This window comes from Chitinophaga sp. sic0106, from assembly GCF_019219075.1.
In the GTDB taxonomy this organism is placed as follows: Bacteria; Bacteroidota; Bacteroidia; order Chitinophagales; family Chitinophagaceae; genus Chitinophaga.
This window is the reverse complement of sequence record NZ_JAHUWJ010000002.1, coordinates 461,089-551,756: the sequence shown is the minus strand read 5'-3', so window position 1 is coordinate 551,756 and position 90,668 is coordinate 461,089. Positions and strand designations below refer to the sequence as shown.

Genomic DNA, 90,668 nt, shown 5'->3' with positions numbered 1-90,668 from the left:
GCCAGCTTCCTTCAGATTCGCAGTCGCCCGCGACACCCTTGCTATTGGCTAACCCTTCCTACTACAAAGTGGGTTCGGGACTTGCACCCTATAGCAGATCGCCATGCCTGGCGCACACAAAAAAGCCTCCGGATCAATATCCGAAGGCTTTTGAATTTTTGCGGAGAGTCAGGGATTCGAACCCCGGGACCTGTTACAGTCAACAGTTTTCAAGACTGCCGCAATCGACCGCTCTGCCAACTCTCCAGTGGGATGCAAAGGTATAAAACGAAACCAAATTTCCAAAAAAATTTTTGAATTCTTTTTAAACCCGCTCCCACAAAGGCTCCGCTTAACGAAGGATGTACGAACCAGGCCCGTTTATTATGCCTGTCTGTTGAATAATGGTTCATAGATATTGCTGATTCATCGCGCTATACCTGGCCCGTACTTCCTGTTATATTCTTATTTCCAGCCTCCGCCCAGTGAACGGTAAAGGTCCACCATGGCTGAAAGGCGCTCTCTGTCGATATTGGCCTGATTCAACTCAGATTCCAATGCTTTTCCTTGTGCTGTAATTACCTCCAGGTAATTGGCCATACCGCTGCGGAACAGCAGCTGCGCCTGCTGTATCGCCAGTTGAGTCGTGCTCACCTGGCGGGTCACAATCTCCTGGCGGGTTTTGAGCTTATCCAGCTTCACCAGCGCATCACTTACCTCACCAATGGCGTTGAGGGCCGACTGCCGGAATTCCAGCACCGCCTGCTCCCTGTTAATGCGAGCTACTTCTAATTGCGTTTTTAAAGCCCTTTTCTGGAAGATCGGCTGAGCCAGACTACCAGCCACCGTTCCGAACAAAGATGCCGGCATAGTAAACCAATTGCTTGCTTTAAAGCTGTTCAACCCACCGCTGGCAGTAATATTCAGCGAAGGATACATGCTGGCCTGCGCCACACCCACTTTCGCATTGGCCGCTACCAACCCCATTTCGCTGGCACGTACATCCGGGCGGCGACTAATCATCTCCGCAGGAATGCCTGCTGGTAAGGCCGCAGGAACGGTGAAATCATGCAACTTACTACTGCGTGAAACAGCTCCCGGTAATTCACCGGTAAGGATACGCAAAGCGTTTTCCTGGATGGTAATCCCCTGTTCCAGCGCCGGCACCAGTAATTCTGCCGTCTGCTGCTGGGAAATAGCCTGCTGTATAGCCAGCTCCGTTACCTCACCGGCCGCTTTCTGCAAACGTATCACCTTCACGATCGTATCGCTCAGCGCTACGTTCTTACGGGCAATGTCCAGCTGCTGGTCCAACATCAGCAGGTTAAAATAACTACTCGCTACAGCCGCCACCACACTGGTTTGCACGGCATGTGCGCCTTCGTAGGACTGTAGGTAGGACGCTAATGCCGCCTCTTTCTGACGACGAATTTTTCCCCAAACATCTATCTCCCACGACATGCTGATGCCAGCATTATAGTCTTCGATATGATCACCCATGCCAAACTGGCTCATGTTCATACCGTTTAAACTGTTCTTGGAAGGAAAATTCGTAGCCGCACTTACCTGTCCGTTAAAGGAAGGTAACCAGCCCACTTTCGCCTGCTTCAGGTACTCCTGGGCAGCATCTACCCTTTTCACTGCAATCTGCAGGTCCAGGTTGCCACTCACCGCTTTATCAATCAGCTGCTGCAAAGTAGGATCAGTAAAAAACTTTTTCCATTCCATCCCGGCAATACTGCTGTCGGATGGTGCCGCATTGTTGAACTGCTCTGGCAGCGCCATCGGGGGCCGCTCGTAATTGCGGCCTACCCGACATGCTGCTAAACCTACAACTATAGACAACAGAATTAAAAATGAGCTATAACTTGTTTTCATTTGTCTTTTTTCTGATTCTGATAATAGATAACGCTGATATTTTAATGTATCAGCTTTGCCTCATGTGCTGCTTCCACTTCCGCTATCGGCTTACGGCTGATTTTCTCTTGCAGAAACTGGAAAATTACAAACAGCACAGGTATAATAAATACCCCGAGGACCACCCCGGTAAACATACCACCTACTGTACTCCAGCCTATTGAATGATTGCCTTTGGCAGATGCGCCTTGTGTAAAAATTAATGGCAACATACCAACAATAAAGGCAAATGATGTCATCAATATTGGACGAAGACGAAGCTGTGCTGCTTCCAAAGCTGCCTGAACAAGCTTATAGCCCGCCCTTCTCCGTTGTATCGCAAACTCCACAATCAGGATCGCATTTTTAGCCAATAATCCTATCAACATGATCATACCAATTTGTACGTAGATATTTCCCTCTATACCCTTAAAGCCAATGAAACTATATACACCCAATATACCCGTAGGTACCGTTAAGATTACTGCCAGTGGCAGAATATAGCTTTCATACTGTGCAGCCAGCAGGAAGAATACAAACAATACACTCAATAAAAACACGAACGCAGTTTGGTTCCCTGCTCTTATCTCTTCCCTAGTAATACCCGTAAACTCATAGGCATATCCTTGTGGCAATGTCTTTTTCGATACTTCTTCAATGGCTTTAATTACATCACCGGTACTATAACCTGGTTTGGGTGTAGCATTGATGGTAACAGCACTATACAGATTGTTTCGTGTTACTGTTTCCGGGCCATATACGCGTGTGAATTTGGCCACTGTATTTACCGGCACCATCGTACCCAAGTTGTTCTTTACATAAATAGCATCCAACGAACTTTTATCCATCCGGTATGAAACATCGGCCTGCGCCATAACGCGGCTATACTTCCCGAAACGGTTAAAGTCCGAAACGAAACTACTACCATAATACGTTTGCAGCGTATTCAACAAATCACCAACAGATACACCCAGTTGTTTCACTTTTACTTCATCTATATCAATGGTGTATTGTGGGTTACCCGTATTAAAAGTAGTAAATGCACTCGCCACTTCCGGCCGCTGACTTAACGCACCAACAAACCCCCATGCGGTTCCTGCCAATTTCTCCAGCGAGCCGTTTGTTCTGTCCTGCAGCATCATTTCTACCCCGCTCACATTACCGAAACCCTGTATGGTTGGAAAACCAACAAAAAAAGTCAAGGCATCATGTACTTGCGTCGATTTGCCTAACAAACCACCTGCAATGGCAGTAGGGTCTTTTACAACACCTCTCTCCTTACGATCTTTTAACCTTACGAATATCGCAGCATTAGGAGAAGCGTTCGCATTTGTTACGAAGTTCATCCCATTGGCAGCCCATACATCGCTCACACCCTCATCGTGCATCACAATTTTACTAATCTGGTTCGTTGCATTCTCCGTTCTGCTAAGTGAACTACCGGGAGGTGTTTGGGTAATACCTACTACAAATCCCTGATCCTCATCTGGAATAAACCCGGTAGGTGTAGTTTTGATCAGCCAAAAGGTAGCAACCACCACAAGCAACAATCCGGTAATGGCCACCCATCTGTTCTTCAGCAGGAATTTGATGCTCCGTATATATCTTGCCGTCATGGCATCAAAAGCGGTATTAAACGCATCGAAGAAACGGGCACCAAAACCTTTTTTGTGTCCACCTTCGCCTATATGCTGATTCTTTAAGAACAAAGCACACAACGCCGGACTTAACGTTAACGCGTTCACTGCAGAAATAACGATAGCAATGGCCAGTGTAAAAGCAAATTGTTTATAGAATACGCCTGCAGGACCTTGTACAAAGCTCACTGGCACAAACACTGCCGCCATTACCAATGTGATGGAAACAATCGCACCGGATATCTCACTCATCGTTTTAAGGGTGGCCTCTCTTGCCGGTAAATGCTCACGTTCCATCGTTGAGTGTACAGCCTCTACCACCACAATGGCATCATCCACCACAATACCAATAGCCAGTACCAAAGCGAACAATGTAAGCAGGTTAATGCTGAAGCCGAATAATTGTAAGAAGAAGAAGGTACCTATAATCGAAACAGGAACAGCAATTACCGGGATCAATGTAGAGCGCAGATCTTGCAGGAAAACAAAAACTACGATGGCCACAAGGATGAACGCAATGATCAGTGTTTCTTTTACCTGGTCGATAGATGCATCCAAAAACTCCTTCGAGTTGTACATTATCTTAAATTTCATACCATCCGGTAACGCCTTGTCAAATACCCCAATCTGTCGTTCCAGTTCGGTAAGAATTTCATTGGCATTGGAACCCGGTGTCTGCACAATACCAAAACCAGTAGCCGGTTTGCCATCAAGCAAATTCGAGGCAGTATAGGTATAGCCACCTAGTTCCACCCTGGCCAAATCTTTAAGGCGAAGAACAGAACCATCGTTCTTTGCCTTAATCACCATATTTTCATACTCTTCCGGCTTATTTAATTTTCCCTTGTATTTAATAATATACTCGAAAGATTCTTTACTACTTTGTCCCAAACGCCCTGGTGCAGCTTCTACGTTCTGATCCTTGATCGCATTCATCACTTCTGTGGTAGAAAGATTATTAGCGACAAGCCTGTCGGGTTTCAACCAGATACGCATCGAATAATCTTTTGAACCAAATGGCTGCACCTGTGCCACCCCTGGTATACGCTGTAACTGAGGGATGATATTAATTCTTGCATAGTTATTTAAGAACAGTTCATTATACTTAACGCTGTCCTCACTATATATCGCCACAAACATCAGGAAGCTGCTCTGCACTTTCTGTGTAGAAAGCCCAGCTTGTAATACTTCGGGAGGTAGCTGGCTGTTAGCTTTTGATACGCGGTTTTGTACGTTTACCGCCGCAATATCAGGATCTGTTCCCTGTTTAAAATAAACTGTTAAGACGTAGCTACCATCATTGTTGGAATTGGACGTCATATACGTCATGTTCTCCACACCATTTACCGATTCTTCTATCGGGGTAGCAACTGTACGGGCTATCACCTCCCCGTTGGCACCGGGGTAATTGGCTATCACCTGTACAGATGGCGGCGCAATCTCAGGAAATAAAGCCGTAGGCAGGGAGTATAAAGACAACGCTCCCAGTATAACCAATATGATAGAAATAACCGTAGATAATACCGGCCTTTCAATAAATCGTTTTAACATAAATAACAATTATGGGTTGCGGTATTTCCGCACGAACACAGGCAGCCATGTGTGTAACAACACTGCCTGCGTCACAATTTGAATAATGTTTTGTGTAAGCATTCCTGACACGGCGCGCTTTCACGTTTAATTCTTCTAAAGCAGCGGCTTTGCTTTCAACAAACTATCTATAGATACCATCTGTGGCTGAATAACAACACCATCTTTTAAACCACCCATCATCATGGTAGATTGAGAAGATAATACAATCTTATCCCCCTGCTTTACGCCATCCGTCACCAAATAATAATTAGACGTTTTGCCGGAAATGGTAAGTGGTTTTGTAACGATTTTATTACTATCGGCCACGGTATAAACGAATACTTTATCCTGCAATTCAAACGTGGCTTCCTGAGGAATTACCAATGCAGCAGCATGTAACGTAGGTACTCTCACTTTACCGGTACTTCCACTTCTAAGTATTCCCTGTGCATTAGGAAAGCTGGCACGTAAACTAATTGCACCAATAGTTTTGTCAAACTGCCCTTCCACTGTTTCAACTTTTCCTTTTTCAGGATAAACACTGCCATCTGCCAGGATTAATTCTACCTCTGGCATTCCTTTTACTTTTTCAGCAACACTATTACCTGGATATTTTTCCTTGAATTTGAGGAAATCGGTTTCACTTAAAGAAAAGTAAACACGCATGTCCTTTACTTCAGAAATAGTAGTCAATGCGCCTGCCATTCCTCGGCTAATAAGGCTTCCTGTTTTAAAGGGAATACTACCTACATAACCATCGCTGGGTGCAGTAATATTGGTGAACCCAAGATTGATACGGGCAGCTTCTACCTGAGCCTGTGCCTGGGCAACATTTGCTTTCGCTGAATTGTAACTTGCTTCTGCCGATTTTACTTGAACATCTGATACCACATTATTACTAAGTAGCGGTTTCAATTTATCAACGTTGATTTTTGCATTCTCTAATGCCGCTGTTGCAGCTTGTAAATTTGCAGTGGCATTGTTGAGTTGCTCTGCATATGGCCTTCTGTCGATTGTGAAAAGTGTTTGACCTTTTCTAACGTAATCGCCTTCATCTATTGAAATATTCGTCAGATAACCGTCTACCTGCGGTCTTATTTCCACATCACGGGTTCCTTCTACCGAAGCAGAAAAATCCTGAAACGTTGTAGTAGGTAATGTAACGGCTTTAATTACAGGTAATGCCGCTGGTGGCGGTGCATCTGTTTTTGCCTGTGTAGTACTGCATCCAGACAATACTGAAAGAACTATAAAGCTATAAAGTAGGCCTGCCGGCAATGTTGTTAATGTTGATTTCAATAGTTTCATACTACATTTTTTTTGACGACTAAAAATAAAATCCCCCGTTGCGACTCAGGCCAATAAAAGGCAGCCTTGCTTCGCAGCAAATCAGGTTTAGTGACAGCAATCGGGCGTGAGGATACAGGCAATATATTGCATAGCAGCGTGTCCGGGTATGCATAACGGTTTACGGGCGGGTGTTATGCAGCCACGAAGCTCACTGTGCATTCGAATAGCTAAACAGCAATGCTATACGATTACATGCAACAATATGTTACTCCTGTAAATGAAATAATTAATTAAGCAATTCTGAAGGTTGCGGTTAATCTCTAATCGCTAATTTCCATGGCTTTCAAATTTAGAATGACGTACGGGCAGCGTCATTATATTATTCACGATGCAAAAATAGATAAATATCTTTTTGATCGATTTAAATTTTTGCGGGTTTAATTGTACTTTTCACGGCTTTCTCGTTGAAATGCCGCCGGAGTTTGTCCGGTATGCTTCTTAAAAAAGCGGTTAAAGTAAGCATCGTCTTCGAAATTCAGGTGCGAGGCAATCTGCTTTACAGAGTGCTCACCCCAGTACAGTAGCCGCTTTGCTTCGAGTATGCGCTTCTCATCTATGACATATTTCGCATTGCGCCCCATGAGCGACTTCACAGTATCATTCAGGTGACCAGGGGTCACAAATAACATTTCAGCATAATCTGACACCTGCGCCTTTTCATGGTAATGTTTATCCACCAGCACCTTAAACTGCCGCGCCATATTATATTGTGCGCTCTCTACCCTCAACCAGATGTTGTCACGCGTAACGGGTTCGGATATACGGCCGCAGGCAATAATAAAGGCATTGAGCAGGTTGCGGATAATTTCTTCCCGGCGGATTCTGTTCGAAACATATTCCTTTTCGATCAGGTAAGCATAGGACAACAATTCTTCCAGCTGCTCATTATTTACCGGAATTACCCCTGAACCGAAGATGCAGCGCCAGCAGCTCACCACACCCTGCAGTTCTGACTGCAGAAACTCATCGGTGAAATAGATACTGATCATTTCGCAGTCCTCCCCCATTTCGTGGAGGTGCACCTGGTCAGGCTCCATCAGCATTACTGCCGGCGCCATGACCTGGTGCTGACGGAAGTCCACCGACTGATGGATACTTCCTTTCACTACTATATCAATACTATATCCTGTATGACGATGAGGAATGGCAAAGTCTTTCACCATAGGCTCGCAGCCCTTCATCCTCGTGATCAGAAACGGAAAACCATCTGTGCAGTCTTCCAGTCGATATACAGGGATAGGTACTTTACTTGCTACTTCCATCTTCGGTTCATTTTATGGTAATTGAATTACTCGGATACTTTCTCTTCTACGAGTACCAGATCGCTGAGTTTCACGTTGATAGGCACTTTTCCTAACTGTACAATCGCGCGTTTGTCGCGGATTTCAATCAGTTTACCTACCTGGCGGTTGCTCATGATTTTCACCTGGTCACCCACCTGCACTTCTCCGCCCACTTCCTTGAATTTATCCTGGACTTTCTTGTCAATTTTTTCATTGATCTGCTTTTCTCTGCGGCGGAAGAGCAGTATTTCAGCGGCTTTCATCACTTTTTCGCGCTCGTCGTTTTTCTCGGCGCGCTTCCATTCCACCACGATCTGCTTGAGCTTGCGCTCCATATCTTTCAGATATTGCAGGTCATCTTCCTTAATCTTATTCTGCAATTTAAGGAAGGTTATCTGCTGGTTTTTGCGCTCCTTGTCGGCCAGCTCTTCATATTCGCGTTTCAGTCTCTCGTTTTCCTTCAGCAGTTTATGCAGGTCCTTCTTTTCGGTTTCTACTTTCTGGAGATCCTGTTCTGCCTTATTCAGCAGTTTATCGAGTTTAAAGTGGCCTTCGTCTACCAGTTTTCTCGCACGTGCTATCAGCGAGGGATGTAAACCTATACGCTGTGCGATGGAGAAAGTGTAGGAGCTACCAGGTTTACCGATCAGCAATTTATACAGCGGCATAAGGGTTTCTTCGTCGAAGCCCATAGCACCGTTGATGATGCCTTTCACCTTATTAGCCATTACCTTCAGGTTGAGGTAGTGGGTAGTTACAATACCAAAGGCATGTTTCTTTGCCAGCTCCTCCATGATTACCTCTGCAAAAGCTCCTCCCAGGTTAGGATCGGACCCACTTCCCAGCTCATCTATGAAAAACAGCGTTCTTCCGTTCGCATTTTCCATGAAATATTTCATGTTTTTCAGGTGAGATGAATAGGTACTGAGCTCAAACTCCAGGGACTGGGTATCCCCAATGTGGATCATGAGTTGCTTGAAAATACCCATCTGGGAGGTAGGGTGTACCGGTACCAGTAATCCCGATTGCAGCATCAGCTGCAGCAATCCAATGGTTTTAAGCGTCACCGTTTTACCGCCGGCATTGGGTCCGCTGATTACCAGGATATGGTTATCCTTGTCCAGCGTGATGTTTACCGGTATGGTAGGCTTACTGTTTTTACGGTTATACAGCAGCAGTAACGGGTGGTATGCCTGCACCAGGTGTACCTGTGCGTGTGGCACCAGTGCGGGGTAATTTCCGTCCATATCCAGTGCCAGCTTAGCTTTAGCGCGGATAAAGTCGTATACACCCAGTACGTCATGGTAGCTGTTCAGCAAACCGCTGTAGCCATTCAGCTTGGCGGTCAGCTGCCGCAGGATGCGGTATACTTCGCGGTTTTCTTCTCTTTCGAGCGACTGCACATCATTATTCAGCTCAATGGTTTCGTCCGGCTCCAGGAAAGTGGTTTTTCCGGTGTCGGATTCCCCGTGGATGATACCCTTTACCATGCGTTTGTTTTCCGCATAGATGGCTACCACACGGCGACCATTGAGGAAAGCTTCTCCCTGGTCGGCCAGGTAATTGGCTTTCTGCAGTTTCTGCATCACACGCTCAAAGGCACGACGTAACTCTGTACGCTTGCGGAACAGGGACATACGGATTTTTGCCAGCTCAGGGCTTGCATTATCCTTTACCTGCCCCACCTCGTCGAGTACTTCATCGATTAAAGCGGTGATTTTTTTCTCGTAATAGGTTTCTTTAATAACCTCGTGTAATGCAACATATTGCACCTTACGGTCATGATCAAAGAAGCGGGTAATGGCATGCATGCTTTCCGCAAGTTTGCGGATCTGCAAGGCCTGTTCCCCGGTGAGTACGGCACCCTGGATGGACAAAAGCTTCAGCTCCGTCTTCAGGTTCAGTACAAAATCATTGGGGAAATGCTCCTGTAATAAGGTAAGTTGCTTGTATTCATGCGCCTGTTGCAAGGCGGTTTTTACGTAATCTATATGCGTATGCAGCCGGAGATCAATGGCCATCTGTTTACCCAACTCCGTCTTACAGTGCTCCGTCAGGAGCTGTTGTACTTTATCAAATTCCAACTGCATCAACGCAGATTCAGGAAAATATTTCAATTGTAATGTATTGTTTAATAATAAATCAGACCATCTCCTTACGTGCTGCTAACATAGGCGGTGGTCAGTGAGCATTCATTTTACTTTTCTGTTTGCTAAGGTTAAAAACGCTGCTGCTGGGCAAAAAGAATGTTAAAGTTACTTAACTTGTCGTTCTCTTGTATCAATTTACACGTAAATAATATTTGCGCTGTAAGGTTTGGGCATTTTTTGCGTCTTACTGGTAAGTGGTTTAACCAACAATTAAAAACGGTTTCATTATGCGAAAATACTCAATATTTATTTTTCTGATCACACTGGCGCTGGCAGCCTGCGCCCAAAATAAAAAGGATAAGGTCCCCAACGATATGGAAGCAAAGAATAATACCAGTCTCCAAACCGCCACATTCGGCGGCGGATGCTTCTGGTGCACAGAAGCACAGTTCCAATACCTGGATGGGGTAGTGAAAGTGGAATCCGGCTACTCCGGTGGTAATGTCCCCGATCCTACCTACGAACAGGTATGTGAAGGCAATACCGGCCATGCAGAGGTTATCCAGGTAACGTATGATACCACAAAAATCAGCTACGATGAACTCCTGGAGGCATTCTGGATCAGCCACGACCCTACCCAGCTTAACCGCCAGGGTAACGACGTGGGCACCCAATACCGCTCCGTTATCTTCTACCATAACCCGGAACAAAAGGAAAAAGCGGAATATTATAAAAATAAGCTGCAAAATTCCGGCGCCTATGAAAAGCCTGTCGTGACAGAGATTGCGCCGTTCACGAAATTCTATGTGGCAGAAGACTACCATCAGAATTACTATAACCAGAACGGATCACAGCCCTATTGCTACTTTGTGATCAAGCCTAAACTCGAAAAGTTTAAGAAAGTGTTTAAGGAGCATTTGAAGAAACAGTAGATCTTGTTTTTAATAGCAGGAAGAGCCGATCGCCTTTGGTGATCGGCTCTTCCTGCTTAGGGAACCGGGCGACAGCCAGCTCCCTAAGCAGGAAAAAGGCCTATGGGAAAAAGTAAGGTTTAATCAGCCTTTTTTATTATCTTCCATCAGTTATAAAAAACTGAAATTCCATTAATGAGCACCGTAAAAGACCTTGCCGCTGCCTGCCCGTACTGTGGCAGCCATGATCTAGTCCGCGCTATACCTGAAAAAAATCCTGCTGATGTAATTGTAGTCTGTGATCACTGCCAAAAGGTGATCCCCGCCTACCCGTCGACCCCACATTCGCTGGCACAACAAAAAAAGAACATCCACGAACAGGTCGTCGACCTGTGCCTAAGTCACGGACTTATTCACGGCATCAAATACTACCTGATCGAGATGAATAAGCTGAGCAGCACTAAAGTCTCCCTATCACAAGCGAAACAGGAAGTAGATAGCTTATTGGCTTCCAGAGGACTTACACATGCAATAAAAAAACCAAACAAAAATGGCTGCGTTATAGTACTTATTGTGATTTTGCTGATCGCCGCCAGCCTGGTTTACTTCTTCAGCCAGCGCTAATTTCGATTTTACCCGCTTTTATTGTAACTTTGTACTGTAATAACATTAATTACAGAATGAACAACGGCAGATTTCCGATTTCTCTTCACATACTCACCCTCCTGGCAAGGGCGGAAGGGAGTTTATTGTCGTCCGACTTCATAGCCGGCAGTATCAACTGCAACCCGGTAATCGTTCGTAAGGAAATCAGCAACCTCCGCAACAGCGGCCTGGTGGAAAGTAAAGAAGGTAAAAATGGCGGTGCCGCCCTGGCAAAACCCGCTGAAAGCATTATGCTTTCTGATATTTACGGGGCCGTACGGCAATCTTCCCTCCTGGGCAACAGCCGCAATACCCCTAACCCTGATTGTGCCGTAGGCAGAGATATTAATACCCACCTGGAACACCTGTACGCAGAAGTGGAAGACGTACTGGTGAATAAATTACATGGCATTTCCCTGGCCGACTTCTCCCGGCAATTTGATTAATCGGCCGACTTCAAACTCTTTGCAGGATTAGCAACAGCAGCTTTTATAGCATGGTAACTAACGGTCAGTAATGCCACCGCCAATACCGTCAAAGCTGTTATAATAAAGACCTCCGGGTTCAAATGGATATGATAGGCAAACTGGTCCAGCCACCGGCCCATGTACCACCATGCCACCGGAACAGTAACGGCAATCGCTATTAACACCAGTTTGATAAAGTCCAGCGATAGTAAACCAACAATTCCCCAAACACTTGCACCCAATACCTTACGGATGCCGATTTCCTTATTTCGCTGCACTGCCGTAAAGGCTGCCAGGCCCAGCAAACCCAGACAGGCAATAAACAACGCCAGCAGGGTAAACATCATGAATACACGCTCCTGCACACGCTCCTTTTCATACTGCCTGCCAAATGCTTCATCCAGAAAGCGATAGGAGAAGGTATTTTCTTTCTCATACTGATGATAAACCTTTTCAATCCATGCAATGGCCTGCGGAATATTTTCACTGCTGATCCTCACAAATAAATTATCTTCCATCTCGGGTACAGGCGCCATTCTCAACACTAACGGGGCCACTTTATGCTGCAAGGAATAAATATGAAAATCCTTTACCACTCCAACAATCACCCTTGACACCGATATATTTTTATCATTGATGGCAAATTCCACGCGCTTGCCGATGGGATTCGTATAGCCGAGCTTCTTCACCAAAGTTTCATTTATCAATACACCATGGTAACGGTCCCCATCTCCCTTATCCGACAGATTTCTACCTTGTATCACTTTTATACCCATGGTAGGGATGAAATCAGCATCCACATAAAAGTTCTGGGCCAACAGGGTAGCTGAAGGCATCCGGCCATCGGACTGCTCAAACAGGAATCCGTTTGTACCAATGTTATTATCCCCAATGGGATTACTGGACGCAGTTACGCTTTTGATCAATTTATTTTCCAACAGCTGCTGCTTGATGGCGGCAATATGATGACGGCTCTCCTGATCTGGTAAATGAAAGGTGAGCAACTGATGTTTGTTGAATCCGATATCAGTGGTAGTCACATATTGTAATTGCCTGTAAGCCACGTTGGCGCTGACTGCCAGCAGTATCGCGATGCAAAACTGAAATACGACCAGCCCTTTACGGAAAGCGCTATGCGATGGAATTGCGCGATGCCCTTTTAAACTATTGATCATATTAAACCCGGACATAATCAACGCCGGATAAGCACCCGCCAGCAATGCCGTTCCCAATGCCACCAACAGTACCGCTATAACGGTAACGCCTATCCCGGCATCCCAGATATGCAGGCTTACACCAGTAATATTATTGAATGCCGGCAGCACAGTGACCACCAGTGCAAATGCCACAACTACCGCTACCAGCGTCAGAATAAGGGCTTCCGCTATAAACAGCATCGCCACCTGCCATCTGTCGGACCCCAGCGCTTTACGGACACCTACTTCCCTGGTTCGTACCACTGCACGGGCAGTAGAAAGGTTCATATAATTAATACAACCTATCAGCAAAATCAGGATGGCTGCACAAAGAAAAATATACACATACACTACATTTCCATTGGCTCCCAGCTCAAAGCTCAGGTGAGATTGTAAGTGGATCGTGGTCAGGGGTTGCAGGGTCATGTTGAACGACACGCCTTCTCCCATATATTGCTTCAGGTACTTATCATAAAAACCTTTGAGCTTGGTTTGTAGGCCATCTGCGCTGGCACCGGGTTTCAACAACAAATAAGTATAGAGTTCAAAGTTCTGCCAGCCATCGGCATGATAATCCGCCGGCATGGCCCTTACTGCTTCAAATTGAAAATGTGTATTTACCGGAACGTCATCCACTACCGCAGCTACCTGGTAAACACTCGGTTTATTGATGACCACTGCTTTTCCTATAGCGGCTTCCGGGCTTCCAAACATTTTTACCGCCGTGGTTTTGGTGAGCACGATGTTACCGGGTGCATTCAAGGCTGTTTCGGCATTGCCGGCGAGGGATTTAAAATTAAAAACTTTAAAAAAAGTAGGATCAGTGATAAAAAGGGAACCAATATCATAGCGTTTGTTGCCGGATTCCAGGGTGTTATTGCCGTCTGCCGCAATGCGCAACGCTGTTTCCACCTCAGGATAGTCGCGCTGCAATACCGGCCCGAAAGGTGCGGAGGTACTGGCCAGATTCAGGTTACCTCCCGTCCAGCTGGCGGCATTCACTACCCGGTATATCCGGTCGCCTTTATCAAAATAGGTATCGTAGCTTTTCTCCTTATACACATACAAGAGCAACACCCAACAGGCTGCCAGGCCAATGGTGAGTCCCGTCAGGTTGATCAATGTATACAAGCGATAACGAAGCAGGTTACGCCACGCAATCAATATGTAGTTGTGTATCATAGGGATTAATTTTACAGAGATATCACACCTGCTATGCCAAGGGGGAATTATTTACATAAGAACCAAATACATATAATAAATAATACAACACTGTTCGTTTTTAGTACAACCTTGTCCGTTATTATGCTTTCAGGTAGTCCCCATCCATCTGCACCACATTATTTTCTACGCTGGCAACGATACCTTTGAGAAATTCTGTTCTCATATCTTCGGTCACCCTGCTGAAACCAAACATTTTAGCCATAAAAGGCACGGCGGCTTCGGGCTGAATGGCCACCGCATCTTTTACCACTTTCTCCAGTGCTACGCCCATCTCTTCTACGGCGATGTAATTCACTTTCCTGGCGGATGCCGGCAACTCACTACGGTCACGCACCAACGGTGATGGGAGATCCACATGCCAGAGGAATTGCCCTTTGATACGGATACGCTTACCCGCATCGGCGTGCCGTACAGCGTGGCGGAGTACTTCCCGGAGTCGCGGTCCTACCCGCGTAACACCTGCGGCTTCCACCATCCTGCGTGCCAGCTCATCAAAATGCACCGGGCTTTCCACCTCTACTACCTGTTGAATCCAGTTGCAGAGCTGCCCTATCGGCGCCTGATGAAGTTCCTGCTCGCGGATATCTTCCGGCAGGCTGGCGATCTGGTAAGGCACCGTTTTTTCTTCCGGCACTTCCACCACGGTACGTTCCATGGCAATTTCTTCGGCGGTAATTTCCTCTGCTTTATCAGCCTGCTGGTGGGCATGCTTTGCTGCTTCAATGGCGGCGATGAGTCGCTCCAGCTCCGCCTCCGGATGATGGAACCAGTCGGTACTCCAGATGCGGTGTATCTTCCAACCCATACCTTCCAGCACTTGCTGACGGAGCCGGTCCCTGTCGCGTGCGGACCTTGCCGAGTGATAGGCAGCGCCGTCGCATTCTATTCCCAGCAGGTAGCGTCCCGGAAAATCGGGATCTACCACGGCCATATCTATATAGAAGCCTTTGGCGCCCACCTGTTTGCGGATAGTATACCCTTTAGCGGCGAGTGCGGCGGCTACGTTTTCTTCAAACGGGCTATCTGCCGGCAAACCGGTTTCTTCAGTGTAGTTGAGTTTACCATGTTGTGCGTAGTAGAGGAAGCTCTTGAGTGCACGTATACCGTAGCTCTGGGTGCGACTCTCATCAATATCATCTGCGGTGATGTTGGTAAACACTTCGCAGCGCAGCTTGGCGCGGGTAATGAGTACATTGAGCCGGCGTTCGCCGCCTTCGTTGTTGAGCGGCCCGAAAGACATGGCCACATAGCCTTCCTCCGTACGGCCGTAACCGATAGAGATATAGATTACGTCCCTTTCATCCCCCTGTACGTTTTCGAGGTTCTTGACAAAAAAGGGCTCATCGTGGTGACTGGTGAAGAAGCTTTCCAGCTCCGGGTGTGCCTTTCGGCGTACTTCCAGTGCATCACTGATGGCTTCTCGCTGGCTGGTACTGAAGGCTACCACGCCCAGACTTTGTTTCGGAAATGTTTTTGCATGTGCGATAACGGCATCGGCTACACGCTCCGCCTCTTTGGGATTGGTGCGGGTTTTACCCCTGTCGTACGCTGTATCTGCGAGGTGATGGAATACCAGGCCGGCCTGCTCTTTGGTGCCCGGGCCCGGGAATATCACCAGTTTATTATCGTAAAATTCATGGTTGGAAAGGGTGATCAGGGATTCATGGCGACTACGGTAATGCCAGCGGAGCATGCGTTGTGGCGCGCCCTGCGCATCGCAGAGGCCGAGGATGCTTTGCATGTCGGCCGTTACGTTTTCTTCATCATCTATTTCGCGGGTGAGCGTGTCGAAGAAGCTCGTAGGTGGCAGCTGTCGCGTATCTCCTACTACAACCAGCTGTTTACCCCGCATGATGGCGCCCAGCGCATCTACCGGCCGCACCTGGCTGGCTTCATCAAATATAACGAGGTCGAACTCCACTGATTCCGGCGGCAGGAAGTTGGCGATAGACATAGGGCTCATCATAAATACCGGCTTAATGGCCTGTATAGCCCAGCCGGCGGCCTGCATCAGCTTACGCACCGGCATATGTCTTGCCTTTTTATTGAACTCTGTTTTAAGGATGTTTACTTGTCCGCCTGCTTCCGTTTTAGGCATTTGCTCCCAATGGTGCAGTGCCGCACGTATACGGTTATACTGTAACTGTAAGGTATCGAGGCGCTGGAATTGCCGGATGAGCTCTTCGTGACTGGAGCGGTTGAACTGTCGTAATTCCGGGTATTGTCGCACTGCCGCTTCCAGCAGGTATTCGTACCAGCTTTTGAGCAGGGCGGCTTTGAGATATTGTCCGGCTGCGGGCCAGTGCAGGCCTGCCTCCGTGAGGCATTGCAGGTTTTCTTTTTCTGCCGTGGCGGAAATATTATTCCACGCAATGGTATGTGTGATTTCAGGGAGATGTGAATGCCACTCGTGCAGGGTTTCCTGCTGGGCGGCGAAGGTCTGCTCCTGCAATGGTGGCAGGGGCAGACGTTTGCTTTCTTCCATTTGCAGCGCTTGCAGGGCTGCCCCTAATTTTTCTTTGGTAAGAATTATTTGTTGATGGAGGCGCTGTTGTTCCTGGGTAGCTTTTACCGGATCGGTCTGGCGTTGCAGGCAGTCGATTACTGCGGCGGGAACGGTGCCTTGCTGAATTTGCTGGTGGAGTTGCTGTAGCCAGGTGGCGGCGGTGTTGAGCACCGGCCAGTTGCTATGCAGTTTTTCCCAGCGTGTAGCGAAGAGGCCATCGGTGAGGGCGGCGTTTTCTTTGAGGATGGCTTCGAAGCGGCGGCAGGCCATCACATCATCTACATATTGCAGCCGTGTGGCGTTATCGTTTGGCAGGCCCTGGAGGCAGAGGGCAGCGAGTTGTTGTTTGCTGCGGCGCCAGGAGCCGATGAGGAACTTATACCATTTTTCGCCATGTGCCAGCACATCCTGGCGTACCTGCAACAAGTCCTGGTCCCAGGCTTCGGGGATCAGGAGGTTTTTATATTGTTCACGAAGTGCGGCGGCCTGTTCTCCGGCTGACAGCACTTCCTGTATCAGTTGTGATTGGCGCAGCCATCCCGGGTGGCTGATATTCATTTCGTGTATATCCGGCTGGCTGGCGATTACTTCGCAAATGGTCACCAGGCTGTTGGCGGCGGCGAAGGTATCAGGTGCCGGGAGTTGCAGCCAGGTGGCGGTTTCGGCGCAGCGGTGTTGCAGTTGCTGCGCGGCGGTGATGGCTTCTTCCAGTATGAGTTTTACGTTGGCTTGCTCATGAGGCAGCAGGCTGGTGAGCATGGAGCCTCTGAATATGGCGGTGGCGGGTACGCCTGTCATGCGCAGGCATGCCTGCATACGTTCGGCCAGTGCTACAGCTTTACCGGCCGTGTAGGCGTTCCAGTTACTAATATCGGGAACGGCTATACGGGGTAAGGTTACGTTTTCGGTATCCTGGCGCAGTTGCAGCAGATTACCGATTATTTGTTGCGGGGTGAGACTGCTGTTTTGTATTTCGGTGTTGATGGCGAGGCAGTAGTCGTTCAGTTCATCGCGGGTATTGTCCAGCAGGTGTAGCTCCTCCTGCAGTCTGGAAGCTGCGGGCTTACCAAGATCGAGTACGCGGCGGAGTTCCTGGTGCAGTGCTTTTTTATTGGCTTTATGGCTGTGCAGTTCCAGGCAGGCTTCACCGAGATAGATGTTATCCAGCCGGCGTTTTACCACTTCCAGGGCGGCGAGTTTTTCTGCTACGAACAGTACTTTCTTACCACGACCGATGGCATCTGCAATGATATTGGTGATCGTTTGGGACTTACCGGTGCCGGGAGGTCCCTGGATGACGAGGTTGCGCCCTTGTTGTACAGCCAGCATGGCCATGATCTGGGAGCTGTCGGCGTCTACAACCTGAAATAATTCCGCAGCATTGGTATCCCTGTCGATGAATGCATTTTCCGGAATATCGGGATTAGGGTCCTGAAATCCTGCACCGAACAGGCTGGCAATCAGCGGATGTTCTTCCGGCTTTTGGCCGTTGGGCCAGTTGTCGCTGTCCAGGTCATTATAGATCATGAATTTCCCGAAGGAGAAGAAGCCGAGTTCAATGGCGTCTGGAATTACTTTCCAGCGGTTATATCCGGTGATGGCGGTTTCCACAGCAGCGAAATATGCGGTGATATCTACATCTTCCTGGTCTGGCAGTTCCGGGATATGGATATTGAAATCCGTTTTCATTTTCGCCTGGAGGGAGATATTTTCTCCTACTTCTTCCAGGGTATATTTGAGTTTAAATCTGTCGCCCACGTTACCGCGGTCCAGCAGCACCGGCACGAGGATGAGTGGTGCCAGCCGCACTTCCTGGCTGCTATCCGTTTCGTACCATTGCAGCATGCCGAGGGAGAGGTAGAGGATATTAACCCCTTGTTCCTCCACGCTGGTGCGGGCTGCGTAATAAGTTTGCAGGAGTTTATGCTGCAGGGTAACGTTGTTTTCGTTGGTTTGCAGTTTGGTATCAGTAACAGGATCTTTTGCCGGTGCGGCAGGGGCTTCCAGTGGCAGCTCCTGGGTACGTGCCGCTTCTGCGGCGGTTTTGCCGGCAAAGGTCATTGTTTTGTTCTCGCGAACAAGAATATTATATACAGCAGCAGACTGTTCCTGCACAATGTGCAGGCCTTTGCCGGTGGGTAATTTATAGTTGAGCAGGGGATTTCTAAGGCCGAGGTCCAGCAGTTCTTTGCGGGAGGCTTCCAGCCTGCTTAAAATGGGTCCGATCATAACAGCAATGAGAAACTGTAAATTTATGGTTTATTTCCTAAAACGGGGAAGGATAGACTTACAGTATGCGGAATCGGAAAAAATAAGCAGGGAGGAATGGTCCGGTCTATCACGCCCTCGCAGTCTTCCTGTTATCTACTCTGTATTGGTGATAAACAGGCTTTGGACAGTCCTCAGGTTTTTCAATAGGATCCCACATAAGAAACTCCACAGCAAGATCCCAATTTACCAAGGTTGGAGGATAACGATCGTAAAAGTCGCGAGCTAGCTCTTCGCTCCCAAAGACAGCAGCCATTTCCCTGATTAACTCTCCCTTTTTATCTACGCTAGCATAGTGCCTCCGCCATTTTCGTATATACCATTTTTGGATTAACTGAAGTAACATACATAATATTATTATAATGAATTAGAAACAAAATTGCATACGGAAAAAACAAACGGATGTCAGTGAAACAGAATTGTGTTGCAGCACTTCTATACATTTCAAATAGCCTTCCAAATACGAAATTCTACCTTCACAGTTCATCGTTCACCACCATAGATCGTAGCTGATAATAGATGACCTGCTTTCTCATTACCTGTGATATCCGTTATACTTTTAATATAGGCTATGCTGGCATAATACCTTTGCCATTTGCAAATATAAAATCTGGTTATAATACGATGTAACCACATTGTTACAATCATTAGTAATGAAGTAAGTAATAGCAAAAAACAAATAGAAATATAACAAAAGAGGACAATGAATAATGTATACTATTGTCAAAGCACTTCTGTAGATAAATTACTCTTTTGTACCGTTGGAATGCCAATTTTTCCAGATCATTTTTATAGTAGAGTTTCAGCTCCTCATTTAATACATCCTGCAAAGCAATCTCATTAGGCGGAATATGCATAAGTAAGTATTCCTTGACAAATTGATAATAATACAAGGGTAACTTTAAAACATCCGGCTCTGCAGCACTAAGTAACGGTATCGCATACCTAATGGACAAAACAAGTGCGGCACCAAAAGAAGTAAAGCCAATTACCAACATCCAATCCACACTTCCTACCTTCAGCAACTGCTTCACTACCGGCATACTCGCTGCCAACATTACCGAATAAAAAACAAACAACATACTAAACCGCGCCGTCATCTGCTGCGCTAACGATGCATACTCCGTACATCGCTTCTCATTCAGCTCAATAAGAAAATCATTATCATAAAAGGATTTCATAAAGGTTAAGTTTTTCACAATGGTTATAATCAAATGTAAGTAGTTCTAACTAATTCATGCTGTTCATTTTCATTCGCGGAAAATTGATCTGTTCATTCTCATTCGTTTTGTCAGGAAAGGCTTGTTCATTCCGCGAATGAGCGATTTTTAAGCCTTTTTACGGTCCCTTGCCAACAGGGAAGCATAGTACTTGGCGGCGTAATAATACAATTCACATTCTTCCCTGCGCTGCTCCGCAGCAAACAGGCGATTGATAAACATATGAAAATAACTTCCGGCCAAACTTAATACAGAAGGAGGTACGTTTGCCCGCTCCGCCTGCCTCCGCACTTTTCCCAGCAAAGCCTGCCCACCGCTGCCCACCGGCATACCCATGGCATCCGTAATTTGCTTTTGCATCAATCGATAATTGCGATCCAGTTCCAACTTCATCCCCGCGTCCTGCTCTTTTCCAAGCTCCCGGCTGAAATTCCGGAAATGCCGCTCCGCCAGCTGGTGCTGCTGCTCCAACGTCAATCCCAGCCCGGCATAATACGCAGCCAGCCCAGACAAGCCCGCCAGCTGCCTGTTGGCGCCCACATTCAGCAACGCCACCACGCTATTACTATCCCAATCAAAAACCATTTCCGACAGCAACATCGTTTCCTCCCCATAACGCTCCACCTCCCGCTCATAAGTATCCAGCATCACCTGGGCAATTTTGCCAGCCTTTATTTCCTTATCAAACACGGTATAAAAAGCCTGCATTACCTTAGCCACCTCCTGCTTACGTTTTACCTGCACCCTCACCCGCACGTGAAATGCGGGGTCGTAATAACGAATGAAAAACCATTTTACCACCAGGCCGTTCTTTTTCAGCTTTGCCACCAGAGGCGCCAGTCGCCCGGTAATCAGCGTATCAGCATAATTAACGCTTGTATATAGTTTAAAATACACCCACTCCGACCCGGGAATGAATACACGCTCCACGCGACCACCCGGTAAATAATGCTTACCCGGCACCAATAATACTTCCCGCTCCCTGGCGAGTGGCAATATGTACTCGTTGTTATAATGTAAACCCTCATGGGCAACCGGTGAAACACCCGTCATCACAATGCTTTCCACCAGTTTTATCCGGCCCCGCTGCTCCAACTCCCGGCATAAAAAATGAATCACCAAATCGGAGTAAGTATCCAGTATCAGCTTATTATCCCCCTCTACATATTCTATAAACGCTGGTAATTGACAAACCTGCTCCAGGTATGCCCCCAATAGTGCCGGTGTAAGCTTTTCACGAGTTACCTCGCCTGCACTAATATGCCAGGTGGCAGGTGATAAGATCACATTCTCATATCGCACCCGTGGTAAAAAACTATCCTGACTCATACGCTCCCAACTCCATCCTACTACGGACCGAAGTCCCTGAAACTGTAAATCACAGAGGAAATTATATACGGGCAATGTAGCATCAGAACTGAAGTTATGTGCGGACGACAACCGCGGCACCACCTCTTTTCCAAGGCTACGCGAAAACAATACCACCCGCTCATCTTCCACCTTCAGATATAAATCCTGTAATGACAACTGCTGCTCCTGCGGCCTCGACGATCTCGCCAGAAAAGGAATTTCATACACCCTCATATGCGGGCGTGTTAAAATATTGCCGATCCTCGGCTGCGGCAGATGCACGATCTCCGCGAAAATCTTATCCGGATGTAATTGCTCTTCTTCTTTCAGCACGGCCTTAACCCAGTCTTCCAACTGCGCATCCATATGGCAAAACCGCCCCAGTAAGTTGGCCGCCGACGGACCAGCAGCAGCACTCAACAGTATATCCGTTTCCGTTAGCTTAAACATCACATACATGGAATCAGGCAATTCGGAAGCTGCTGGCAACGGAAACTTTTCCAAAGCCTCATCAGTCATTACTATCTCCTGCTGCTGATGCAATTTCGCCTCCAACAGCTTTTCCATCTTATACCGCGATATCTGTTCCTGTAGCGGCATCAGCGTGTCCACCGCGGGTAGTTTCTTGTAGTCTATTCCAATATCCGGGTCCAGTGCCTTCAGCAGCGGCACCGACTGCCGGTCGTACTTTTTAATAAACGCCTCCCGGAATGCATTCACTTTACCAGTAGCAGTTCCGGACGTCCCCAACCGGGAAACCGCCCTCAATGCGCGCTTCACATTTATTACAATGTTGCTGTCCAGCGTATTTATGGTGCACGGGCGACTGGCATCTACCTGAAATACCTGGTTATCCTGCCTGGGCACGAATAACTCATTCACCTGCCGCCGCAAATGCAGGTAAGGCGCCAGGCCGGCATCTCCTTTAATGGCGCCCGCCAGGGCATGAATATTCACTAAACCTGCCATCATCGGATGCGTCACTTTCATCTCCCTTAATTTCTCCAACAACTCCTCCAGATAGCTACTTCCCGTTACATTCGGCTCCAACTCCATCACCAGCAACTGGTTTTCAATCAGCGTATCCACATAAGCACCGGATTCTGTTTGATCATACCCCTGCTCCCGTACCAATGCCACAATATCACTATACCTGCAACCAGCCATGGTGGCGCTTAGCAGGTAACTGATCATTTCATCCTGTTCAATCTCCGCAATCGTGTGGGACTTCATACCATTAGAGGCGTAACGGACTTCAATGTAACGGAGGCGGTTACCCGATGCGTAAATCGTTTTATTAGGAACAAATACTGATTGCTGCTTCACTTCCGGCGACTTTAACAGTTCAGTCATCACATCATAGAGGTAAGCCATATCCAGCCGCACATGGCGCTGCATGCCCTGCTCACTGAAATGTACCACCGTTTGCTCACCCACCACTCCTGTACTGCCGGCTGCAAAAATACCGAAGGGCGTGCAGCGGTAACAACTGCGGGTGTAATATTTAAGGAGTGACCATTCCAACTTGGAAATTGCACGCGGATCCGTCAGCTCTCCATTCCGGTACTTTTGCACCTGTCCGTAAAAATCAGATGAAGCCAGGTACAATGCCTCATTAAAGGCGGACGATTCCAGTATCCTGTTGAATAATTCATATCTCTCCCCCTGGCCAATACAAGTATAAAACTCCCTTAGCTGCTCCAGAGAATACAAAGGGGTACGCAGAAAAAAGAAACCTGCTTTATAGGACTCAAACATGCAGATAAGATTAGGTCAGGAACGGATAAACAACGATAACAGCATCCACTCAACGGATGCAGTACAAATACAGGTTTTTCAGCAGGAAATGGGGTATTTTTTTTATTGCATCATCTTCTCTTTCATCATCTCCAGAAATGCGGGCTTATAGGTTTCGCCCAGCAAAATATCGGCTTTGATATTCTTCAACTGTATCTGATTGCCTTCTATGCCGGAGATTTTAGGGACAGCCACAATAAACGATTTGTGTATACGCATAAAATATTTGCGGGGAAGCCTATCCTCCAAATCTTTCAAATTCAGCAGCGCCATAGTTTTAGCGCCGTTATGATGGATGGCCACATAGTTTTTCATCCCTTCTATGTAGTCAATATCCGGGAGGTTTACCTTCAGCATTTTCCCTTTTAATTCTGTTTTTACAAAGATGTAATCTTCATACTGCGAATCGTCACTTGCCTGGGAAGCGGCATTGGCAGATAATATGCTCAGCGCCCGCTGTGCTGCTTTCAGAAATCGGGGAAAGGGAATCGGCTTTAGCAGGTAATCAATAACTTCCAGATCAAAGCTATCCGCTGCAAACTCGCTATAGGCAGTGGTCAGGATCACCCTGGATTTCCCCTGAATGGTTTTGATAAAATCAATACCGGAAATTTCAGGCATCTGGATATCCAGAAAAATGAGATCCACCTTTTGTGTACTCAGTATCTTCAGTGCCTCCAGCGGGTCGGTAGTGGTATGCACCAGGTTCAAAAAAGTAGTTTGCTTTACGTAGTGTACTAATATGTCAATAGCGTGTTGTTCATCATCTACTATCAAACAATTAATCATATCATTTTTAGTTTGTGGTTAATGTCGGGTTCCAGGGTTTGGGCGGTAACACCGTTTTTACTATCGTTGAAAAAAATGTATAGGTTAGCAAAATAAAAATCATCATTCTCCCCGCTGCTACCGGTTTCAAACTGATATTTACCGTTATAGGTCCAGTTGAGCCGCTTCCGGATATTTTCCACACCAATGCCATGGGATAGCTCCTTTGGGCCTTTCTTCTTCTTGTTGTATGTACTGAAATTTAAACTGGTACGGGCTTCATTTACTTCCAGGACTAACTTCACCGGGTACCTGGCATCGGTTAACTCTCCGTGTTTAAAGGCATTTTCTACCAGGGTTATCAGAACCAGCGGAATAATTTTAATTCCGGAGGTATCTCCTTTAATCTCAAAATCCAGGTGCAACTTATGACTAAACCGCAACTGATTGATCCTGATCACATTTTTCAAGTGCTCTACTTCCCTCACCAGCGATACCGTACCGGTATCATCACCAGCCTCCAGGGAGTACCTCATTATTTCTGACAAGGTAAGAATTCCTTCCGAAAGTTCTGCACCACAGGCCAGGGATTTGGCATAAAAAAAATTGAGGGTATTATGCAAAAAGTGCGGATTGATTTGGGCACGCAGGAAGGCGTGTTCCGCCTGTAGGTGCTCCTGCTCTATTTTCAGCTTTTGTAATTCAATGTTTTTTAGTTGCCTGGCCCTGCGCACGGACTGAATAGCAAAATAATATCCGAGCGCATAAGAGGCATATACTGCATATGCCCAAAAGGTACCCACCAGCAGGTTAACCAGCCGAAATGCAGGAACCGATGCTTCAGGGTTAATAATTCCTGCCAGTACATAGCCAGTTAAATAATAAACATTCATCATGCAGCAGAAAAGGAGCACCTCTGCCAGCGGAAGAAACCAGCGATATTTGCGGCGTTGTGCAAATTGCATGAGCACATAATAATGTCCGTAAAATATCATTACCGGAGGCACATGCGTCACAATAACGTCCAATATATGAAGCTTATAACCAGGTATAAGAAATACACCCTTCAGGGTACCCAGGGAAATATACACTACCCAGGCCAATACATGAATCAGCACATGGTTGTACTTCCTGAGAGAAGTAATGAGGGAGGATATAAAGCGGTTGACAATCATCCTGGACGATCTTAATTACATAATTCTATTATCAAGATATCAAAATAAAATTGATATTTAAACACCCCGCTGGTTCATTTTACGGGATCAGATTTCCAAACTTCCTCTACCCAATCGGGTATATCCTCCCCAATCAGTACATCCGGCACAATGCCGAAATTATCTAGTGGGTAATCTGGCAGCCGGTTGCTGCTGCTGGTGGGATAGCGCAGCACAAATATGCTGCATGGCATGGGCGTGGCCAAAACATCGGTGTAATCCACTGCGCCCATGGTATGGGCACCATAGAGTTTCACCTTACTGCTCTGCTTAGCCTTCAGCAAAAACATTTCGGCACTGCTGGCGCAGTTACCGTTAATAATAATCGCCACACTGGCAGGATATTTTCGTATGCCCGGCAGCGTGAGGGTATCATCCGGCCACAAATCGAAATATTCACCTACATGCAGCTGCAGTGTTGCGAGTTCGTGCCTGAACACCGCTTTCATACTATCACCGATGTTAGGATAATCGGTAATACTATAATAATCCCGGATGTTTTCTGCCGTGGCCCTTACCCGTCCGCCTATGGTGATAACAGGCCGGGTATAGAGATATGGCAGGATGTTTTCAAAACACAACACCGAGCCCCCGCTGTTATTCCGGAGGTCAATTATCAATCGGCGTGTGGTAGCCAGGATAGGCGCGTTTTGTTTGATCAGGCTGTCGATCATAGGTTTATAAGCCAGTCCGAAGCTGGGCATCGTGAGCACACAATTATCCCGATCCAGTACACGGAATGAAGGCTCCCGCTGCCGGGCTGCCGAAATTGCCGTATAGGCGGCTCCGTTATCTCCCTGTATCACCTTATGCCAAATGCCGTAAATCCCCATATCAATAGTAGTACCTGTTATCGTTACCGGTGGAATGATCAGGGAATGATCCCTGGTATAAAATGCGATTATTTGATAATTCCCCCCGGTTTTGCGCAATTTCATCTTGATTTGCCCCGGCAGCCAGAAGATACTATCGGCCCGGAGGATGAAACCTGAAAACAGGGAGCTATCCTCCTGCTGCCCTTTTTTGATCCCTATCCGGTAAGTTTTCGTTTCATCTTCCCAGATGCCCTCCAAGGTATCCAGTGCAGGCACATTCCGCGCCAGGTAAGCGGTGAATGCTTCCGGAGATTCGGCAATCGTTTCCGCCTGTCGGAAAGCCCTCCGGATAATATCGTAGTTGCTGGTATCTTCTTTTATAAACACATTCATATGCAGGTCCCGGAAAAACCGGAGCCAGGTGCGCATCACTCCCAGGCACTGATAGGTGTCCGACTGGTCAGCCACCTGCCGGAGACTGTCGGTCAGTTCCGCGAAGCGTTGCTGATTGGATGGTGTAACCTTGTCATCATACCCTGCATAGTTATGCTGCACCTTTTGCACCATAAAACGGAAATCATTGCCGCAGTTACAGTCCTGCCCCTGCAGGGCATGGCAAGTCAGCAAAAGGAAGAGGGTAACATAATGTTTCATTGGGCCGGCCTTTAGAAAATAATGGTTGGAAAATGATTTACGAACGCTGGGGGTCACAACAAACTAAGGGAAGTAATGGTAAGGGTATTTGTAACGTCGCACTCAGGGCGGGTAGAGCCAAACTGCTGTGCGCCGGCATTGTTAGTGCTTTCCCATATCTTGTTTACCGGAGATTTGTCGAGAGATACTACTGTGATTTTACCTAAGCTCAAAGGGCGTTTTTTGATAGATTTGATTTTCTGTTCCATAGCGATTTTTAGATTTGGTAGTTTGAAATAGGTTTTGATTTTCAATGTTTTCCGGAGCAATTCCGTTTGTTGAAATAAAAGTATACCTATTGGCAGAGGTGGTATAAAACGATACACGTATCCCCTGATTCGAAGTACCAACACCCCGAAAATGCCCTTTTAACTACCAAATCCTGCTTAGTTCAGAAAGCTGAGTATGCGCTGTATGAGCCGTTTGTTAGCCGTTACTATTTCAGCCCGGCCATCCATGGCTTTATATATATCGAGTGGTTTGTGATAACTGGAGATGTTACCGTCTTTCAGCTGTATATCTATAGAAACGGCTCCATTACCCGCCGGCAGCGGCCTTGACAATACCTTACCTGCCAGTTTCCCAAATTCGCCGCTGGGATAGTCGTTCAGGTGAATAGATACTTCCTGCCCTATCTGTACTTTTCCTGCACCTGCCGAAGGCAGGGTAACCGTAGTAATATAATCTCCGTGTTCCGGCAGTATACTGAGTAACAGGGTCGGTTTTGTGTAGATAATACGGCTGTCGATGCTGCGCTCAAAAACTACCTTTCCTGCTACCGGCGCGGCAATAGTATCTCCCCCGGTACGCAATAGTAACGCCTGCCCTTGATGCACCAACTGCCCGTTTTGTACCAGTGCCGCCTGGACTCCCCCCTGGTCAATGATCACTGACGCAGGCGCCTGCAGTGGAACAATGGTAGCCTTGCCCCCGATAATATCCGGGAAACGGATCAGACCCGACAGCGTAAGAAACAGCAATATCACTGCAAACAACAGGATATTACCCCACCGCATCATAAAGGACGGTCCTGCGCCCAGCACTTCATTAACTTCCTCACTCATCAGCGAACTTTCCAGTGCTATATTTTTAACTGACATAAATAATTGTTTTAAAGGCTTTTGAATTATTCCGCACTGCACCGGTGATGGGGCAATGCGGAAGAAGATTTATTTAATTACCCAGCTCCAGCTGGTTCCTGACCAGGTTAAAATAATAACCCTGCTCCTGTATCAGTTCCTGGTGGGTACCGGCTTCGGTAATCTGCCCTTTCTCCAGCACAATGATTTTATCTGCGCTCTTCACAGTACTCAGCCGGTGCGCAATCACTACTACCGTTCGACCTTCAAAGAACCGGTTCAGATTTTCTATGATCACCCTTTCGTTTCTGGCATCCAGCGCACTGGTAGCTTCATCGAAAAACAGTATCGCGGGATTTTTATAGACAGCCCGTGCTATCAGGATGCGCTGCTTCTGACCAGTACTGAGCCCCATACCGTTCTGTCCAATTTTGGTATTGTATTTCAACGGTAAGGTGTCGATGTACTCATGAATATTTGCAATGCGACAGGCTTCGAACAACCGTTTGTTATCGATGGTTTGCTCCCCTACGGCTACGTTGCCGGCTATACTGTCGTTGAAAATATAGCCTTCCTGCATCACCACCCCGCAGGATGCCCGCCATTTGGCGTGACTGATATCTGCCAGCGCATGGCCACCTACATACACACCTCCTTCCTGCGGATCATAGAATTTCAGCAGTAGCTTCAGCAGGGTGCTTTTACCGCTGCCGCTGGCACCTACAATAGCCGTCACTTTCTGGTGTGGTATCAGCAGGTCCAGGTTTTTAAGCACTGGTTTACTGCGTGAAGTACTCTCGTACTGGAAGGTCAGATTGCTGATCGTAATATCACCGGAGGGCACTTCCTGGATCTTCTCTTCGGTTTCACTTTCTTCGTCTGGTTTGTTATGAATTTCGTTGATGCGGCCTATACTGAGTCGCGCATCTTGCCAGGACTTCAGGAATTCCACCAATTGGAGTATAGGTCCGTTGAGCTGGCCTATGATATAGGAGATAGACAACATCACGCCGAGGGTGATCTTCCCGTCGATGACCAGCTTAGCGGCCAGGAAGGTGATGATAATATTTTTCAGTTCATTGATCAGAGAGGCGCCGCTGGTTTGGGCCTGACTCAACTGCAAGCCTTTCAGGCTGGTTTTGAACAGCTTTACCTGCAAATGCTCCCACTGCCATCTTTTTTTACGTTCGGCATTATTCAATTTGATTTCCTGCATGCCGTAAATCAGTTCCAGGTTCTTTTCGTTGTTCTGCGACAATTGTGTAAACCGTTTGTAATCCAACGTGGCACGCTTTTTCATAAAAAAGGTAACCCAGATAAAATAACAGGCGCTCATACTGGCAAACACCGCAAATATCAACGGACTATATATCACCAGCACTACGGTAAATATGATCAGGTTGATAAACGAAAACACCGTATTCAAAGTACCGGAGGTAAGGAACAACTCCACCCGCTGATGGTCGGTAATACGTTGCAGAATATCCCCTGTCATCTTCACATCAAAATAACCTAAGGGCAATTTCATCAGCTTCCGGAAGAAGTCGGATAACAGGTTGATATTTATCCGGCTGCTCAGGTGCATGAGGATAAATCCCCGCAATACTTCCACACTCGTTTTCCCGAAAAACAGCAGCAGCTGGGCCAGCAGCACCATATAAATAAATCCGATGTTATTATGCTGTATGCCGGTATCTACAATGCTTTGCGTGAGGAAAGGAAATACCAGCTGCAACAGACTGCCGGCCACCAGGCCCACCAGGAGCTGTGCTATCAGTGATTTATACTTCAGCAGGTATTTGTAAATAAACATGATACCGCCATTGGTTGCCTTTTCTTCTTCCCCTATGGTATCAAATTCCGGTGTAGGCTCCATCGACAGGATTATACCTTCGTTGTTTACCCCGGCGCCCCAGCTTTTCAGAAACTCTTCTTTTTTATAGGTAATGAGGCCGTGTGCCGGATCGGAAACGTAGACTTTATTATGCCGGATCTTGTATACTACTACGTAGTGGCGCTGGTTCCAGAGGGCCAGGCAGGGAAAGGGTGCTTCTTCTGCCAGGTCTTCATAACCGAGTTTTGCCCCAATCGTACGATACCCTGTTTTCTCAGCAGCCTCGCTGATGGCCAGCAGGCTGGAACCTGAGCGGGTGGTGTGGCATAACTTACGGAAGTACTCTATAGAGTATGTTTTACCGTAGTACTTACTGACGATCCGCAGGCAGGTAGGGCCGCAGTCCATCTCGTCGTACTGCCTGTATTGAGGAAATTTGTTTAACATATCATCAGCTTTTAAAATTTTCAGATAGCTGCTTTTACCTTTTGACGGGCAATGGCAGATTGGTAGTATCTTGACAGGAAATCGTAGATCACCATTTCATGTTTACGTGGGTTGCTGGTAGTAATCCGATTGAGCAGCATATGGATGTAGCTGGCCATGAGAGAGCCTAACGGAACCTGCAGCTGTCCTGCCTGCGCCAGTTGCAATATCTCCGTTGCCACCGGCTCCAGGGCTTTAGACTTAGCATACAGCGCCTCTATGAGCGGGTACACTTCTTCCGCAGGGTCCATTTGCTTGTTCATAAACAGGTCGATGTTTTTCTTATGGTATCGGTATTTGTCATTCAACACCAGCTTCACCGGCTTTTCTACCCCAAACTCTGTAGCAAACATATTTTTAAGATGATCCAGTAAGGCAAATTTATCTGCGATGGTAAACCGGAAAACATCCAGCAGTTCATCTACGGCACGCATACCCCATAGCCAGCGCAGGCTCTCCCGCTCATCGCCGTAAGTGTTGTCCAGCAGTTCCAGCAGCGCCACGCTGTCGTGGTGAAAAAACGTTTCCGCATGATCGATGGTGGAGGCCCCATACCGGTCCACCTCTCTGCTATAGGTATCTGCCTGTAGTTTCCAGATATATCCTTCGGAGATGTAAGGTTGCAGCGCATCATGAATGCGGCGGATGGCTTCACCTGTACTATCAGTATCGGCTATATGAAAACGTAGCCTGAGATGAAATCCGGGGTCGTTATAGCGGATAAAAAACCATTTATCGGAAATACCTGCTGCCTGCAATGCTTCGCTGAGTGGCTTTACGGCATCCAGCAGGATTTTATCCGCCGACTTCACACCGCAGTATATTTTATAGTACAGCCATTCTGAGCCAAGGGCAAACTTTTCCGTTACCTCTTTTGTGCGTGTAGTCTTAGCCGTTACTTTTCCGGTATAGGAAGGTGTTGTTTTGCTGAGCACTGCCACAAACTGATTTACATAGGCGTTACCGTTAGTATCCGTTACCTGTTGCTGGTTGTTCAGGAACTCGCGCAGCATGAATACAGATCGGTTTTTTACTGTGTCCAGCCAAACGCTCAGCATGGCCTCGTCTTCAAAATCGATCAGTAGTTCGTTGTCACCGTCGGCTAATACGAGCAGCTTTGGCAGGTTCCACTGGTTACGGAATGCGGTGGCGGCTTCCAATAAAGCGGCACCTTCCAGGCCAGCAAGGTGTTTTACCTCCGACCATGCAAAGCTCCATCGTGCCAGGTGCAGGATTACACTTTTATAGGTAACCCTGGGGAGGAAGCGGTGCTGTACCTGCAGGTTACCCCAGTTGAAAAATACGCCCGGGCGCTTGTCCTGTATCTGGAGGTCGCACAGAAACTGGTATACCGGCAAGGCGCCATTGGCGTAGTTATGTGCGGTGCTGAGCCGTGGCACCACCTGCTTGTTTAAGCGACCGGACCGAAGTATCACCCGATTATTTTTTACGGATACATATAAGTCCTGCACATCAATCTGGTTACTTTTATCGAGTGATGATTTGGCCAGGTATGGTATTTCATACCCTCTGAACACCGGATGCAGTAATATATTACCTACTCTGCTTTCCGGGAGATGTATAATTTCTGCGTAGGCCACTTCCGGGTCCAGTTCCTGCTCTTTGGCGGTGATCCTGTTGACCATGGTATTAATAGCCGCGTCCGCGTGGCCGAAGCGTCCCAGCAGATTGGCGGCACTGGAGCCTCCTACGCTTTCAATGTAGAGTTGGAGTTTATCGGTGCCGACTATACGAAACATCACAGGCAGGGATGGGGCCAGGTCCTCCCAGTCAGGGGTAAGTTTGGCGATATCTTCTTCCAGGAGTTCCACGGTATTGCTGCGTTGTGCATAGGCATCCATCAATTTATTGTGCAGCAGTGTTTCCAGCTTACCCCATGCAATATTTTTTTCTTTCTCTTTGGCAGTGCCGCCGGGGATACCGCCAATCAGCGGTGTGATGCCTCCGTTCGCGCTTTCGAGGTAGCCGATACCGGTTTCTGTGTCCAGTACTTCCAGCAGCGGCATTTCTTTATCTTCATACCGCTCATAAAAGCGACGTGCAAAGGAGCGGAGGTTTTCACCCGGCTTTGCAGCGGTGAAGCGATTGAGCACACCGATGGCTTCCAGCAGCTGCGATTGAATATTTTCATCCACACCACTACCGCTCAGGTGCTTCACTACATCCGTCTGAAACAATTTATTCTCTTCATATTTTACCCCCAGCTGATCCAGGATGGCCATCAGGCCCCGGTAGCGGGTTACATCATTGGCATCGGCAGCGTCCAGGTCATGCAATACTTCCAGCACATTCAGCAACACCGGTAATATGTCGTTAACGGCTGGTGTAGTGTGCTGCAGGCGTTCCAGCACGTCTATGATCTGGTGCAAAAATTCCTTGCCGGTAATGGCGGGTTCCAGTTCATTTACCAGCAGTTGCGCCTCAATGAGCAACTCAATAAACGTGGTAGCTTCCGCTGTGGTAATATCATCTTCCAATACCCAGCTTACCATTTGATCGATGGTAGCGCCATTGGCAGCAGAGCGGATTACGCGGGTAATGCTTTCTGTGCCTGTTACCGCACTGATCTGATGCCGCCTGCGGCCATAGCGGTAAGAATATTCCACATAACGCAGCTCATCGCCAATGGTATAAATACTATTGTTGGGGCGGTACAACAAATGTTCCTTTATGCCTGGCAGCGTGGCCAGCTGCTGCGCCAGCGCGCAGAGGTAGTGCATATCCAGGCGGGTATGACGGCTGATCTTTTTTTCATCTACCAGTACTTTGGTTTTTTCTTTGCCCCAGTTAAGCACCGCACAGCCGGAGAACAAGCCAAAAGGTGTACAGCGACTACTCATGCGCACAAAATATTTGCTAACGGATCTTTTGAGTTTGTCGATATCTTTCTTTGAACTGATCTGCCCATTTCTCCATTTAATGCATTCATCGTGCAACACCGGCGACGCGAGGTACAGCGCTTCCAGGAAAGCGTTGTTTTGCAGCAGCGCATCAAAATCAATCTGATTGACTTGTGCGGTGAGCGGAAACCTTGGCGTCCTTAATACTAATTGCGGGTCGAATAAATATGGGATACTCATGGCAAAGAGTTTTATGATGATTTAAGTTGTACCACGTACAGGACTCGAACCTGTGTTTTTTCCGTGAAAGGGAAACGTCTTCACCTCTTGACCAACGCGGCATGTTAATTTGTTAAGCGAGGAACAGCACCCTGTCCCAGTCGTTATCTTCCTGCTCACCCTGCAGGTAGTCCATCAGCACCAGGCCCATACCGGCAGCACCATCCAGGATACCCGGCATTTGCACAAACGGGCCTCCGTTATACTTTTTGAATCCGCCAATGCCATCCGGGTGATTGCTCAGTTCCAGGGTTTTATCCATCCACAGGTGATAGCTGGCATTGAATATTTCATTACCGGTAAAGCGGTACCATTTCTTGTACATATGTGCCAGTCCGGCGCCACCGTGGCACAGGCAGGCGTCATGCACCAGAGCGCTGCGGGGCGTATTGCGCCTGGCAGCTGCTAATGCCAGTCCTTCGGCCTCATGCAGGAGGTTATCATCCTTCAGCAATTGGGCTGCATGATATAACCCGATAGAAACAATAATATCTCCATAGCACCACCCCAGCGGAATATCATATGTGGTATCCATGCCTGCCGCATTCAGTTTTACAATAGAGGGATAGAGTGAAATAGAACGGGGGTCAGTGGATTTGAACCGTAAAAGGCAATCCACAGCCGCTTTCACGGAGGCACTCACCATTGCTTTATTATCGGCCAGTTCATGGTATTTGACCAGAAACAGGATCATGGAAACAATGCCGTGAGCCATACCACAATTCACGTACACATCCTGCTGTGGGGCTTGCTGGGCAAGTATAATTTCATCGAGCGACAACCGGATAGCCTCTCCAATCTGCCGGATGCGGTTCAGCTCAATTGTTCCTGACTGGTACCGATCCAGAAAATAAGCAGCCAGTCCAAGGGAGCCATGTAGCAGGTCTGTATTGGATTTGAGCTGCATCCTTCCAAAAACGCTGTAAAGAATTTCATCGCATTGAATTAAGAAATCGGTAATACTGTTATCAATAAATGCTTTCTGTTGCAGGTAGTTGAGCAAATAAGCGTATCCCGCCAGTCCGTCACAATAGGTATAGGAACGAATGCCATTATTTACTTCTTCCATGGCTTCTTCCAGTATGGCAGCCGCACGATTGCTATATTTTTCATCTCCAAACTGCTGGTACATATTATAATAGAACAGTGCCAGTCCACTACTGCCGGTAAGGAGTGATAAACGTGCGTTACCTGGCAGGCTGGCGGTAAGATCCCGGTCGAGCTGTTCCAGTTTTTCGCTGATGAAAGTGGCTGTTTTCATATAACCGTTATTGTTAGAGATAAGAGGAATATTCTTTTGCTTTTTCTTAATACCGGGGCCACACTGAAAATGGAGGCCCCGGATATAAGTTGTACAACACCATGTGAATTATGCCTGATCTTCAGCAGCAATACCAGAAAGGGTAGTGCAGGCGCAGCAGGTGAAATTGTGGTGAGTGCTGATACCAGAAGCGGTATCCACTGTGTCACCGGTTTTAACTTCATCGATTCCACCCTGTACGGCGTCCAGTTCTTCGCCAGTCAGGTTAGCGATTTTTTCTTTGCTGAAGGGGAGTTTGCTGTTCTGTAAAGCGATTGACTTTTTCATGTTTGTTGATTTTTGGTTGGTTTAAAAAATTGTGAAAAGTAAAAGGGGTATTAATTAAGCCTGATCTTCAGCAGCGATACCGGACAGGGTAGTGCAGGCGCAGCAGGTGAAGTTGTGGTGAGTGCTGATACCGGAAGCGGTATCCACTGTGTCACCGGTTTTAACTTCATCGATTCCACCCTGTACGGCGTCCAGTTCTTCGCCAGTCAGGTTAGCGATTTTTTCTTTGCTGAATGGGAGTTTGCTGTTCTGTAAAGCAATTGACTTTTTCATGTTTGTTGATTTTTGGTTGGTTGTGAATAAATGGTTGTTATTGTTTTTGATTTTTACTTTACCTGTTACGCTTCAGCAATACCTGAGAGGGTAGTACAAGCGCAGCAAGTGAAATTGTGGTGAGTACTGATGCCGGAAGCAGTATCTACTGTGTCACCGGTTTTGATTTCATCGATCCCGCCTTGTACCTGGTCCAGTTCCTCGCCAGTCAGGTTAGCGATTTTTTCTTTGCTGAATGGGAGTTTGCTGTTCTGTAAAGCAATTGACTTTTTCATGTTTGTTGGTTTTAATTGGTGATTAAATATGATTGGATTTTGATTACTGCTGTTGAAGTGGACGATCACCACTTTCCTGGTTGAAATAATCGCAGTTAAAGTCGTCCTGTGTACTTTGAGGGACACAACCCAGTGATATTCTGGCGATCGTATCTTCCATACCGGTCACTATTTTTTCCATATCCAGCTTGGTGAGGATGGCCACACTTTCTTTATTCAGAAATAATTTTGACTGTGATAATCTCTCCTGCTTTTTCATAATAAATACTTTTTTGAGTTGAATGATTTATCCTGTATTACAGGGGTTTAAAATATTTTAGGTTAATTATTTTCTACTCTGCGTTTTTCGGTTTCGATACCTGTTCTTCTTACTGCGCTTGCTTTTACGTTCTTGTTACCCCACTTATAGTTAAACTGTAATTTTACTATCCGGCTTTCTACCTTTGCTATGTCGTGTAGTTGCAGGTCGGGAGATGTTATACTGTACTTATTCACCAGTGTATTGAAAACATCGGATACGTTGAGGGTGATGGTCCCTGCTTTATCCAGGATGGTTTTGGACAACCCAAAGTCTACTGCATAGCGGCTGTTGAAGCGGTACTGGCCCATGGCCATTGGCGAATAATACCGTCCGCTCAGTTCCAGCTTAAAGCTCTGGGGAAGCTGAAAAATATTGGTGGTAGTAAAGTAGGCGGTCACTTGCGCATTGTCGAGGGCCAGCGTGCCATTACTGTTATACCTGGCATAGAAGGCACCGAAGTTGTTTACCGTATTCCATTTGTTGTGCAGCAGTCGCTTGCTGTAGCTCACACTTCCATCGAGGTATTCGCCGCTGCTTACGTTGTCGTAGGTAGATATGATGGCATTTCCGGTAGCGGCTTTTTTGAACACGTCGGCTACAACCTGCTGATGATGCTGATAGGTAAAGGCGGCCATCCATTCAAGTCCCCGGGCATAGCTCAACTCAAAGTTGTGGGAGATACTCGGACTCAGGTTAGGGTTCCCTTGTGTATAACTGAACTGGCTCACATATATCAGAAAGGGGTTCAGTATTTCAAAACGTGGCCGGTCAATTTTTTCCTGGTAGGAAAATCCGAACTGCTGTAGCTCCGATTGGTTAAAGGTGACGCTGGCATTGGGAAATACGTTGAAGTAATTGTTTTTATTGACGTCGCCGGTAGTGACGGAGCGGCCTTCTGTATTGGTTTGCTCTCCCCGCAGGCCTGCCTGCACATCAAATTTTCCGAATGTTCTGGAGAGATTTAAGTACAGGGCATTTACATTTTCCTTGTATATAAACCTGTTGGAGCGGCCTTCATCGGTAGTCCATTCCTCATTTATCTGCTGCTGCCATAATACGTCATTATCGATGGTATTGAAATTTACCTTAGCACCTGCTTCAAACTTCACGGCCTTACCGGGTTGGGTGTAGTCCACCGCCAGGGATTTGATCGTGTTGTCGGACGGGAGAGCATCCCGCTGCACCAGGGATGGCAGTAGTTCTATGAATTTATAGTCGTAGTACCGGGTGAGCAGGTCATCATTCCACTTACGGTTGTAGTTAAAGTAGTCTGCATTAATCACCAGGGTTTTACCAGCACTATCTAATATTGATTTAAAGTAGAGGTTGACTGCGGGATTGAAATACCTCGCATGTCCGGCGGTATTAACGGTCGACACTCCTGCACCGCCAGTGGTGGCACCGCTTTGCGTGGCTGTGGCCAGGGCATAGTGGCTACGCTCGTTATACATGCCGCGGAGCAACAGACCGATAGTATTGCGTTTGTTGATATCGTAGTCCAATCCCGCTTTAAAGGAATGATTATCACGGGTACGGATATCCCGGGTTTGTTCGCTGATCTGTACGTTGTTGGCACTCAGCTGCCGGTCGGAATTGTTATCTGCAAAAGTTTGGGTATGCAGGTAATCGTAGCTGCTGAAGAGGTTGAGTTGTTTAGTGCGGTAGTTGATGGATGCTCCGCCGAGGTAGCGGGCATAGGTGCCGGCACCACCCCCTGCGGTGAGGGTACCATTGGCTCCTAATCGTTTATCCTTTACTGTTATGATGTTGATGGCAGCGCCACCAGTGGCATCGTACTTTGCAGAGGGATTTGGGAGCACTTCGATTCTGTCAATACCATTGCTGGGCAGGGAGGCCAGATACTCTTTTATATTATCACCTGTGAGGTTAGTATTACGGCCATCGATGAGCACGGTCAACCTTTTACCGCGAAACTGCAAACCATTATTCTCCATCATGCCGGGGGTTTTCAGTACTACGTCGTAAGCGTTGCCACCGGCAGCTACGGGACTTTCAGCTACATTGAGTACGATCCTGTCCAGCCGCTGAATAATGAAAGGCTTGGCCGCAGCAACATTTACCGCCTTCAGCATTTTTTGGTCAGGTGCGAGAAAAACCGGTGTACTGCTTCCATCCAGCGCTATACCTTCTTTACTGTAAGTTTTATAACCAATGTATATTACTGACAATGTATAAGTACCATCCGGAATATTCTTAAATGAGAAGCTACCTTTATCATTACTGAGGGAATGGAAAGTGGTATCTTTTCCTTTTAGTAACACGGTGGCATTGGGCAGGGCACCTTTGGTAAGACTATCGCCCACCTGTCCGTGCAACTCTCCCCTTTTGACCTGCGCTGTTGCCAGCTGCATGCCTGAGAGCAGTACCAGTATTGTTGATGCGATTTGTATTGTTCTCATAAATTTGTTTTTTGAACTTGTTGATACAAACTTATCGCGAACAAAACGCCTCTTGAAATACGATACACCAATTGCTATTATCGCAGGACGAAACCGGTAAAATTGAGCGGGGAGGTTTTGCGAAGAATGATTAACATCTCCCTAAACAACTAATTACCAATAAGTTAATATATTTTATTTTTGGGAGAGATCAGAGCGGTGCATGGACTAAACCGGCGGGTAATAAAATATGCTGCTTGTAAAAGTGGCTCCTGAAATGTTTCGTATCCCAACCTATTCCTGGATTCATTTGGTCAGGATATCAAGTTATTAATTTGGGATTTGGTGAATGGGACTTAATGCAAATCTAACTGAAATAGCAGGTTTATTTACTATTTATGGACGAACAGATGAAGAATGGGACATTTTTAAGCCAGGTGTTAATTATCAGGCTTTTTTAGTTATATAAAAATAGTGGTAACTTTAGGTTGAAAACGTGCTTAATATCCTATTAAAGATTATGAAGAAAAACAAAAAAAATCCATTATGGTTGCATACTTTCAAGGTTCGCAAAACCAGGAAAAATTACAGCAATGATGATTTCTTTGTAAAAGAATTGGAAATGGCAAGGAATCATTGACCAAATGGGGACTACCTCCGGAATCCTGAAATTTCTCCATGCACACCTATCCTAATCTGGTGCTGTCCCCCTCACAGCACTTTTCGAAGTGAAATTAACATCTCCCTAAATAAAAAATACCCGCCTACCATAATATAACCCCAGCTACCTATCATGCCAATGCAGTGACTTCCGCTACATTTATACCGTTACCCATAATTTTTCAACCAAATCTGAAGCACTAATGAGAAAACTCTTACTCTTTGCCACAGCATTGCTGTGCACTACCTCGTTGTATGCGCAGGATTACTGGAAAGCCCACACTGATTTAGCCAGAATTACTACCGACAAAGCGGTAGCACGACTTGCTTTCCCCTCCTCCTACAAATTATTTGACCTGAACCAGGCCACCTTCCGCAGGGAAGTTTTTAAGGCAGTAGCTGCCAGAGGAGCCGCGGTTAATACCATCATCTCCCTGCCCAATGCCGATGGTCAGATCGAGCAATTCGAAATCACCGAAGCCTCCAACTTCGACCCTGCATTGCAGGCACAATTTCCGGACATACGGGCGTTTTCCGGTAAAGGTATTACCGACCCGTATGCTACGCTGAAGCTGAGCATTTCGCCGCAAGGGATTCAAACAATGGTTTTCCGTACCGACAAGGAAAACGAGTTCATTGAGCCTTATTCGGCGGACCATACCGTATACACCGTATTCAGAAAGCAACCCAGGACATTACCCTGGAAATGCAGCACACCTGAACACGCGATGGCAACAGGTATCAGCAGCCAGCTACCTAATAACACCGCCAGATCTACCGGCGATGTAAAAACACTTCGTTTAGCCCAGTCCGTTACCGCCGAGTATTCCAATTACTTTGGCGCCACAAGCGCCGCACAAGTATCCCTCGTGCTGGCAGCTATTAATGCTACCCTTACCCGCTGTAACGGCGTATATGAAAAGGACCTGGCTATTCACCTGAATCTGATTGCAACTGATACAGCAGTTATTTATTACAATGCCGGTACCGATCCCTACTCCGTTGCTTCCACCGGTGCCGCAGGCGCCTGGAACAGTGAATTACAAAATACCCTGAATACAAAAATTGGCAGCGCCAACTACGATATCGGTCACCTCTTTGGTGCTTCCGGTGGTGGTGGCAATGCCGGTTGTATTGGCTGTATTTGTACTAACAGCACTAAGGGAAGCGGCTTCACCTCTCCGGCAGATGCCATTCCTCAGGGCGATAACTTTGATATCGACTATGTAGTACATGAAGTAGGCCACCAGCTGGGTGCTAATCACACCTTTTCCATGAGTAACGAAAACACCGGTGTGAACGTAGAACCCGGATCAGGCATTACCATCATGGGTTACGCCGGCATCACCAGTCAGGATCTGGCACCACATTCTATCGCTATTTACCATGCGGCATCTATCGGTCAGATACAAACGAATCTTGCCAGTAAAACCTGTCCGGTTACTACAGTTATTTCTGCCAACAACGCTACACCAGTGGTGAATGCCGGTAGTGACTACACGATTCCCATCAGCACCCCGTTTGCCCTTACCGGTTCAGCCACCGATGCCAACCCCGGTGATATACTCACCTATTGCTGGGAGCAAAACGATAATGCACTCACCACACAAACAGGTTCCAGCAGTGTAGCCAGTGCTGCCAAAGCATCCGGCCCCAACTGGATTTCATATATGCCGTCCACTTCGCCAACCCGGTACTTTCCTAAGCTCGCCACCATCCTGGCCGGCGGCCTGATTTCAGGTCCGCTCACCGGTGGCGATGCCGGCGCCAACACCGAAGCGCTCAGTTCTGTTTCCAGAAATCTGACATTCAGACTAACGGTAAGGGATAATGCTCCCTATAGTTCCACCGCTCCGGTGGTGATAGGTCAAACGAACTACGACGATGTGACCATCTCTGTCAGCAATACCTCAGGACCATTTACCATTACAGCTCCCAATACAGGCGTAACCTGGGCTGGCAACTCCTCCCAGAGCATCACCTGGAATGTGGCCAATACCACCGCATCTCCGGTTAGCTGCGCCAATGTTAAGATATCCATCTCTACTGATGGCGGTAATACTTTCAGCACCCTCGTGGCCAGCACCCCCAACGATGGCAGTGAAGTGGTAACGATTCCGAATACCCCTTCTACCACCGCAAGGATAAAAGTAGAAGCGGTAGGAAACGTCTTCTTTGATATTTCCAATACCAACTTTACCATTAGCTCCGGGTCATCCTGCGCATCGCCGGCAGGTTTAGCCGTATCTTCCATCACCACTACGGCTGCCACCATCGGCTGGACGGCTGTAAGCGGCGGCACTTCCTACGATGTGGATTACAAAGTAAGCACTTCTTCCACCTGGATCAATGCTGCTACGGCTACTACCGCAGTATCTGTAGGATTGAGTAGTCTCACCGCAGGCACCCTATACGATTACCGCATCAGAACCAATTGCGCCAGTGGCAGCAGCGCCTATTCCACTGCGCAGTTTACCACCACCAGCACATCCGGCTGTACTGCACCTTCCGGCTTAACCAGTGCCTCTGTAACCAGCAGCGGTGCAACCGTAAGCTGGACGGCAGTATCAGGTGCCAGCAGCTATGCAGTAGATTATAAACTCAACAGCGCATCCACCTGGACCAGCGCGGCCACCGCCACTACTGCCACTTCCGTTAGCTTGTCCGGATTAACGGCAGCCTCCCTGTACGATTGGAGAGTAAGAACCAATTGTGCCAGCGGCAACAGCACGTATACCACTGCACAGTTCACCACGCTGACCACCGGCGGCTGTTCAAACGTATTGGATAACAGCACCAATGGCACCACCAGCGGCGCGGCAGTTATTCCGTTTAACACCAATGTTACGGGCTTGATAAGTCCAAGCGGAGATATTGATCATTACAAGTTCGTGATCACCACCGGCGGTACTATTACCATTACACTCGGTACCCTCCCGGGCGATTATGACCTGAAACTGCTTAACAGCGCCGGTTCACAGGTAGCCATTTCACAGGCTGGCGGTACCAGCAGCGAAACCATCAGCAGAACAGTAACTGCAGGAACATACTATGCGCAGGTATACGGCTATTCAGGCGCCAACAGCAGTACCACCTGCTATACCTTACGCGTACAGTTGGGCACTGCCAGTAAAGAAACGGATCGCCTCACGAAGGAAGAAGGACCACAGGTGACGGTATTCCCTAGTCCGGCCAACAGTACCCTCAATATTAACATTGCGGGCAACAAAGGCAAAGCGGAAATAAGGATCTTTGATGTAAGCGGCCACGTGGTAATGCGCCGTGTACACAATACGTCCACCTTGCAGGTGAGCATCGCAACATTGCCTCCTGGCGTGTATATGGTTAGTGTGAAAAATGAAGATGGCACCACCAGCATGACGAAGTTTATTAAACAGTAATCAGGTTTATTTACATAGGAAAGTGAGGGAGTTAATCCCTCACTTTTTTTATGCAGTTCCCGAAAATTTATTAGCTTGTGTAGTACTCATGCATAATTTGTATGCAGCCTATTTATTCGCTATAAACTATTAAACCTGTTTTATAATGAGATTCAGTCCTAAGTCTATCCTCACACTGGTTGTGCTGGCAGTGCTGTTAATTGTTTTCTTTTTTTCCTGTACGAGAATTGATGCCGGCCATGAAGGCATCCGCGTAAAGCAATATGGCACCGATAAAGGCGTACAAGACGTATCGCTGGTAACGGGACGGGTATGGTATAACCCTTTCACGGAAAACATTTATGAGTTTCCCATCTTTGTGCAAACGGCAGACTATGATCCTTTTACGGTAAATGCTAAAGACGGAAGTGTTTTTCATGTAGACCCAACGATATCCTTCCGCGTTATTGCAGGGAAATCGCCTGAAATATTCCGTAAATACCGCAAAGGCATTGAGGAAATTACCCGGACAACGCTGTATAATTATGTGAAAGATGCTTTTCGTATACAGTTCAACCGTTATACCACTGACAGTATGATCAGCAACCGGGAAGGCTTTGAAAACGCAGTACAAAAACAGCTCTCCGATGAACTCGTGAAGGAAGGCTTTACACTGGAACAGCTCACCTCCGGCCTCCAATATCCTGAAAGTATCACCCAGGCAATAGATCAGAAGAACAGTGCAGTACAACAAGCGATCCGTGCGGAAAATGAGCTGCGCGTAACCGAGGCCAATGCCAAAAAGTTAATTGTACAGGCTGAAGCCGAAGCCAAAGCGAACTCGTTAAGACAACAGTCCCTGACGCCCCTGCTTATTCAGCAACAGTTTATTGAAAAATGGGATGGAAAAACGCCGCTGTATGGGGCAGCACCGGTGATGTTTAAGAATGTGCCGTGATAAAGGTGATAATTGGGCTGACGCTATCTGGTAAGGTATTTCAACGGTTGGGAGACCATGGTATCCGTTTACCCTGTAGGATCTCATCATGCAGGTGATCAAGTCTTTCAATAACTTCTTGCATTTCAGATGAATGATTACCCCACCAGATCGGTGTAGCGAAAATGCTAATTTGCACTGCTTCCAGACGAGCTAAAATCGACGGCCATGCGTCCCCGCAGCCCATATCCGTATATGTGCCGGGCTGGATATGCTCATGGACGAGCTGAATGGTTTCTGTGGCAATACCGTGGCGGCTGAGTCGCTCGGTGAACAACTCAGCGAGGGTGACGGTGTTGGAGAGGCCGGATTTTTTTAAAGTGCCGAGTAGGATGATAGCTTTCATGTAGTTTGTGTTTAGGGAGAAGGATGCCAGTATTGTGCCAGTGTGGAAGGGTTATCAAACCATCATGCAGATTTCAAAGCGGTAAGGTTACAATTAAATGGTCAGGCGGAGTCAGATCTTTTTATTGTAGACTTATCAAACATAACTTTACAAATTCTACTCTAGTTTTAGCCCCGAAGCCTAAAACTCATTAATAAAAAATGTCCATAAATTATCGACAATTGAAAGATTACATTCTATTCATTTCCTCTTTAAGTCCATAATAATTCACAGCGGTCATTCTGCTTCCTCTTATATTTTCCTCACAAAAATCCTCAAAATTTAATGCATCAAACGTAGCATCATTGGCAGCAAGGATTACTTTTATATTGTTTATTCCAATATTAAACACAGTTTTATCCCTGAGAACTCTTCCAAGGTAAATGTAATTATACACCCCAACCGGATCTTCTTCGATCGATTTATGAAGCAGGAAAATATACTTATTTCTATTAAACACGGAATAATACTCCGCACTTAATAAAAATAAGTATTTCCTAAAATGATGTACATCATTTTTCATCAGGCATTTTTCCAACAAACAATTAACATCTTCCCTTATACCTCCGTCATATTCACTGTCAACATATGCGAGCAATATTAATGATTGACCATGACTAGGATCCAAAGTCAAATTATACTTAAGCAAATCTATAGCAGATAAGAAACCATCAGCGTAGACTTGTGTATTCACCAACAAAAAAGCTAATAAGAATCTAGCATGAACATCCCGATCATTTTTACTACAATAGTCCTCTAATAAATCTATAGCACCCTTATCATCCCCCTTAAAAACACACTCCCTAACCTTATCAAAATAGTAAATCATTTGTAATTAATTACATTAACTCTATCCCAATCACTAGCCAAAGCAGCCCTCTTATACGCACCAACAGATATAGACAAATTATTTTCAATCATCACTATAATAGCCTGATACCTAATTATTAATCCTATTAAAATCTAAAAAGTCAAAGCTAATCAGATTAGCATATTACCCAAATACCTACTTCAGTAGATTTACTCTTATTGAAGACTCGACCTCCCTTTTAGGCGTCCGACTAAATGTCCTTGGTAAGCTAAAAAATATCTTGCATCTCCTAACTCTATACGCATATATGTGTCAGGATTTTTTTCATCAATAATTTTATAAATACTTTCAGTTTTTTCAAACTCCAGCCTATCAATATAATGTAAATGACAAAATTTCATGCTTTATTATTTTGCAGTTTTAGGGATTATATTAGATATCTCATGTACTACTGACATATCTCCATTTTTATAAAAAATAATTAACCCAGAAAAACATGTCTGATTAACCTTTATTTATAAAAGATTGTTAGTCAAAGTAGCGAACCAGGATTAAAGCCCTTAACATCTAATTCTTCCAATGAAAGATTGAAGACACGAGCGCTTTCCAACACCAACTCTCCCACTTCGTAATATGCAAGAGCCCTACCTTGCTCAAATAAATCATCTTGCACTAGTGAGGCTGGCCTTACACTTTGCATAGACTCATGAATCAATAATATTAAATGCTGGAGCATCTCTTTTGCTCTTTCTTCATTAGCCATTATACTCCCTTTCTGGTTCCAATTAATATTGCACTATTTTACAGCAGCCATTAGAGCACTGCATAGGCATTTAAGCATAACATATAGTATGAGAGAATGTAACAGATTATTCACATGACATGATTGTGGGTTACATCAAGGTTTACTCAGGTTACATTTTCTGGTATAGGTATTTTTGTATTTAAAAGCAATGTTTATTAAATGACTCTAAAAAATAGATATTGGTTTACTACTTTTGCAAGCGAGCACAAAGATATTAATCCATACAATAGAAACAATTGCACTATGGTGGTAATATTTATTTAAAGTTTTCTGAAGAACACATCAGGTATTCGATAAAGTCACTATTAAAAGCAAAAAATATGACACCTCAACTTCGCAAAAGCCTATGGAATCAATTTGGCGCCAGTATCGACATGCTGACCAATGCCATTTCCTCCTATCCCGAAAACCTTTGGTACGAACAAAAAAAATTCTTCTACATTTCTTATCATGTAGCTGTTTTCCTTGATTATTATATCACCATTCCCGCAGCAACATTATCCTCACCATTACCGTTTACACTCAGTGACGACATTCCAGCAGATGGCATCGACGACATTGTGCCGGATAAGATTTATAGTAAAGAAGAAATTCTGGCTTATATAGCCTCCAGTCGCAAAAAATCACAGGAGCTTATTCTCAATATGACAGAAGTTGATTTCGCAACGTTATGGACAGAGATAGAGAGTGATAAGGTAATGCCGGTTTTTGAGTTGTTTTTATATAACATGCGGCATGTGCAGCATCATACAGCGCAGTTGAATATGATATTACGCAAAGAAACAGGTAGCGCACCGGGCTGGATAAGATACGCAGAGCATCAATAATAATGGTTCCAGGGAAACCCGGAACCATCAAATATTTCAGATCAGCTGTACATTATGCCTTCGACCAGTGCACTAAATCATATGGATAATACGGACTATCCTTAAACGCCGTATCATCCAGCTGCATGATTTTAGTGATAGCGCCTGCCTCCCAGCACCAGTAGCCGGTATAAGCATGATCTTTCTTATGACTATCGTACCAGGGATCATTCCTATGCAGGTTATACCAGGTGTCGAGGTATTGTTTCATTGCAACGGTAGCATCTTCCTTATTCATTCTGATAATATCCAGCAAATATTGATACAAGGAAGGCCAGATCACTGCTTCCTGTTGATTACCCCCACCTCTTTTACCATTGATGATAAACCAGAGAATAGCGTCAGGTTTCCATTCCGGGTAATCGGAGCCAGCATCAGCCTGCTCTATCACCTTTACAATGCCGTTATATTTATCGTCAGGTATTTGCAGCAGATAACCCAGTGCCAACATGTCCAGCATATCTGCATAAGTGGAATCCGGCTCCCATCCGTTGGCATACCAGTCGGCTGCTTGGATGAAAATATCATAACACTCCTGAATAGGTTTCCCCATAGAATAGGCTACTGAAAACTTCTGCAGATAATCATAGGAGATAGACCAATCATGGTAGGGCTCTGCTCTGCCCTGTTTCATCAGGTCTGACCTGGTCTGCATGTCTACAGTAATATTATGCTCCTTCTGCTGAAGCATTTTCTCAAAATATTTGACGTTCTTCATAGCTGCTCTCTGACCAGGAGAACGCTCCTCTTCATTCGTGTTAGATCCGCCGAACAATTTGTTTAAAAAACCCATTAAATGATATTTTAAAGAATAAAATCAGAACCAGCTTCCTATTGTTTTCCCTAATCCACCTCCAAGAATACCGCCAATGGCTCCTCCTACCAGTCCTCCTATCACCGTTCCCACACCAGGACAAATAGCCGTCCCTATAATCGCACCTATTTCAGCACCTGCCCACGCACCGGCGATAGCACCTGCCGCACCTCCCACCGCCTCTTTTGTCTTCTCCCCAAAATGCCCCTCCTCCTGGTAAGTATTATAAACATTCAAGACTTCCAGACCAATGCCCACCACAATCAATCCTCTGCCTACCACTTTTCCCGCTGTACTCAATACCGGAGAACGGGATACAGCCTGCGTGGCTTTAAACAGACTATTATTGGCTCCTGTAGCTAATTTACTACTTCTTACCGCTTGAGAGAAATTTGAGTTTGCCAAGGCAGTTACCGGCCTTGAGTTTCGGATGGAAGAACGTACGCCATTAACCAACGTACCGGCACGGCTCGTCTTTACTTCCATGGCCTCCCGCTGACCACGGGTTTGCTTATAACCACGGTCATTCTGCGTTTCAGAGTGCATGTCCCCGTTCGGCATCGTCTTCACCATCTCACGCTGCAGGGTGCCGCTATCATTCGCGCGGGAAAATGCTTCCCTGTCGGCCGGATTGATGCCGCCATTATCCGTATGGAACTTCGTCCATCGCCTGCTGGTTTCACGCCCGTAGGTGGCTGTATTCTCCAACTTGGCGCCGTTATATTTGGCGTCAGTCAGTTTATAGGTACCGTTCTTTTCATAAGCACCATCGATGCCCGGCGACGTCGGCTTATCAATATCCATGTTGGGATGCTCGGAGCGCACATCTCTCCAGCCCTCCTGCCTGTGGAATACCTGGTCTTTCATCTCCCCATAATTACCTCCACGCCTGAAATCATTAGGACTGTTATCCCTCACCAGACTCATCTTACCGTTTTCTACATCATGTATCACCCCACGCTGCACATAATCTATCGCCGCATCATAGCTGCCAAATGCCCATGCGCCGGCACCAAGGCCCGTAAGTCCATCCGCCGCCATATTACTGCTACCAGATGGTGCATCAAAGTCCACCTTCACCTTTCCCCCCTGCTTGCACAGCAGGCAGGCATCCTCAAATACCAGCTTATAGCCATTTACCTTTACACCTTTGTTACATTTATCCCAGTAAATGGGCTCTGGCTTACAACTGCCACCAGAAGCCGAACAGCGGCCCATAGGCATAATATTTTCACCCGGTACCATGTCCATTTCGCTGGCCAGGTTTTCGCCGTAGATCTTGGTATTATTGTGATGGGTTACCTTCAGCCTGGAAGGCGCACTGCCTTTATCACAAGTAAGCCAGCTGTTATCTGGAATGTATTTTTTAGATCCCATAATGCCGGAAATTTATGCGGTATGCTCCGCAGCAACATTGAAATTCTTTTTGAGTTCATCTGCCCTGGCCTCGCTGATGCGCTCCAGCACATGCGCAGAAGCCACGAGATACCAGTCGGAAACTTTCGTTTCCAGGTACATCTCACCACTCGTCAGCCAGCGATGTTTATCGTAGTGAAATTCTTCCTCCATCAACAAGTCCAGCTCTGCACTCACGTTAAACACGCCGGTAAGGTCCTTGAGCATGCGGCCAAACTGCTTACGGTCGAACCGGGGTTTATCCAGTGTACCCTTATGCGTTAGCTGGCAGTGATACGCTCCGATCTCATATTCCTCCTTCCATATAGCCGTAAGCGTTAGCGGCAGGTCCACCTGCCCGAAATACCCTTTCAACACTAATGGTTGCAGCACCTCCTCTTTTTGTCCTTTGTAATTATCCTGGAAAAAAAACCGCCACGCACTAAAGCCATCCAGCGATTGCACAAACCGTGCTTTATCTTCTAACAGTGCAGTGGTAGCCGCAATCAGCTCTTCCAGCCCTTCCTGCTTTTTATATTTGCGCCGGAGTTGATCCGCATAAGAGCGCTCCCACCTTTCCCTTATTTCATAGAGGTTACGGACGTCTTTTAGTTGCCCGTTTTCATCCAGTACTATTTTCAGGGGAGATTGCAATACTTCCATATCCATCGCCCACTCGTGGATTAAGGCGGTCCCGTCTACCTGCTGCGATAATATTGTATACTCGAAAATAGTGTCACCCTCTTCCTCCCCTATCATCTGCATACGTACCACTTTCTGTTGCACAAATTCCATCAGCCGCCCTCCAACAATGGTTCTGTTGGCGGATGTCAAATGGTACAAGGCGCTGTCGCCCGCCCTGGGCTTGTAGATACTTAACATTGATTGATCTCAATTTCGTTAGCAACAAACTCACCACGGGCGCCCCCGCTGGCGTAGAACTTTTCAGTAGCGGTGATAGACACTTCTTTGGAGTCCAGTTTATATACTCCTGCAGCAGAGTTAATGGCCACATCCCTTGCCGTAGCCGTAAGTGAAATATCCTCTGTATCGGCGGTTCCACTGATACTTTTCTTGGCGCTGATAGTCACGGTACCCTCGCCACCGCCCTGCTCTCCGGGTTGTGCATTGATGGTGACACTATTGCTGGCGTTGAGTACAAAATCTGTTGTGTTAATAATCATTTTCTGGGGTGCGTTCAGAGTAACGGTGCCATCTCCATGCATGATCAGTACATTACCACTGGGATCTTTTACCGTTACGCTGCCCTTATTGTCATCCAGTGTTACGGTGGACCCCGTGCGGGTAGTCAGACTCTTCACCCCATTGGCGGAACCGCCACCACTACCGGTTTTACCATGAAACACACTTCCCATTACCAATGGCCGGGCGGTATTACCTTCTTCAAAAGCTACCACCACCTGGTCCCCTTTTTCAGGAATAAAAGTGAAGCCCCTGTTCTTACTTACTTTATCGGAACTGCCGGCATCAGGGGTTACTACGCGCAACCATTCAGAGGCATCGTTGCAGCTGCATTCCCATTTGAATTTAACTTTTACACGGCCTTGTCCTTTAGGGTCGTTATTATCTTCCACAATGGCCAGTTGCATATCCGCAAAAGGACGATCATATTCGCGTACCGGCACTTTTTCCGCATCAGCAGTGATACCTTCAAAAGTGTGATAGTAGTGGCCTACGCCATCAATGTGATGATACACAGCGGTCACGAGAAAACGGCCAAGCTGCTGCACGCTGAAGCTCAGGGCTTCCTTCACGCTCATGCTCACATCTACTATTTTCCCCAGGCCAACCTCTGGATTGTCGCCGGTGGCGGTAATCTGCAGGAGGTCCGCGATATTGGCTTTATCCTCATTTTCTACAAAGGTGTCCATCTCCTTTTTAGTGTCGATACGCACGTTCGTAGGCTGAGAATACACTTTACTATACAGCTCATTAGAGGCATTCACGGCATGTGCCAGGTCTGGTTGTCCCCCTGCCTGTGCCTTCGCCTCTGCTTTAAACAATTCATCGTCCGCCGGTTTGTAGGCAAACTTGCGGCTCTTCAAGGGCGCCACCTGCATGGCATATTGCAGACTGTTTACATCGCGGCCATACACCAGTTTCACTTCCTCCTGCTTTTCAGGCTTACCGAAATGGAGTTTTGTACCATCGTAAAAAAACCATTCATGATATTCTGCGGAGAGGCGGTTGATAAAATCGTAATCGCTTTCGCGGTACTGAATCATATAGTCGACCGGCTCCTTGCGGGCCGGGTTCAATGTCAGGTTAAGTTCATTGGCAGGTGCATCCTGCGTAGCCTTGCGGATAATACCACTGAGGTCTTTATTGAGATATGATCCCAGGTCGGGGCCCCGGTCAATCAGGATGCTGGGGCTATAGCCACTGATAATAAGTGTACCGTGATAGCCATGGCTTTGCGACAACTCTACCCGCGTTACTTTACCAACGAAGAGTTGTTCCTTGCCCATTTCCTTCCCAAATTGCACGGTAATGCTTTTACCCATGAATGCACGTGATTTCTCCAATGAAATCATTCCCGGCGCACCTTGCTCATCGTGATTAAAGCGCAGCTCAAAGTAATGATGCGCATTGAAGCGCTGCTCCAGGGTAAACGCCGAGAAATGCAGTATCGGCGTATCTTCGATGTTAATTGTTACTTTCAGTTTACCTTCCATAGGTTCACCTTTTTTACGTGTTGAATGTCAGCCTTTGACAGGCCATTTTGCATAATAGGCTACCACCTTGTATTCGCCGGCTATCCGGCCGAATACAAAAGCAAAGAAACTTTCCGCATGCCCACTCTTTTCCGGATACTGTTCATATACTTCGTATAGTTTCGAACCTTTGTCAGTTCCCTGCCGTAGCGTGTTATAATAGTCCTCGTTCATTTTTTCATCTATTTCCTGCAGGGCGCTTTCCCCTGCTTTGGGTAACAGCCGTTTAACGGCTGCATGAAAAATGTTCGGGTAATATTCGCTGAATTCGTAGAAGGCCACTTTACCGGCAGCCTTGTCGACTTGCGTTGTTTTCAGATCTTCGTTGGTCCATTGCAGACAGGTCTGTAACGGGAAGCGGATACACTTTTTTATCATTACTGTATCGTTCTTCTTCACTGCTTGTTGCAGTACTGCAAGGGCTATACGAAATTTCTGTTCATCTCCTGTTGTATCCGGGGAGATGTTACTCCTGGCGGCGGCTGTATCCGCCCGTGCGGGCAAAGCAGCTACCTGTTGCGGTGTACCCTTACCTGCACCGGCGATGGAATCCTCCCGTACAGGCGGCGCTGACGCCGGCTGCTGTGTATCATCTGCTGCCCCCTGCCTGTTTATGCAGGCTGTCAGCCAGCCGAAGCAAAAAATAATTACGACTAATCTGCACCTCATGCTATTAGAACCTGGGTATAAAGATGAGCCCCCGCTCTTCCATCCGCTTCAAGATCACTGCCGAACCTGTTTGCGCAGATACTGCATCCTTATCGAACTTGCCATCCTTCACATACTTGCCTTTTGTATAATGATTGGAATAGCTCCAGAGATAGGGTGAATTCATATGATGATATTTAAAGTAGCCGAAACCGTTATAGGCCTCGAGCTTCCGTAAAATAAACGGCAGCTTCCAGCTGGTAACTTTATCAAAGCCCATCAGCTTAAGGGCATCCACCGCACTTTCCTCAAAGGTGAACGGTGGAGGATGCCCTACTTTCGGGCGTCCTGCCGGCACCTGTACGGTGTAGCCTGTCAGGGGATCACCGTTGTGCAAATGCTTTTTAAAGCTGAAGCTGCATTCCAGGTAATGCACACAGGCAATAAAATACCATGGAATGCGGCCATTCGCCGTAAAGGAGAAGTCGCCCCCTAATTGACACATATACCCTAAGCCCAATGGGTTGGATGCCGGCTTATAGCTTAGCGACAATGCCGGGGCCTGGGGCGAGAGCTGCTGAAACAGTGGCTCCGGCACGGTGGGTACCGGATTTGCCAGTTGTTGCTGGCTTCTGCCCGCAAATGCGTTAAAAAGCGGCCTGCTCCTGAATAAGGAGGAAGTACTGAAAGATTGTTGCTGGTCCAGCATGCCACCGCCCTGGACCATGGTGGCAATATCTTCATACTTGCCCCTGTTGGCGACCACTTTATCATCAATAATTTTATCCACCTCTGCCAGCTTGGCAATGGTGATAGCGCAGGTATCAAACAATTGCTGGTACTCCACATCCGAAGGTGTGGACGGCACTGGTTTAGGCTTTGCTTTTGCCTTTACCTTTGCCTTTTGTTTGGGTTGCACCGTAGGTGATATCTGTTTCTTTTTCTTCATGTTGGCGGTTAAGAGGAAAAAGTGGTGTGCTGCCAATTGGCAACACACCAGCTGATCTTAATATTTACAGGAGTCATCAACCGGTTAACCTCTGCCTGGCCAGTCGTTAACATGTTCGGCTGCACCCAGCTTGAGGGTACGGGCAGAAATGACAAAGCTCAACGTCATAGGATGATTACCTACCACATTGATACCTTCATTATATTGGATGATGTAGCTATCGGAGAAAGTCAGCTCTTTCATTTTAGCATCTTCATCCGTTTTTTTGATGATGATTTTGCCGCTGAAAGGTTTATATTGGTTATTCACCATAGACTCAATCACAGAAGTATCTTCGGTAGACTCTACTTCCACATGAATAGTACCACCATATACACCGGAAGAAGGACGGCCTTTAGCGTCCACATCGCGGTTTAAGGAAAAGCTGCATTGCAGTACATCATATTCTTTTGAGCCCAGTTGAATTTTTGCGTTAAAAGCCATTGTAAAGTGATTTAAAAAATTTCGAAAGTTGTTTGTACACATGCATGATCGCTACAGCGAGACTGTAACGGGAATTCACCTGTGCATGAACTGCTGCGGAAGGAACGTTGTTAAGCTTTATCTCTCCCAGGCCAGTCGTTGATATGCTCGGCATTGCCGAGTTTCAGCTTACGGGCAGAAATTGTAAAGCGCAGCTTCATAGGATCAGAACCTATGACATTGATGCCTTCTGAATACTTGACGATGTAAGCATCTTCAAACGTTACTTCTTTCATTTTAGCATCTTCCTCAGATTTTTTAATGAGGACTTTACCAGCAATAGGCTTAAACTGGTTGTTGACCATTGCCTCTACGATAGAGGTATCTTCCGTGGACTCCACTTCCACATCAATGGTACCTCCGTACACGCCGGAAGCAGGACGGCCTTTGGCGTCCACATCCCTGTTAAGGGTGTAATTGCAGCTGAGTACATCGTACTCCTTACCTGCCAGGTTTAACTTTGCATTGAATGCCATGGTAATGAAAATTTATTGGTAAATAATAAAAAACAATGGTACTCCCAGGCGCCAGGGCGCAGGGTTGGGTATAACTAAACGCTATAAAGGTTACTGATAAATATGGCTGTTCATCGGTACAAACAATTATCGTATGATGAATCCGGTTTTAAAGGTTTTTAAATAGACAATGGTTCTTCTGGAATTCAAATATTAATCTGATTATGGTTATATCCTGTCGATAAAAATAAATATAATTTCAGTGCCGGCAGCTTTCGTATAGTCATTTCATGCAGTGTTAACATCACGGCTGTACTACATAAATTTCTCCCCAAAAGCCATCATTTTCATACTCCACTTTTTTGCATAATCATTTTCCGGTGAATGTACATATCCAATTGTACAGGTACGTACCGGGTTGACTCTGCAACGCTCCAGCACCGTGCGTTTGATCGCGTGGTAAGTCGGCTTTTTATTCAACTGCCACTCTCTCCAACTGGCCTCATCCAACACGGAAACAATCCTTGCCGACTTCCCTGCATACGACTGCCCTGAAGGAAACAGCCGGTCAAAAAAGCCGGATAGCTTTGCCGGAATTGAATTGCGATCCACTGTACAGAACAACACAATATGATTGGCCCACTTCACTTTTTCCGCTGCATCCAGCAGGTCTGGCTCCAATGGCGTGATCTGGTTATTAAACTGCTTGTTAGGAAGGAACTTTAACTCCATGATATGTATCTCTTTCACGGTAGCTCCTACCTTTTCCGCTCCCTGCCTGTAAGCTTTTGCAAACTCCTGATTGATGCCTGATCTTTCCGTATCGCCGTGTAGAATTAACAGATTCTTCATACACCCGTAAAATAGGGCATTCATCAGAAAAAATCAAAACAGGAGTGCCCAGATTATTTCTGTACGGCAGCATACTCTGTATTCCAGGTTCTGCTTTCATCTTCACCCTTATAGCCATCCAGTTTTACCACAAAACTTTTGGCCGGGAAGTAAGGTGTAATATGAATATCCAGGTGGATGCGATCCTTCTGCACTTCATCCTGTTCGAAGCGGATGATCTTAAAACGCTCAATAAGCCGGTCCGGCCCCTGAATATTATCCAGAAATTTTACAATCTGCGCTCGCAGGTCATGTTCGGTTTTAGAATTCCAGTTTTCAAACGCACGACGGTTGAGGAAATCAAACAGCACTTTGGTAATATAGTCAAACACGCGCACCACGGAGTAGGTCTGTAAACCGATATTATCGCCATTGAAAAGTGTTTTGGCGGAGAAGGCCATTACCTTTCCATATTCGTTTACCATTGGCACCAGGCCTATACGCTCCAGCTGCGATATTTCACTTTTTTTCAGGTCGAATCGAACACCATCCGCTTCATTCACTGCACCATGTTTCTTACCTGCTGTCACCTGGCTCATGAGCGTATAATACATTTTTCCTGCGAGAGATGCTGAACCTGGCACATGCAAATCGTCTTCTTCTCCGGCTGACTCTACTTTGCCACGACCTACCAGCCAGTTACAAGTCATAATTACATTAGAGCGGTAAGCATCCGCGCCGGTGAGATTAGCGGATGTAAACAGGTCGATTACATCATCCGGCTGATCCAGGTTGGCGAAATCAGTTACCAGCATAGCTTTATTGCCGTGTGCGATCTTAGCCCACCTTTCCACCACTTTGTTTGCGCCGAGGTAACCAGGAATCACTACCAGTGAATAGTTATCCCGCAAGTCGAGGCGATCGTAGTTATGTTTCAGCTCTTCTGCCACCTGTTCAATGAAACGCGGGTTGTCAAGGTCTGTCAGCTGCGACATAGCCGCGTTCATGATGTTCACGTTCGTGAGCTTATCACTTTCTGTATTTTTATAGAACTGGTGTACCGTGCGGTACGCCTGTTCCAGATCACGGGTAGCTTCCAGCGCCTGTCCGATATTTTTCTGCAGCAGCGCTTCCGCCTGATCGGCGCGTTGCTGGCTTTCATCCTTCAGTTCAGCCACTGTGGCATCCTTGCGGAGCAGGTCTTGCCATAGCTGTATCTTCTTCAACAGCTCCTTTCTTTCCGCTGCCTTATCCTGGTCGGTAAGAAATATTTTTTTACGTGCTTTACGTTCGGGGTTAAGATTCTGTAATCCATCCAGGATGGCTTCAAGAAAATCAAAGCCGCCTACCTTCACCAGTTTCTGCAAACTGTCGTCCAGGGACAATGCCGGGGTTTCGGGAACTGCATGCTGCAGTGCCGGCTGCTCTTGCTGAGCTGCCTGCATTCTTTCGTTTGATGCTGACATGTGTTAGCGTTTATTGCCTCTCTGCGGGGCGTGTATTAATTCAGTTTTCAATCTATGGTTACGCGCTGTCGGGTCCTACAATGTGCTATATGGTCTGCTGCAATTCTTTCGCAAGGTTTTCCAACGCAGCAGCAAATGCCTGGCGGGTTTCCGGATTTTCCAGGGTTGCTTTCAACGTTTTATTTGTCTTGAGCTGACGAATGATATTCAGGTACATTTCACTTTCCAGGTTCAGGTTCCGCAGTTGGTTGCTCTGCTGGATCATGCTCTTTACTGAAAAATCCCCGAGGTGATCAAAGTGCAGTGTTTCATGTACCGCAGCTCCGTCTTTCCCTTCGAAATCAACACTCACGTTGGGTTTGAAATGCCTGAACACTTCTTCTACTGTCTTAAGTCCTTCAACAATCGTCGGCTTAATCGGTTCCTGTTCGGTTAACTGCTGAATGAATAAGGTTTTGTTTGGCGAGATGTCAACAAACGTTTCTGTCGTATCGATCTTCCTTTCATTACCGCCTATTTCATAATTAAACATGCTGGTTACTTTTTTAGATGATAGAAAACAGTATTATAAATCTAATAATTTTCTGCTGTACACGGCACACATCGATATTAAATTTTTATTCCGATGAAATTTGCCAATCCAGCTCTTCCATTCCGTCCTTTAGTTGCAGCAGAATTTTTTTCCCTGCATTCAATTCTCCTGAAATAATTTGCCGGGAGATAGGTCTGCGTAATTGATTCCGTATAACACCCGTGATCTGCCTGGCCCCATACCTTGGTGTAAACCCGCTAAGAGCAAGCATTTTCATGGCATCATCGGAAATCTCCAATGTAATATGTTGTTTGTGCAGCGCATCCAGTAAACTCTTCAATTGTATCTGAAAAATCTTTACCACATTTTCCGCTGTAATCGGACCAAAAGGCACGATCTCGGATAAACGCGCCAGGAACTCCGGCCTGAAATGCTTTGCCATCAAGTCCATCAGCTGATGTGACTGCGGCATTTTTTCCTGGTTAAACTGTTCCGTTATCCACTCACTGCCTATATTAGAGGTAAACAGGATGAGGGCGTTAGAGAAATCTCCTTCTTTTCCCAGCCTGTCGTGAATCAGGCCTTCATCCATTATTTGCAGGAAGATATCAAACACAGATGGATGTGCCTTCTCGATTTCATCAAAGAGCAACACCGTATACGGCTGCTGCCGTATTTTATTTACCAGCAGTCCACCCTCCTCATATCCCACATATCCTGGTGGTGCGCCATACAGCAGTGCCGCAGAATGTTCCTCCTTAAACTCGCTCATATCAAAACGGATCATGGCCTTTTCGTCATTAAACAAAAATTCCGCAATGGATTTTGCCAACTCCGTTTTGCCGGTACCGGTAGGCCCCAGTAAGAAAAACGACCCGATAGGCTGCCCCTTCTTCCCCAGGCCACTGCGTGACTCCAAAATGGCCGCAGAAAGCGCTTTTAAGGCATGATCCTGCCCTACAACCCTTTGCTTGAGGTGCGCCTCCATGTTCATTAACTTATCCCGCTCCTGTGTCTGAATTTTACCAATTGGAATCCCTGTTTTAAAAGCGATCACTGCGGCAACATCCTGTTTGCCGACTTCGAAAATTTTTTCTTTAGCCAGCACACTCAACTTATCAAGCGCATCTTTCAGGTAGGATTGCAAACCTTCCTCATCATCCGGTGCGGCGGCATCGAGTCGGCCTAATAATACCGGACTCAATTTCCTATTGAGGCTAATCAGTGTATCCTTTGCCGATAGTTGCAACGCTTCCTGCAACTGCAGCAGCTCTCGTTCGGAAGTATCGTTCATCATCCGGATAGCCGCCATGGTCCTGTCCAGCAGGTCAAATGCTGCATCCGGCAGGCGCCGGTCCTTCATATACCGTTTGGCCAGCCGCACGCATTCCTCGACTGTACCTTCCTGCACTTTGAGCTGGTGATGGGTTTCATAGCGTTCCAGCTGGCAATACAGCATTTTCGCAGCGGTGTCGGTATCGGGTTCCGGTACCTGCACCACCTCAAAGCGGCGACTAAAAGCCTTTTCAGGCTCTATGATTTTACGGTGCTCCTCCATGGTGCTAGCCCCTATAACGGTAATCTCCCCACGCGCGAGCTCCGGTTTCAGCAGGTTGCCAGCTCCTGAACCTATGGCACCTTTTGCATCCAGCAAGGCATGAATTTCATCTATAAACAATATTACCTTGCCTGACTCCTTCAACGCGGCGATGATCTTTTTCAGCCTGTCTTCAATCTCCCCTTTATAGGAAGCCCCGGCAATTAGGGCGCCGGTATCCAGCTCCAGGATTTTTGCATCTTTTAATGCGGCAGGCACCTCCCCTTTAACCATCTGTTGTGCCAGCCCATCTATTAATGCAGTTTTACCCACCCCTGCATCCCCTGTGATGATCACATTTGGTTTTGACCGCCGGCATAATACCTCCATGACCATACGCAATTCCAGGTCACGGCCAATGATAGGATCGGTCTTACCCTCCCTGGCGGCCGCTGTACGATCAATAGTATACTTAGCGAGTGCGCCGGAGGCGGGTGTATTATCGGTCTTACGTTCCTCCTGAATAGCATGCTTCACCTCCTGGTCATCCAGATATACTTCGATCAGGTCCCTTTCCTTCACAGGAAACGATTTCATCTGATCTGCCGGAAAACCGATGTTAGGCTTACTGAGTGCCGTGAGTACGCAAACGGGGGTTATCAGGTCCAGTCCCATTTTCAGTCGCACATCATCAGCTTCCTCAAACACCAGTGCTACCTCCGGCGTACTTTTCACATCCGGCTGGAGCTGTCTGGCATTAGGAAACTCGTCCATGCGGATCTCCGCCCATTCCTGCAGGTACACCGGATCTTTATCGATCGCATTCAGCAACGAGCGAAGGCCCGTTTCTTTGTGCATTAGTCCTGCCAGCAGATGAGGTGGTCCATAGCTACCATGATGTCTTTCCTTTGCCAGGGATTCAGCTACATGCACTGCATGCTTCACCGATTCGCTTAGATTGAGCATGTTCATAGCTTCCAGTCGCTTTGTGTGATATAAAAATAGGGTTCTCCGTTAGAGATAAAATAATCTGCTGTTTGTAATTGCTTCTTCACGACTTCATTACACTTACGGAGATAGTTAATATACTTTTCAAAGTCTGCTGCGCTCATATTGCGCTTCAGATCAGCCACGGAGTACCGGTCGAATGGCTCCAGTGGCTGCGGCATACCCGTTGCTCTTTCCAGGAACAGAGGCAGCTTCATGCTTCGTATAGCCCCGCGGCTATACATATCTTTCCATTGACCTTCACCATATGCCACATATTCTTTGGCCAGTTTTTTACGGAAATTCTTATTGTCCTGCTGCAGGTTATCGCCCGCCAGCCGGGACAATAAGTCCGACAACTGCAATATCTCATCCTGGCTGAGGAGGATGGCATATTCCATCGGAGCATTTTTTTCTACCAATGGTTCTTTTGCCTCTACTTCAAAATAGTATTTGAATGCATTGTGGGGCAATTGCTCTCCCAGGTTATCCGGCAGTATACTTTTCCCGGTGTTTACAGCCGCCATCACCGGCATGGTAATTTTCTCCTTTAAGCGGCCGGAGATCATGAATACACTGTCCAGCGACTTGATGATCTGCCGGTTATCGGTATACACTTCTCCCAGGAAGCGGTTTAACGCTGTCATCATTTCGCGGTTTGTTTTCACAGCTCCTCTGCCTGGGAATACAATGGCACCGGGTATCAGGCTGCCATCCGGATAGTTGAGATAATAGGAAACGGAGTCCGTATACGCAGTATTAAATTGCTGCGTTACAGCGAGGCCTTCCCCTTTAACCATGCGTAGTTTTTTCTGATCTGCTTCCAGTTGCGCGGTTTTTTCCAGCAATTGCCTGGATTCTAATACGAAGTTATTGAAGGAAGGGTCGAACTTATTATACACCTGGAATACCAGCATTCTTGCATCTACCCCGGCGAGGCCCCGTACCAGCATGTCTTCATTGATGCCATTGGAATTTTTGTTGCCGGTGCTGCCTGCTACGATAATGATATTCGTTTGCATGGGGTAGCGTTTCAATATCTTCACCGCTTCCATCAGTCCTGCGTAGTACGGCTGATCATTTACCAGGCCGTTACAACGCTGGGTCATGGTGGCTTGTTTGTTGATAAAATCCACCACCCTGCTGAAATTATCTGAAGGCTCAAATACGTTCATCCCGGGCGATTGCACGCACCCTTCATTGCCGCGGTACACCACTGCCCCGAAGCGGTAATTATAGCTGGCGTAAGCTTTTTTACCGAAGATATCTTCGAAGTTCTGTATGGTATTGGTGATGCCGGGGAGATAATCGCGCATGGCATTTCCTCCGTCCACTACAAAAACGACATTCACGTGGTTGCCGAATCTGCGCAGTCGCAGGTAGTTGTTATAGTCGATGCGGGTACCTTTGATATTAATTACCGTATTGGAGGATTTATCAAATACATTGTGGGCCACGGCGGAGTGGTAGGGCATGTTCAGCCCAAGGCCTTTCCGCTGGACTACCGGCACCATACGGAACAGTGGGTTATCGGATGGCAGCAGCGGATCGTATTCAAAGTTGCCGCCATCGGGCGTAACCGGCTTCAGGTGCGCATTAAAATACTTTGCGGTCAGGGAATCATTATCATAAGAGGCTGTATTGCCTGTGCCTACATACAGCCGGCTGCCCCAGAGATGTACTACTTCTGCCGACACCCATCCGGCGGTAAAGGCTGCGGCGCTGTCGGCCGTCAGTTGGCTGGCATGGCCCACCAGGGCTTTTTTACCATCCTCCGAAAACTTATAGATATAAATAAGGTCATTAAGCTTGAGCTTTTCTGTGCCGGGCGTTTGTAGTTCCGGCGAGTTATAAACAATGATACTATCATGTGCAAAGTAGTACCGTGGCTGTGCAATAGGCCCGGCGCCGCTGATGATACCTACGGCTTTAAAGGGAAAACGCGTACGTTCATCCACCAAGGCTTTTTGCCACATCAATACCTTGCTGCGTGGTATCCACCCATAGCTGACTGCTTTTCGTTTATCCCCTATACGTGATCCTTTTTTGAGAATAGATGGGTCATATTTTACGAGGCGGAGATAACCGTTTTTTTCATCGCTGACGAAGAAGGGTTGCATAAAATTTAGCTTCTTGAACACCAGCGTACCGCCGGGTGTGGTGGTAGTATAGTTCCCTTCACTGTCGGAAAATACAATCCACGCGGTACTTTCGGTTTTCCCGGAAGGATCTTTCGTTTGCGGGGTAGGATACCTGAAATTCACCGGCATTTTCTCGATGCGTTTGCCCGAATAAAACTGGGCTTCCGCCTGGAAACAAAACAATGTAGCTATTAACAATACGAGAATTCTCATCTGTTTTAAATAGAGATATGGATTTAGAAATTACTTTTCCGTTCTATGCTGCTGCACATTCACCATGCCAACACATTTTTTCGGCGACAACGTGAGTCCCACTTCATCAATAACAATATTTTTGCTGAAGGTAAGTCCGATGCAATAGGAGTAAAAGTCCGTCTTCTTACTCCCTGTTTCATCTGTTGCCTGTGCCGAAGTTTTTTCTCCGTTACAGAGATATTTTTTTACGAGATAATAATAATGCGTATTAAAGTTTTTACCGTTGGCGATCGCCTGCAGATGGAGTTTAAAATCATCCATCATGGCTGCGCTTCCGGCGCCGGGGTCAATCATTTCCAGGTCATCGAACTCGGTGATATTAAGCGTATAATACACTGGTGCAGCACTCTTATCAGTTTTAAGGATCACGTTATACCTGCCGGGACTTCGGAAGGTATAAAATGCTGTTCTTCCCTTAGCATCTACCCTGCCGGTTTCCCCAAAGTTCCATTCGAAGATGTTGGCATCCCCTTCTGCCTCCAGTCGTAGCTGCTCTCCTACGGTGCCGGAGGTAGGCCCGGTAATGCGGATACTGTCGATCACCAGCACCGGTACCGTATCTTTCACCACTACCGCAAACTGGCGCTGCATTTCCCCGTCTACCGTCAACCGTACCAGGTAGTTGCCGGATTGCTTAAATCTGTAAAAGCCACTTTGCTTAGTCATTTTTTCACCGTCACCAAACTCCCACAGCCATTCCTTTGCACCTGCGGTATTGTCGGTATACACCAGGTTTTCATTCAGGTAGATTTCATCTTTCAGCAGGTGTGCGTTTAACTCGCGCTTGCTGAACAGGAGTTTCATCACCAGGAAAACAACGGCCAGCACTAAAACTGCCAGCACTATATAAAGATAAACACGGCTTCTGCTATCAGTCTGTACTGCTTTCTGTTTCGTTGTGCCTTCCACTAGTTCCTGTTTTGATTGATAATAGCCTCCTGAAGGCCGCGTTTGGACAGCTTGCAGCGGTCCAGATCGCTGTTCAGTTTTTCGATGTTATGATAATTTCCCCGCAGTTCTTTTTTGTCATAAAACAAAACCTCCAGCAGCTGGGCTTCCTGGAGGAATACCTTATATCGTTTATCATATGATTTACGCTGATAGGCAGCCTTTATGCTGGCAATGGCATTAAGAATATCCGACTCCAGAAACAGGGCCTGCACAGAGGGATCAAAGTCCATGATCTTTTTGTAGGTAGAATCTACCGCCGGACGCATTTCTGCAGCCACCGTTTCGAATTGTTCTTCTTCATTTATTTTTTGTGACAATTTATCCTTCATTTCGCTGCTGCCAACATTACTGCCGGAAAATATCAGCCACGCAAGGAGGGATATGGTAAAGAGACTGAGCACCAGCAGGAACACAAACTGTTCCTGCCGCGCTTTAATGCTAATATGCGCCATATAAGGTCTAGTATCCGTTTAGTTTTTTCATAGCTTTTTTGGTGGAATGGTCGCAGTCTTCCAGTTGTTCCCGAAGACTTTCCATCTGGAAGCGTGTTTGTGACAGTGAATCTTTCAAGCTGGCCAGGATCATCACATTGCGGGTCATTTTTCCATAGAGCTCATAGCTTGGGACTACAGTTAACTCCTTACGTTCATCCAGCAGGCCACGTACACGGTTATTATCCGACTGCACGCCATTGATCAGTAAGGCCTGGTTGCTGAGTTCCTGTGCATCTGCATTGACATACTGCGCCAGGGACCTGAACTTCAACAGCACATTATCGAACCGGCTGTTCACCTCATCCCGGTAATAGGCTACCTGGTCATAGGTACGTGACTGTTCCCCCAGCAGCTGCAACTCATGCCTGCCAGTGAAAAAGAAGCTCGCCACACCTATTAATACAAACAGGATCAGGATGACGAAATGAATAATAAACTTGAAATAAGACCTGTTCAATTCATGTAAATTGATCGGCTTCATATGATTATTATGGTTGCTGTTTAAAGCTAGGTTCTATAATATGGTTTATAAAAAATACTGGCTAACGGGGTAACTTTTCAAGTTATTTGTGACTATGTATACTCGGGCTAATAAACGATCATCAGATATCCATAATTACATAATCACAGTTCTAATATACTTACAAATATTATACTGAAAAATGTTTTTCCCGGATTTTTTTTTAGTTTTGAAAATGTTAACATGTTAACCGATGGCCATATCTTTTTATAAAAAACCGTTTGATTTCTCCCGTGTCTTTTCCAACTCCCCGTTGGAAACTTGCGACAGTGGCGCATCTATAGCCCAGCACATTGAACTCATCATCTTCACCCGCTTTGGAGAACATCGCTTCAACTCCGATTTTGGCTGTGAGGTGTGGGAACTTGATTTTCAATTGATCGTGAATCAATCCATGTGGGAAGACCATATGTGCCGATCCCTGGAACAAGCTGTAACCAGCCAGGAGCAAAGACTATACGGCGTTTCCTGCGAAATAAGCATCACTGATGTTGAAAAAATATTTCCACTCCGCAGGATCACCGAAATAAAAAAAAGAGTGGACATTATTATAAAAGGTAAGCTGGCCGCTACCGGAGAAAACTATGTGTTTAATACGGCCTTATTTCTCAGTCCATTATCTTCTGAATAAACCATATGCAATATCCATCACACTACACCTCAAAAGACAATATCCGTGCGCGTTTGATGCAAACGGCGGCCGACTTCTGGGGCATTCGCTCCACCACAGATCTGGACCCGTTGGTACGCCTGCTGATAGAAGCCTTATCTGGCGAACTCTACAACTTATCCAACGACCTGAAAAATACTGAAAGCCGGCTGCTTAACAAATTGGCAGCACTCCTAACGCCGGATCTATTAACAGCAGCATTACCAGCTCATGCATTGATGCAGGCCATGCCACTGGATTCCAGTGAGCTACTGCGGGAGGAACGCCATTTTGTATATCATCCCAAGAAAGAAAACAGTGCCCAGGATGTCTTTTTTTCGCCTGCCACACCTACACGCATATACGACGCGCACATCGCCTATATGGCGGCAGGACCTAATCTATACGCGCATGATTCCCAGCGCGGGAAGATTCTGACAGGCGCAGGTAAATATCTCCCTACACAAACCTTATACCTGGGCATACGGGTAAACAATCAACTGGCAGCACTGGAAAACCTGACCTTTTATTTTAACTGGCCGCATTTTCCATTTGATAATGAATGGTACCGGCTGCTATCGCTTTGCACTGCCAGTATTAACGGACAAGCCATTACATTATATCCAGGCTTTCCGGGACTCGCCGCTACATCGTCAGAAAATATGCTGGCGCAAACGCTGGCATTCGATGTAATGCCGGTGATTACACGTGATGTGCTCAATTATTATGCACCACGCTTTCTGCACTGCGACCTACAGGCATCGCTATACGAAAAAAAGCTATACCCGGCTGCCTTTACAACCGCCTTTGAAGAACGTACACTGAGCAGCATGCAGGAAAAACTGCTGTGGCTGGAAATTCATTTCCCTCCTGCCATACAGCTGGATAACCTGGAAGTATACACGAATGCGGTACCTGTAATGAACAGGCGCCTGCATACCATCACCCACAGGTTTAAAGGGATAGGCAATATCATCCCGGTTAAGCCAGGGAATCATGAGGCTTTCCTAAGTGTACACCAGCTAACCGACAGTCACGGAAAACAATATTTTCCGGTGTCGTACAATAATGGAGAAGTGAATATGCAGGATGCGTATTCCGTCAGGCTTGGAGGCGCGGAACGCTTTGATAGTCGCAATGCACGGGAGATGATCAATTACCTGTTTGAGCTACTTCGCGATGAGAGCGCCGCCTTTTCAGCCTATGGCTACGATTTCCTCACAGATGTACTCAAAAGTCTGCAACAGAACCTGGAACTGGTGGAACAGAAAGCACGAAAATCGCTGGACACGATGACGGAAGCCACCCGCTATGTAGTGGTAAAGCCTTCCTCCGCAACAGAAACCATGCACCTGACTTACTGGACCACCCAGCATGACATTGCACAACAATTGCGCAGTGGCACCCTGCTCACACAATTTGAAGGATCTGGCACCAGGGCCGATTCACTCCTGCTACTTACCAAGCCTACAGGAGGCCGGCAGGCGGCTGACCGTGGCAATCTCCTCCAGGCATATAAATATGGGTTGATGACCCGGGACCGGATTGTAACGGAAGATGATATCCGGAATTTTTGTCGCCATGAACTCGGAGGGCGCATTACGGACATTAAAATTCAGCGGGGTGTAATGGTGTCTCCGCATCCTAAAGAAGGACTGAAAAAAACGACCGACATCCTGATAAGCGTGGCACAACCGTTTGAAAAAGAAGAATGGGAATTCACAAAGCAATCGCTGCTTCGTAAGCTGGTAGCCCGGAGCGGACTGCTGGTCACCTACCGGTTGCTAATCCAGTAGGCTCCAGGTATTCCTGGCCTTTGTTTGCTCAATAGTACGTTGCTCCGCTACAACTATATTTTCCCTGCGCTGACCAACAAATTCAAGACTGCTCAGCTTATTCCACAGAGCTGACAACACATGCATGCATTCATTCAATTGTTGCATGGACTGTTGTATGTGATAGTGGTCATACGCGATATTTATTGTTTTAACGAGCATATCTTCGAAATTGCCTGGGGTTACATCTCTCCACTCATAAAAATATTTCAGCATTTCCTCTTTGGCACGGGTGCCGGGATAATGCAGGGTGGTATAAAAGATATGGGCCAGGTTGGAGAAAATGCTTACCAGCACTACCGGCGCCTGCTGATGCACCATATTACGATAGGAGAAAAATACCTGCGCAATGTAGTCTAACAACTTTTCGCAAAGCAGTTTTATATTTTTGGCGAGCTCTGTACTTCGTTCATTCGTAGTAACCTTTTCGATTATACGAAAACTGCTCATTTGTATATCATTCAATAATCCACTGAATTGCTCATAATAGCGGATCAGCGAAGGGTGACTGATGATGGCGGTGCTTGGCGGAATAAACTGATCGTTAACCGTCACGCGCCCGTTTTTGCGGATTAGCTGTCCGATTACCAGGTGATTCAAACTCATTTCATTTGCGGATACCTGTTCAGCTGGAAGGATAGCCAGATCTATCCCATTGAGCACATGCGGGTGGCGGGGTGGCGTCTCTTCCGGATCGGGAGTGCCGGCTGGTACCCGTTCATAGGGATTCACGCTCAGGACTACACTGTAATACTGTACTTCACCTTCTTCCTGCGGCGCTTCTTCGGCAAAGGACCAGGAGCGGACCAATTGCTCTTCATATGCATCGGGTTGAATATGAATGCGCACACCGCCGGCAGTAACGGCATTGCACTGCCGTAAACGCAGCTCAACTTGTCTTGTCACCCGTTCGTTCAATTCAAAATCGCAGCTGAGCCGCTGACCGCGGAAAGGCGGCAACAGGCCAAAATCATAGCTATGAAGAAACAGCGACGTGGTATCGCGGATTGCATCTGTAAAATGGTCTTCCGTTTCCATAAAATGGCGGCGGGAAATCTTCATCCCATCGATCCAGTTTACAGCAGCATGTTTGCGTGGAAATAGCATAAGTAATTTTTAATAAATCATAAGATAACAACCCGGTCTTCCCCTCCGGCTTCCTGTTGCAATCGCGTTACCCTGCGTGCAAAGATGGTATGCTTTTCATTTACCTGGTTTTGGGTGATGCTCACCGCCGGATCAATGAATTGCTTACGGGAAAAGAAGTTGGGCTTCAGGTAGAAGATCCAGCCATAGGCTTCTTCACCTGCTGTATACTGAATGCCGTTACGGGGGAATTTTATATTATAATCATCTATAAATTTCTGGAACCAAACGCCGAAACCCATTTCAGGCGGGGCTTTTACTTTTACTTTCAGTGGGGCAGGATCATTTACTGCTTTAAATAGCTCCACTTCCAGTACTTTCAGTTTGTCAATATCCACATCAAACATATCCAGCGGCTGGGTGATACGAGGATAGTACCAAACCGTGTAGATTTCAGCAGGAATGCTGATCAGCGCCATATATGTCCACCAGAATAAAAGCGGTGTCATAAACATCAGTACTGAAGTAGCCGCATACCAGCCATATTCCAGATCGTTTAACCAGTTGAACACCAGTTTATATAAATAAACACCCAGTAATATGGTGATGACTCCCAACAACACGGTCATACCTTTTTTGTGTTCCAATGCGTCGGGGTAGTATCTGGAGAGTAGATAAACCCCCAGGATGCCCAGCAGCACGTAACTGAGTTGGGACAACAGGTATCCCCAAGGCATGAAGTACATCCCCAATAATCCGAACAGGCCGGGAATAGCCAACACCATACTGGTTAACAATAAGGTAACAATGAGCTTACGGCTGCTCATCAGCCGGTTCTTTTTATTCAGGATGAGCATTACAGCCCCCATAATGGTGGCAACCAGCGGAAAAAGAATGTAGCTTACAAAAACAGATTTTACATCCATAGTAATTGATATGGTCCGGAGCGGTTAATCTAAAAAAATACACAGGCAAGGGTTCATTTTTTAGGGTTTTGCCTGATTTTATGCTAATTTAAAGACTATAAATTTAATTGAATAATTGATTTATGGAAGATACCCCATTTTTTAAATTAAACAATTTTTATACCGATTACAAGGCTGCTGTTTTAGCCGCGGAGTTGGTTGAAGCAGGCATTGACCTGAATCAAATTTTCATCTGGCCGGCAGGTGCCGGCAGGCGGAATTTTTCGAAAGATATACTCAGTGTAGAATGGTATGCACCGGAAGGCGGTTATAAAGATTATCTGTGCATTAAAAGCAACCGGGAAGGCTTGTACGACATGTTACCGGAAGGCTTGTTTCATACAGCCGTGCCCTACTCTTCCACCCGTTCTACCGAAGAGTTGATAGATCAGATTAAACGGCACAAGGAACAGGAAAAAGAAGCACGAAAATTTTTCATGCCGCTGGAAGCAGAGATTAATCTTTTCCGGGTATTGATAGAACTCTACGAAAATAAAATCGATAAGAAGAATTTCTATAACGACCTGGTAGATATATTCCGCCCGGGATGGGAAATATTTGAACTGCTGGATCAGCAGCAAGCGAACATTTTTCTACACCTCATCCCACTGCTGCATGATCACAAAGGGAATCTGGAAAAACTGGAGCAGGTGCTAGGGTTGATGTTACAACTGCCGGTGTCCGTATACCCGGTACCGGGACAATCCCGTATAGCCGTTACCGATTGCCTCCTGGGTGCAACCAGATTAGGAGTAGATATGGTTGCAGGAGATTGTTTTTTAGAAGGTGATGAAGAAATAATCATTCGCGTAGGCCCGGTAACATCAGCGCTTTCGTTACAATTAATGCCGGGAGGCAGGCTTGAAAAGATAGTGCGGTGGCTGGTGAGTTATTTTGTGCCGGCAGAGATGGAAGTGCGGCTGGAAATGGAGCTGAGTGAGAAAAGGGTGCAGTTGGAGGAGAGTGTGTTGGGGTATACGGCGTATTTGTGATTAGCCTCCTTATCATGATTTAGTCATTCTGAGATGTATGTTGTAATTCAGTTAATAAAATCTTTACGCATGGAAATAAAATTTGAAGCAGGAATTAACATCGCCATTAAAATTCCAAAAAGTAAATACGACAAAACAGTCGCTTTCTACAGAGATATTCTAAAACTAGAAGTGCAGGAAAAACCGATTACTAATCCCACCGTTTCCAGAACACACGAAGTAAAGTTCGGTCACAATGTTATATGGTTAGATTGCGTGGACAACTACACGCATGCCGAAACCTGGTTACAATTAACTGTTCCTGATGTTGCAGCGGCAACAGCATATCTGCAATCAAACGGTGTTGAAACCTGTGATGAAATTGAGGAGCTTCCTGAAAATATGCATTGGATTACTGATCCTGCCGGAACGGTGTTTAATATACAGCAACAGGCAAGGGTGAACAGTCAATCTGAACAATGATGGATCATTTGACCAGAAAAATAGAATGACACCAGATGAGGATGTATCAAAAGTAATCTGAAGGTTTCGGAAATTGGGTTATATGAAATGTTCTCCATCAGGGACCGAATAAAATCGAGTAACAATTACTTTTGATACACCCGCATTTCCTTTTCTTATAGGGTACGAACTTCGAATTAACTATGAAATTATATAGAAGCGCTTGTGAATACAAATTATTAAATCAAACATTCAGATATGAATATTTAATTTGTATCAATGGCATCTTTTGAGAATTTTTCTAGTCAACAGCTTAAATTCTTCATAGCTTTTCTGAACCGCATATACATGTGCACCAATCGCTCCATCAGCAGGCTTCAGTAAAAATATAGGTTTATGTGCTTCCATTGACATTGGAGCTAAACTTCTATAATGCCTTAACAAGGCAATACAATTTTTATCGTTATCAACGGTTGTGTCTGAATCCAGCTCATTGTTCCCTAAAACAAACCGTTTAAATACCTCAGGAATACGGTTTGCCCATTTTAGATAAGACTTGACGGGTCTACTCTCTTTCGCGGAATATTGCATTACAATGTAGCCCGCTGGTTCAGCATTATTTTCAGGTATAACTATTTTCTTAGGTACCATACTTCTACGTACATTCCATCCCTTTTTCCATTGATGAAGTGTTGTTCCCAGGTTTTTAATACCTTGAAGTGAGAATAAATCAGAAGCTACAGGCATAATTATATAATCTGAACTAATAGTCACAGCCCTATTAATCGCACCCAAATTAGGCCCAACATCTATTAGTACAATTTGAGCCTTAAATCGACTTACAGATTCGTCAATTATAGTTTTAAAGATACTCGTAATCCGAAATGAATAAATATCTTCATTTAAACATTTAAGCCAGGCATCACTTAATCTATCCTCAAACGTAGATAAAGCTAAATTACCTAAAATCAATCCAAGATTATCATTAATAGGCTCGATATGCACAGGCACATAAGGCTCCCCTTCAACAATCGGCTGAATGGCATCTAAAATAGTAATTGGCATTTCATTTTCATAAATCTCCTCAAATCTCTCATTGGATAAAAACATTGAGGTGAGATTTGATTGAGGATCTAAGTCAATAGCAACTGTTTTCACTCCTAGCTCAGAGAGCATCCATGCAACATTATATACCGTAGTTGTTTTCCCAACTCCTCCTTTATTATTAAAAAATGTAATTATCCTCATTCCCAATTTTTATTTATTGGTATTGAAACCTTAAATTTAGTTGTAAGATTCAAATCGAACTTCGGTGCCCCATTTTCGTTCCTTTCAAGTTCATGAATCGCCCTTTTGACCCCATAATTAAAACGGTTTACATACCCTAGAACTTTCATCGATTCTGCCAACACCACATTTCGATAATCACTGGCGTCAGGAAAATTCTGAGGGGTGGCCTCACCAAACAAACCTCCTGGATTAATTATTTCTATTCGGTTAGAAAATTCGTAAATATAAATTGGCGCATTTGATTCATAACTTCTATGCATGATAGCATTCATTACTAATTCCCGCAAAGCCCAGTAGGGATAATTACGTACATTTATCTCCTGAAACGAATCAGTCCGCTGGGGACGTTCCTTAATTATATTTCCCTTAATAAAATCATCAAGTAGACGTAACTCAGTTATCAATGCTCCTGAGAATTTTTTTTCATACTCAACAGCATCCGTCATTTCTAATCCAGAAAACTTGATATACTGTATGTAAGCACCTGGCAAATAAAACTCAGGATTCAGACCAAACATCAATATACCTGCATTGGTAGGACAATGTTCTCTTGGATCGTAAAAGCGCAAAGATGCTAGTTGTTCCTCTGTGGTCCTCCCATTTTCAGCAAGCGTCTCTTTATCGACAGCAGAGGTTAGATAGTTTATTTTGAATAATTCAATGCTTAAATCTGCGATAGTAGAACTTAAAGCGGGGACAAGATCATAGGTCTTGGCATTTGAAACCCTCTTTTCAGAAAGTATCCTCTCTTCCTCCACTGAAGCTTTATCCCTTCTTGGCCCTACCCTTATCCAACACCTACCATCATATCTTACTGGAGGATAGCTTGAAGGTCTAACCTCAATGACAATAACATCCCCTCCTTGAAACTTAAAAATAGAACTCACTGTGATTGAGGGTTGAGGTAAAATTTTGCCATTTGTTTTCATGCCTCCAATTTTTTGGAGATCATCATCTGTATAATTCTTACCTGCAAGTGAACCATCATCATCTACTCCCAATAAGAGATAACCAGGAAGCTTATGATTAGGAAAATCATTGCTAAACGCGCAAATGGCCTGACCAAGTTTATCATCAGCAGTTGACCTTGTCCTCTCCACCCTGTCACTTTCCATTGCAGCAATTAACTCCTTTACCTTATTTTCTGTTATCATTTGTATTAGTGTAAATTAGGTTTAACAAAAATACTCATTTGGATTGAGTACAAAATAAATTATAGTAATCCGCTTGCAATGACGCGACGCTCCTTAGAAAATCAAGGAAGATGCAACAACTAAAAAATACTAATAATATTTCAAATAAAACAAAAAAAGGAAAACCGCTTTCGCAATCTTCCTTTTTCAGTCTGTGTGTCCCGGATTGGATTCGAACCAATGACCTACTGCTTAGAAGGCAGTTGCTCTATCCAGCTGAGCTACCGAGACATCCCGTCCATCCTGACATCAAAATTGTTATATTTATCTGTCATTTTGGGAGTGCAAATGTATAAATTTTCTGATTAAAAAAACAAATTAATTTTATTTTTTTTCGATAATGTTGTGATTCTATGGACGTAAAAATTGAATCATCCTGGAAAGAGGTCCTCAAAGACGAATTCCAGAAATCGTATTTTGAACAGATTGTCATGTTCCTTAAACATGAAAAAGCACTCGGAAAAACCATCTACCCTAAAGGTGAAGATATCTTTAACGCCTTCGATAAAACACCTTTCGATAAAGTAAAGGTAGTGATTCTCGGCCAGGACCCGTACCATAACGAAGGACAGGCACATGGCCTCTGCTTCAGTGTCCAGGATGGCGTTAAACCTCCTCCATCACTCGTTAATATCTATAAAGAAATGCAGGCCGACCTCGGCCTTGTTCCTCCCGCCAGTGGCAATCTCACCAAATGGGCCCAACATGGCGTGCTCCTGCTGAATGCCATGCTTACCGTAAGAGCTCATGAACCAGCCTCCCATTCCAAAATAGGCTGGGGATCATTTACCGATGCCGTTATCCGCAAAATATCCGACCAAAAAAGAGATGTCGTATTTTTGCTGTGGGGAAGGTTCGCGCAAGACAAACAAATCCTGGTGGACGCTACCAAACATCATATTCTCAAAGCCGCCCATCCCTCCCCACTCAGCGCCCATAACGGGTTCTTTGGTTGTAAACACTTCTCTAAAACAAATGAGCTCCTGGCAAAAGCAGGGATAGAACCGGTAGACTGGCGATTATAATTATATTGATTTTTATTTAATATATTCGGGGATACGCTGAACAGCTATATGAAACTGATAAAAAACATCTTCGGAAAAGTCTTTGCACTGTACGCTCTCCTGCTTTTCGCAGGAACCATGCTGATCGTGTTTATTCCCATCTGGATTTTCTCCTTCTTCCCCGATCCTAAAAAATCACTGGGTTTCCTTACCATCGGTAGAATATGGATGAAAGTCTATATGCCCCTCATCGGATGCCCTGTGCGTATTAAAGGAGAAGAATACTTTGAAAAAGGGAAAACCTACGTGGTCGTATGCAATCATAATGCGCTCATCGACGTGCCCGTTACCACTCCAGGCGTACCAGGCGTTAATAAAACACTCGCCAAAGCCTCCATGGGTAAAATACCCCTCTTCGGCGTACTGTACCGGATTGGTGGCATCCTAGTAGATCGCAAAGATGAACAAAGCCGCAAAAACAGCGTCGTAGAAATGCGGGAAGCACTCGCAAAAGGCATGCACATGCTCCTCTACCCGGAAGGGACCAGAAACCGCACGAATGAGCCCCTGAAGCCCTTTTATGATGGCGCATTTGCCCTCGCCATAGAAGCACAGGTGCCCGTCATCCCTTCTCTGCTCTTTCATACCAAAATTGTCAACCCGGCTGATAAAGGTTTTTACGCCTGGCCTCACCGGATCGATTATCATTTCCTGCCCGCCGTGCCCACGGAAGGCCTTACCAAAGACGATGTGGTAGCATTAAAGGAGAAAGTATTCAAAATTATGTGGGATTACTATATTGCTAATGATAAATAAATAGCAAAAAAGGCGAAGCATCACTGCTTCGCCTTTTCTTATATCTCTACGTATATACTTATACGTTACATACTGTAATACGTTCGCGATCGGTTAAGCCGCAAATCCCGCAATATACCCGCCTTCGGATTAATCGTAATGCTAAACTGACGATAGGTTCCGAACGGCACCAGGTTGATCGACATCTGCCAGCAATGCAAATCCCTCGATATATACAGGTTGGTATACGCTATCTCCATCGAGTTAAAGTCGAAACCACTGTTCATACCTACCTTCCACTTCGGTGTCAGACTAAAATCTCCATTAAAACTCACATACTGGCGCAACTCCTTTACCACACCGCCCGAATCGGCAATGATCCGGTTTGTATACGATAAGCTATAGGACAGGTCCAGTCTCCATGGAATATCAAAATCCACATATTCACCCGGATTTTGACGCATCATCTGCAATTGCCGCTGCTGCGCAGCCTGCAAGGCATTGGCATCCATCACATTCTGCAAGCTATCCAGCGTTTTTTGCCGCTGCTCGTCTCCTCCCTTCTTGTCTTTTGACTGGAAGGAGGTCGACATCGTTATGGAAGCATTTGTTAACCGGCCTAAACTCAGCTTGCCATCCTGCCATACATATCGGTCCTTACGAACCCCGCTCTGCTCATTGGTAACATAAGGATCCAGTGTACCGCTGGCAGAGATATTCAACTTGTCAAACAGGTTAGTACGGGCATATAAGCTGAAAGGCGATAACTTAAAGGAATCTGCCACAAAGTTATAGTTGGTATTCAACCCGAAACCATCCAGCAGCTTGATCTTCCGCTCGTGGTTACCACTGGTATCCTTTCTGCTGAATACTTTCATCTCCAGGTTATTATCCAGGGAGAAGCTCATACCACCAAAGGAACCCTCGCCAGGCACCCCTATCACAGATCCCTGGAAGTAGGACGCACGCTGGTAATCACCTTCCGCATTATAAGTCATGTTGTAATAAGCTCCCTGCGTGAGGTCCGGCCGGTAGGTCAACCCAATCGAAGGACGCATCACATGCCGGATCTTCCGGATTTTACCCTGCCCGAAATCATACATTCCATACAAGGCCGTTGCCAGCGACAAGCTGGTACTCAGCTCATGCTGGGCATAAAATCCAGGAATATACGTTGTATCCAGGGCTCCCAGCTGACCGGTTCCCAGGTTCCTTTTATTCGGATTCCACTGGCGCTCAGTTTTCTTGGTATACCAGTACTCGGTGAAGTTCACACTTGGTGAAAAGGTAAACGACTTCATCACCGGTATAGAAAAAGAGATCGGGATGTTCTGCTGCATACCGCTCTGTAACGCATCAAACATCTCCTTTTTACCAAAGGAAGAATCTTTGAAATAAGCCTGGTTACGGAATTGGTTGGTATAGCTGATACCGATTTTATGATACCATTTGGCCGTTCCAATCAGTTCTTTAGGCTGGAAAGGATAGATGGTCTGCACCGAGAAGTTCGCATCCGGGAAGGTCAGGGACACGTCACGGGTTTGCAGGTTCTGGTTGTCTGATAAGTTTATAGTGAGATTGTAGGGCTTGTTCTGCCAGGTTTTCGAGAAACTGATACTGGAACCGATGTTATTGTTTACACGCGTCGAGTAGTCGTAGACGTTATATTGGTTATAGGAGCTGGTTCCGAAGTTTACGCTCGCTCCAAAGTTAATTCCCGGGCGTGCCTTGCTATCCATGGTATGGTTCCACATTACGCGGAAGTCGCGGCTGTTCACAAACTCCTGCGGCACAGAAGGGTCACCCAGCCTGGTATTGGCAAAACTCAGGGTCATACCTCCGCTATACTTATAGCGTTTGCGGTAGGTAGGACTGGCTGTCAGCGCCCAGCTGCCGTACGAGTAAATATCCCCGCGCAGCGTCATATCCAGGTGCTCGCCCATCCCAAAGTAATAACCGCCCTGTTCCAGCCCCATACCTTTCTGCGCGTTGGTGACAAACTGCGGCGGCAAAATCCCGGAGCGCTGGCCCTGGGTAATCGGGAAAATGGCAAAAGGAATGAATAAAGGCGTTGGGATACCCTGTATTTCCAGGTTGGCAGGCCCGGAAACGATCAGTTTATCAGGAATTACCTTGATTTTCTTAGCCCGGAAGCTAAAGTGAGGTGTATCCAGGTTACAGGTCGTATAGCCGTTCTTGAAACCAAAAATGGTATTATCAGCCATTCTCTTGGTTTTTTCACTGTGCACGTACCCCTCCCCGTATTGTGACCTGGTATTAAAAATTAATGCTTTGGAAGATGTAAAATTGTACTCCAACGTATCCGACTCGGCACTCTGCCCGCCATCATTCATCACCGGGCGTCCGATGTACTTACCGGCAGTATCTTTCCCGTGCACGGCGGTCATTACCCCCGTCTGCTGGTCAAAACTCACTTCATAGGCCGTCAGGTCAATGGTCTTATATTTTACGTTCGCATTGCCAAACAGGTAGAATTGCTTCTTCTGGACCATCAGCACCATAGAATCCTCCGCTTTGGCGGTTACAACCGCGTCCAGTGAGTCTTTCGATGCTTTAGGCAACAACAGCGAATCCACCGTAACGATGGTCGTATCCTGCAGGGTTGAGTCCCCCGGCAATTTTAAAGCCGTAGAATCGCCTGTTTTAGGCACAATCAACGTATCTTTAGGCCTGGAGGGAACAACTGGCTTTATCGAATCCACTTTTTTCGCAGGCGGAACAGTGTCTGCAAAAATTTTGTTAAATCCGAAGAATCCGTGTGGTATATTCCCTGCCGATGCATCTATAATAAAGGGAACGGCGATAACTATACCTGCAAATGCCAGGTATGTCTGTCGCAAAAACTTTTTATAATTATTTTTGTAGCTAGAGCTCATGTGTTAAGGCGGGCACAAACCTACAAGTTTTTGGACAATTTATTACAAATGATAACTTGTAAAGTTTGACGGGAAAGAAGTATATAGGTAGTTGAAATGCGCATGTGGCCAGTAAATTATTAAATTGATAAATAAACTTATTTTTTATTTTTTGTGATTACAGCACCCATTAAAAAGAGAATCATGCGCTGGAACCGATTTTGGACTTTAGGACTGGGAACTTTATTCACCTGTACCTTTTTTATTCAGGCAAAAAACACACCAGTTTCCCAGAAACAGGACGTTTCCGGGAATCAGGGCAAGCCTATCAGAACGATTGTAATTGACGCAGGCCACGGTGGACACGACGTGGGCGCCCGCGGCAGCTATTCCACTGAAAGCCAGCTTACCTTGCAGGTAGCCCTTAAGCTTGGAAAGATCCTCGAAGAGAACATGCCGGATGTAAAGGTAGTGTATACACGTAAAACGGACCGCTTCGACGACCCAAGGGTAAAAGCCAATATGGCCAACGACGCCAAAGGCGAACTGTTCGTATCCATCCACTGTAACTCAGCAGGTAAAATCAGACGCCAGACAGGCTCCCAAACCGTATACCGCAAAAAAGGTAAAAAGAAAGTAGCCGTAAAGGTGCCTACCTACGCCTACTACCCTAACCCGGCAAAAGGTACGGAAACCTATATCTGGGCCACCAGTAAGAATAACGCAAAAATGGAATCCCTTAAGCAGAATTCCGTAATCGTGCTGGATGCCGATTCCGAAGAGTCACGTGCCCTCATGGACGATACCGACCCGGAAACTTTCATCCTGCTCAACACCCTGCGTAACGCCTACTTCGACCAGAGCCTCCGCCTGTCCACCCTCATCGAAGATGAGTTTACCAAAGTAGGCCGCATCAGCCGCGGCGCCAGACAACGTAACGAAAAAGGTATCTGGGTGCTGTCCGCTACCGCCATGCCTAGCGTACTCGTTGAACTGGGCTTCATCTCCAACCCGGAAGAAGAAGACTACCTCAACTCCGCCAGCGGACAATCCGAACTGGCAAACGGTATCTATAAAGCGATTAAGCGTTACCGTGATGAACTGGACCGCTTCACCATCAACCGCCAACAAGACACTGAAGGTTCTGCCGCCGTTAGCAGCCGCTAATCTTCAATAACTCATATCCCCATACCGGGAGCTACTGCCATCAGGCCGCTCCCGGTACCACGGAAACTCCCGCCCTCCCCAAATATTCCATCCTATAATTATCAACATTTTATTTCAGATACGCCCCGGACATCCTTTTTGATTATTTTTGCGCTGAACGTATACGAATCACATGCTCAAATTATCAAACGAAACAAAAGTGGGCATACTTACTGTCGTAGGTATAACCCTCCTTGTACTGGGCTTTAATTTATTGAAGGGAAAGAGCCTGTTTAAACGCACAAAAACTATCTACGCTGTATATACGCAGGTAAATGGCCTGCAACCCTCCAACGCCGTACAGGTAAACGGCCTCGTGGTAGGTAATGTTGCCAACCTCGATGTAATGGACCAAAACGCAGGCAGAATCCTCGTAACCCTGACCATCACCAAAAAAATTGAAATCCCACGTAACTCTGTGGCCCGCATCAGCTCCGACCTCCTTGGCAGCAAAACCGTGCAGCTCGACCTCGGCAACTCCGGTGAGTTCCTCCAAAGCGGCGATACCGTATATGCTGCCGTAGACGGCTCCATGACCGATGCACTCAAAGAACAACTCAACCCCCTCGTGCAAAAACTCCAGGGGACACTCATGAATATCGACTCCGTGCTGCTTAACGTAAACGGCCTCCTGGACTCCACCTCCAAAGGTCATCTCCACCAGGCCATCGGCAACCTGGAAGTGGTTACCCGTAACTTTACCCACACCAGCGCAGCCCTCAACACCCTGCTGGACCGTAACGGCGCCGTAGCCGGTACCATGAACAACCTCCAGGATGTTACCGCCAACCTCAAAAACAGTAACGAAAAAATTTCCGCCATCCTCGACAACGCCGAAAAAGCTACCGGCTCACTCGCAAATGGCAATATCGATAAAACACTCGCGGAACTGCAAGCCACTGCCGCCAGCCTGAATGCGACCATCGCCAAACTTAATACCACCGACGGTACCGCAGGCATGCTGCTCAACGATAAACAGGTATATAACAACCTGCAATACTCGCTCAGCAACCTGAACAAACTGCTGGAAGACCTGCGCATCAACCCTAAACGGTATGTGCACTTCTCCCTCTTTGGTAAAAAAGATAAAGTAAGACCAATACCTTCTGACTCAGTAAAAGCTCAATAATCTCAATGCGCGCATTTATCAAATCCGGGCTATTACTGTCTGCAGTTTTTCTGGCAGCACTGATCCCCGCCAGGGCACAGGTTCCTAATCAACCTCCCCCCGCACAAGGCACCAGGATCGAAATTATTCATGCCGACTCCCTCCTGGATATCACCAAGGATACCCTGGCAGTAAGAAAACTGATCGGAAAAGTACACCTTAAACAAGGTACCACCCAGTTCTGGAGCGATAGCGCCATCCAGAACCTCAAATCCAATATCATCGACGCATACGGTAATATCCGTATCAACCAGGCCGATAGTGTTTACATTTATGGTAATGCACTCAATTACGACGCAGCTACCCGCATCGCCACGCTCACCGGCGACGCACGTATGACCGATAATAAAGTAACCATCACCGGCCCGGAACTGGTGTACGACATGAACGCCAAAGTAGGCTCCTACCTTAAAACCGGTAAGCTCGTAAGCGATAAAAGCGTACTCACCAGCGATGAAGGATTTTATTACGTGGATATGAAAGAAATGCACTTCCAGCGAAATGTAGTCCTGGTAAACCCGGACTATACCCTCGCCACCGATGCATTGCTCTATAATACCGACACTAAAATTGCCAACATCATTGCGCCTACCACCATCAATGAAGGGAAACGCATCATGTATGTTACCAGCGGCTACTACGACACCGACAAAGGATATGGCAACTTTACCAGCCGCCCCCTGATCGAAGACAGTACCGGCACCCTCACCGCCGACCAGCTGGAAATCGACCGCATCAGCGGCAAAGCCTATGCTACCGGCAACATGGTGTACCGCGATACCATTAATAAGATGTCACTGCTGGCCAACTACGGCGTAGCTGACCAAAATAATAAAACACTGCTCGCCACCCAGAAGCCGCTCCTCATCATGGAGAATAAAAAGGATACCTTCTACATGGCCGCAGATACACTGTTTACCGGAATCATCAAACCTGGCGACAGCCTCTCCATCCCTTCCGTGGAAGGCCTTAAAAAAGCGCCACCTCCACTGCGACTCACCCCCGTGAAATCCAGGATCGCAGAAACACCTATCGATAACATGCCGGAGTTCCTGAAAAAAGATGAACTACTGGCCAAACAACAAAAAGACAGTGTATCCGGCGCCGTTATGATGATGATGGCAGATTCGGCCATGGCCAAATCCAGGGATCGTATGCAGCTCAATAATGTAGGCAATATTAAAATTGCCCCCATGAAGCCCATACAGCCAGCGGATTCCCTGCCAGGCATCATGCACTACGCAGACAGTATCGCGCTGACCAAACCGAAAGATAAATCAGCAGATACGGCAGATATACGCTATATCCTCGCCTACCATAACGTACGCATGTTCTCCGATTCCTTACAGGGTGTGGCAGATAGCGTCTATTACAGCACCAGCGACTCCGTATTCCGCCTATACAAAGATCCCGTGCTGTGGAGTAACCGGAAAACACAGATGTACGGCGATACCATCTACATGTATACAAAAAATCAAACGGCCGATAAAGTAGTGATGAAACAAAATGCATTTATCATTAATGAATCCGGCCCCGATTTATATAACCAGATCAAGGGCAACCTGATCACCGGCTACATCAAGGAACAATCACTGGACTGGATGCACGTAGAAGGCAACGCCGAAACAATCACCTATGCCACTGATAACCAGGGCGCATATATGAACGTAAACCGGACGTTGTCCGCCACTATCAAGCTGTATTTCTCCGGTGGTGAACTACAGAAGGCAGTATTCTACACCCAGCCCGAAACAACCGTGTATCCGTTTACACAACGGCCGGTGGAAGAGCTGAAACTGGAACATTTCAAATGGGACGTCAAACGACAACCGAAAAATAAATATGAGCTAATGCATTAAGAATAAGCCCTCTGCCACAGCAGGGGGCTTATTTTTTTTGGCTATATTTGCCCAGTTACCTAACCTGGAAAAACATTCTACTGTGCTGAAAAATCCGTTCAATATCATCAGGAAATCATTGCTGTCACCTATTTACACGTTCATGAAGGATAGTCGTGCAGTAGGGATTACACTTATTATTTGCACCCTGATTTCCATGATACTGGCCAATTCAGGCGTACAGGACGGATACATCAATTTCTGGAATGAACTGTTTGATCCAACCGCAGGTCACCACTACCATTTCCGCTCCCTGTTGCTACCCAACTCAATACTGCTATGGATAAACGACGGCCTGATGGTCCTCTTCTTTTTTCTGGTAGGAATGGAAATCAAACGGGAACTCACCGTAGGTGAACTTTCCAGCATCAAACAATCTATATTACCCGTGCTGGCTGCTATCGGCGGGATGATCGCACCGGCGCTGATATTCACCCTGTTCAACCGTGGTACTGATTATGCCCATGGCTGGGGAATTCCGATGGCTACCGATATCGCATTTTCATTGGGGGTATTGTCCCTGCTCGGCAACCGCGTACCCGTGAGCCTTAAAATCTTCCTGATGGCCCTGGCGATTATTGACGACCTTGGTGCGATACTTACCATTGCCATCTTTTATACCCCACACCTGGAAATAAAGTACCTGTTAATCGGAGGTGGCGTACTGCTCATCCCGATTGCACTAAATCTCTTTAAAGTAGAAAGACTGATTTTTTATTTCCTTCCCGGAATTGTGCTCTGGTATTGCATTTTCAATTCCGGCATCCATGCAACTATCGCCGGGGTGTTACTGGCTTTCTGCATACCGCAGTCCAGGATCGAAGAGCTGGTACACAACCTGCATGATCCGGTGAATTTTGTGATCATGCCGTTATTTGCCCTGGCTAATACTGCCATTGCCTTACCGGATAACCTGCTGTCCTCCCTCGGACACGATATCAGCTATGGTATCATGGCAGGTCTGTTTATAGGCAAGCCACTGGGCATTTTCGCCCTGTCATTTATTGCAGTAAAGCTGCGGCTGGCAGTATTGCCCGAACGTTCCGGCTGGCTGCAACTATGGGGAATTGGAATGATTGCCGGGATCGGATTCACTATGTCTATCTTTATTTCCACCCTTGCCTATACAGAAAGAGCCATACAAACTATTGCCATTATTTCCGTAATTACAGCCTCGCTGGCAGCGGGCCTGGCAGGATTTTTCTACCTCCGGCTGTTAAAAAAAGCCTAACGTTTACGCCTGTTGGCATTGTTATTGTTAAATGTTGGTGAATTTTTTTGGGAAGCCATATACTTTAGAGAAAAATCTAACGTTAAAGAACCCAAATATTTATTTTTCTTTAATTCAAATCACATCTATGAAAAAAGTCGTGTTACTTTTCAGCCTCTTCGCTGTTTTGGCAATACAGGCTAACGCGCAAAAGAAAAGCAGCTACCGTGGCGGCAGTTATGGTGTAGAAAACTATAACACTGCACTGGGTATTCGTTTGAACCCATGGATGGTAGGCTTTACCATTAAACATTTCATTCAGGGACCTCATGCTATCGAAGGCTTAGTAACCACTAACGTTTCGAACAGAACTAACGTAACTTTTACCGGATTATATGAATACCACTGGAACGTGGGCATGCAGGGTATGAACCTGTATGCTGGCGGTGGTGTGCACCTGAGCATCCTGGACCGTCTGGACTACGATGAAGATAAATTCCATGAAAAAGGAAAAGGCACGTACGCAACTCCGGGTCTGGATGGTATCATCGGTATTGAATATACTTTCAAGAAGTTCCCGCTCAATATCAGTGCGGATCTGAAACCTTTCGTGAATTTTGTTGGTCCAACCAGCTACATGGGTGAAGAGATCGGTGGTGTTTCCGCCAGATTTGCCTTCTAAAAAAAGGGAAATAAAAATGTACTTTAGCGGATTATGGGGCTCCCATAATCCGTTTTTCATTGGTACAAATGCTAACTCCCTGCGAAGATGCGCCTGCTATTCCTGCTTCTTGCCACTTTATTTTCACAAACGGCCTGCAATAAACCAGCGCCGGAGGTGCCTTCCGTCAAACAGCCGGCCCAACCCGCTGAGGGCTACGGCGGGGCTGCCTATACCAACAACGACATCGGAAAAGTAAATTTTGATGATGGCAATACCGGCTTCTGGCTCTATTACCCGATGAATCCAATCCCCAAGGAGGCTCCGGTGATCGTTTTTAACCATGGTTATGGCGCCTGGAACCCCGCCTGCTACGGAGGCTGGATCAGGCACCTGGTGCGCAGGGGTAATATTGTTATTTTTCCGAGATACCAGGCTACCCTTGTTACCACTCCCGCGATATATACTTCAAACGCTGCCACGGCCATTAGCCGGGCGTTAAAAACAATTGCAGACAACCCATCCTGGCCCCAGCCAGCCAAAGGAAAATATGCCTACGTAGGCCATTCTTATGGCGCAGTGGTGAGTGCCAACCTGGCCCTCACACCGGCTGCATACGGCATTTCGGCCGCCAAAGCACTGATACTGGCTTGCCCTGGCACAGGCAATGCACCACAGGGTGCCGCTGCATCTTACAGAAATATGTCTGCTAAAATCAAAATGCTTTTATTGACGGAAGAAGATGATAATCGCGCCGGCACTACCTTCTCAGATTTGCTTTATACTACCACTCCATATATAACCGCCAGCAACAAGAATTTCATCATTCATCAGGCAGATAACCACGGCGCTCCGGTGATATCCGCCAATCATGGCGAAGCTGCCTCCACAGATATGTGGTTCGATTCAGGTGAACGCAATACGGTGATCAGTGCATCGTTTACGGGTACACGAACCGATGCTACCGACTATTATTACTACTGGAAACTCACAGACGCCCTGCTCGACTGTGCCTTTTACCAGAAAGGCTGTGACACCGCTTTGGGCAACACTACTGCACAGCAGTACACCGGCCATTGGAGCGACGGGCAGGCAGTAAAGCCCCTGCTGGTGAAGTAAGTAATAAGCGAATATTCCCTAATTTTAGGGAACAAGCTATTACTATGAAGATCTTCAGCGCAGCACAAATACGTGAAGCCGATGCATATACCATTGAACACGAGCCTGTAAGCAGTCTTGACCTGATGGAGCGTGCCGCAGCAGCCTGTACTGACTGGATTACAGATCATTTCACTCCCGCACATCCCGTTTATATCATTTGTGGCAAAGGCAATAATGGCGGTGATGGCCTCGCTATCACCCGTCAGCTGCTGGAAAAAGGATATGAAGCAAATGCCTGGCTGCTTACCGGCCATGCCAGTCCCGATAATCTTGCGAACCAGGAGCGCCTGGAACAACGGTATCCAGGCCATATCCACCCGCTCAATGATCTACAGGGATTTCCTATACCAGCAGCAGATGGTATTATTGTAGATGCCCTGTTTGGCACCGGTTTAAACAAACCCGTAGCAGGCTGGATGGCCGGCGTGATCCACCGGATAAACGATCTTCGTATGTGCCACACCGTAGTATCAGTGGACATACCTTCCGGTTTGCAGGCGGATAACAGCTCTCTGCATACACCAGTGGTGCAGGCCCATCATACCCTTAGTTTTGAAACTTACAAGCTGGCTTTCCTGTTGCCTGAAAATGCAGTTTTTGGGGGAGAGATACATGTGCTGCCTATAGGATTGCATCAGGACTACCTGACGCAAACGCCTGTACGTTTTCATCTTTCTGATGCGGACACTATCCGAACTATATATCAGCCCAGGAATCCGTTTGGACATAAAGGTACTTATGGTCATGCGCTCATTATTGCCGGCAGCTATGGAAAAATAGGTGCCGCCTTACTGGCTACCAGGGCCTGCCTGCGGGCAGGCGTGGGACTGCTCACCTGCCATGTGCCCGGCTGCGGCTATGACATCATGCAGCTGGGGGAGCCGGCGGCCATGTGCATCACCGATTCAGAAATGCAGCATAGCACCCATTTCCACCTGGATGCGGCACAGGCAAAATATAACTGTATAGGCATTGGCCCCGGACTGGGCACACACCAGCAAACCGCGCTGGCCCTGGAGAAGCTGTTGGAAAGCTATCCACTGCCGATGGTCATTGACGCCGATGCATTAAACATCATTTCCGTATATCCTTACCTGTTATACAAGATTCCCAAAGGTTCCATGCTGACTCCACACCCCAAAGAGTTTGAGCGACTATTTGGCGCCACAGCCAACCAGTTTGAGCGGCTGGATCTGCTGAGCAGGAAATCAATGGAAACAGGCCTTTATATTTTATTAAAAGGGAGATATAGTACCATCGCCTGCCCCGATGGCTCGTTATATTTCAATCCTACCGGTAATGCAGGAATGGCAACCGGAGGCAGCGGTGATGTGCTGACAGGCATACTCACCGCCATGCTGGCCCAGGGATATACGCCCAAAGCGGCCATCATTCTGGGGGTATGGCTGCACGGCTATGCCGGCGACCTTGCCGCTGCCAGCTTATCACAGGAGGCGATGACTGCCAGCGACATCATCCACCACCTGGGGGATGCTTTTTTGCAGGGTATCTGACCTTAAAAAATCTGCTCCCCAAAAGTCCCTCCCATAGCGAAGTTTATTAAAAAATTGAGCCACACACGTGAGTATTAATTTTTTATGTTTTATATTTATTTGAAACACTATTTGGAATCTTATGATCTTTTAACTACTAAAACAAATTTTGTCAACCTTGCATTTTTTAAATTCGCTTATATGAATATAGTTTACCTCGTTCCATGTTTTGGATTACTAGCCTTGTTATTTACCGCGTTTCGGAGCGCCTGGGTTTCCCGCCAGGATGCCGGCAACGAAAAAATGATGGAGATTGCCGCCCATATCGCAAAAGGAGCAATGGCATTTCTGAAAGCTGAGTATAAGATCCTTACCTATTTCGTAATTATTGCTGCTCTTTTGCTGGCTTTTATGGGAGCCACTCACGAAAATTCGCACTGGTCAATTGCACTGGCTTTTGTAATGGGCGCTATATTCTCTGCAGTAGCAGGTTTCATTGGTATGAAAATCGCCACTAAGGCGAACGTACGTACCGCACATGCGGCACGCACCAGTTTATCAAAAGCCCTGCAGGTATCCTTCACCGGAGGTTCCGTGATGGGGATGGGTGTTGCGGGTCTGGCTGTTTTAGGGCTGGGCGCGTTGTTTATTGTGCTGAGCTCCTTCTTTGGCGCTGCCGCCAATACACCTGAAATGGTCAAAACAATTGAAGTACTCACCGGCTTTTCGCTGGGTGCTGAGAGTATCGCACTCTTTGCCCGTGTAGGCGGTGGTATCTATACCAAAGCTGCTGACGTAGGCGCTGACCTGGTAGGTAAAGTGGAAGCCGGTATTCCGGAAGATGATCCGCGTAACCCTGCCACTATCGCTGATAACGTGGGCGACAACGTAGGTGATGTTGCCGGTATGGGCGCCGACCTGTTCGGTTCATACGTAGCAACCGTACTGGCTACCATGGTACTGGGCTCTGAAACTACCAGCCAGGATGCATTTGGCGGTATCGCTCCTATCCTGCTGCCTATGCTGATCGCCGGATTCGGTATTATCTTTTCTATCATCGGCACCTTCTTTGTTCGCATCAGCGACAATGCAGGTTTAAATACTTCCGTGGTACAGCGCGCCCTGAACATGGGTAACTGGGGTTCCATTGTACTTACGCTCATTGCCTCTTACTTCCTGGTAAACTGGATTTTGCCTGATACAGAAATGCAGCTGCGTGGCCATGTATTCACCAGGGGACAAGTATTTGGTGCGATCGTAGTAGGCCTTGCAGTAGGTACCCTGATGAGTATCATTACTGAATATTATACCGCAATGGGCAAACGTCCGGTGCGTTCTATCATCCGCCAGTCTGCCACTGGTCATGCTACCAATATCATTGGAGGTTTGTCGGTTGGTATGGAATCTACCACCCTGCCAATCCTGGTGCTGGCAGCCGGTATCTGGGGCTCTTACGCTTTTGCCGGCTTATACGGAGTAGCCATTGCTGCTGCCGGTATGATGGCTACCACCGCTATGCAACTGGCCATCGATGCCTTTGGCCCGATCGCTGATAACGCAGGTGGTATTGCTGAAATGAGTGAACTGCCAAAAGAAGTGCGTGAAAAAACCGATATCCTGGATGCCGTAGGTAACACTACTGCTGCAACCGGTAAAGGTTTCGCTATTGCTTCCGCTGCGCTTACTGCCCTGGCTTTGTTTGCTGCCTTTGTGGGCGTGGCAGGCATCTCCGGCATTGATATTTACAAAGCGGATGTACTGGCTGGTTTGTTTATCGGTGGTATGATTCCGTTCATCTTCTCTTCCCTCGCAATAGCGGCGGTAGGTCGCGCTGCCATGGCAATGGTGGAAGAAGTACGCCGTCAGTTCCGCGAAATTCCAGGTATCATGGATGGTACCGGCAAACCGGAATACGATAAATGTGTGGATATTTCCACCAAAGCTTCCATTCGTGAAATGCTGGCTCCTGGTGCCATTGCATTAATCTCTCCGCTGCTGATCGGCTTCATTGCCGGGCCGGAAGTACTGGGTGGTTTCCTCGCTGGCGCTACTGTGAGCGGTGTACTGATGGGCATCTTCCAGAACAACGCCGGTGGTGCATGGGATAACGCTAAAAAATCATTTGAAAAAGGCGTTGAAATCAACGGTGAAACTTACTACAAGAAATCAGAGCCACACAAAGCATCTGTGACAGGTGATACCGTGGGTGATCCTTTCAAAGATACCTCCGGTCCGTCTATGAACATCCTGATCAAACTGATGTCTATTGTATCACTGGTGATTGCGCCCACCCTGGGAGAAAAATTCCATACCAGGGATGCTGCACCAACTGCCAAGGTGAGCACGCAGGCTGAAAAGTCGGCAAAAGCGCCGTTGGTGACTTATGTGGCGACTAAGAAATAGGAACTAATTAATTTCAACTAAAGGCCGGATAAAGGGGAGATTACTCCTTTTTATCCGGCTTTTTAGTTTTGGCGGGGTCGCAAAATCTTCGGTTTTGCTTGCGGGGTTCCGCGCTGCGCGCGGTGGCGCTAAGGATTGCCCAGGCTGCCATATACCCCAATAAATATTGCAATACGCGGGCTCCCGGGCCGGCTGCCCGGATGAAGCCTAAGGCGAGCACTCCCAGGCCAGTTCCGCATCAGGCACAGGGTGAGTACTCACAGGCCAGCTATCCGAATGAGGTACAAGGGCGAGCACGCCCAGGCAAGTTCCGGATGAGGCACAGGGCCGAACACCAGGGACTCCTCCTCAAAAATTCTTTTTGGCCCATATAAATTTCCTCCTTACTTTTGTACTGTAATTATTTTTATTACAGTTTAAATTTATAAAGATGAAAATTGCAATTATAGGCGCTTCCGGCTTTATCGGACATGAAATCCTGAACGAAGCCCTCCAAAGGGGCCACCAGGTGACAGCGATTGTCCGTAACCCGGAAAAGATTACCGTATCCAATGACAACCTGATCGTGAAAAAAGCGGATGTTACTGATGCAAATGCCGTAGCGGAAGCCATTTCCGGCACAGATGCCGTTATCAGTGCTTATAAAGCAGTAGATACAGACACCTACGTACAGGCTACCAAAGCCACCATCGCAGGTTTAAAACAAGCAGGCATAAAAAGATTTATCCTGGTAAGCGGTGCTGCCAGCCTGGAAGTTGCTCCTGGCCACCTCCTGCTCGACAGCCCCCATTTCCCGGCTGAATGGAAACCCATCGCTGAAGCCACCCGCGCAGGCCTCCTTGTTTTAAGACAGGAAAATGACCTGGACTGGACTGCCGTAATCCCTGCAGCCATGATCGAACCAGGCCCCCGTACCGGCAAATTCCGCGTGGGCACCACCTCACTGGTAACCGACGAAGCCGGTAACAGCAAAATTTCAGTAGCCGATTACGCCGTAGCCCTTGTTGACGAGCTGGAAACGCCTAAACATGTAAAACAACAGTTTACAGTGGCTTACTAATAGATATCGGAGAAAAATATAGTGAGGAGGTGCCGTGCCCGGCACCTTTTTGCGTTTACAGCAGGTAGTGAATCCTTCCACTCAGGCTGCTGCACTGAAGCCACCTGATTTGCATTTATGTACGTAGGGAAAATATTTTTCCTCTTAGGCTTTCTGAAAACCGACTATTTTGTATTTACAAAAGCCGGGAATACTTTTATTCCTGAAAGCCCTGCTTCGCAGTTAATGCTTCATCCTGCTTGGGCTTACCCCAAACTTTTTCCTGAAAGCCGTACTAAAATGTGGCAGACTGGAATAACCTGCTTCATCGGCAATATCAGATAAACTCCTGTTGCCGTCCAGGATCATGTCCTTCGCCAGCTCCAGGCGGTAATCACTCAGATAACCAAAAACGGTAGTATTATAGAGCTGTTTGAAGCCATTCTTGAGCTTAAACTCGTTGATGCCCGCCATGCGTGCCAGCTGCGACAGCGTAGGCGGCTGCTGCATATTGGCCAGCAATACGCTCCTGGCGTAATCTAACCGCTCACGGTCGGATACTGACAGGGGCTTCACCGATTTATGCTGCATCCCATCCACCACCTGGCTACACTGCAATGCCAGCAGCTCCAGCGTTTTGGACTGTAAAAACAATTTTTTCAGCCCACCCTGGAAGTTACAATTGGTAATCTCCTCAATAATGGCGTTCATACGCGGGGTGATATGAGGATTCTGATGGGCTTCCAAAATAGCGGCGCGGTTACCCGCCACCTCATCTGCCATCTTTCCCAAAATATCCCCGTTATGCTCCGCCAATGACAAAAAACGCTCCGCAGTAAAGCTGATAATAAACATATTCAACCCATCCTGCTTTTCAATGGAAGCCGTTTCATCACCGGTTGGGTCATATAACAGGTTATGCTCCAGCGTAGAAAAACGCAGGTTATCTGTTACCCCTTCCAGACCGGTATTAAAGCGTCCACGCTGTAAAAACAACATATCCACCAGCTTACTGGCAGCCCCTTTGGTATGCGAAATATGCAAATTCTCGTAAATATGGGCAGTGCCATGGCCCAGGTGATAACCATCGAAGTACAGACTATTGAATGTAGCATTGCCAAAATAGTAGGACAGGTTTTTCACATCTTCCAATATAGTTGGCGACGAAAGCTTATTCATATCGAAGTCCATCTCATCACGCAGCAAGATGTCACTCGCATCATTTTTTATAACTACGGCCATAAATAATCCGTTTCATATAAATTTTACTCCTTCAGGTGTAACAGTTAGTTGGGATAACTATAGCAAATTTGCACAAAAATATTCCGAATAACCAAATAAGAAACAAAATGATTGGAATATTCCGTACAAATATCACCTCCGTTCATGATAAAAATAATGTCATCAAGGCCATTTCATCCTCCTTTGAGGTGCAGGCCTGTAGTGTTGACATCGAAGACTGCGACCGGGTGCTGAGAGTAGCCGGCCAGGCCCCTTTCCAGGAAGAGGAAATCATTGAACTGGTCACCAACTTAGGGTTTGCCTGCGATATTCTGGACTAATTACTGTAGCTGAACAAATCTTTCCACGGGTTTACAGACGGCGTTGTAACATATTATTTTTTACAACGAGTGCTGTAAACCCGTATTTCATTTTTATTTTCACGGCGTGTAGGGGTAAGAACTTCCCCCCTCGTCATATATGCATGTTACAAAACCGGAAAAACTCATTTAAACTGCATTTACCTTTTATGAAAACAAGGGCAACCATGCTGCTGTCCGCCATCTGCCTGCTTTTTGGCGCTTCCATATCGTATGCGCAACAAGCCAGGTACACCGTAAGCGGATATGTGAAAGATAAACAAAATGGCGAAAGCCTCATCGGTATCTCGGTAGGAAAGCCAGGTACCAG

General features: G+C 46.5%; 71 protein-coding genes and 3 tRNA genes (1 of these 74 running past the window's edge). 23 read left to right on the top strand and 51 right to left on the bottom strand.

The window, feature by feature from the left end; genetic code table 11:
- Window positions 1–161 precede the first annotated feature (161 nt).
- The 6 genes from KW844_RS05035 to KW844_RS05010 all read right to left on the bottom strand — a co-directional run bounded on the left by KW844_RS05035 (window position 162) and on the right by KW844_RS05010 (window position 9,807).
- Window positions 162–246, bottom strand: a tRNA-Ser gene (locus KW844_RS05035).
- A 198-nt stretch (window positions 247–444) separates the two neighbouring features.
- Window positions 445–1,857: an efflux transporter outer membrane subunit gene (locus tag KW844_RS05030; protein WP_218375614.1), complete on the bottom strand. Its 1,413-nt coding sequence runs from the start codon at window positions 1,855–1,857 to the stop codon at window positions 445–447.
- A gap of 41 nt (window positions 1,858–1,898) precedes the next feature.
- On the bottom strand, window positions 1,899–5,063 hold the full coding sequence (locus KW844_RS05025; protein WP_218375613.1) for an efflux RND transporter permease subunit: 3,165 nt from the start codon (window positions 5,061–5,063) through the stop codon (window positions 1,899–1,901).
- A 135-nt stretch (window positions 5,064–5,198) separates the two neighbouring features.
- A complete protein-coding gene (locus tag KW844_RS05020; RefSeq protein WP_218375612.1) occupies window positions 5,199–6,392 on the bottom strand; it encodes an efflux RND transporter periplasmic adaptor subunit in 1,194 nt (397 codons plus the stop codon).
- Window positions 6,393–6,811: 419 nt separating this feature from the next.
- The gene (locus KW844_RS05015; RefSeq protein WP_218375611.1) at window positions 6,812–7,696 is read right to left on the bottom strand and encodes a helix-turn-helix domain-containing protein; all 885 of its coding nucleotides are present in this window, start codon (window positions 7,694–7,696) and stop codon (window positions 6,812–6,814) included.
- Between the two features lie 26 nt (window positions 7,697–7,722).
- Window positions 7,723–9,807, bottom strand: coding sequence for an endonuclease MutS2 (locus tag KW844_RS05010; RefSeq protein WP_255578216.1), 2,085 nt, complete (start codon window positions 9,805–9,807; stop codon window positions 7,723–7,725).
- A 287-nt stretch (window positions 9,808–10,094) separates the two neighbouring features.
- Between KW844_RS05010 and msrA the strand changes: the two genes are divergently transcribed.
- From msrA to KW844_RS04995, 3 genes are all read left to right on the top strand, one after another.
- The gene (gene msrA / locus KW844_RS05005) at window positions 10,095–10,739 is read left to right on the top strand and encodes a peptide-methionine (S)-S-oxide reductase MsrA (protein ID WP_218375609.1); all 645 of its coding nucleotides are present in this window, start codon (window positions 10,095–10,097) and stop codon (window positions 10,737–10,739) included.
- A 174-nt stretch (window positions 10,740–10,913) separates the two neighbouring features.
- Complete coding sequence (locus KW844_RS05000) at window positions 10,914–11,342, top strand: hypothetical protein (protein WP_218375608.1); 429 nt, start codon at window positions 10,914–10,916, stop codon at window positions 11,340–11,342.
- A 56-nt stretch (window positions 11,343–11,398) separates the two neighbouring features.
- On the top strand, window positions 11,399–11,809 hold the full coding sequence (locus KW844_RS04995; protein ID WP_218375607.1) for an Rrf2 family transcriptional regulator: 411 nt from the start codon (window positions 11,399–11,401) through the stop codon (window positions 11,807–11,809).
- Here the strand turns inward: KW844_RS04995 and KW844_RS04990 are convergent.
- The 18 genes from KW844_RS04990 to KW844_RS04905 all read right to left on the bottom strand — a co-directional run bounded on the left by KW844_RS04990 (window position 11,806) and on the right by KW844_RS04905 (window position 38,277).
- A complete protein-coding gene (locus KW844_RS04990) occupies window positions 11,806–14,208 on the bottom strand; it encodes an ABC transporter permease (protein WP_218375606.1) in 2,403 nt (800 codons plus the stop codon). The genes KW844_RS04995 and KW844_RS04990 overlap by 4 nt on opposite strands.
- A gap of 121 nt (window positions 14,209–14,329) precedes the next feature.
- Window positions 14,330–18,985 carry a DUF3320 domain-containing protein gene (locus KW844_RS04985; RefSeq protein ID WP_218375605.1) on the bottom strand — a complete coding sequence of 1,552 codons (4,656 nt, stop codon included), beginning with the start codon at window positions 18,983–18,985 and terminating at the stop codon, window positions 14,330–14,332.
- Window positions 18,986–19,671: 686 nt separating this feature from the next.
- Window positions 19,672–20,205, bottom strand: coding sequence for a hypothetical protein (locus KW844_RS04980; protein ID WP_218375604.1), 534 nt, complete (start codon window positions 20,203–20,205; stop codon window positions 19,672–19,674).
- Between the two features lie 147 nt (window positions 20,206–20,352).
- Window positions 20,353–23,352: a lantibiotic dehydratase gene (locus KW844_RS04975; protein ID WP_218375603.1), complete on the bottom strand. Its 3,000-nt coding sequence runs from the start codon at window positions 23,350–23,352 to the stop codon at window positions 20,353–20,355.
- Between the two features lie 102 nt (window positions 23,353–23,454).
- Window positions 23,455–24,180, bottom strand: a complete 726-nt coding sequence (locus KW844_RS04970) for a LytTR family DNA-binding domain-containing protein (protein WP_218375602.1) — start codon at window positions 24,178–24,180, stop codon at window positions 23,455–23,457.
- A complete protein-coding gene (locus KW844_RS04965; RefSeq protein WP_218375601.1) occupies window positions 24,177–25,334 on the bottom strand; it encodes a sensor histidine kinase in 1,158 nt (385 codons plus the stop codon). Before KW844_RS04965 ends, KW844_RS04970 begins: the two co-directional genes overlap by 4 nt.
- A 74-nt stretch (window positions 25,335–25,408) precedes the next feature.
- Entirely contained in the window at window positions 25,409–26,842 is a 1,434-nt protein-coding gene (locus KW844_RS04960) for a S41 family peptidase (RefSeq protein ID WP_218375600.1), read from the bottom strand.
- A gap of 53 nt (window positions 26,843–26,895) precedes the next feature.
- Window positions 26,896–27,090, bottom strand: a complete 195-nt coding sequence (locus tag KW844_RS04955; RefSeq protein WP_218375599.1) for a hypothetical protein — start codon at window positions 27,088–27,090, stop codon at window positions 26,896–26,898.
- A gap of 177 nt (window positions 27,091–27,267) precedes the next feature.
- The gene (locus KW844_RS04950) at window positions 27,268–27,981 is read right to left on the bottom strand and encodes an HlyD family efflux transporter periplasmic adaptor subunit (RefSeq protein ID WP_218375598.1); all 714 of its coding nucleotides are present in this window, start codon (window positions 27,979–27,981) and stop codon (window positions 27,268–27,270) included.
- A 73-nt stretch (window positions 27,982–28,054) separates the two neighbouring features.
- Entirely contained in the window at window positions 28,055–30,241 is a 2,187-nt protein-coding gene (locus tag KW844_RS04945; RefSeq protein ID WP_218375597.1) for a peptidase domain-containing ABC transporter, read from the bottom strand.
- Between the two features lie 20 nt (window positions 30,242–30,261).
- On the bottom strand, window positions 30,262–33,381 hold the full coding sequence (locus tag KW844_RS04940; protein WP_218375596.1) for a lantibiotic dehydratase: 3,120 nt from the start codon (window positions 33,379–33,381) through the stop codon (window positions 30,262–30,264).
- 29 nt (window positions 33,382–33,410) lie between these two features.
- Window positions 33,411–33,482, bottom strand: a tRNA-Glu gene (locus tag KW844_RS04935).
- An 11-nt stretch (window positions 33,483–33,493) separates the two neighbouring features.
- Window positions 33,494–34,681, bottom strand: coding sequence for a lanthionine synthetase LanC family protein (locus KW844_RS04930; protein WP_218375595.1), 1,188 nt, complete (start codon window positions 34,679–34,681; stop codon window positions 33,494–33,496).
- 108 nt (window positions 34,682–34,789) lie between these two features.
- On the bottom strand, window positions 34,790–35,008 hold the full coding sequence (locus KW844_RS04925; RefSeq protein ID WP_218375594.1) for a class I lanthipeptide: 219 nt from the start codon (window positions 35,006–35,008) through the stop codon (window positions 34,790–34,792).
- 54 nt (window positions 35,009–35,062) lie between these two features.
- Complete coding sequence (locus KW844_RS04920; protein ID WP_218375594.1) at window positions 35,063–35,281, bottom strand: class I lanthipeptide; 219 nt, start codon at window positions 35,279–35,281, stop codon at window positions 35,063–35,065.
- 65 nt (window positions 35,282–35,346) lie between these two features.
- The gene (locus tag KW844_RS04915) at window positions 35,347–35,556 is read right to left on the bottom strand and encodes a class I lanthipeptide (RefSeq protein WP_218375593.1); all 210 of its coding nucleotides are present in this window, start codon (window positions 35,554–35,556) and stop codon (window positions 35,347–35,349) included.
- 43 nt (window positions 35,557–35,599) lie between these two features.
- Window positions 35,600–35,815, bottom strand: a complete 216-nt coding sequence (locus KW844_RS04910) for a class I lanthipeptide (protein ID WP_218375592.1) — start codon at window positions 35,813–35,815, stop codon at window positions 35,600–35,602.
- A gap of 62 nt (window positions 35,816–35,877) precedes the next feature.
- Window positions 35,878–38,277: an outer membrane beta-barrel family protein gene (locus KW844_RS04905; protein WP_218375591.1), complete on the bottom strand. Its 2,400-nt coding sequence runs from the start codon at window positions 38,275–38,277 to the stop codon at window positions 35,878–35,880.
- Window positions 38,278–39,119: 842 nt separating this feature from the next.
- On the opposite strand from KW844_RS04905, the gene KW844_RS04900 reads away from it, so the two are divergent.
- Both KW844_RS04900 and KW844_RS04895 read left to right on the top strand, forming a co-directional pair.
- A complete protein-coding gene (locus tag KW844_RS04900; RefSeq protein WP_218375590.1) occupies window positions 39,120–42,317 on the top strand; it encodes a reprolysin-like metallopeptidase in 3,198 nt (1,065 codons plus the stop codon).
- 145 nt (window positions 42,318–42,462) lie between these two features.
- Window positions 42,463–43,254, top strand: a complete 792-nt coding sequence (locus tag KW844_RS04895; protein ID WP_218375589.1) for a prohibitin family protein — start codon at window positions 42,463–42,465, stop codon at window positions 43,252–43,254.
- 40 nt (window positions 43,255–43,294) lie between these two features.
- Here the strand turns inward: KW844_RS04895 and KW844_RS04890 are convergent, their stop codons facing one another.
- The 4 genes from KW844_RS04890 to KW844_RS04875 form a co-directional block, all read right to left on the bottom strand.
- Complete coding sequence (locus KW844_RS04890) at window positions 43,295–43,639, bottom strand: flavodoxin family protein (protein WP_218375588.1); 345 nt, start codon at window positions 43,637–43,639, stop codon at window positions 43,295–43,297.
- A 229-nt stretch (window positions 43,640–43,868) separates the two neighbouring features.
- Window positions 43,869–44,507: a hypothetical protein gene (locus KW844_RS04885; protein ID WP_218375587.1), complete on the bottom strand. Its 639-nt coding sequence runs from the start codon at window positions 44,505–44,507 to the stop codon at window positions 43,869–43,871.
- A 197-nt stretch (window positions 44,508–44,704) separates the two neighbouring features.
- A complete protein-coding gene (locus tag KW844_RS04880; RefSeq protein ID WP_218375586.1) occupies window positions 44,705–44,890 on the bottom strand; it encodes a hypothetical protein in 186 nt (61 codons plus the stop codon).
- A 131-nt stretch (window positions 44,891–45,021) separates the two neighbouring features.
- Entirely contained in the window at window positions 45,022–45,252 is a 231-nt protein-coding gene (locus tag KW844_RS04875) for a hypothetical protein (protein ID WP_218375585.1), read from the bottom strand.
- A gap of 362 nt (window positions 45,253–45,614) precedes the next feature.
- Here KW844_RS04875 and KW844_RS04870 point away from each other — a divergent pair, with 362 nt between their 5' ends.
- Window positions 45,615–46,121 carry a DinB family protein gene (locus KW844_RS04870; protein WP_218375584.1) on the top strand — a complete coding sequence of 169 codons (507 nt, stop codon included), beginning with the start codon at window positions 45,615–45,617 and terminating at the stop codon, window positions 46,119–46,121.
- A 52-nt stretch (window positions 46,122–46,173) separates the two neighbouring features.
- Here the strand turns inward: KW844_RS04870 and KW844_RS04865 are convergent, their stop codons facing one another.
- From KW844_RS04865 to KW844_RS04790, 16 genes are all read right to left on the bottom strand, one after another.
- A complete protein-coding gene (locus KW844_RS04865; RefSeq protein ID WP_218375583.1) occupies window positions 46,174–46,953 on the bottom strand; it encodes a PoNe immunity protein domain-containing protein in 780 nt (259 codons plus the stop codon).
- A 24-nt stretch (window positions 46,954–46,977) separates the two neighbouring features.
- Complete coding sequence (locus tag KW844_RS04860; RefSeq protein ID WP_218375582.1) at window positions 46,978–48,351, bottom strand: PAAR-like protein; 1,374 nt, start codon at window positions 48,349–48,351, stop codon at window positions 46,978–46,980.
- Window positions 48,352–48,363: 12 nt separating this feature from the next.
- Window positions 48,364–49,251, bottom strand: a complete 888-nt coding sequence (locus KW844_RS04855) for a hypothetical protein (RefSeq protein WP_218375581.1) — start codon at window positions 49,249–49,251, stop codon at window positions 48,364–48,366.
- On the bottom strand, window positions 49,245–51,065 hold the full coding sequence (locus KW844_RS04850; protein ID WP_218375580.1) for a type VI secretion system Vgr family protein: 1,821 nt from the start codon (window positions 51,063–51,065) through the stop codon (window positions 49,245–49,247). Before KW844_RS04850 ends, KW844_RS04855 begins: the two co-directional genes overlap by 7 nt.
- Window positions 51,066–51,092: 27 nt before the next feature.
- Complete coding sequence (locus KW844_RS04845) at window positions 51,093–51,773, bottom strand: hypothetical protein (RefSeq protein ID WP_218375579.1); 681 nt, start codon at window positions 51,771–51,773, stop codon at window positions 51,093–51,095.
- Window positions 51,774–51,777: 4 nt separating this feature from the next.
- Window positions 51,778–52,701: a hypothetical protein gene (locus KW844_RS04840; RefSeq protein ID WP_218375578.1), complete on the bottom strand. Its 924-nt coding sequence runs from the start codon at window positions 52,699–52,701 to the stop codon at window positions 51,778–51,780.
- A gap of 84 nt (window positions 52,702–52,785) precedes the next feature.
- Window positions 52,786–53,184 carry a type VI secretion system tube protein TssD gene (tssD, locus tag KW844_RS04835; protein ID WP_218375577.1) on the bottom strand — a complete coding sequence of 133 codons (399 nt, stop codon included), beginning with the start codon at window positions 53,182–53,184 and terminating at the stop codon, window positions 52,786–52,788.
- 110 nt (window positions 53,185–53,294) lie between these two features.
- Entirely contained in the window at window positions 53,295–53,699 is a 405-nt protein-coding gene (gene tssD, locus KW844_RS04830; RefSeq protein WP_218375576.1) for a type VI secretion system tube protein TssD, read from the bottom strand.
- A gap of 294 nt (window positions 53,700–53,993) precedes the next feature.
- Window positions 53,994–54,530 (bottom strand): NAD(P)H-dependent oxidoreductase, encoded by a 537-nt coding sequence (locus KW844_RS04825; protein WP_218375575.1) that lies wholly within the window; start codon window positions 54,528–54,530, stop codon window positions 53,994–53,996.
- Window positions 54,531–54,583: 53 nt separating this feature from the next.
- Window positions 54,584–55,975: a DUF5458 family protein gene (locus KW844_RS04820; protein ID WP_255578213.1), complete on the bottom strand. Its 1,392-nt coding sequence runs from the start codon at window positions 55,973–55,975 to the stop codon at window positions 54,584–54,586.
- A gap of 85 nt (window positions 55,976–56,060) precedes the next feature.
- Window positions 56,061–56,507: a hypothetical protein gene (locus KW844_RS04815; RefSeq protein WP_218375574.1), complete on the bottom strand. Its 447-nt coding sequence runs from the start codon at window positions 56,505–56,507 to the stop codon at window positions 56,061–56,063.
- 85 nt (window positions 56,508–56,592) lie between these two features.
- Window positions 56,593–59,016 carry an ATP-dependent Clp protease ATP-binding subunit gene (locus KW844_RS04810; protein WP_218375573.1) on the bottom strand — a complete coding sequence of 808 codons (2,424 nt, stop codon included), beginning with the start codon at window positions 59,014–59,016 and terminating at the stop codon, window positions 56,593–56,595.
- Window positions 59,013–61,385: a type VI secretion system protein TssR domain-containing protein gene (gene tssR / locus KW844_RS04805; protein WP_218375572.1), complete on the bottom strand. Its 2,373-nt coding sequence runs from the start codon at window positions 61,383–61,385 to the stop codon at window positions 59,013–59,015. The genes KW844_RS04810 and tssR overlap by 4 nt, the downstream gene beginning before the upstream one ends.
- A gap of 30 nt (window positions 61,386–61,415) precedes the next feature.
- Complete coding sequence (locus KW844_RS04800; protein ID WP_218375571.1) at window positions 61,416–62,270, bottom strand: PKD domain-containing protein; 855 nt, start codon at window positions 62,268–62,270, stop codon at window positions 61,416–61,418.
- Window positions 62,271–62,335: 65 nt separating this feature from the next.
- Window positions 62,336–62,830, bottom strand: coding sequence for a type VI secretion system TssO (gene tssO / locus KW844_RS04795; protein ID WP_218375570.1), 495 nt, complete (start codon window positions 62,828–62,830; stop codon window positions 62,336–62,338).
- A gap of 7 nt (window positions 62,831–62,837) precedes the next feature.
- Window positions 62,838–63,353 (bottom strand): hypothetical protein, encoded by a 516-nt coding sequence (locus KW844_RS04790; protein WP_218375569.1) that lies wholly within the window; start codon window positions 63,351–63,353, stop codon window positions 62,838–62,840.
- A gap of 232 nt (window positions 63,354–63,585) precedes the next feature.
- Here KW844_RS04790 and KW844_RS04785 point away from each other — a divergent pair, with 232 nt between their 5' ends.
- Together KW844_RS04785 and KW844_RS04780 are read left to right on the top strand one after the other, a co-directional pair.
- The gene (locus KW844_RS04785; protein ID WP_218375568.1) at window positions 63,586–64,023 is read left to right on the top strand and encodes a GPW/gp25 family protein; all 438 of its coding nucleotides are present in this window, start codon (window positions 63,586–63,588) and stop codon (window positions 64,021–64,023) included.
- 5 nt (window positions 64,024–64,028) lie between these two features.
- A complete protein-coding gene (locus KW844_RS04780) occupies window positions 64,029–65,837 on the top strand; it encodes a type VI secretion system baseplate subunit TssF (RefSeq protein WP_218375567.1) in 1,809 nt (602 codons plus the stop codon).
- On the opposite strand, the gene KW844_RS04775 is transcribed toward KW844_RS04780, so the two are convergent.
- Entirely contained in the window at window positions 65,826–66,983 is a 1,158-nt protein-coding gene (locus tag KW844_RS04775; protein WP_218375566.1) for a hypothetical protein, read from the bottom strand. The two genes, KW844_RS04780 and KW844_RS04775, sit on opposite strands and share 12 nt — an antisense overlap.
- 17 nt (window positions 66,984–67,000) lie before the next feature.
- Window positions 67,001–67,888 carry a TssN family type VI secretion system protein gene (locus KW844_RS04770; protein WP_218375565.1) on the bottom strand — a complete coding sequence of 296 codons (888 nt, stop codon included), beginning with the start codon at window positions 67,886–67,888 and terminating at the stop codon, window positions 67,001–67,003.
- Window positions 67,889–68,010: 122 nt separating this feature from the next.
- Here KW844_RS04770 and KW844_RS04765 point away from each other — a divergent pair, with 122 nt between their 5' ends.
- Both KW844_RS04765 and KW844_RS04760 read left to right on the top strand, forming a co-directional pair.
- Window positions 68,011–68,919, top strand: a complete 909-nt coding sequence (locus KW844_RS04765) for a type VI secretion system baseplate subunit TssG (protein ID WP_218375564.1) — start codon at window positions 68,011–68,013, stop codon at window positions 68,917–68,919.
- Between the two features lie 69 nt (window positions 68,920–68,988).
- Complete coding sequence (locus KW844_RS04760; protein ID WP_218375563.1) at window positions 68,989–69,381, top strand: VOC family protein; 393 nt, start codon at window positions 68,989–68,991, stop codon at window positions 69,379–69,381.
- A 255-nt stretch (window positions 69,382–69,636) separates the two neighbouring features.
- On the opposite strand, the gene KW844_RS04755 is transcribed toward KW844_RS04760, so the two are convergent.
- The 3 genes from KW844_RS04755 to KW844_RS04745 form a co-directional block, all read right to left on the bottom strand.
- The gene (locus KW844_RS04755; protein ID WP_218375562.1) at window positions 69,637–70,608 is read right to left on the bottom strand and encodes a ParA family protein; all 972 of its coding nucleotides are present in this window, start codon (window positions 70,606–70,608) and stop codon (window positions 69,637–69,639) included.
- Window positions 70,605–71,804 carry an RNA-binding domain-containing protein gene (locus tag KW844_RS04750; protein WP_218375561.1) on the bottom strand — a complete coding sequence of 400 codons (1,200 nt, stop codon included), beginning with the start codon at window positions 71,802–71,804 and terminating at the stop codon, window positions 70,605–70,607. The genes KW844_RS04755 and KW844_RS04750 overlap by 4 nt, the downstream gene beginning before the upstream one ends.
- A 196-nt stretch (window positions 71,805–72,000) precedes the next feature.
- Window positions 72,001–72,074: transfer RNA gene (locus KW844_RS04745), tRNA-Arg, on the bottom strand.
- 122 nt (window positions 72,075–72,196) lie between these two features.
- Here KW844_RS04745 and ung point away from each other — a divergent pair.
- The gene (gene ung / locus KW844_RS04740) at window positions 72,197–72,868 is read left to right on the top strand and encodes a uracil-DNA glycosylase (RefSeq protein ID WP_218375560.1); all 672 of its coding nucleotides are present in this window, start codon (window positions 72,197–72,199) and stop codon (window positions 72,866–72,868) included.
- A gap of 48 nt (window positions 72,869–72,916) precedes the next feature.
- Window positions 72,917–73,663 carry a 1-acyl-sn-glycerol-3-phosphate acyltransferase gene (locus tag KW844_RS04735; RefSeq protein WP_218375559.1) on the top strand — a complete coding sequence of 249 codons (747 nt, stop codon included), beginning with the start codon at window positions 72,917–72,919 and terminating at the stop codon, window positions 73,661–73,663.
- 65 nt (window positions 73,664–73,728) lie between these two features.
- Here the strand turns inward: KW844_RS04735 and KW844_RS04730 are convergent, their stop codons facing one another.
- Window positions 73,729–76,503, bottom strand: coding sequence for a putative LPS assembly protein LptD (locus tag KW844_RS04730; protein WP_218375558.1), 2,775 nt, complete (start codon window positions 76,501–76,503; stop codon window positions 73,729–73,731).
- A 219-nt stretch (window positions 76,504–76,722) separates the two neighbouring features.
- Between KW844_RS04730 and KW844_RS04725 the strand changes: the two genes are divergently transcribed.
- The 9 genes from KW844_RS04725 to KW844_RS04685 all read left to right on the top strand — a co-directional run bounded on the left by KW844_RS04725 (window position 76,723) and on the right by KW844_RS04685 (window position 88,778).
- Window positions 76,723–77,685 (top strand): N-acetylmuramoyl-L-alanine amidase, encoded by a 963-nt coding sequence (locus KW844_RS04725; RefSeq protein WP_218375557.1) that lies wholly within the window; start codon window positions 76,723–76,725, stop codon window positions 77,683–77,685.
- Between the two features lie 172 nt (window positions 77,686–77,857).
- Complete coding sequence (locus KW844_RS04720; RefSeq protein ID WP_218375556.1) at window positions 77,858–78,853, top strand: MlaD family protein; 996 nt, start codon at window positions 77,858–77,860, stop codon at window positions 78,851–78,853.
- A 5-nt stretch (window positions 78,854–78,858) separates the two neighbouring features.
- A complete protein-coding gene (locus KW844_RS04715) occupies window positions 78,859–80,751 on the top strand; it encodes an OstA-like protein (RefSeq protein ID WP_218375555.1) in 1,893 nt (630 codons plus the stop codon).
- Window positions 80,752–80,833: 82 nt separating this feature from the next.
- Window positions 80,834–82,021, top strand: coding sequence for a Na+/H+ antiporter NhaA (nhaA, locus tag KW844_RS04710; RefSeq protein WP_370626472.1), 1,188 nt, complete (start codon window positions 80,834–80,836; stop codon window positions 82,019–82,021).
- 127 nt (window positions 82,022–82,148) lie between these two features.
- Window positions 82,149–82,682 (top strand): hypothetical protein, encoded by a 534-nt coding sequence (locus tag KW844_RS04705; RefSeq protein WP_218375554.1) that lies wholly within the window; start codon window positions 82,149–82,151, stop codon window positions 82,680–82,682.
- A gap of 87 nt (window positions 82,683–82,769) precedes the next feature.
- Complete coding sequence (locus tag KW844_RS04700) at window positions 82,770–83,780, top strand: hypothetical protein (RefSeq protein ID WP_218375553.1); 1,011 nt, start codon at window positions 82,770–82,772, stop codon at window positions 83,778–83,780.
- A 44-nt stretch (window positions 83,781–83,824) separates the two neighbouring features.
- Window positions 83,825–85,336, top strand: a complete 1,512-nt coding sequence (locus KW844_RS04695) for an NAD(P)H-hydrate dehydratase (RefSeq protein WP_218375552.1) — start codon at window positions 83,825–83,827, stop codon at window positions 85,334–85,336.
- Window positions 85,337–85,516: 180 nt separating this feature from the next.
- On the top strand, window positions 85,517–87,718 hold the full coding sequence (locus KW844_RS04690) for a sodium-translocating pyrophosphatase (RefSeq protein WP_218375551.1): 2,202 nt from the start codon (window positions 85,517–85,519) through the stop codon (window positions 87,716–87,718).
- A 430-nt stretch (window positions 87,719–88,148) separates the two neighbouring features.
- Window positions 88,149–88,778: an NAD(P)-dependent oxidoreductase gene (locus tag KW844_RS04685; protein ID WP_218375550.1), complete on the top strand. Its 630-nt coding sequence runs from the start codon at window positions 88,149–88,151 to the stop codon at window positions 88,776–88,778.
- A 222-nt stretch (window positions 88,779–89,000) separates the two neighbouring features.
- On the opposite strand, the gene KW844_RS04680 is transcribed toward KW844_RS04685, so the two are convergent.
- Entirely contained in the window at window positions 89,001–89,999 is a 999-nt protein-coding gene (locus KW844_RS04680; RefSeq protein ID WP_218375549.1) for an AraC family transcriptional regulator, read from the bottom strand.
- Window positions 90,000–90,106: 107 nt separating this feature from the next.
- On the opposite strand from KW844_RS04680, the gene KW844_RS04675 reads away from it, so the two are divergent.
- Both KW844_RS04675 and KW844_RS04670 read left to right on the top strand, forming a co-directional pair.
- Entirely contained in the window at window positions 90,107–90,319 is a 213-nt protein-coding gene (locus KW844_RS04675) for a hypothetical protein (protein ID WP_218375548.1), read from the top strand.
- Between the two features lie 188 nt (window positions 90,320–90,507).
- On the top strand, window positions 90,508–90,668 hold the 5' portion of the coding sequence (locus tag KW844_RS04670) for a TonB-dependent receptor (RefSeq protein ID WP_218375547.1). The gene runs 2,221 nt beyond the window's last position; only the first 161 of its 2,382 coding nucleotides appear in the window; the start codon lies at window positions 90,508–90,510; the stop codon falls past the right edge of the window.

What these genes read in the sequence shown, in the direction of transcription:
- KW844_RS05030 (WP_218375614.1), bottom strand. Translation starts at nt 1,857, where the DNA reads ATGAAAACAAGTTATAGCTCATTTTTAATTCTGTTGTCTATAGTTGTA.
- KW844_RS05025 (WP_218375613.1), bottom strand. Translation starts at nt 5,063, where the DNA reads ATGTTAAAACGATTTATTGAAAGGCCGGTATTATCTACGGTTATTTCT.
- KW844_RS05020 (WP_218375612.1), bottom strand. Translation starts at nt 6,392, where the DNA reads ATGAAACTATTGAAATCAACATTAACAACATTGCCGGCAGGCCTACTT.
- KW844_RS05015 (WP_218375611.1), bottom strand. Translation starts at nt 7,696, where the DNA reads ATGGAAGTAGCAAGTAAAGTACCTATCCCTGTATATCGACTGGAAGAC.
- KW844_RS05010 (WP_255578216.1), bottom strand. Translation starts at nt 9,807, where the DNA reads ATGCAGTTGGAATTTGATAAAGTACAACAGCTCCTGACGGAGCACTGT.
- msrA (WP_218375609.1), top strand. Translation starts at nt 10,095, where the DNA reads ATGCGAAAATACTCAATATTTATTTTTCTGATCACACTGGCGCTGGCA.
- KW844_RS05000 (WP_218375608.1), top strand. Translation starts at nt 10,914, where the DNA reads ATGAGCACCGTAAAAGACCTTGCCGCTGCCTGCCCGTACTGTGGCAGC.
- KW844_RS04995 (WP_218375607.1), top strand. Translation starts at nt 11,399, where the DNA reads ATGAACAACGGCAGATTTCCGATTTCTCTTCACATACTCACCCTCCTG.
- KW844_RS04990 (WP_218375606.1), bottom strand. Translation starts at nt 14,208, where the DNA reads ATGATACACAACTACATATTGATTGCGTGGCGTAACCTGCTTCGTTAT.
- KW844_RS04985 (WP_218375605.1), bottom strand. Translation starts at nt 18,985, where the DNA reads ATGATCGGACCCATTTTAAGCAGGCTGGAAGCCTCCCGCAAAGAACTG.
- KW844_RS04980 (WP_218375604.1), bottom strand. Translation starts at nt 20,205, where the DNA reads ATGAAATCCTTTTATGATAATGATTTTCTTATTGAGCTGAATGAGAAG.
- KW844_RS04975 (WP_218375603.1), bottom strand. Translation starts at nt 23,352, where the DNA reads ATGTTTGAGTCCTATAAAGCAGGTTTCTTTTTTCTGCGTACCCCTTTG.
- KW844_RS04970 (WP_218375602.1), bottom strand. Translation starts at nt 24,180, where the DNA reads ATGATTAATTGTTTGATAGTAGATGATGAACAACACGCTATTGACATA.
- KW844_RS04965 (WP_218375601.1), bottom strand. Translation starts at nt 25,334, where the DNA reads ATGATTGTCAACCGCTTTATATCCTCCCTCATTACTTCTCTCAGGAAG.
- KW844_RS04960 (WP_218375600.1), bottom strand. Translation starts at nt 26,842, where the DNA reads ATGAAACATTATGTTACCCTCTTCCTTTTGCTGACTTGCCATGCCCTG.
- KW844_RS04955 (WP_218375599.1), bottom strand. Translation starts at nt 27,090, where the DNA reads ATGGAACAGAAAATCAAATCTATCAAAAAACGCCCTTTGAGCTTAGGT.
- KW844_RS04950 (WP_218375598.1), bottom strand. Translation starts at nt 27,981, where the DNA reads ATGTCAGTTAAAAATATAGCACTGGAAAGTTCGCTGATGAGTGAGGAA.
- KW844_RS04945 (WP_218375597.1), bottom strand. Translation starts at nt 30,241, where the DNA reads ATGTTAAACAAATTTCCTCAATACAGGCAGTACGACGAGATGGACTGC.
- KW844_RS04940 (WP_218375596.1), bottom strand. Translation starts at nt 33,381, where the DNA reads ATGAGTATCCCATATTTATTCGACCCGCAATTAGTATTAAGGACGCCA.
- KW844_RS04930 (WP_218375595.1), bottom strand. Translation starts at nt 34,681, where the DNA reads ATGAAAACAGCCACTTTCATCAGCGAAAAACTGGAACAGCTCGACCGG.
- KW844_RS04925 (WP_218375594.1), bottom strand. Translation starts at nt 35,008, where the DNA reads ATGAAAAAGTCAATCGCTTTACAGAACAGCAAACTCCCCTTCAGCAAA.
- KW844_RS04920 (WP_218375594.1), bottom strand. Translation starts at nt 35,281, where the DNA reads ATGAAAAAGTCAATTGCTTTACAGAACAGCAAACTCCCATTCAGCAAA.
- KW844_RS04915 (WP_218375593.1), bottom strand. Translation starts at nt 35,556, where the DNA reads ATGAAAAAGTCAATTGCTTTACAGAACAGCAAACTCCCATTCAGCAAA.
- KW844_RS04910 (WP_218375592.1), bottom strand. Translation starts at nt 35,815, where the DNA reads ATGAAAAAGCAGGAGAGATTATCACAGTCAAAATTATTTCTGAATAAA.
- KW844_RS04905 (WP_218375591.1), bottom strand. Translation starts at nt 38,277, where the DNA reads ATGAGAACAATACAAATCGCATCAACAATACTGGTACTGCTCTCAGGC.
- KW844_RS04900 (WP_218375590.1), top strand. Translation starts at nt 39,120, where the DNA reads ATGAGAAAACTCTTACTCTTTGCCACAGCATTGCTGTGCACTACCTCG.
- KW844_RS04895 (WP_218375589.1), top strand. Translation starts at nt 42,463, where the DNA reads ATGAGATTCAGTCCTAAGTCTATCCTCACACTGGTTGTGCTGGCAGTG.
- KW844_RS04890 (WP_218375588.1), bottom strand. Translation starts at nt 43,639, where the DNA reads ATGAAAGCTATCATCCTACTCGGCACTTTAAAAAAATCCGGCCTCTCC.
- KW844_RS04885 (WP_218375587.1), bottom strand. Translation starts at nt 44,507, where the DNA reads ATGATTTACTATTTTGATAAGGTTAGGGAGTGTGTTTTTAAGGGGGAT.
- KW844_RS04880 (WP_218375586.1), bottom strand. Translation starts at nt 44,890, where the DNA reads ATGAAATTTTGTCATTTACATTATATTGATAGGCTGGAGTTTGAAAAA.
- KW844_RS04875 (WP_218375585.1), bottom strand. Translation starts at nt 45,252, where the DNA reads ATGGCTAATGAAGAAAGAGCAAAAGAGATGCTCCAGCATTTAATATTA.
- KW844_RS04870 (WP_218375584.1), top strand. Translation starts at nt 45,615, where the DNA reads ATGACACCTCAACTTCGCAAAAGCCTATGGAATCAATTTGGCGCCAGT.
- KW844_RS04865 (WP_218375583.1), bottom strand. Translation starts at nt 46,953, where the DNA reads ATGGGTTTTTTAAACAAATTGTTCGGCGGATCTAACACGAATGAAGAG.
- KW844_RS04860 (WP_218375582.1), bottom strand. Translation starts at nt 48,351, where the DNA reads ATGGGATCTAAAAAATACATTCCAGATAACAGCTGGCTTACTTGTGAT.
- KW844_RS04855 (WP_218375581.1), bottom strand. Translation starts at nt 49,251, where the DNA reads ATGTTAAGTATCTACAAGCCCAGGGCGGGCGACAGCGCCTTGTACCAT.
- KW844_RS04850 (WP_218375580.1), bottom strand. Translation starts at nt 51,065, where the DNA reads ATGGAAGGTAAACTGAAAGTAACAATTAACATCGAAGATACGCCGATA.
- KW844_RS04845 (WP_218375579.1), bottom strand. Translation starts at nt 51,773, where the DNA reads ATGAGGTGCAGATTAGTCGTAATTATTTTTTGCTTCGGCTGGCTGACA.
- KW844_RS04840 (WP_218375578.1), bottom strand. Translation starts at nt 52,701, where the DNA reads ATGAAGAAAAAGAAACAGATATCACCTACGGTGCAACCCAAACAAAAG.
- tssD (WP_218375577.1), bottom strand. Translation starts at nt 53,184, where the DNA reads ATGGCTTTTAACGCAAAAATTCAACTGGGCTCAAAAGAATATGATGTA.
- tssD (WP_218375576.1), bottom strand. Translation starts at nt 53,699, where the DNA reads ATGGCATTCAATGCAAAGTTAAACCTGGCAGGTAAGGAGTACGATGTA.
- KW844_RS04825 (WP_218375575.1), bottom strand. Translation starts at nt 54,530, where the DNA reads ATGAAGAATCTGTTAATTCTACACGGCGATACGGAAAGATCAGGCATC.
- KW844_RS04820 (WP_255578213.1), bottom strand. Translation starts at nt 55,975, where the DNA reads ATGTCAGCATCAAACGAAAGAATGCAGGCAGCTCAGCAAGAGCAGCCG.
- KW844_RS04815 (WP_218375574.1), bottom strand. Translation starts at nt 56,507, where the DNA reads ATGTTTAATTATGAAATAGGCGGTAATGAAAGGAAGATCGATACGACA.
- KW844_RS04810 (WP_218375573.1), bottom strand. Translation starts at nt 59,016, where the DNA reads ATGAACATGCTCAATCTAAGCGAATCGGTGAAGCATGCAGTGCATGTA.
- tssR (WP_218375572.1), bottom strand. Translation starts at nt 61,385, where the DNA reads ATGAGAATTCTCGTATTGTTAATAGCTACATTGTTTTGTTTCCAGGCG.
- tssO (WP_218375570.1), bottom strand. Translation starts at nt 62,830, where the DNA reads ATGGCGCATATTAGCATTAAAGCGCGGCAGGAACAGTTTGTGTTCCTG.
- KW844_RS04790 (WP_218375569.1), bottom strand. Translation starts at nt 63,353, where the DNA reads ATGAAGCCGATCAATTTACATGAATTGAACAGGTCTTATTTCAAGTTT.
- KW844_RS04785 (WP_218375568.1), top strand. Translation starts at nt 63,586, where the DNA reads ATGGCCATATCTTTTTATAAAAAACCGTTTGATTTCTCCCGTGTCTTT.
- KW844_RS04780 (WP_218375567.1), top strand. Translation starts at nt 64,029, where the DNA reads ATGCAATATCCATCACACTACACCTCAAAAGACAATATCCGTGCGCGT.
- KW844_RS04775 (WP_218375566.1), bottom strand. Translation starts at nt 66,983, where the DNA reads ATGCTATTTCCACGCAAACATGCTGCTGTAAACTGGATCGATGGGATG.
- KW844_RS04770 (WP_218375565.1), bottom strand. Translation starts at nt 67,888, where the DNA reads ATGGATGTAAAATCTGTTTTTGTAAGCTACATTCTTTTTCCGCTGGTT.
- KW844_RS04765 (WP_218375564.1), top strand. Translation starts at nt 68,011, where the DNA reads ATGGAAGATACCCCATTTTTTAAATTAAACAATTTTTATACCGATTAC.
- KW844_RS04760 (WP_218375563.1), top strand. Translation starts at nt 68,989, where the DNA reads ATGGAAATAAAATTTGAAGCAGGAATTAACATCGCCATTAAAATTCCA.
- KW844_RS04755 (WP_218375562.1), bottom strand. Translation starts at nt 70,608, where the DNA reads ATGAGGATAATTACATTTTTTAATAATAAAGGAGGAGTTGGGAAAACA.
- KW844_RS04750 (WP_218375561.1), bottom strand. Translation starts at nt 71,804, where the DNA reads ATGATAACAGAAAATAAGGTAAAGGAGTTAATTGCTGCAATGGAAAGT.
- ung (WP_218375560.1), top strand. Translation starts at nt 72,197, where the DNA reads ATGGACGTAAAAATTGAATCATCCTGGAAAGAGGTCCTCAAAGACGAA.
- KW844_RS04735 (WP_218375559.1), top strand. Translation starts at nt 72,917, where the DNA reads ATGAAACTGATAAAAAACATCTTCGGAAAAGTCTTTGCACTGTACGCT.
- KW844_RS04725 (WP_218375557.1), top strand. Translation starts at nt 76,723, where the DNA reads ATGCGCTGGAACCGATTTTGGACTTTAGGACTGGGAACTTTATTCACC.
- KW844_RS04720 (WP_218375556.1), top strand. Translation starts at nt 77,858, where the DNA reads ATGCTCAAATTATCAAACGAAACAAAAGTGGGCATACTTACTGTCGTA.
- KW844_RS04715 (WP_218375555.1), top strand. Translation starts at nt 78,859, where the DNA reads ATGCGCGCATTTATCAAATCCGGGCTATTACTGTCTGCAGTTTTTCTG.
- KW844_RS04705 (WP_218375554.1), top strand. Translation starts at nt 82,149, where the DNA reads ATGAAAAAAGTCGTGTTACTTTTCAGCCTCTTCGCTGTTTTGGCAATA.
- KW844_RS04700 (WP_218375553.1), top strand. Translation starts at nt 82,770, where the DNA reads ATGCGCCTGCTATTCCTGCTTCTTGCCACTTTATTTTCACAAACGGCC.
- KW844_RS04695 (WP_218375552.1), top strand. Translation starts at nt 83,825, where the DNA reads ATGAAGATCTTCAGCGCAGCACAAATACGTGAAGCCGATGCATATACC.
- KW844_RS04690 (WP_218375551.1), top strand. Translation starts at nt 85,517, where the DNA reads ATGAATATAGTTTACCTCGTTCCATGTTTTGGATTACTAGCCTTGTTA.
- KW844_RS04685 (WP_218375550.1), top strand. Translation starts at nt 88,149, where the DNA reads ATGAAAATTGCAATTATAGGCGCTTCCGGCTTTATCGGACATGAAATC.
- KW844_RS04680 (WP_218375549.1), bottom strand. Translation starts at nt 89,999, where the DNA reads ATGGCCGTAGTTATAAAAAATGATGCGAGTGACATCTTGCTGCGTGAT.
- KW844_RS04675 (WP_218375548.1), top strand. Translation starts at nt 90,107, where the DNA reads ATGATTGGAATATTCCGTACAAATATCACCTCCGTTCATGATAAAAAT.